This is a genomic window from Streptosporangium roseum DSM 43021, assembly GCF_000024865.1.
In the GTDB taxonomy this organism is placed as follows: Bacteria; Actinomycetota; Actinomycetes; order Streptosporangiales; family Streptosporangiaceae; genus Streptosporangium; species Streptosporangium roseum.
In genome coordinates this window covers 7,196,588-7,311,930 of sequence record NC_013595.1, presented here as the reverse complement: position 1 = coordinate 7,311,930, position 115,343 = coordinate 7,196,588, and the positions used below count along the sequence as shown (strand labels likewise).

Sequence of the window (115,343 nt, the reverse complement as noted above, 5' to 3'; positions counted from 1 at the left end):
ATCCTGTCACGCATGGGTCAGCCAATGCGTACGAATACTGTTTCGCCGATCCAATCGGCTGTAAGGACCTGGACGGACGGGCAGGCTGTCCGTGGTGGTGTCAGATCGGTTTTTGGGCGCTTGAAGAAGCAGCAGGTGCCGCCTGCATCGGTACCGGCGCCCTCTTCGTAGCCTGCCGGGGACTGGTCGGCGGCGGAGTTAACATGATCAAGGAGCTCATAACCTGCGAAAAAAACTGCAATGATCCGCTACTTGACTTCTGGTACGGATTCGTAACAGGATCAGCCACAACAATAGGCATCGCAACCTGGGTAATACCAAAACTGATATCGCTTGCAAAAAAATATCTTTCGCCTTCAATTCTAAAAAAACTGCAACCCGCCCTCAAGTGGCTGCAAGATGAAGCGAATAAGCTCAACCCCCCCAAGGGGGGCAAGCCAATGTCGTCAGCGGCGTTTGAAAAAGCGTTTAAACAGGCAGTGGTCGACTATCAGTGCATGACCGGGCCATGCACTGGAAGTTATACGGGACACGTCGGAATAACCATCAATACACATTGACGCAGAAATAAGACTTCATGAAGGTGGAGATGTGCGCCCTGAGCTCATACACATCTCCACCTTCATGACGAATCGACTTGCCATGAAAATAAACCCCCTAATCGAAGACGGCTCTACTCTTCCACTTCATCGGATGACATAGAAAAATAGGTGGCTAGCGAGCGTCGACCGCGCGCTAGGCTAGGCCAAACCTTGAATGATCAGAGGGACCCGCTGCCGCGGCGATTATCGTCTGAGCGACAGGGGCGCGGCAACTATCCGACTACCAAAGGGGCGGTTGCCGCGCTGGTGGTCAAGGAGCATCTTCGGTAGGCCGAACAGCAGTGGCAGGACGCGATGCCCGATTCGCACTGACTACAGCCGATGCGCCATGCCTGTTATCAGACAGAATCCAGCTAAAACGATGAAAGGTTCCAGATGCGTCGCCCGCGAGAAGCAGCTAAAAAATTTGCCTTCATGATGTCATTATGGTTGATTGGATTCGGCGTGATCTTCGGAATGTCCGCGCTGTTCAGCTTGCCGTGGCTGGCGGACGTACTGCGTGGTCGTTTTGCGCTACTCATCGGCGTGCTCGTTCTGCTGGGATTTGTGGCCTTCATTGGATGGTCGGTGCAGAAGATCAGGAAAAGACAACGTCAGTCTGCTGAGTAACATATGCACATATGAGTGCCTGGATAGCCCAGCTCGGCTGGCTGCCCGACGACCTGCGGCAAGGCAGATCTATCCTTTGCGGGCGCGCGCCCCGCCCGGCTGATGCAGTGTGTTTCGCAAAGGGAACTACAGGAGGCCGCACCACTGTCTCTGTTCCCGGTAGTCCGCGCGCGAGCGACCGCACCCCCTTCGTGGACATAGAAGCCGAGCACTTCTCCGATCGCCATAGAACTTGTGCCCGCCATGTCTGCAAACTCTCGACGTCGTCACGCCCGTACTCACCGCGCCCCCTCCCAGCGGTATGGGCGTCATGCACCGACACCACGGCCACTGCTCCCCTGCACATGCAGAGAGCCCGGGCATCGGCCCGCCAGGCTGGTCGACCTCCGGTCATCCGATCGAGGAAACATCGCCACCGGACCGGCTCTGCTGCCTGTCCCTCCCCGATCGCCCAGCCGCCCCACCCGTTCGGACACGTTGTCGGCCTAGGTCGTTTCGTTCGGATCTCGCTTCGCCGCACGCCGGGTACGTGGTAACGGCAGAGGTTCTGCGGTCCCGGGCCGATATGCCGAGCTAGCTAAAGTGGTCGCCATGAGTGATCATTCCGGACCTCAGGCCATATCGCCGGTGCTGCTCAGCGTGGGTGGTGGCGACTGGTTGCCTGTCACCGCGGGCGAGTCGGGAGCCGCTGTCTTTCGCAACGCGGACGCCACCCGGTATGCCAAGTGCGTGCCTGCTGCGGATGCAGCCGACCTGAAGGCCGAGCGTGACCGGGTCGCATGGCTGAACGATCAGGGTGTACCTGGTCCCCGGGTGCTCGACTGGCACTCCGGTGACGTGGGCGCCTGCCTGATGACCAGTGCCGTTTCCGGCATATCTGCTGATCAGGTGCCCGCTGAGAAGCTACGGGTCGCCTGGGAACGCATCGCGGACGCGGTCCGCCGACTGCACGAGGTGCCGGTGCCGCAGTGCCCATTTCGCCGGGACCTGGACGCTATGGTCGCCGTGGCGCGCGGCGTCGTGGCCCGTGACGCCGTCAACCCGGAGTTTCTCCCCGTCGAGCAGCAGCACACGCCCCCTGGGGAGTTACTGGACCGCCTCACCCGGCAGGTGCCACGGCGACGGGAGCAGGAGGCCGCCGACACGGTCGTCTGCCACGGGGACCTGTGCCTGCCTAACATCATCCTCGATCCGCGGACCCTGGACGTGTCAGGCTTCATCGACCTGGGCCGCCTCGGACAGGCCGACCGCTACGCGGACTTGGCGCTGCTGCTCGCCAACGCACGAGAGACATGGAAAGACGAGGAGCGGGGGCGGGCCGCGGACATGGCGTTCGCCGAGAGGTACGGCATCGCCCTAGACCACGAGCGCCTGCGCTTTTACCGCCATCTCGACCCGCTCACCTGGGGCTGATCAATTTTTTAGGGATCATCAGGCGGACCAGAGGAAGATGCCGACGATATGGAGTCCGGCCAGGTAGATGGTCGCGTTCTTCTCGTAGCGGGTGGCGATGCCGCGCCACTGCTTGAGGCGGTTGATGCAGCGCTCGACGGTGTTGCGCTGCTTGTACGCCTCACGGTCGAAGGACGGCGGCCTGCCACCCCGGCTTCCCCGACGCAGTCGGTGGCCCCGCTGGTCGGCCGGAACTGGGATCACCCCGGATGCCACGTCTGCGCAGGTGCTCACGGATCGCGCGGGAGGAGTACGCCTTATCGGCCAAGACAACCTCCGGCCTGGTCCGAGGCCGGCCGCGTCGGCGGGGAACGCGCAGGCGTGCCATCACCTCGGTGAAGGCGGGCGCGTCACCGGCTTGGCCGGCGGTGAGGTGGAAGGCTAGCGGCCGGCAGCGATCGTCGGCGGCGAGGTGGATCTTCGTGGTCAGTCCGCCGCGGGACCGGCCGATGGCATGGTCGCCCGGCTCGTGGGCTAGGGCCCCTTTTTTGCGGGCCCCGGCCGCGTGCTGATGAGCCCGCACGATCGTGGAGTCCACCGACACGGCCCAGGTCAGGTCCTCGTCCGCGTCGGCCTGGGCCACCAAAGTGATGAACACCCGCTCCCACGTGCCATCGACGGCCCACATCCTCAGCCGGTTGTAGACACCTCGCCAGTTGCCATACCTGTCGGGCAGGTGGACCCACTGGGTCCCGTTCTGGAACTTGAAGGCGATCGCATCGATCACCTGCCGGTGCTCCCTCCACCGGCCGCCTCGCTTCGGCGTCCGGTTCGGAAGCAACGGCTCAATCCGCGCCCACTGCGCGTCAGTCAACGGCACACCCGGACCAACGACCGGCTGATCCAAACGAAACTGCCTAGCTCACGCCGCCTGGCGCAAGCCCTGGGTCTACTGGATCTTCCGATCGCTCCTAGTGCTGCGTTCCTGAATGCGGCCGTACATCCCTGCCCGCCGACCTGGGGAGATGATGGTCTCAGGGGTATTGTCATGCCGAAACTGCTGTACGCGCGTCCGCCGGCGGACGCCGAAGAAGAGCGGCAGATCCGCAAACTGGCCGGGGCCCGCCATGCCCCGGCCGACTGGATCACGCGGGCGCAGATGATCGCCTTCAGCTGGCAGGGGCAGCGCACCAGCGCCATCGCGGCCAGGCTGGGCTGTCACATGCAGACCGTGCGCGAGCGGATCGAGCGCTTCAACGCCGAAGGCCTGGCCGGGCTCGGCGATCGGCCCGGGGCGGGCCGTAAACCCCGGCTCACCGAGATCGAACGCGGGTGTGTCATCGCCCTGGCGCGCTCGGCCCCGCCCGGACGACCGGTTCGCGAAGGGGCTGGCGACCTGGTCGCCGACGACGAGAGCGGTCCCGCGCAGTGGACTCTGGACAGCCTGACCGCCGCCGCCCGCGCGCAGGGCATCGTCATCGCCCGCAGCCAGGTCCGCCGGATCCTACTCACAGAGAAGGTCCGCTGGCGGCACACCCGCTCCTGGAGCGAATCGACCGATCCGCAGTTCACCCCAAAAGGGCCGAAATCATCGGCCTCTACACCCACCCGCCGCCCGGCACCACGGTGATCTGCGCCGACGAGCTGGGACCGGTGACCCCGCGCACCTTCCCGCCCGCACCCGGCTGGTCGGTCGGCGGGCATCGGATCAAGGACCGGCCGGAGTATTCACGCGGCACCGACAAGACCTGGGTCTACGGCGCGCTGCGCATCCGCGACGGCACCGAGCTCACCTTCTGCGCGCCCTCGCGCAACAGCGACGGCTGGATCCAGCTGCTTCAGCAGATCGCCACCGCCAACCGGCGTGGCCCGATCGTCGTCATCACCGACAATCTGTCCAGCCATTTCAGCTGGCGGGTCCGGCAATGGCTGGCCCGTCATCCGCGGATCCGCCAGGTGTTCATCCCGGTCAGGGCCTGCTGGCTGAACCTGGCCGAGGGCTGGTGGCGACTACTGCGCCGGGCCGCGTTCGCCGGGCAGACCTTCGCCGACGCCACCGAGATCGCCTACGCGGTCGCCCTCGCCACCGCCCAACTCAACGCCCACGCCCAGCCCTGGATCTGGGGACGGCCATCCCCGCAGCCCCGAATCCTCCGGCATAAGTTCGTCTACCTGCTTTAAGGAACGAAGCACTAGTCTTCCCGCTCGCCCTTGCCAAGGATCTGCTCAGGGTGTCCGGGCCGCTCGACTTCTTGGAGTTGCTCGGGACGTGTCCAAGACAACGCAGGGCTCCGGCGACCACAAGCGTGGTCGCCGGGGCCCTGTCGAAAGCAATGTCGAGGTGGGCAAGCTGGGGGGAGTCTTACGGCCGTGTCGGGAGCGCTACAGCCGTCCGCCGCGCAGCAGCGCCTCGATGCCGAGCTCCAGGTCGCTCTTGGCCAGCACCGTCTCAATCGTTCCCTTTGCCAGCTCGTCGGCGATGGCGAGGATCATAGTGGTCTCGGCCTGCATCTGCTCGACCAGAGCGGCGTAGCGCTCGACGCCGCAGCGCTGCTCAGCGCTCATGTCCGCTGCGGCCCAGCGCCAGCCCTGCTCGGCGAATATCTCGTTATCGGCAGCCGTCTGGGTGAAGAGCCGCTTGACTCGGGCGACGATGGCGTCATCGAGGACGTAGGGCGTGGCCAGGCCTCTCTCCAGAGTGGCACGCTGCTCGCGCACCATGGTCACGCCGTCCTCGACGTGGGCGGTCAGCATGGCCAGCATGCTGATCGACTGCCAGGTCGGTTCCGCCTGCGGTGCCGCCATGATGCGCGCCCTTCGCGGTGATCTGCCGGGGGTCGGATCAGCGTAACGACGCCGTGCCCGGCCACGCAGGACAACAGCCGCAGCCACCGCGCGCCGATCATGCTCTTATAGAAATGCTCCCGGAAATGAGGCGACGGAGTCCGGGGAGAACCGCCTGCATGAGGCTGGCCGGCTTGGAATGCTCCCGGCATGAACCGAACCCTCATCGCCAGCGGCGATTCCGAGCAGGCGCTGTTTCGGATCGCCGAGGCCGCCATCGACGTCATCGCCGACGTTCCCGGCTCCGACCTGCCCACGCTCGACAAGAGCCTGGCTGCACCGATCGGGATCATCGCAGCCCTACTGGAGATCAATCACACGCTGCTAGAGATCAGGAACGAGGTGCGGAACATCGACCCGTGTCGGCACGGGCCCGAGTGCCCCGGACGCTGCGGATTCGACTGGTCAGGCACCGCCACATCCGCGCCCTCTTCGACACAGGCCCGGTCCGGCTCGGTTGCGCCGAACAGCTCCAACTGCTCGTCGGCGGGTTCGGTGTGGGTGAGTTTCAGGCAGCGGCGGCAGGTGCCCGCGCCCCGGTCGGGATGGGCGGCGGCCGGGTCCCAGCCGCTGACGCCGACCATGCAGGCCGGGCCGGGCATGCGCTCATCGGCAAACCAGCGGGTCGTCGCGACTTCGTGCACGATGCCTGAGGAGCGCACCCGCAGATGGGAGCCGCCCGAGTAGGCGGCGCGCGCCGCGGCGGCGATCGTGGCCAGCGCCTCGTGCAGGCTCGGTGTCGAGCCGGACTCGGTCATCAGGCACCTCCGCCGAGGATGGACGCCATCCGGTAGGCGGCGTGGGAGTCGAGTTTGCGGCGGCCGCGGTTGTAGCGCTGGGTGGTGACCGGGGAGGCGTGGCCGAGGAGTTCCTGGACGTCGGCGAGAGGTACCCCGGCGTCGAGGGCGGCGGTGGCGGCGGTGGCTCGCGCGGTGTGCGGGGTGAGCTTGGTGTGGTCGACGCCGGGGGCGGTCGCGGCCCGGCGCAGCGCGGTGGTCATCCGCCAGCGGTCGAACGGCCGGTCGGCTTCTCGGACGAACAGCGGCTCGCCGGGGGAGCGGTCGGCCAGCAGCGGTTCCAGTAAGGCGCGCACCCGGGGCGGGATGGGCATGCGGTCGGTCTTGCCGCCCTTGCGGCGAAACAGGATCACCATGTGCCCGGCGTCGGCGGCCACCGAGCCGACGGTGAGAGCGACCAACTCGCCGACGCGGACCGCGCACACGCTCAGCAGCGCCACGGCCGCGGCGTCGGCCGGATAGGCCGCACTGATGGTCTCGGCGCCGTCGACCAGGGCGGTGGCCTCCTCCACGGTGCGGGCCGGGGTGGTGCCCACGGTAGAGACCTTAGGCCGCTCCACCGAGTCAGCAGGGTTGACCGCGATGAGACGGCGGCGGGTGGCATAGCCGTACAGGCTCGACAACCTGCGGGCCACCGTGGCGGGAGCCGGCGCAACCCCCGGGCGGCCCAAGCCGGCGCGGGCCGATCCGGTGCCGATGCCGTCGCGGTAGTGCGTCAGGTGGTCCTCGGTCACCTGCAGAAGACCGGCGCCGGGCAGCTCGGCACCAGCCAGCGCAGAAACGCGGCGACGTCGGCTAGGCGGGCACGGCGGTTCGGCGGGTTCCGGGCAGGAAGGTCTCGACACCCTTCCACCCTGACGCCCACGGCCGATACCGCATCACAATGTCGCGAACCCGTTACCCCGCACCTCACCCAGCCGGCCACGCGCTCATCTCGATGTGCGAAAAGGGTCCTGGGCAGGTTGCTGAACACTCCGAGCTCTCGACACGTTTCCTGAACGTCCCGCAAGACCCGCGCGACGCTCTCCACCACCGTTGTGATCTTGCTGGTCTGCCGAACGATTCTCAGCACCCATCATCCACACGATCAATCGAGCGGCGGCTGGCTGTAGCTGATGGCTCCTGCCAGGTCGCCGGATTTGTTGTGCCTGCCGGCTCGCAGCGGCTCGTCAGAGGGGCTCTGGTGCGACGCGCCGGAGCCGGTCACGGGCTCCTGCCATGATCCGACACCGTCCCTCCGCACGGAATCAGGGGGCCTGCGGGCAGGTTGCAAGGTGACGTGAAGGTTGAAATCTACTCAGACGTCGTCTGTCCCTGGTGCTACATCGGCCATACCCGCTTCGCCCGCGCCGTCGAGCGCTACCGGGCCAAGGGGGGCGAGGTGGAGGTGGAGTTGCGGCCGTTCCAGCTCGCGCCGGACGCCGAGTCCAACGGTGAGCCGACCCTCACGTGGGCGGCGGCGAAGTTCGGTGGGGCCGAGCGGGCCGCGCAGATGTTCGGGCACGTGACCGGGGTCGCCGCGGAGGACGGGCTGGCGCTGGACTTCGATCACTCGATCCAGGCCAACACCTTCGACGCGCACCGCCTCATCCGGCTCGCCGGTGAGCAGGGCAAGGGCGAGGAGGCCCTCTACGCCCTCTTCCGCGCCCACTTCACCGACGGTCTCGACGTCGGCTCCCGCGAGGTCCTCGCCAAGCTGGCCGCCGAGCTGGGGGTCCGGGCGGACCTCGGAGGCGAGGACGGTGCGGCGGCGGTCAGGGAGGAGCTTGCCCAGGCCCGTGCCCTCGGTGTCAGCTCCGTGCCGCTGTTCCTGTTCGAGGGGCAGTTCGCCGTCTCCGGCGCGCAGCCCGAGGACACCCTGCTCGCCGCCCTGGAGGAGGTCGCCGAGCGGACCGGCCAGGCCGTGAAGGCCGTGAAGACCGCCGGCGCTGACGGGGACGCCTGCGACGAGGACGAGGGGTACTGCGCCGTCTGACGGCGCCGGACCGGACAGGGTGGCGAACGCTGGTCGCCGCGCCGCGCCGCGCCGCGCCGCACCGGACCGGACCGGACCGGGCAGGGCGGCGGGTGCCGGCCGCCGCCCTGCCCGGACGATCCGTGACCGTGAGCCCACGTTCCCGCGTGACATGGATGGACCGCCCGGGGGAGATCATCTATCGTGCGGTCATGAAGGGCCGGTATCAGGTGTACTTCGAACGTGCCCGGATCCCGATCGCGGCGGTGGACGGGCTCGGCCGGGTCAGGGAGAGCAACCCCGCCTTCCGCTCCGCGGTGGCCCGCACGGCCGAGGAGCTGGACGGAGTCCTGGCGGAGGAGTTGCTCGCGCCCGGCGAGATCGACGCGCAGCGGCCCTACTGGCGGATGCTGGCCTTCGGGCGGCTGGACGTCTACCGGACCCGGATACGGCTGGTCCGCGGGGACGGCGCCGTGATCTGCGCCCGGGTCAGCGCCTCCGTCGAACACCGCGCGGACGGCCTGCCGTGGCGGGCGGTGGCCGTGCTGGACGAGATCTCCTCCGCCGCGCCCGTGCTGAGCCCGCTCCAGGGCGAGGTGCTGCGGCTGGTCGCCGGGGGCGCGTCCAACGCGCAGATCGCCCGGCGGCTGTACCTGACCCGTCAGGCGGTGGACTACCACCTGGTACGGCTGCGCGCCAAGCTCGGCGCCGAGAGCCGGTCGGCGCTGGCCGGGCGGGCGTTCGTGCTGGGCCTGTTCGTGCCCGGGGTGTGGCCGCCGGTCCTGCACCCGCCCCTGGCCGGGGCGGGTGCGCCGGAGTGTGGTTACTGGACGCCGAGGAACTGAACGGCCGGGTCGGTCTGGGCGGAGGTGCCCCAGACCGCGTCGTGCTGGGCGGTGTCGTCGTGGAGGTAGTACAGCAGCCAGGCGGTGGTCACCCGGCGGGTGATCGCCTGCTGGGCGGCCCGGGTGATCGAGCCGCTGTCGCAGCCGATGCCGCCGGAGTCGGTGAAGCCGCAGTGGAAGCCACCGATGATCGTGCGCAGCTGCTTGGGGGCGAGCTTGGCGTTGTAGATGGGGATCTGGTGGCCCGACGGACCCGCGACGCTGTCGTTCGTACCGGCGACCAGCTGCATGGGGACGGTCGTGGTCGCCGCGGCGGCGGCCGCCGAGGGGTTGGTCTCGGCGGCGGCCAGGTTCGTCACCGTCCGCACCGACGAGTTGCGCGCGGCGGCCAGCACGCCGGCGCCGCCGCCCATCGAGTGCCCCGACAGTCCCAGCCGGTTGGTGCGCACGTGGGCGTTGAACCGCGACCCGGCGGTGGTGTTCTGCGCCACCATCCAGGTCAGCGCGGCGTTCAGGTCGTCGGCGAAGGCGCTGTGGTTGGGGAACAGGCCGCCCTGCGAGGTCGGCATGATCGTGATGGTGCCCCAGGAGGCCCAGTGGCCGCCCAGGGTGGCGTACTTGCTGATGGTCTGGAAGAACCCGTGACCGAAGGCCACCGCCGGGAACTGCCCGGAGGCGACGGGCGTGCCGCTTCCCGCCGAGGTCGCCGGGTAGTAGACCCGGGCGCTGAACGAGCGGCCGGAGGCGGAGACGCTGACATCGGCGTAGCCGACGGCGTACGAGCCCGGTGCGGACAGGTCGACGGAGGCCCCGGCGGGGGCGGCCGTGAGGAACAGGAGCGGGATCAGGAGGATCGCACAGATCCTGATCGACCAGGAGCGCATGATGCTTCACCAGCTTTCACGCGGGAAACTGTTACCCGGATTTTGGAAACGATGGTTCCCCTATGGCAACAGTGGAGGGACGCGGACTAGGCAAATGCCAAAACGCCGGGAGCCGCGTCCGATCGAGGGCCGCCGCCCTCCCGCGTCCGCGCCCTCCTGTGCTCCGCGCGGACGAATGCGCGGAGCACGGACGCCGGACGCCGGACGCGGTCAGCCGCGGTGGAGGTAGGAGCCCGACGGCCGGCCGACCGCCTCGCCGTCGTGGAAGGCGATCCGGCCGCCGACCACCGTGGTCGTCGGCCAGCCGGTCACCTCCACCCCCTCGAAGGGGCAGTGGTCCTGGCCGGAGAGCAGCAGGTCGGCGGTCACGGTCCTGGTGGCCGACGGGTCGACCACGGTGAGGTCGGCGTCGAAGCCGACGGCCAGGCTGCCCTTGCGCCCCCACAGGTTGTAGGCCCTGGCAGGGTTGGCCGAGGCGACCTCGGCGATCCTCGACAGGGGCAGGCCCCGGCGCAGGTGTCCCTCGGAGAACAGCACGGGGTAGAGCAGCGCCGTACCGCCGAAGCCGGGGTGGGCCGGCCACAGGTCGTCGCCCTTGTGCTCCTCCATGCAGCAGGCGTGGTCGGAGGCCACCCAGTCGATCCGGCCGTCGCGCACGCCCTCCCACAGCGCCTCGTTGTGGGCGCGGGTGCGGATCGGCGGGTTGACCTTCCCGCCCAGCTCGCCCCGGGCGTCGAGGTCGTCGTGATCCAGGCAGAGGTGGTGCAGTGTGGTCTCCCGCCTGCCCGGCGTGCGGCTCGCCGCTTCGAGGGCCTCGGCGCTGGACAGGTGCAGGAAGTTGACGTCCGCGCCGGTGTGCGCGGCGATCGCGGCGGCCTCGGCGATGGCGACCTGCTCGGTGAGCGGCGGGCGGCCTTCGCTGTAGGCACGCAGGTTCTGTACGGCTCCGCTCCTTCGGACCCGGTCGATGAACACGCGCATCAGCTCGGACTGCTCGCAGTGGAGCGACAGCGACAGCCGGCGGTCCGGACGGGAGCGCTGGACCTCGGCGAGCTTCTCCATGATGAGGAACAGGTGGCCGAGGTCGTACTCGTCGCCCATGGTGAAGGCCTGCGCGTCGCGGCTGTTGGCGGCCAGGTCGAAGCCCTTGTAGAACATGTAGTACTTGTAGGAGGTGATCCCGTGCTCGGCGACGAGCCGCGGGATCTCCTCGATCTGCTCGATCGTCATCGGGGCCAGGTGGAAGCCGTAGTCGGTCCAGGCCCGGCCGCCGACCGCCGCCAGCACCTCGGGGAAGATCGTCCCGTAGGGGCCGGTCCGGTCGAGGTAGTGCCGGCCGGTGCGGAAGTACGACAGCACGGTGGTGGCCCCGCCCACGAGCGAAGAGCGGGTCTCCTCGAAGGCGTCGAGCGCCATGTCGCGATAGATCCCGATGTGGAAGTGGGCGTCCACCGCGCCGGGCAGCACGACCTTGCCGGTGGCGTCGATCACCTCCTCCGCCCCGTCCAGATCCTCGCCCACCACGACGATCCTGCCACCGGAGACCGCGAGGTCGGCGCGGATCTCCCCGTGGTAGGGGAGGACCAGGGTGCCGTTCTTTACAAGCAGGTCGTATCGCGTCATGGTGCGGCCGGTGGGGGCCCGGCCGTCACCCCCTTCCTCGTGAGGTGTGACCCATCCGGGCCGAGAGACGATCGGTCGCTTCGAGCAGGGCTTCGGCGCACTTCGGCGCCTCGTCCCTGAAACGCTCCAGCGGGCCGCACACGCTGATGACGCCGGCGGGCCGGCCGTGGTGGTCGAGGACGGGTGCGGCGACCGAGGCCGAGCCGGGCTGGCGCTCGGCGTTCGACCGCGCGTAGCCGCGACGGCGGATCGCCGCCAGATCCTCGCGCAGGACGTCCTCCCGGACCGGCGTGCGCTCGGTCAGCGGCGTCAGCGGGACCGTCCTGAAGTAGGCGTCGACCTCCTCGTCGGCCAGGAAGGCCAGGAACGCCTTGGAGGAGGCGCCCGCGTGCAGCGGGTAGGGGACGCCGAGGGTGACCGACATGATCACCTCACGGCTCGGCGTCACCTGGTCGACGTAGACCCGCGAGGACCCGGTGCGGACGGACAGCGTGGCGGTCTCGGACAGGGTCCGGGACAGGTGTGCCAGCTCGGGGGCGGCGAGGCGGCGGATGTCCAGCCGGTCGAGGTAGGCCAGGCCGAGCCGCATCGTGGTCAGGCCGAGGGAGTAGCGCCGGGTCTCCTCGTCCAGCTCGACCAGGCCGCGCAGCCGCAGCGAGGCCAGGATGCGGTGGACGGCCGCCTTGGACAGGCCGAGCCTGTCGGCGATCTCGGTGACGCCCAGGGTGAGCGCCCCGGGATCGGCGAACAGCACGAGCACGTCGGCGGCGCGCTCGACGGTCGCGGCGGTCTGGCTGGCGCCCTCGGAGCCGCGCCGGCGCGGCTGCTCGGAGGTGTCGACGCCGCGGCGCGGCGGCTCGGAGATGTCGATCGGCATGTGGCGTTTCCCCTCATCGGCGCCCCTTCCCGCCTGCGTCGCGGGCTTTCCGGGCACGGGCTCATCGGCGCCCCTTCCCGCCTGCGTCGCGGTCCTTCCGGGCGCGGGCGGGTCGGTGACGGTCCCGGTGTCGTGGAGATCCCACCACGATTCCCCGGAAACCCACTCCGTCCGACCCGGGACATCGTCCGGCTCGCGCAGTACAGTCTGGAACAGCTTTCCTATAATTGGAACACCCTCCGGAGGTCGCGTGACCGGCGCCCAGGCCGTCCCAGACGCCGCCACCCAGCCCGCCACCCAGCTTGGCCCCCACCTGGCTCCCCGTCTGGCCCCCGGTCTGGCTCCCCGTCCGGCGGACGGAACCGGCGGCGACCAGACTCCCCGGGAGCGACCCCGGCCGGCCGGAGACCTCGACGAGCCGCGCGCGAAAGGTGCCGTCTGATGCGTGAACCCTGGGAGGCGGTGGCCGGTGCCCGCGTGTTCGACCTGGCCCAGCCGATGAGCACCGGCATGCCCCAGTCACCCAACCACCCGCCGTTCCGGATGCTGCTGGAGCGCCGCCACGGCGACGTGGTCAGAGCCGACGGCGGCTCGGCGGCCAACGAGATCATCGTCACCGGCGGGCACGTCGGCACCCATGTCGACGCGCTCGCGCACGTCTCCCACGCCGGGCTGCTGCACGGCGGGAGGGAGGCGGCGGCCCTGCAGAGCCACCGGGGCCTGTCCGCGCTGGGCATCGACGCCTTCGTCCCCTACGTGGGCCGGGGCGTCCTGCTCGACGTGGCGGCCGTGCACGGCGTCGCGACGCTGCCCGCCGGATACGAGGTCACGCCGGAGGATCTGGACCGGGCCGCCGCCGGGCTGGACATCGGGCCGGGGGAGGCCGTCCTGGTCGGCACCGGCTGGTCGCGTCGCTGGCCGGAGCCCGAGGTCTTCACCGGCCAGTCCCACGGCGCCCCCGGCCCCGGCGTGGCGGCCGGGCGGTGGCTGGCCGACCTGAACCCGCGGCTGGTGGGCGCGGAGACCATCGCCTTCGAGCATGTCGCCCCGGGACGCGGCCACGCCACGCTCCCCGTCCACCGGCTGCTGCTCGTGGAGGAAGGGATCAACATCGTCGAGACCATGCGCCTGGACGAGCTGCTCGACTCCGGCGTCCGCGAGTTCCTGCTCGTCGTCAACCCCCTGCCCGTGGTCGGCGCGTCCGGTTCCCCCGTCAGGCCGCTGGCGGTGGCCCGATGACGACGTTCGCGGGGCACCTGGCCCGGTTCGCCACCGGCTGCCGGGACGGCGGCCTGCCCGCCGAGGTGGCCCGCGACGCCGTCGGCCGGGTGCGTGACGTGCTGGGCAACTGCCTGGCCGCGCACGCGGAGGAGGCCGGAGAAGGGCCGGGCGGCCCGGTGGCGGCGGTGCGCCGCGTGGTCGCCGCCTGGGGCGGCACGGCGGGCGCGGCGGCGATCGGCCTGCCGTACGGCCTGCCCGCCCCCTCGGCCGCGCTGGTGAACGGCACGCTCGCCCACGCCCTCGACTTCGACGACACCCACCTGCCGTCCGTCCTGCACCCCAGCGCCTCGGTCGTGCCCGCCGCGCTGGCCGCCGCCGAGGACGCGGGTGCGGGCGGCGCGGCCCTGCTCGCCGCCGTGGCGGCGGGCGACGAGGTCTGCGTACGGCTCGGCACCGCCTCCTACCTGCCGGAGCTGCGCAACTCCCTGTTCTTCGAGAAAGGGCTGCACGCCACCTCCATCTGCGGCACGATCGGCGCCGCCGTGGCCGCCGGGCTGCTCTACGGGCTCGACGAGGAAGGGATCGCCTCGGCGATCGGCGTCGCCGCCAGCATGGGCGCCGGGCTGCTGGAGGCCAACCGGACCGGCGGGACTGTGAAGCGGGTCCACTGCGGATGGGCGGCGCACGCGGGCGTGACGGCGGCGATGCTCGTCCGCGAGGGGCTGACCGGCCCGCCCACCGTGCTGGAGGGGCGTTTCGGGTTCTTCGCCGCCTACCTCGACGGCCGTCACGACGCGGACGCCCTGCTGGCCGGGCTCGGCGAGCGCTGGGAGGTCACCCGGACGGTCTACAAGCCCTATCCGGCCAACCACTTCACCCACCCGGCCATCGACTGCGCACTGGCCCTGCGCGCGCGGGGACTCGACCCGGACGACATCGAGGAGATCGAGCTGGGGGCGCCCGCCCCCGTGCTGCGCACCATCGCCGAACCGCACGAGGAGAAGATCAGCCCGCGCTCGCCGTACCACGCGAAGTTCTCCGGCCCCTACACGGTCGCGACGGCTCTCCTGGGCGGCGGCGGCCTCGGGGTCTACCTCGACGACTTCGCCGAGCTCCACCCGCGACGGCTGGCCCTGGCCGCGCGGGTCAGGTGCGTCGCCGACGACCGCGCCTCCGAGCTGTTCCCCGTGAGCTTCGGCGCCGTCCTGCGGGTGCGCGTCAGGGGCGGAGCCACGCTCACCCACCGGGTGGACTCCTCCAGGGGCGGGCCGGACAACCCGCTGTCGCCCGGCGAGCTGGCGCTGAAGTTCCGGCTCAACGCCGCGCGGGCCCTGCCGGCGCCGGCGGTGGCCGCCCTCGACCGCCGCATCGCCGCCCTGGCCACGGCGTCCTCGTGCGCCGGGCTGGCCCGCCTCGGATGAGCCGGGCCGCGCGACCGGTCGCCCGAGGGGTCCTTTCGCCGGCCCGAAACCCGTGCCGCCGGCCCGAATCCCGTGGTCAGTCCCGCGCCCGAAACCCGTGCCACCGGCCCGGCGCCCGTGGTCAGTCCTGCGCCCGAAACCCGTGCCACCGGCCCGGCGCCCGTGGTCAGTCCCGCGGAAGCGGTCGTCCGAGGGGGCCTTCCGGCGGCCCGGCGCCCGTGGTCAGTCCCGCGCCGGCCGGAACACCGGCAGGTGCCGGCCGTCGGGCAGGGGCCGCCAGGCCACGCGTACGGGCAGATCGCAGGCCCAGTCGGTGCCGCCGACCAGGTGGGTGAGCAGGATGGGCCCCTCGGCGAGCCGGACCCTGGCGACGGTGTAGGGCGGCTCGAAGCCGGGCGCGGGAGCGCGGTGGACGATGGTGAAGGAGTCCACCACGCCGAGACCCGACACGGAGGCGTACTCCAGCTCGGTGCCGCCGCAGGCCGTGCAGAGCAGGCGCGGGTAGTGCTGGCGGTGGCCGCAGGCGAGGCAGCGCTGGACGACCAGCAGCCGTCGCCTGGTCGCCTCCCAGAAATCCTCGATCACCGGTCCACCCCCAGCAGGACGGTGGCGTGTGCGGACAGGATGCCGCCGGTGCCGTGCGCCAGCGCGACCTCGGCGCCGGGGACCTGCCGGTCGCCGCACTCCCCGCGCAGCTGCCTGACCGCCTCGACCAGGAGCAGCAGGCCGTACTGCCCCGGGTGGTTGTAGGAGAGCCCGCCGCCGCTGGTGTTGACCGGGAACGCGCCGCCCGGTCCGGTCCGGCCGCCGGCGACGAAGTCGCCCGCCTCGCCCGCGCCGCAGAAGCCGAGTCCCTCCAGGGTGAGCAGCACCGTGATCGTGAAGGAGTCGTAGATCTGGGCGACGTCCACGTCGCCGGGGACGAGCCCCGCGCGGGTGAAGGCCGCCGCTCCGGAGCGGACGGCGCCGGTGACGGTGAGGTCGTCGACGGCGGTCATGGAGGTGTTGGTGACGCACTCGCCGTACCCGAGCACGCGCACCGGCGCGCGCCGCAGGTCGCGGGCGCGCTCCAGTGAGGTCAGCACGACGGCGCCGCCCCCGTCGGTGACCAGGCAGGCGTCGGCCACGGTGAGCGGGGAGGAGACCATGGGGGCCGACAGCACGTCCCGGACGGTCAGCGGCGCGGCGCCGTACCGGTAGGCCTTGGGGTTGAGCAGCGCCCAGTCCCGCGCGGCGACCGCCACCTCGGCCAGCGCCTCGCGCTTCACGCCGAAGGCGTGCATGTACCGCTGCGCGGCCATCGCGTAGTAGGAGAAAGGGTAGAGCGGGCCGTAGGGCGCCTCGAACCGCGCCTCGGGCGTGTGCTCCTCGACGACCCCGGCCAGCGACCGCGACCTGGCCGAGCGCTGGTTCGACCCGTAGGAGATCACCACGGTACGGCACTGCCCGGCCTCGATGGCCTGGACGGCGCGCGCGACGTACATCTCGAAGGCACAGCCCCCCGCGAACGTGGACTCGGTCCAGACGGGCCGGAGCCCCAGGTAGTCGGCGACCTGGGTGGCGGAGAAGCGGGACACGCCGCAGGTGGCGAGCCCGTCCACGTCGGACAGAGGGAGTCCGGCGTCGGCCAGCGCCCTGGTGACGGCCTGCGCCTGCAGGGTCAGGACGGACTCGCCGGTGATCCCGAGGTCGGACTCGGCGGCTCCGACGATCGCCACGCCGGTCACGGCAGCACCGCCTGGGCCGTCCCGCCGACCGCCACCCGGCCCGCGACGAGCACCTTCTGCTCGACCGTGACCAGCGTCCCTTCGACGCCGGTGACGACGCCGGTCACCCGGACGCTCTCTCCGGCGAACACCATGGACAGGAGGCGGAACCGCAGCCGCCGCAGGCGGGCGTCCGGCCCGAGCCAGTCCTGCACCTGCTCGGCGAGGAGCGCGCCGAACAGCTGCCCGTCCACCACGGGGCGGTCGAGCCCCCTGGCCCGGAGATAGGCGGCGTCGTGGTGCAGCCGGTGCCAGTCCCAGGTGGCCCCCGCGTAGGCGATCATGTCGGCCGCCCCGATCGTGCGCTCCAGCGCCGGGACCTCCTGCCCGGCCCTCACGGGATCTCCACGTAGATCAGCGTCTCCTCGTTGACCGCCAGCAGCTCGCCCCGCTGGTTGGTGTAGGTGGCCCGGGATGTCACGAACAACTTGCCCGCCTTCTCCTCGACGTCCTCGATCCGCCAGGTCGCGGTGATCACATCGTCGGGATGGACCGGCTGGTGGAAGGTGTAGTCGTTGCCACCGCGCACCAGCCGGGCGCCCGGCACGTCGATGTGCCAGGAGTGGCCCGCGTAGCCGTCCGCGTCCATGGGCAGCCCGGCGTACTGGTTGGTCTCGCAGATCAGCGTGGGCGGGGCGACGACGTCCCGGTAGCCGTGCGCCCTGGCGTGGCCGGCGTCGGTGTAGAGCGGGTTGTCGTCGCCGACCGCCAGCGCGAAGTAGCGCAGTGCCGCCCGCCCCAGCGGCTCGGGCGCCGTGTAGGCGACCTCCCTGCCGACCAGCGCCCTGATCTCCTCGATGGGCAGGTTCACGGACGCACCGCCACCGGGACGACCTCGATCAGGAACTCCGGGCGCAGCAGCGCCGAGCAGACCACCGCGCTGACCGGCGCCCGGCCGAAGTGGCGCGCCCGCAGGGCGGCCAGGTCCGGGTGGGCGGCGACCCCCTCGGGGGTCACGTACTCGACCAGCCGCACGACGTCCGCGCCGCGGAGCCCGGCCTCGCGGAGCACCGCCGCGATCCCCGCGTAGACGAACCCGGCCTGGGCGGCCAGGTCGCCGGCGAACACCACTTCCTGGGTGGCCGGTTCCAGCGCCCCGAAGCCCGACATGAACAGCGTGTCCCCGGCCGCGACACCGGGCCTGTAGGTCAGCGTCTCGTACCGGCTCCACCCCGGGTTGACCGTACGCGACGGGGCGGTCGAGGCGAGCGCGTCCAGGGAGACCATCGCGCCCGCCAGCACGGGCCGGTCCACCAGGATTCCCGCCGCGCCGGGGAAGACGGGCAGGCCGTCGGCGCCGGTGCCGCCGAGCAGCTCCCTGCGGGGGCGGCCGCAGCGGGGGTATTCGGCCCGGGTCGCGGTCGCGGTGTAGTCGATGGTCCGCACCAGCGCGCCGGGTCCCAGCCCGGCGGCCTTGAGCAGCTCCGCGGCCCGATCCAGGCAGTATCCGTACTGGGCCCGGAAGTCGCCCGCGTGGACCAGGCCCTCGGCGTCGCACGGCTGGATCCCCGGCAGGTAGACCACCCCGCCGGCGACGCGCAGGCTTCCCCGGTGGAAACCGGTGTCGGGGTGCGCGACGACCAGGTCGCCGCCGCCGGGGAAGGCGGTCAGCTCCACCGCGTAGGGGCCGGGCCCGAGGAGCCCCGCGACCGCGACGGTCGCCACCGGAACGGCGTGCCCGCCGAGGAACCCCTCCCGGGCCGCGCTCACGCTCGCGTAGCCGTCCAGCGCCCCGGCGGTGACGTACTCGACGACGTGGACGAGGTCGCCCACGGCGAGCCCTGCCGTGTCCAGCAGGGCCGCCGCCTCCTCATATCCGGGTACGGCGGGCAGGTAAACGGTCATCAACCACCTCCAGCGTGGAGACCCCGTCCTTCAGGGCGGGGAGGATGTCAAGGGTCCTCTCAACGCGGCCATCAGGGACGTCAGGTCGGGCAGGCGCTCCAGCACGTCGACCGTCGCGACGACCGCCGTGCCCCCCAGGTTGGCGGCGGCCTTGGTACGCACCAGCTCGTCCAGGGCCGGATCGCCGGGCCCGCCGCCGCTCCGCTCGACCGCGGCCTCCACCCGGGAACCGTCGGCGAGCAGGGCGATCACCCGGCCCGGCTGGCCGGCGGCGACTCCGCCGGAGTCGGCCAGCTCGTGCCGTACCCGGGCGGCCAGCGCCACCACCTCGGGCCGATCCAGGTCGTCGAAGGTCGCCGTGGTCAGCGTGCCGTCGACGAGCAGCGCCGCCAGGCACCAGGGCAGCGAGAACTTGGCCGCGTACGCCGAGGCGGGCCGTTCCTTGCCCGGCCCGCACACGAACTGCGCCGCGTCCGGATGGATCTCGACGACGATCTCGTCGACGTCGCGCCCGCCGAGCCGCGGGCGCAGCCTGCCGGCCGCGTCCAGGGCGGCGTGGCTGAGCTGGCACACCGGGTAGGGCTTGATCGTGATCCGGGTCAGCTCCCACCGTTCCCCCAGCCCGGCCAGGACGGCCGCGCCCCCGACCTGCCTGCCGGCCAGCACGTTGTACAGGCCGTAGCGCCCCTCGAACACGCTCGCCGGCCCGGTCGCCCCCGCGGCGGCCAGCCGCGCCGCCAGCACCCCGCCCAGGGCGGCGAGACCGGGGTGCAGCTGCTTGGTGGAGGCACCCGTGTTGACGGACTCCAGCAGCCCGCCCGCCTGGCTGCCCGCGACGCCCAGCGCGTTCACCGCCTGCTCGGGCGAGAGCCGGTAGAGCCGCGCGGCCGCCAGCGCCGCGGCGAACACCCCGCAGACGGAGGTGGCGTGCAGGCCGCGCGCGTGGAAACCGTGCGGTACGGCGGCGCCGAGCCTGCAGATCGTCTCCAGCCCGGCGGCCAGCGCGACCGCGACCTCGGCGCCGCTCGCGCCGACCTCCTCTCCCACGGCCAGGACGGCGGGCAGCACGGGCGCGGTCGCGTGCACCAGGCCCCCGGCGTGGGTGTCGTCGAAGTCGAGCGCGTGGACGAGCGTTCCGTTCGCCAGCGCGGCGGCCGGCGCGCCCACCCTCCCCGCGCCGCCGATGATCGTGGCCTCGGGCGGCCCGCCGAGCGCCGACGCGACGTCCACGGCCAGCCGCGCGGCTCCGGACCGGGCCGCGGCCACCGCGGCGCCCAGCCCGTCGAGCAGGTGCCGTCGCACCGCCGAGGCCGCGTCGCCGGGGATCCCCCGCAGGTCCAGCGCCCAGCGGGCCAGCTCGGCCGCGACGGTCATCGCGCCGGCTCCTGCGGCCCGAAGGCGCCGTCCCGCCGCAGGGCGGCGATCCGGGAGGCGTCGTAGGAGAGCACCTCGCGCAGCACGTAGCCGGCGTCCTCGTCACGGCGCGGAGCCCGGCGGTAGGAAGGGCGTTCCCCGCCGACCCGCACCGGGGACGCCAGGTTGCGGAGCGTGCCGTACCGGGGGTGGTCGGTCTCCACGACGAGGTCGCGCGCGGCCGTGTGCGGTTCGGCGAGCGCCTGCTCGACCGTGTTGACCGGCCCGCAGGGCACCCCGGCGGGGGTGAGGAGGGCCAGCCAGCGCGCGGCCGTACGGGATCGGAAGATCTCCTCCAGCAGGGGCAGCAGCTCCCCGGCGCGTTCGGTGCGCCGGGCGAACGTGCCGTAGGGGGAGTCCGGCTCCGCCCACTCGGGACGGCCGACGGCCGCGGCGAGCCGCCGCCAGAACTTCTCCTTGGCGCAGCCGACCACGATCCAGCCGTCGGCGGTCTCGAAGACCTGGAAGGGGACCAGCGAGGGGTGCGCCGAGTGCCGGGTGCGCGCCGGGGCGTAGCCCGCGTTGAGGTGCCAGACCCCGGGATAGGTGAGCAGCGAGACGGCCGTGTCGTACAGCGACACGTCGCAGTCCGTCCCCACGCCGTCGCGCCGGGCGGCGTGCAGCCCCGCCATGAGGGCCAGCGCGGCGACGAACCCGCCGGAGTAGTCGACCATCGACAGGCCCGACTTGGTCGGCGGCCCCTCGGGCTCGCCGGTGACGTCCATCCACCCGGCCAGACCCTGAAGGATGTAGTCGTAGCCGGGTTCGGCCGCTCGCGGCCCGGTCATGCCGAAGCCGGTGAGCGAGCAGCACACGATACGCGGGTTGAGGTGCTTGAGCGCCCCGTAGGTGATGCCCATCCTCTGCGGCACGTCACCGCGCAGGTTGGAGTAGACGGCGTCGGCGCCGCGCACCAGGTCTTCGAACACCTCGCGGCCGCCGGGGGTGGCGATGTCCAGCGACAGCGACCGCTTGTTGCGGTTGAAGGCCTCGAAGAAGAGCGAGTCGCCGCCGTCGGCGTAGGGCGGCACGTAGCGGCCGACGTCGCCGCCCGAACGCGGCTCCTCGATCTTGATGACCTCGGCGCCGAGGTCGGCCAGGTGCAGCGAGCCGAAGGGGCCCGCGCCGTACTGTTCCAGGCTGATGATCCGGACGTCTTCCAGGGGCCTCAAGTCAGGTCTCCGATGAGCTCGATGATGCGGTCCTGGGCATGGCGGGTCTCCTCGGCGGGGATCCCGTGGGTGGGTGGGGTGAGCTTGACCGTGTCGGCGAGCCCCTCGTAGGCGCCGAGCCGCTCGCGGACCTGCCGCGCCGTGCCGGACAGGGTCAGGGCGCCGACCATGTGGTCGGGTACGGCCCCGGCCAGGTCGCCGGCGCCCGAGCCGCTCCGGAACGCCTCGACCACCCGGGCCTGTTCCCCGGCCAGGCCGTGGAAGTCGAAGAGGCCGGAGTAGGCGCGCACGGAGGCGTAGAAGCCGACCCCTCCGGCGGCTCTGCGGCGGGCGGCCCTCGGGTCCTCGTCGATGGAGCAGCAGGCGGAGACCACGACGTCGAGGTCGGAGCGCGCGCGCCCGGCCAGGCCCTCGCCGATCCGGGGCAGCAGCCGGTCGCGCAGGTAGGCCGGCGAGCACAGCTCGTGCGAGATCCAGCCGTCGCCGATCCCGGCCGCCAGGCGGGTCATCGCGGGCCCGACGGCCGCCAGATAGACGGGGATGCGGTCGCGGGCGGCGGGGAAGGGCCGCCGGTAGCCCCTGATCCGCAGCCCCGGCGCGTCGATCGGCTCGCCCGTGCCGCAGCGCGCGACGAATTCCCTGATCGCGGCGACGGTCTCGCGGAGCCGGGCCACGGGCCTGTCCCAGCGCACGCCGTGCCAGTCCTCGTTGAGGCGGCGGACGCCGCTGCCCAGGCCCAGGACGAACCGGCCGCCCGACAGCTCGTCCAGGTCCAGCGCCTCCAGCGCGAGGGTCATCGGGCTGCGGGTGAAGGCCAGGGCGACGGCCGTGCCGACCTGGGCGCGGGTGGTGGCCCCGGCGAGCGCGGCGGCGCCTACCGTCGCGCTGCGGTGCAGTTCGGGCACCCACACCACCTCGGCGCCCGCGTCCTCGGCGGCCCTGGCGGCGGCGGCCAGCTCGCCGAGCGTCTCGCCCCAGGGGCCGTAGGTGATCCTCATGCGGCCGGCGGTCCGTTCCCGGCCCGCAGGCGGCGGCCCCCGCCGAGCCGGTCCGTCACGGCCGCCTCGTCCCACACCTCGCCGTACTTGGCCTGGATGTCGAACAGGGCGGCCTCGTGCGGCCGGGGGTCGCGGTCGCCGACCGCCTGCCGCACCACGACCGGCACGAAGCCGTGCTGCACCGCGTCGACGGCGCTGGCGCGCACGCAGCCGCTGGTGGACACGCCCGTGATGACGAGGGTGTCGGCCCGCAGCGCGTTGAGCGTCGAGGCGAGCGTGGTGCCGAAGAAGGCGCTGGCGTACTGCTTGACGATCACCACCTCCTCGGGCCCGGGAGCCACCTCGGGCATCAGCCGGCCGAGCGGCCCGTCGCCGACGAGGTGGCGCAGCGGGGCGACCTTGCGGAAGAACAGCCCGCCGTCCACGCCGCCGGGGCCGAACGCGACCCTCGTGTGGATCACCGGGACGCCCGCCGTACGGGCGGCGGCCAGAACCCGGGCGGCCGACTCCAGGCAGTCGCGGGAGCCCAGGAACAGCTCGCCGCCGGGCTCGAAGTAGGCGCGCATCAGGTCGATGAGGATCAGCGCGGGACGCTCCCCGAACGGCAGGGAGCCTCCGAACACCTCGTCGTGGTCCCTGATCATGCGCGGGCGGGGGAGCGGGGGTCGGGGGGACGGCGCATGGAGGCTCCTCGCTTCAGATGATTCCCGCGGCGGACAGGGCGGCGATCTCCTCGTCGGTCAGGCCGAGCAGCCCGCGGTAGACCTCGTCGTTGTGCCGGCCGAGCGCGGGTCCCGCCGTGCGGACGGCGCCGGGGGTGGCCGAGAGCTTGGGGACGACGTTCTGCATGGCCAGCTCGCCGAAGTCGGGGTGCGGCACGCGGACGATGGCCTCGCGGGCGGCGAAGTGCGGGTCCTCGAACATGTCCTTGGCCGTGTAGACGCGCCCGGCGGGAACGCCGCCCTCGTGCAGTGCCTTGAGCAGGTCCTCCGCGGGGGCCGACGCGGTCCAGGCGGCGATGAGCTCGTCGAGTTCGGCCGCGTTCCCGCCGCGCGCGCCGTGGGTGGCGTATCTCCCGTCGGCGGCCAGCTCCGGCCTGCCCATCACGGCCGCCAGACGGGAGAAGACGCTGTCCTGGTTGGCGGCGATGAGGATGGAGTCGCCGTCCCCGGTCGGGTAGACGTTGCTCGGCGAGACGTTGGGCAGCACAGGCCCGCTGCGTTCGCGCTGGTAGGCGGCCTGCTGCCATTCGGGCAGCATCGACTCCATCATCGCCAGCACCGCCTCGTAGATGGCCGAGTCGACGACCTGGCCCCGCCCGCTGCGCTCCCGCTCGTGCAGCGCCACCAGCGTGCCGACGCAGGCGTGGGTGGCCGCCAGCGAGTCGCCCAGCGATATCCCGGTGCGCGACGGCGGCCGGTCGGGGTCGCCGGTGACGTGCCTGATGCCGCCCATGGCCTCGCCGATCGAGCCGTATCCGGCGCGGGGGGCGTAGGGGCCGGTCTGGCCGAAGCCGGTGACGCGGGTGATGACCAGCCGGGGGTTGAGCTCGTGCAGCCGCTCGGGCGACATGCCCCAGCGCTCCAGCGTGCCGGGCCGGAAGTTCTCCAGCAGCACGTCGGCTCGCTCGACGAGCCGCCTGACCAGGTCCTGGCCCTCCCGGGTGCGCAGGTCGCAGGTGACCGACTTCTTGTTGCGGGCGACGACCGGCCACCACAGCGACTGCCCGTACGGCTTCTCCCTGCCCCACTGCCGCATCGGGTCGCCCCTGCCGGGGTCCTCCACCTTGATCACCTCGGCGCCGAAGTCGCCCAGCAACTGGCCGCAGAACGGCCCGGCGAGCAGCTGGCCGAGCTCGACGACGCGGACGTCGTCGAGGGGAAGTCCTCTCATGGCCTCTCCCTCGGGCCGAGCAGCGAGGCGCGCGCGGAGAACAGGTGGGCGCGCATCACCGCCTCGGCCCAGTCCGGATCGCCCGCCCTCACGGCCGCCGCGATCTCGATGTGGTGGTTGACGCTGCGCCGCATGGCCTCCTCGTCGAAGGCGCTGTAGGTGCGCAGCAGCACGGGCGAGTGGACCAGCGAGCTGATCGACTGGGCCAGTACGGCGCTGCCGCCGAGCCGTACCAGCGCCTGGTGGAACTCGGCGTTGAGCCGGTAGACCGCGTCGAGGTCGTGGCGCCGGGCGTGCTCCCCGAGGGTCACCGCCACCTCGTGCAGGCGTCCGGCGTCCTGCTCGGTCGCGGTGGCCGCGGCCCGCCGGGCGGCCAGGCCCTCGATCCCGGCCCGCAGCTCGAAGATCGTCTCCAGGTCGGCCCGGGGGTACTCCATGACCTTGGCGCCCTTGTTGGCGGTGATCTCGACGAGCCCCTCGGACTGGAGCTGCCGCAGCGCGTCGCGGACCGGGGTGCGGCTGACGCCGAGCATCTCGGCCAGCTCGACCTCGCCCAACCGGTCACCTGAGGCGTATCGGCCGGCGAGGATCAGGCCGCGAAGGTCATCGACTGTCGACATGTATACATCCTTATGGGTTTCTCCGCCTAATCATGGGAGATAAGCGAGATATTGGCAATCTCTGCATACAATTCCATGATCTGTGGAGTCCGGGGTCGATGGCCCCGGGCGGGGCGGGCCCGGGGGAGCACGGACGGGTCACATGCCGTCGGCGTCCCACCGGCCGCGGGAGCGGCTGCGGACCGGCAGGCTGGAGAGGATGGGGGCGGGGACGGGGTCGCCCTGTCTCCAGGCGCGGCCGTGGCCCCGGTTGTGGGCGCCGGCATCGGTGCGCTCGCCGGGGTGTTCGAGCGATCGGGGGTCGGCTCCCCAGTCGGCGGCCGGACCGTGGAGGTCGTGACCGCCGTCCGCGTGTCCGTGGTCGTGACCGCCGTCCGTATGTCCGTGGTCGTGACCGCCGTCCGTGTGACCGTGACTGTCGTCCGTGTGACCGTGGTCGCCGTGGCCGCCCTGGAGGCGGGCCGCGTCGAGGGCCTTGGCGATGGCGAGCAGGCTCCTGTCGGCACCGTGACCGTGCGGGACGTGGTCGGCGTCGGCCGCGCCCTGGGAGCGGGCGTACTCCAGGGACGCCCGCAGGTCCGCCAGGTCGCGCTCGCCACGCCGGTTCGAGCCCCTGCCCAGGTCGTGCGCGGACTGGGACCAGCGCATGCGGCCGCCGTCGGTCCCCCCGTAGTTGACGGCCTCGCCGCCCCAGCGCACCCAGGCGTTCTGGGTGTACCAGTTGTGCAGTTCGCCGTCGGAGCGCAGCAGCCAGGTGGCGCCGCCCTCCATCGTGGTGAAGTGGCCGTGCTTGACGCGGGCGGGCCTGAAGAAGTAAGTGCCCAGGTCCAGGGTGCCGAAGTTGTACTCCATGTGCCCCTGGACGGTGTAGGCCTCCTCGTAGCAGGGGTGATGGGCCAGGCGGTGGTCGGACCAGCCGCCCTGGGCGTGGACGAGGCGGGTGTAGAAACCCGTGACCGGGTCGACGCGCAGGTATTTGATGAACAGTCCGGGCATGGGGCCGGGGTTGGGCACGGCGTCCCAGCGCATGGCCTCGGTGTCGAGGACGACGACGTCGTCGCGGGCGCCGGGCCGGCGCGCGGCGTGGAGGTCGAAGCCGGCGTCGCCGTACTCGCGGTAGTGCAGGATCCGCGTGCCCTCGGCGAAGGTGATCGCCTCGGCGGGCACGCCCCGGGGCGCGTGGACGTAGCCGCCCCTGCCGAGACGGCGCCCGCCGTACGTCATCGTGCCCTGGAGCACGTAGTACTCGGTGTCGGCGTGGTGGACGCCGGGGCCGCGCCCCCAGTCGGTGCGGAAGTCGATCCGGAGGGAGGAGGAGCCGTCCTCCTCGTCGACCGACAGCCGCCGCTCGCCGGCCCGGCCCTCGCCGCCGACCAGCTCGGCGGCGTGCCAGACGTAGTCGTCCTCGTGGATCAGTTCGACATGCGGTCGCATGGACGGCCCTCCTTAGTGCGTGTCGCGCAGTTCGCGCTTGAGGATCTTGCCTGCGGCGTTGCGGGGCAGCGCGGGGACGAACTCCACCCGCCGGGGGAGTTTGGGCCCGGCCAGCCGGGCGCGGCAGTGCGCGGCCAGGGCCTCGGCGTCGACCGACGCGCCGGGCAGGACGACCACGAACGCCGCCACCCTCTCGCCCCACCGCTCGTCGGGCAGGCCCACGACGGCGGCCTCGGCGACGCCGGGAAAGGCGGCGAGGACCTCCTCGACCTCGCGCGGGGCGATGTTGACCCCGCCCGAGACGATCATGTCCTTCTTGCGGTCGACGATGTAGAGGTACCCCTCCTCGTCGCGTTCGACGATGTCGCCGCTGGTGAGGAACCCGTCGGGGGTGGTGCAGGCGGCGGTGGCCGCGGGGTCGTCCAGGTAGCCGTTCATCAGGTACGGCGAGCGGCTGAACAGCTCGCCCCGCCGCGCCGGGTTCCCCTCGTCGTCGACGACCCTGACCTCGGTCATGAACCAGGGATGCCCGACCGAGCCGATCCTGCGCCGGGCGTCGGCCGGGCGGCAGGTGCTGACGATCCCGGCCTCGGTCGAGCCGTACAGCTCGTGCACGCCGACACCGGGGAACGCCTCCAGCACCCACTCCTTCAACGGCCCCGGCAGCGCGGCGGCGTTGAAGTAGAGCGTGTCGAGCGAGGACAGGTCGTACTTCCCCAGCCCGGCCGCGCGCAGCATGTGGGCGTGCGTGGGAACGAGGAAGACCGACTGGGCGCGCTCCCGCTCGATCATCGCCAGCAGCCGCTCGGGATCCCAGGAGCGCAGCATCGCGACCGTGCCGCCGGTGTGGACCGGGGCGTAGCCGAAGGCGAACCCGGCGCCGTGGTACATCGGCGCGACCGCGATCGTCCGGCGCCCCAGGCCGAGACCCCACTCCAGGGCGGAGGCGTAGAACGTCAGCGACCGCGACCGGTGGCTGATCACCACCCCCTTGGGCCTGCCCGTGGTGCCCGAGGTGTAGGCCACGCAGAACGGCTCCCGCTCGTCCGTCTCGATCCGGGGGTCGGCGGACCTCGCCTCGGCCAGCGCCGCCTCGTAGGACGGCCCGAGCCGGGTGCCGTCCACGGACAGGACCGTGCCGGGCACCTCCACGCCCTCGACCGCGGCGGCCAGCGCGTCGTCCAGGACGAGGGCCCGGCTGCCGGAGTGACCCAGCACGTAGGCCGCCTCACCGGGGGTGAGGCGCGGGTTGAGCGGCACCATGGCCAGCCCCGCCTTCGCGATGCCGCAGGCGATCTCGGCATACTCCATCCGGTTGCCGAGCAGCAGCGCCACCCGCTCGCCCGGCCGCAGCCCGGCGGTCAGCAGGGCGTTGGCCAGCCGGTTCGAGCGGTCGTCCAGACCCCGGTAGGTCAGCGTGCGGTCGCCGTCGATCACGGCGGGCGCCGCAGGGGAGGCTGCGGCGAATCCGCGGATCCCGTCCGCGATGTGCATCGGCCCTCCTGTTCCGCGTGAGAAATGCCATTGCGACGAGGTGAGGCGTGTCGCGCACGAGCCGCCGTCAGCGGAAGGCCCGCCCGGGTGCCGTCCGCGCGGTGGTGGTGGCCGGAGGGGAGAGGGTGGGCGCCGGAGGGAAGTCGCCCGCCCTGCCGAGCAGGGCGGGCGGCGGGGCGCCGAGCCGTTCGCCGATGTACGCGGCCGCGGCCGTCAGCCGGTCGAGGTCGACGCCGGTGTCCACCCCCGAGCGGCGCAGCGCGTAGGAGAGGTCCTCGGTGGCGATGTTGCCGGTCGCGGCGGGGGCGAACGGGCAGCCGCCGATCCCGCCCCCGCTGGCGTCGAGCGCGGCGGCGCCCTCCTCGACGGCGGTCAGCGCGTTGGCGTAGCCGGTGTTGCGGGTGTTGTGGAAGTGGAAGCGGAGCGGCAGGCCGGTGACCTCGCGCACGGCTCCGGTCAGGCGCCGCACGTCGGCGGGGACGCCCACGCCGATCGTGTCGGCGAGGGCGATCTCGTCGGCCCCCGAGTCCGCGCACCGCCGCACCATCTCGGCGACGTGGCCGGGCGGCACCTCGCCCTCGAAGGGGCAGCCGAAGCTCGCCCCGATGGTCGCGGTGACGCGCAGCCCGGCCGCGCGGGCGCGCCCGGCGACGGCGCCGAACGAGTCCAGCGCCGCGGCGATCGACATGCCCTGGTTGCGCCGGGAGAAGGTCTCCGTGGCGACGACCGTGACATTGACCTCGTCCACTCCCGCCTGGAGGGCGCGGTCCAGGCCGCGCGCGTTGACGATCAGGCCGATGTAGCTGAGCCCGTCGCGCCGTGGAACGCGGGCCATCACCTGCTCGGCGTCGGCCATCTGGGGGACCAGGCGGGGGTGGACGAAGCTGACCGCCTCGATGCGGGTGAGGCCCGCGGCCGCCAGCGCCTCGATGTAGGCCACCTTGGCGTCGGTGCCGACCAGAACGGACTCGTTCTGCAGCCCGTCCCTCGGCCCCACCTCGACGATGCGCACATTCGCGGAAGTCATACCTCAGAAGTGTATGCAATAAGCCTATAATTATCGATAAAAGTCGGGAAGTGCACCATGAATGTATACAACTAGCGCTGGGAGATCACTGTGACGTCGTCGTCGGAGGAGTCGCCGAAACCGTAGACGTAGGCCGCGGCCAGCGGGTCTCCCAGGGAGGCGCGCAGGAACAGCGCGCTCCACCTGGCGGCCGCGTCGACGCTCTCCTCCTGCGGCAGGGCCTGCGGCGAGGGGTCGGGCAGGGCCCCGGGCGGGGCCTGGGTGTCGGTGAGGCCGAAGTGGTTGGCTCCGGTCAGCGTGACGAACGCCTTGGGAGCCGAGCCGAGACCGTCGTAGGTCGCCCGTGCCGTGGCGGGCGGGTTGATCCCGTCCAGATCTCCCTGGACCAGGGCGACGGGCACCCCGGCGTTGTCGATCGGCACGGTCCCGCCGCCGGGCGCCGCCGTTCCGGCCCCGTGGAACACCGCGGCCCGCAGGGACGCGGGGCGCCGGTAGACGGGGCCAAAGCAGAACGGGACCGTGCAGGTGTTGCCGACGGCGAAGAGCCCGGCGGCCGCGCCGAAGGAGTGACCGAGCAGCACCAGCCGGCCGGCGTCCAGCCGACCGGCGACCGGGGAGCCCTCGCGGGCGCTCTCCGCCCCGGCCCACGTCGCGGCGGTGTTGATCTGGAGCTGCTCGGGGAAGAGCCCGGAGACCGGGCCGACGGCGCGCCGGTGGTCGGGGACGGCCACCGCGAAGCCGAAACCGGCGACGATCCGGGCGAACCTGTCGTAGCTCGCCGCGGGGACGTTGGCACCCTGCAGCAGCAGGGCGACCGGGACGGTCTGGCGGCCCGCCGGATAGTAGACGGCGGCCGGGTCGTCGCCGATCCGGGTCTCGTACCGGCCGACCCAGCCGGGCGACGTCGCGGCGGGTGCCGGGACGTCGCCGGCCAGAGCCGCCGAGGGCGCCGCCACGGTCCCCGCGGCGAGTGCCGCGGCGGCCAGCCAGGCACGCAGCCGGTGGGCGGGTCTGGTCGATGGGGCCATGTTTCCTCCTTGGGGTACCGATCGTGAGGAACGAACCGCTGAGAGCTACTGCTCGCGCAGGAGGCGGCCGGCGCCGTACACCTTGTCCTGAATGCCGTTGTCGCGCAGCGCCATCCACCAGGTGGCGGCGTTGATGGCGATGACCGGCTTGCGGAGCCGGCGTTCGGCCTCGTCGGCCAGGCCGACCATGGACAGGTTCGTCCCGCACTGCACGATCGCGTCCACGCCCGCCAGATCGACCTCGGCCAGCGCCCCCCGGAGCGTGGACTCGGTGACATGCGCGATCGAGACGGCCGTCGGGCACCTCAGACCTTTGATCGCGACGACGTCGAAGCCGATCTCGGAGAAGAACCGCACCACGTTCTCGTCGCCCACCGGCTGGTAGGGGGTCACCACGCCGATCCTGCGCGCGCCGTACAGGTTCAGGGCCCGCTCGCAGGCCTCCGCGCCGGTGGCCACCCGCAGCCCGGTGATGGCGTGGATCTGCTCGACGAAGCGCCGGTTGCCCTCGACGCCGCCCCAGAAGGTCTCGGCGGACATGCCCATGACCATGTAGTCCGGCTCGCAGGTCAGCACCCGCTCGCAGGCGGCGCCGATCTCCTCGCGGATCTGGTCGAGCAGCCGTTCCATGCCCTCGTCCCCGGCCATGTTCTGGTCGCGGATGTGGATGCGGCCGAAGTGCGCGGTCACGCCGGGGACGGTCATGCGGTAGAAGTCGGGCTCCACGATCGTGTTCGTGGACGGGGCGATCACGCCGAACTTGCGGCGCCAGCCGAGCGCGTCGGTCATGGCGAGACCTCCTGCCGGGTACGGCCCAGCCGGAACGCGGCGACGGCGAACGCCCCCTGGGCGGCGGTGTTGGACAGTTGCTCGACCCACTGCAGGGCGACCGTCTGGTCGGGGCGGGCGGCGAGCGGGCTGAGGACGAAGAAGCCGAGCAGCTGGACGCCGAAGAGCGCGGCGGCGAGCAGGTCGCCGCGCCGCCGGGCGGCCAGGATCAGGTGGACGCCGCTGAGGGTCGCGAAGACCATGGTGCTGACCAGCAGCGGCAACGTGCTCCCGGCCAGTACGGCGCCGCCCGCGCACAGCGCCGGCAGGCCGATGACCAGCGGCGGGATCCAGCCGGGCGCCGAGCCGTCGTGATGGGCGGTCAGGATCCACGCCAGCAGTCCGAACCCGGCTGTGAGCAGCGGGAACAGCATCAGCTCCAGCCAGGGCAGGTCCGGGCCGCCGAGCGCGACGATGAGCTTCCAGCCGGCCTTGGACAGCCCGCCCGCCCCGATGAGAGCCGCCGCCAGGAGCACGCCGGGCCGGTGCCGGTCGCCGGCGTACCGGCCGAGCAGGCACACGCCCGTCACGGTCAGCACCACGGGGACGAAGTCCTCGGCGGCCAGTGCCACGGGATACGTCACGGGATCACCCGGCGCTTCCCGAAGGGGGCGGCGGCGAAGCGGGCGAACACCTTGCGCCTGGTCAGCCAGCGGACGTGGGCGCCGTTGCGGGTCTGCGACAGCGCTCGTCCGGCCAGCCAGGGGGCGACGGTCCCGACGCGGTCGGCCAGGATGTTGAAGATCCGGGCGGCTCGGGCCAGCTCCTCCGGCGAGTAGTCGTGGACCAGCAGGTCGGTGACCACCATGCCGGGGCTCAGCAGGCCCACGGAGACGCCGTCGGGGACCTCCTTGGCCAGGGCGCGGGTGAGGTAGGTGAGCGCCCGCTTGGTCGCGCCGTAGACGGACAGCCCGGGTACGGCGCGGCCGTCGCTGCCGAGCCCCTCCATGTTCCAGACGTGGCCGTGGCCCTGCTCGGCCATCCCGGCCAGGGCGACCGCGCTGCCGTTGAGCACGCCGGTGAGGTTGACGCCGACGACCGTCGCGGCCTCGGCGGCCGGGAGCTCCCACAGCGGCTTGCGCGAGTGGGAGACCCCGGCGTTGTTGATCCAGACGTCGACCTTCCCGAAGCGGTCCACGGCGGCGTCCCAGAGCGCCTGGACCTGGGCCCGGTCGGTGACGTCGGCGACCACCCCGCACACCCGCCCGGCCTCCAGCGTGGCCAGCGCCCCGTCGACGGATTCGGGGCGGCTGCCGCAGAAGGCGACCTGGTGGCCCCGGTCGAGGAACTCCCGGACCAGGCCGAGGCCGAGGCCGCGGGTGCCGCCGGTGACGACTACGACCATCTCAGCACCCCGTGGACGACGGCGGACAGGACGTTGCCCTCGAACAGCTCGTAGGCGACCGCCAGGGTCGACCCGGCGGCCATCCCGGGCACGGCGTCGATCATGAACTCCCGGCCTTTGAGCTTCCACACGTCGCGGAAGTGCAGGCTCGGGTGGTTCGCGCGGCCGTACGCCTGCGCGTTCCCCCACGCGTCCGGGCCCTCGTGGAAGGAGCGGAAGCCGTCGCGGCGCACGTCGGCGGTGTAGCTGCGGTCCAGCGCGCCGGACCAGGTCACGTGCCGGCGCGTGCGCAGCAGGTCCAGCGGTTCCAGTTCCATGGTGATCTCGACGGTGCCGCGGGGTTTCTGGTCGGCGCCGAAGACCTCGCAGGAACCGGAGAAGGCGCCGGGAGTCTTGGTCGGCAGGATGTGCGGCACCGGCCCGTTGCCGGTCTCGGCCGCCGGCCAGTCCGCCACCCTGCCGGGGTCGCGGGTGTAGAGGCCGTTGAAGCAGCCCACCACGGCGGGACCCTGGTAGAGGATCGAGGAGTAGACCTGGGTCTCGCCGTCGGGCAGGACCTGGTTCCAGGTGTTGAGGTCGACCTGCCAGCCGGGACCGTAGTAGTGGGCGTCCACGAACGAGCCGTACGGCTGGCCGGTGCCGAAGAAGTCGGGGCCGGTGTAGACCCGGTTGGCGTCGGAGTCAGCCACGCCGAACGCGAAGGGCGCGCCCAGCCGGAACCGGCCGGCCAGCGGGCCGCCGCCCTCCATGCCCCCGTCCATGTAGTAGGTCGTCACGCCGTCCTCGAAGACGGACGAGCGGCGGATGTCCTCGTAACCCCGCCAGGTGCCGGTGGCGTCGAACAACGAGGGGCGGCCGTGCCACTCTCCGGCGATGCGCCTCTGCCACTCGCTGGGTTGTGCCGTACTCATCGAACCTCCTTGAGCGTGGAGAACCCGGATTTCCGCCGTGGGGAGGAGGTCAGGACAGGAGCTCCCAGCGGATCCGGTCGGTCTGGTCGGCGCCGAGCAGGCGGGTGACCTGGTGCCAGACCGGGTCCACGTCGGGGCTGAACAGGTTGGCGCGGTTGACGGCGTCACGGGCGGCCAGGTCGGTGTCGTCCACGGCGGGGACGCCCCCGCCGACGAGGGACAGCCAGTGGTCGAAATAGGCGTCGACGGTCGGGCCGAGCTTCTCGAAGGCGTCCTCGGTCGCCCGGCAGACCAGCATCCAGGGGGACATCATCGCCCGCTGGCGGGGGCCGACCGCCGCGGGGGAGACGCCGTCGATCTCCCAGGCCGCCTCCAGCAGGGGGGTGAGGGGCAGGTGGACGGCGTCCAGGTAGGCCAGGTGGGTGGCCAGTTCCACGCGGGGGATCAGGTCCAGGTGCATCGCGTGGTAGTCGGCCGAGGCGACCGAGTCCAGCGTGAAGTGCGGCACCGCCGACCCCGGCCGGGTGAACGCGAAGATCATGTGACTGTCCAGCCCGATCGCGGGGACCACCAGGCTGACCGTCACCGCCTTCGCCGGCCGCGCGTCGTCCGCGTGCGCCGGCATGGGGGGACGGAAGACGCGGAGTGCGCCGACGGGGGCGGGGGACATCGGGCTGGTCAGCTCGACGTGCGCCGAAGAGGACAGGCCGGTGGCGGTGAGCAGGCGGTCGAGGGTGCGCTCACTCAGCGCTGCGGGCAGGCTCATTGACGGTCTCTCCTCGGGATCGGTGGACCCAGGCGCGGGCGAGGTCGGGGTTGTCGCGGCGGGCGGGCGAGGGGATGACGGTGGCCTCTCGACGTGGCACGTCACCGGTGACGATGTCGTCGCCGCCGACCCACCAGCCCCGGTCCATGAGCTGCCGGCGGCGTCGCCGGTAGGCGACCTGGAGGGCGTCGCTGCGGATGTGCAGCTCGGCCGAGAGGTCGAAGGGCAGCAGCTCGGGCCGCTGGTTCTCGACGACGGGGCGGTCCTGCTCGAAGATCTTCTCGATGCGTTTGACCGCGTTGCCGTCCGCCCACCTCCCGGTGAAGAAGTTGCGGTAGCCGACGATCTTCACCAGCGTGCGGTTCTGCCCGAGCGGGATGTTGTGGTCGTAGAGGACGAGGTCGCCGAAGGGCAGCCGTACGTGCAGCTTGACGATGTTGGGCAGGTACCAGCCGTTGGAGACCACGACGTGCTCCGCGCGGGGCCTGCGCCGGGCCAGTGCTCCCCACAGGCCTTTCGGCAGCGGGGGGCTGAGCAGGATGTCGGCCTCGGCGTGCCAGTCGTCGCCGGTGATCTCGTAGTCGGGGATCTCCGGCCTGTCCGGGTTGCCGAACGCGGTGCCGTGCACGAACGGGGTGTGCGCCGCGTCGACCACGTTCTCCAGCGTGCGCTCGTAGTTGGCGTCGACCGTGGTCTCCCAGTAGACCGCCCGGAACGCCGGGTCCTCGTGCTGGGGGATGTGCGGGATCGGCGGCCGCTCCTCCTCGGGCAGGTCGCCGAGGAAGGCCCAGACCATCCCGTACCTCTCGATCACCGGGTAGGCGTCGACCCGGGCCTTGGAGGGGATGCCCCGGCCCGGCGGGTTGGCCGGGATCTTCACGCACCCGCCGTCCGGTCCGTACTCCCAGCCGTGGTAGGGGCAGGCGATGGAGTCGTCGCCGGCCAGCGTGCCCATCGACAGCGCGCCTCCCCGGTGCACGCACAGATCGGACAGGCACGCGATCCGGCCGTCGCGGCGGCGCCAGATCACGAAGTCCTGCCCGAGGCAGGTGACCTTGCGGGGGCGGCGGCCGACCGCGTGGCCGAACTCCACCGCGTACCAGAAGTTCTTGAGCATGGTCTCCTCCTACCGCCGCCGCAGGCCGGGCAGGCCGTCCAGCACGGCTCGCGCCCGCGTGTCGCCGTACAGATGAGTTCGCAGAAAGGCGATCACCAGTTGCGCCAGCGCCGGACGCGGTTCGGCGGTGGCGGGCAGGTCGAGGAAGGCGCGCGCGGCCGTCGGGTCCACCGGGTCGGCGACGCCGAAGTGGTTGGCGCCCTCGAACACGGCCAGCAGGTGGGAGCCGTCCCGGTCGGTGAGCGCCTCGTCGAAGGTGCGGGTGACCGGGTCGGCCGGGTGCGCCTCCTGCCCGTACCGGTCGGAGCTGCCCATGATCACGCCGTCCCTGGTGCCCACGGTGAGCAGGACGGGGCAGTCCACCTGGGCCGGGACCACCGTGCCCGCGGGCCAGCCCAGCATGGTGGCCACCATGGTGTGCGCGCCGTAGGCGAACACCGCCTTCACCTCGGGGAAGTGCCGGGCCGACTGCAGCGCGAGGGAGCCGCCCGCCGAGTGGCCGCCCAGCGCGACCCTGTCCAGGTCGATCGCGCCCTTCAGCAGGTCGATCTCCGCCAGCGCGGCCAGGATCGAGGGGATCGCCGGGCAGGTCGGGCGCGAGCCGTACGTCCCGGGCCGGGCGGCGTCCAGGTCGACGCCCGGCGTGAGCCCGTACTCCCCGCCGAACAGCTCGCCCACCCGGTCGAAGGTCACGCAGACGAACCCGGCGGCCGCGATCTCGACGGCCAGCCAGCGGTAGGCGTCCTGGCCCACGTTTATCCCGGACAGCAACAGCACCACCGGGTACGGCCCGCCTTCGGGCCGGAACACGCCGGTCAGCCGGTCGCCGTCCGGGGCCGCCGGGTAGTGGACCTTCAGATGGGCGGTGTCGAACGGCGCCTCGCCGCCGGTCTTCGCCGCCCACCACAGCGAGCGGATCACGAGGGCCTCGGCAGCCCGCGGTCGCCGCCCCACAGCGCGCGGACCAGCCGGTCGGTCAGCTCCTGGCCGAAGTAGCGCACGCCCATCACGTTGGCCGGGTCGCGCTCGGCGATGTTCCTGCGGATCGCCAGGTCGGTCGCGGCCAGTGCCGCCCTGCCGGCCTCCGGCATGGGTCCGGCCTCGTCCACCCAGCGCAGCCAGCGGTCGACGCGCGCGTGGAGCAGTTCGCCGACCACGTCGATGTTCTGCCGCGCGCGGGGGAAGGAGTAGCAGTAGGCGTTGGGCGACAGGCCGGCGCGGATGAACCCGGCCCGGCTGGTGAACCAGGTGAAGTCCGGGTTCTCCTCCCTGAACCGCAGCCAGTCCGCGTCGAGCGGCGCGTAGTGCCGGTCGTAGTGGTCGCCGCGCTCGACCAGGTTCACCCGGGGGATGTAGTCCTGGTAGAACCATCCTTCCGGCCAGACCAGCAGCGCGATGCCCAGGTGCGGCACGTCGACCTGCGGGCCGAGCCAGACGGTGAGGTGCAGGTTGGCGAAGCTCGCCGCCGGGTCGCCCAGCCAGGAGTGGACCATCCAGTCGACCTCCGGGCCGGAGTAGGCCTCGATCCGGCCGCCCGGTCCGTCGGGGTAGGTGCCGTAGGCGTCGAGCGAGCTGGGATCCGCGGTCAGCTCGAACCGCGCGTCGATCTTGGCTTTGAGGGCGGCGAGCATGCCGCGGAACTGCTCGAACGTCTCGGTGACGTCGACCACCGGTGACCCGTCGAGCATCTGCTCGACGTGCTGGAGCGTTTCCTTCACGTGTCTCCTTCCAGGAGCGCGCCGACGAGCCGCCACGGTCTGCCGTCCACCAGGTCGGTGCCGCGTGAGACGTGCCGGTTGACGGCCTGCGCAGGGTGGACGTCGGCGCGCACCACGCGGTCGTCGTTCCTGACCGGGGTGACGATCGGGTGGCTGATGCGGCCGGTGAACGGGCCTTCCCAGGCGGTCCAGAGCGTGAAGTCCCGCGGCGCGGCCAGGATGGCGCCGGCGAGGCCGCCGGGCCCGTCGTGTCCGGCGGCGACGACGTTGAGCCGGTTCTCCGCGGCCCGTTCCAGCAGGCCGGACCGGAGTTCCCAGGGCTCGGACGGGGTGAGGGGCGCCGCGACGACGTCGGCGTCGGCCAGCGCCGCCAGCCTGAACGTTTCCGGAAATATCGTGTCATCGCCGACGATGATGGCCAGCCTTCCCCACGGCAGCTCGAAGACCTCCAGCCCGTCCCCGAACGCGGTGACCCGCCCGGCCTGCCGCGCGGACGGGTGGAGCTTGCGCTGCCGTCCCATGATCCCGTCGGCCGAGACCAGCAGCCCGTCGTGCGCCCGGTCGCGGATCTCGCTGAGCACCACGTGCGCGGTGGTCCCGCGTACGGCCCGCGCCGCCTCCTCGGCCGTCACCCCGCACAGCTCGGGCAGCACGAGCAGCTCCGCCCCGCTCTCGGCCGCCCGCCTGATGAGCTCCGTCGCGCCTCCGAGCCCCGCGCACGGCCTGACCACGGCCACGGCCACGCTGCCCGCTCCGGCGGGAGCCGTACGGCCGCGGGGTTCGGCGGCGATCGGCCGGTAGAGGGCGGGGCGGCGGGCGGCCAGCACGTCCGTGCCGTCGGGCCGGACCTTGTCGTCGGCCAGGGCCACGTCGACGTCGGCCACCACGACAGCCTCGCCGGTCCTTGGCGCTCTGGCCACGACGGTGCCGTCGGGGGCGACGACCTGGCTCTCACCCGCGCCGTGCAGCCACTCGGGCGGGACGCCGAGCCCGGCGCCGATCAGCTCGATCCTGTCGGCGGGCAGCAGCGGCCCGACCTTGTTGGCGGCGACCACCCACACCCTGTTCTCCGCGGCGCGGACCGGCACGTGCAGGCTCGCCTCGTCCACGGCGAAGGAGTTCAGGCTGTTGAGCAGGACCTGCGCGCCGCGCAGCGCCAGCCCGCGGGTGATCTCGCTGATCACGCCCTCCATGCAGGCGTACATGCCGAGCCGGCCGACCGCGGTCGCCACCACCGGGCCGACGGCCGTTCCCGGGTCCAGGTGGTCGTTCTCCGCGCCCATCAGCACCTGCTTGTCGGCCTCGCCTAGCAGCGCGCCGTCCGGTCCGTACAGCAGGGAGGCCCCCGTGACGCGGCCGTCCTCGCGGGCCAGGGTGACGCCGAGCTTGACGTGCGCGCGGTGCCGGGCGGCGCGCCCGGCGACGGCGCTCAGGAACGGGTCTCCGTGGCGGCAGGCCAGGCGGCGCGCGTGGTCGCGGCTCTCGTACCAGGACAGGTGGTTGCAGAACTCGGGCAGCACGATCAGCTCGGCCCCCTGCCCGGCGGCGGAGTCGATCATTCGCAGGCAGGTCGCGAGGTTGGCGGTCACATCCAGGCCGGTTGCGAACTGCACCGCGGCGACGCGCACCATGTCCGCTCCTGTTACGTCTAGAGAAACAACGTTTCCAACGATTAGGATCTCGCGAAACCGGAGCAAATGTCTAGGAGGCGATCGTGCTGAACCACGTCGTGCTGATGAAGTTCTCCGATCCCGGGGACGCCCCGGTGGCCAGGGACCTGCTCGAAGGGCTGAAGGACCGGATCGGGCAGATCCGGGAACTCACCGTCGGCCTGGACACCACCGGCTCCGCGCTCTCCTACGACCTGTGCCTGGTCACGGTGCACGAGTCGGCCGACGACCTGCGCGGCTACCAGGACCATCCCGCCCACCTGGAGGTGGCCGGCTGGATCCGTCCCCGGCTCGCCGCCAGGGCCGTCGTCGACCACGAGTCGTGATCTCGGCCCTGTACGGCGGGCTCGCCCTGATCCAGGCGGCCCTGGCCGTACGGCTGGCGCGATCCGGCCTGTGGATCCCGTTCGCGGTCGCGGTGGGCGTCGCCTACGACTCGGCGGTCGTCGGAGCCGGGCGGCTGATCGGCGAGGGGCCGGGACTGGAGGCGCTCAGCACCGGCCGCTTCGCCGCCCACGCCGTCCTCACCCCGCTGCTCGTCGTCCACGCGGCCGCCCTCGTGCGCCGCGGACTGGCCGCTCCGGCGTGGGGCCTGGCCGGCGTGCTGGTCGTCTTCGACGCCGTGGGTCTCGCGGATCTGCGGCTGGAACCCCGGTGGTGGTCGGACACCCTGCGCCACGTCTCCGCCGATCCGTCGGGGCCGCCGATCGCGGCGCTGGTCACCACGGTGATCCTGCTGGCCGCGGGTGCCGTGCTGTGGGTACGGCGGCGCACGCCCTGGCTCTTCCTGGGCGCGGCCGTGCTCCTGGCGACCGCGGGCGCCGCCGTGGCGTGGCCCATCCTGGGCAACGTGGGTGAGGCCGTACTGATCGCCGCCATCGCGGCGACGGGCGACCGCGACGGCGGATGAGGGTCAGGGCGGGGGCCGGACGGTTCCGGCGGCTCGCGGGGTCCCGTCGTGGACGCCGCCGGGATACGCGCCGGGGGCCATGCCGGGGCCGCCGGGGCGGAAGGCGGCGGGGACGTGGACGACCGCGGACTGGACGTACTCCAGCAGGCCCTCCCGCCCGTACTCGCGGCCGTAGCCGCTGCGCTTGACCCCGCCGAAAGGAGCCCGCAGGGACATGCCGGTGCGGTTGTGGGTGTTGACGAAGACGAATCCGGCGCTGAGCCGCCCCGCCAGCGCGAAGGCCCGCTCCTCGTCGGCGGACCAGACGGAGGCGGCCAGGCCGAGCTCGCCCGCGTTGGCGCGGGCCAGGACCTCTCCCTCGGTGTCGTAGGCGAGCAGGGGCACCACGGGGCCGAACTGCTCCTGCGCCACCAGCGGGGCGCGGTCGTCCAGGCCGGTGACCAGGCACGGGGTCACGAAGTACCCCGACGCCGGATCGTGCCCCGGAGCGCTCCTCCCCAGCGGCGTCACCGTGCCGCCCGCCGCGCCCGCCACGAGCGCGCGGATCCGGGCGGCGGCCGCGGCCGAGATGACCGGGCCCATGGTGACCCCCGGGTCGAGGGGGTCGCCGACGACGAGAACGCGTTCCGCAGCCGCGAGGTACGCCTCGGTGAACTCGGCGATCCGCGCCCGCGGCACGTACAGCCGCTTGGCCGCCATGCAGACCTGCCCGCCGGTGGCGAACGACGCCATGACCAGGCGTTCGTAGTCGGCGCCCGACAGCGCGAAGTCCGGCAGGAACACGGCGGGGTCGTTGCCGCCCAGCTCCAGCACCGCCGGGGTGATCATCGCCCCGGCCGTCGCGGCGATCTCCCGCCCCGCCGCGTCGCCGCCGGTGAAGGCCACCTTGCGGACGAGCGGATGACCGGCCAGCGCACGGCCGGTCTCCGCGCCGCCGTGGACCACCTGTACGGCGGGCAGCGCGGCCGCCACCTCGGTGACCGTCAGCGGCGCCAGGGGCGAGGGCTTGAGCACGACCGTGTTGCCCGCCGCCAGCGCGGGCCCGAGCTTGAGCACGGCCAGGATGACCGGGGCGTTCCACGGCGTGACGCACCCCACCACCCCGTACGGCTTGCGCCGCACCACCAGCCGCCCGGCGTCGTCGTCGATCTCCGTGGCGGCCAGCACCGCCGGGGCCTCGTCGCAGACCCACCGCAGGAACGTGACGGCGAAGCCGATCTCGCCGCGCGAGTCGGCCAGCGGCTTGCCCGACTCGCGGGCCAGCAGCGGCGCCAGTTCCTCCAGCCGGGCGGCCACGGTGTCGGCGCCGTGCCGGAGAGCGGCGACGCGTTCCGCGACCGGCAGCCCCGACCAGTCGCGGAAGGCGTCGTCCGCCCGGCGCACGGCCGCGTCCACCGCCGCCGGGTCGGTGACGGGCACGGACCCGACGACCTCGTCGACGCGCGCCGGGTTCTCCCGGGTGATCAGATCCATCGGGGCCTCCGGTGCCCTCGTGGGACGCGCCGTCCCTCCCCGGCGGTCACAGGGGCTCGCGCAGGGACGAGATCAGGCAGGTGCGCAGCAGGTGGGCGCGGGTGGCCGCCGGGTCGGCGGCCAGGGCGCGCAACTCCTCGTGGTAGGCAGCGGGATCGGCCGCCCCCAGCCGCTCCCGGTTCCCGTGACTGATCGGCCGCACATGCGTCAACGCGACCTCCCGCCGCCGCGCGGCGACCTCGTCGACCGCCCTGTCCGGGAGCGCGGGCTCCTCCCGGCGCGAGGTCCGGTCCTCCCGGCGCGGGCGCGCGGCGGGCGAGCGGCCGGTCAGCAGGGCGGCGGCCAGGAGGACCGCGTCGTGGATGCCGCTGTTCATGCCCAGCCCGCCGAGCGGGTTGTTGACGTGGGCGGCGTCTCCGGCGAGCAGCACCCGGCCCTGCCGGAAACGGGCGGCGACCCGCTGGTGCACCCGGTAGAGGGAGGCGTGGGCGACCTTCCAGTCCCGGCCGGGGTCGGCCACCGAGCGCAGCCGGGCGGGCAGGCGGGCCAGTTCCGCCTCATCCGGCGTGCCGGGGGGAGTGGGCAGCAGCACCCGCCAGTGGTCCGGGGTGCGGAGCAGCACCAGCCACTCCTCCGGGTCGAAGACGTAGTTGATCGGCTCGATGCCCGGCAGCAGGCCTCCCACGTCCTCCTCCGTGGAGGCGACGAGGAAGCGCTCGGGGTAGGTGATGCCCTCGAACGGGATGCCCAGTGCCCGCCGTACCGCCGAGTGGGCGCCGTCGGCGCCGATCAGCCAGTCACCGGTGAACGCGTCGCCTCCGGCGGTGGTCGCGACCACGCCGCCCGGGTGGGGCCGCACGGACCGCACCTCCTGTCCGAAGACCACCTCCCCGCCGTGCCGCCGCAGGTGGTCCAGCAGGATCGGGGTGAGCTTGCTCTGCTCGCACTGCACCCGGAACGGGTAGGGCGTCTCCCCGGCGAGCGCGCCCATGTCGAGGGTGGCGATCGGCCCGCCGGACCGGTCGCGGTACTGGAAGGTGCGGACGACCAGGCCGAGGGCCATGAGCTCGTCCAGCACCGCCAGCCCGGCGAGCATCTCCAGCGTCGGCGGGTGGAAGGTGGAGGCGCGCGACTCGGCGGCCGGCCCGGGGCCGGCCTCCAGCACGGTGACCGGCACGCCGCCCCGGGCCAGCGTGAGCGCCGCGGTCAGTCCCACCGGCCCGGCCCCGGCCACCAGGACGCGCCTCACCGCTGTCTCCCGTGCAGGGAGAAACCGCCCTCGACGCCGACGACCCGGGCGTTGGTGAAGAACCGGAGCGTCTCGTGGGTGCCCTCCTCGCCCAGGCCGGACAGGCCCCAGGCCGGGCGCGGGGTGAACAGGTGCAGGCTCATGACGCTGGAGCCGTTGACCTTCACCTCGCCCGCCCGCACCCGCCGCGCGACCGCGAGCGCCCGCTCCTCGTCCGCGCCCACGACGTAGCCCTCCAGCCCGTACGGTGTGGCGTTGGCCAGCGTCACCGCCTCCTCGACGGTGTCGTACGGCACGACCGCCGCGACCGGCCCGAAGATCTCCTCGGCGAGGTCGGTTCCGGTGATCAGCGTGGGCGCCAGGAAGTTGCCGGTCTCCGGCATGGCACCGTACGGCACGGCCCGGCCGCCCGCGGCGGTGACCGCCTCCCTCACCCGTCGCACGTGCGTGGAGTGGATCAGCGGGCCGAAGTCCGTGTCCTCCCGCAGCGGGTCCCCGGCGCGCAGCGCGGTCAGCCGCTCGCCGGTGGCCGCGACGAGCTCGTCGAGCCGGTCGCGGGGCACGAGGAGACGGCCCAGCGCCCGGCACCACTGGCCGTTGAGCGTGGTGAGCAGGTCCGCGGCGGCCCGGGCGGCGACCTCGACGGCGGCGTCGGGCAGGACCACCAGAGGGTTGTTGCCGCCGAGCTCCAGCTGCGCCGGGCGGAAGCCGGTGACGCACGCGGCGGCGACCGCCCGGCCCGCGGCCGGACCGCCGGTGAACGAGACCGCGCGGACGCGGGGGTCGCCGACCAGCTGCCCGCCCGTCCGGGGACCGCCCTGCACGAACTGGAACACGCCGGGCGGCAGCACCTCGTGCAGGACCTCGGTCAGCACCTGCGAGCCGTGGGGCGCGTACTCGCTCACCTTGAGGATCACCGGGCATCCGGCGGCGAGCGCGCTGGCGGCCTTGTGCGCGGCCATCGGGGCGGGGGCGTTCCACGGCACCAGGCACAGGGCCGGACCCCGGGGGAGCCGGTGCACCTCGACGGCGCGGCCGTCCTCGCGGATCTCCGTCGTGCGCAGCCGGCCCTCGCGAAGCTGCGCGGAGGCCAGCCGGAACGACCCGCTGACGATCGCTCCCAGCGGGGTGGTCTGCCGGACGGGCACCCCGGTGGCGAAGGACTCCAGCGCGACGATCTCCGGGATCCGCCTGTCGAGCTCGGCGGCCACGGCGTCGAGCAGTTCGGCGCGGCGTTCCGGCGCGGTCGCCGCCCACGGGGCCGCCAGCCGATCCGCCGCGGCGAGGGCCTCGGCGACCCGTCCGGGCGCCGTCCCGCGTGCCCGGACGGACGCCTCGCCGGTCGCGGGGTCCTCCAGGTCGAAGCCGAGGTCCTCGGAGCAGGCGGACCACACGCCGTCGACCAGGTCCCGGGACTCAGGGATGTCGATCACGGATTCCTCCCCGCCGGGCACCCGCTCGCCGGTCCGGCGGTGACGGCGCGGCTCATGTGCGGTCCGCGGTCGTGAACAGCTCGTTCTCCTTGGCCTCCGTCACCATCTGGGCGGCCTCCAGCCTGCCGCGTTCGGCGGGGAAGGTCATCACCAGGCCCATCGCCAGGTCGCGGAGGGCGCGGCCGACGACGCCGCCCATCATGGCGCCGGAGGTGCCCGAGGCCTTGAACGCGCCGAGGGCGACCTGGAAGCAGGCTTCGGTGACCGCGCCCTTGCCCATCCGCCACTGCCGGAACACCTCGGTCTTGGGCAGGAGCGGCGGTTCGGAGGTCTCCAGCCGCAGCTGCCGGCGCAGCCACAGGTAGGCGGTCTCCAGCTGCACGGTCATGTCGCCGAAGAGCACCTGGTGCATCGGGCTGGAGGCGATCGGCCGGCCGGTGTCGGCGAACGTCCTCCTGGTGAGCTCCTCGACGACGGTGTCGTAGACGTTCTGCGCGCAGCCGGTGTAGACGGCCGCGATGGCGAGCTGGTTGCCGACGAAGCTGCCCCGGCTCATCCGCAGCATGCGGGTGAACGCGCCGGGTACGGTCAGCGCCTCGTCCCCGGGGACGAACACCCCGTCGAGCCGGATGCCGTTGTTGGCCGTCGCGCGCATGCCGAGCCCGTCCCACGGGGCACGGACGGAGACGCCGGGGGCCTCGCGCGGGACGAAGAACGTGACCAGGCCCTCGGCGGTGTCGTGGCCCTCCAGCTTGGCGGTGGTCAGGTAGTAGTCGGCGACGCCGGTGGCGCAGCCGAACGACTTCTCGCCGTCCAGGATCCAGCCGCCGCCGGTACGGCGGGCGGTGGTGGCGATGGTGATGTTGGCGCCCGAGCTCTTGACCGACTCGGAGGCGAAGTTGGCCAGCCACGTGCCGGAGGCCATCCGGGTCAGCACCTTCTCGGCGAAGGCCCGCACGACCGGGACCTCCGCGCCGGTGAACAGGCCCGCGTCGATCGCCTCCAGCGGCAGCAGCCCCCGGGAGGCGCTGGTGTTGTGGAAGAAGTAGGCGAGCGCCGTGGACGGGCAGGCGGTGCCCATCGCGAACGTGGCGGCGGCCAGGTCGCGCAGCGTGCCGCCGAGCCCGCCGTACCTCTCGGGCACCACCAGGCCGAGCAGGCCGGCCTCGCGCAGCAGCGCGACGTGCTCGACCGGGAAGCGGGCCTCCTCGTCGGCCTTGGCGGCGGCGGCGCGCAGCGCGGGCAGCACGCTCTCGATCCGGGCGGCACGGTCGCGCTCGGCGTCGGTCATGTCGTCGACGAGACGCTCGCCCGTCAGCTTGTCGGTCATGCGGTGTCCCTCCGGCAGAAGGATGTGGGTCGTGGTCGGCCTTCAGCAGGCGGACCGGTAGGTGCGGCCGGGCAGGCCGGAGCCCCAGCAGGTCTCCAGATCCACGGCCCCGGCGATCAGGGCGGTGCGGTCGACGGGGCTGGCCACGTTCAGCTGCTCGGCCAGGAACAGCACGTCCTCCCCGGGGAGAGCGCCGTCCACGCCGCCGAGCGTGGTGTCGAAGAGCCGTACCCCGCTCTTCATCGCGATGAGCGCGTTGACCATCCCGATGCCGTGACGTTCGCGCAGCCGCACGCGCAGGGGCACGGGGCGGGCGGCGGCGACCGCGTCCTGCAGGAGGTCGCGCACGCGCAGCGGAGAGGCCGGCAGCCCGCCCTCCTCCAGTCCGATCTCGTCGCAGCCGAGCTCGGCCAGCCGGCCGACCGCCGACAGGACGGCATCGGCACGGCCCTCGGCGAAGGCCTCGGTGACGTGCGCGACCGTGACCAGTCCCGCGCGCCGGGCCGCGTCCACGATGACTGCGGCGTTCTCCGGCGCCGGACGGGCGGTTCCGGCGGGCGGCGCGGAGGCCCCGGCGGGGCGTTCGGGCACCGGAACGGCGAACTCGGCTACTCCCGCGCCCGCGCCGACGACGGCGCCCACCCGCGCCGGGTCGGTGATCAGCGCGGAGGCCGTGGCCGGATCGAGGTCCTCGCGGGGCGGCGGCTCGCCGTACGGGCCGAACAGCCGGACCCTGGTGCCCGCGGCGCGCAGCGCGCGGGCGATCCGGGCCGGCCGCGCGCCTTCGACCCCGCGGACGCGCAGGACGGACAGCAGGCCGGTGTCGGCGACGGCGATCTCGTCGGGGAGCGGGTCGGCGAGCCGGCCCCAGGCCCGGGAGTGGAACAGCACGGGTGTCACCCGCCGTGGGGTGTCCGCGGCGAGCACCTCGCCGACGAAGATCGTGTGGTCGCCGCCCGGGTGGGCGTGCGCGACCCGGCAGTCGAGCCAGCCGGTCGAGTCGGCGAGAACCGGGGAGCCCGTCACGACCGTGGTCCAGGCCGCGCCGGCGAACCGGTCGGGTGTCCGGTCCCGCCCGGCGAACCGGCGGCCGAGCTCCGCCTGGTCCCTGCCGAGCACGCTGACCGCGAACGTCCCCCGCTCCTGGACGAGCCGGTGCGTCCGGGTGCTCCTCGCCAGGCACACCAGGACCAGCGGGGGATCCACGCTGACGCTGGAGAACGAGCTGGCCGTCATGCCGTGCCACCCGCCGCCGGGAGTCCCCGTCGTCACGATGACCACGCCGCTGGGCCATTGGGCCAGTACCGCGCGGAAGGAGTCGCCGTCGGTCGCCACTGCCCCTCACTGTTTCATTGATGGAAACGCTGTACCGCTGAAGGTAACGAGGCACGATGATGGTGTCAACGTGACGGCGTTTCCCTTGGGGAAATGCTCCGTCGTAGAGTGGGTCTCTGCCGAGAAGTCTTCAGCGAACGAGGGGGCCAGGTGCCAGCCCAGGCCAAGACCAGTGCACGGGTGGTGGACGCCGCGGACGAGGGCGACGGCCAGAGCAGGTCCATCGCGGCCGTGGAGCGCGCCATGGACGTGCTCCTGCTCTTCGGCCGCAGCGCCCGTCCGGATCTGGGGGTGACCGAGATCGCCACCGAGCTCGGGCTCACCAAGGCGGCCGTGCACCGCATCCTGACCGCGCTGCGCAGCCGCGAGCTCATCGCGGCCGACCCCGTCACCAGGCGCTACTCCCTGGGGCACGCCGCGATCTCGCTCGGCCGCGCCTACATGGCCCGCACCGACCTGCGCGCCATGGCGGGGCCGGAGCTGCGCCGCCTGGCCGCCCACGCCGGGGAGACCGCGACCCTGTCCGTACGGCGCGGCGACACCCGCCTGTACGTGGAGCAGGTCGTCCCCGAGCAGGAGCTGAGGATGGAGGTCTCACTCGGCATCCCCTACCCGCTGCACGCGGGCAGCTCCTCCAAGGTGATCCTGGCGTTCCTGCGGGAGGAGGAGATCGAGGGCTACCTGGCCCGCCACAGGCTGGAGGCGCTCACCGCCAAAACCATCACCGACCAGGCGAAGCTCCGGGCCGAGCTGGCCGCGATCCGCCGCCGGGGGTACGCGACCTCCCTGGGCGAGCGCCAGGAGGGCGCCGCGTCGATCGCGGCGCCCGTGTTCGACCACGACGGCGGCCTGATCGCGGCGATCAGCGTCTCCGGGCCGAGCGCCCGCTTCAGGTCGCACATGCAGCAGTCGGCGCCCCTGCTCGTCGAGGCGGCCGACCGCCTGTCGGCCCAGCTCGGCTACCACCGCTAGCCCGCCGGGGGGCCGCCCGGCGCCGGGACGGCGCCCGGCGGCCCCGTCAGAGGACCGCCCCCGGCTTGAGCACGCCCAGCGCGGCCGCCGCGAGCACGCTGCCCCAGATCACCCACACGTAGGGCAGGCAGCCGTCGACCGAGCCGCGCAGCGTCCGCTCCACCTCCGGGGTCGAACCCGACGCGGCCAGAGCCCCGAAGGCGGCGCCGAAGGGACGCAGCGTGAGCCGGATGCCCAGCCCGGCAGCGATGGCCAGGGCGTAGAGCGCCAGCTTGGCACCCAGCCAGCGGGGGTTGGTGTCCACCCCGAAGGGCCGGGAGGCGAGCAGCGTGTAGCCCGCGGCCACGGCGATCACCGTGATCAACACGATCCTGATCGTCCAGTCGGCCCGCCGCGCCAGGGGGAACCTGCCGTGGGTGCGGTGGTCGGCCACGGTCAGCGCCAGCCAGGTCAGGGCGAGGACCCAGACCGCCGCCACCGGCCACGGTGAGAGGGGCCGCACGCCGAAGAGCTCGGCCCCGTGAGGTTCCAGCGCCATCAGCGTGACCCCGCTGGGCAGGAACAGCACCAGGCAGATCTTCGGCCCCAGGTCCAGCCCGCTCATGATCTTCAGTGCGGTGGAGCGGGCCTCGGGGGTCAGCGCCGGTCGCAGCACGTACCTGCTGGAGTAGAAGACGCCCAGGTCTCCGCCCAGCCAGAAGACGAACAGCAGGAGGTGGAGCACGATCCACCAGCCGTAAGGGTGAGGTCCCACGCGCTTTCTCCCGGGGCTCGGAGATACTGGAAACGAAGTTACATCCTCCGAAACGTATGGCGGAAGGGTGGATCTGCCCGCTGCCCGCCGTACGGCCTGCCCCGCCGACGCCCGCCGCGCCGCTCAGGGCTGCCGCCGGGGACCGGATGAGGGGTCAGCCGGCGGCGCCGAGGTCGCCGGCGCGGTGGTGGCGGCGGCACAGCACCTGGTAGCGGACCGGGGCGTCGCCGGTGTCGCCGATCATCACCTGCTCGCCGGTGCGCACCAGCCTGTCGCCGACCACGCGGGCGTTCAGCCGGCCGGGGCGGCCGCACCAGCACAGGACCTCCACCTGGAGGCGGCTGATCTCGTCGGCCAGCTCGAACAGGCGCTGGGCGGCGGGGAACATCTGTGACCGGAAGTCCGAGGCCAGGCCGAAGGCGTAGACGTCGACGCCGAAGTGGTCGGTGAGGTCGGCGAGCTGCTCGATCTGGGCGACGGTGTAGAAGCACGCCTCGTCGCAGATCACGTAGTCGACGCGCTCGTGCTCGCGGACCAGGGCCACCAGATCGAGGTCGTCGACGACCTCGATCGCCTCGCTGCCCAGGCCTATCCGGCTGGTGACCTGGGGGCCGCCGGAGCGGTCGTGTTTGGTCAGCACCAGGCCACGCCTGCCCTGACGGCGGTGGTTGTAGTTCATCTGCAGGGCCAGGGTGGACTTGCCGCAGTCCATCGGGCCGAAGTAGAAGCGGAGCACCCCGTCACGGGACCCGACAGGGACGGCGGAGAGCGCGGACAGTTCGGTCACGGGGGGTCAGCCTAGTGGGTCTGCCGTGAGTGTTTGGGCAGGCGGTGTGCTGGTAGAGGATGGTGTACCCCGCCGTGACATAGCCTGACTTGGCTTGATTACGAAAAGCATGGGAGATTCATTTTGCCTATCGGAAAGTGGGAGGGTCTGTGACGACCGCCAAAACCTCTGCTCCGCCCCTCAACAAGATCCCCGCGGCCACGTCCCCGGTGATGCCGTCCGCGGCCGAGACCGCCGAGATGCCCGTCGCGCTCGCGGCGATGATGTCCGAGGACGAGGCCGTCGCAGCCCAGGCGGAGGCGGCCCGCTGGCGCTACGGGTTCTACGTCGTCGTCACGGGCCTGCTCGTCCTCCTGATCGCCTTCGTGGTGATCGCCCTGCGCAACGGCGAGTCCGCGGCCCCCTTCGCCGGCCTGGTCGGCGTCTCGGGCGCGATCATCGGCGCCTACTTCGGTGTTCAGGTCGGCCAGTCGGGCAAGGACCGGGTCGAGGCCGAGCTGCGCCGTACCAACGAGATGGCCATCCGGCTCGCCGCGAAGGTCCACGCGCACGACGCCGACGCGGTGATCGGCTCCACCATGGGTCCCCGGCGCCGCTGACAGCGTCCGTGGTGATCGGCTCCACCATGGGTCCCTGCCGCCGCTGGCAGTGTCCGCGGTGATCGGCTCCGTCGTGGGCCCGCGCCGCTAACAGTGCCCAAGGACGCGGCCCAGCTTCGGCAGGGTCCGCCGATTTGCCGACTCCGCAGGACTGGGTAGACACGGGGGCATGCGTAGCGTCCGTATAGGTGTCGACACCGGGGGCACGTTCACCGACGTGGTCGCGGTGGACGAACAGACCGGTGAGATCACCACTACCAAGACTCCCTCCACACCCGCCAACCCCGCTGACGGGTTCATGGAGGGAGTGCGGAAGGTCCTGCGGAAGGCGGGCGTGGAGACCGTGTCGGCGGTCGTGCACGGCACCACCGTCGCCACCAACCAGCTCCTCGAGGACCGCATCGCCGATCTGGGCTTCGTCACCACCGAGGGCTTCGAGTTCATCCTGGAGATCGCCAGGCAGAGCGTCCCCGACGGCTACGGCAACTCCTACTTCTGGGTGAAACCGCCCCGGATCGTCCCCGTGCACCGGGTCAGGACCGTCGGCGGACGCCTCGACCACACCGGGGCCGAGGTCCGGCCGTTCGACGAGGCCCAGGCCACGGCGGCGGCCCGGTGGTTCCGGGAGCGGGGGATCACCGCGATCGGCGTGTGCTTCCTGCACTCCTACGCCAACCCCGGGCACGAGCTCCGCATGCGCGAGGTCATCGAACGGGAGCACCCCGAGGCGGTCGTCTCGATCTCCAGCGACGTGCTGCGCGAATACCGCGAGTACGAGCGGTCGGTGACGACCCTCGTGGACGCCGCGGTCAAGCCGACCATGCGCCGCTACATCGCCAACCTCGCCGACCGTCTCGGCATGCCGTTCTCGGTGATGAAGAGCAACGGCGGCGTGCTGTCCGCCGCGGAGGTCGTGCACCAGCCGATCACGACCGTGCTCTCCGGACCGGCGGCGGGCGCGCTCGGCGCCGCGCTGATCGCCTCCACCGCCGGGCACCCGTCGGTCATCACGCTGGACGGCGGCGGCACCTCGACCGACGTCGCGGTGGTGGTCGACGGGGAGCCGTCGCTGACCACCGAGGGCAGCATCGGCCGCTACCCGTGCAAGATCCCGATGATCGACATCGTGACCGTGGGCGCGGGCGGCGGGTCCGTCGCGTGGATCTCGCCGGAGGGCACGCTGAAGGTCGGCCCCAAGTCGGCCGGGGCGGACCCCGGCCCGCTCTGCTACGGCCGCGGCGGCACCGAGGTCACCGTCACCGACGCGCACGTCTTCCTCGGGCGGGTCCCCCCGCACCTGCTCGGCGGGGAGATCCCGCTCGACGCGGACGCCGCGCGGCAGGGGATCGAGGCGCTGGCGGGGAAGGTCGGGCTGAGCCCCGAGCGGACCGCGGCCGGCATCCTGGAGATCAGCGCGTTCAACCAGTCCAACGCGATCCGCCAGATCACGGTGAAACGCGGTCTGGACGTGCGCGACTTCCCGATGGTCGCCTTCGGCGGCTCGGGACCGCTGCTGGTCTGCCGGCTGATCGACATCCTCGGCCTGCCGTCGGTGATCGTCCCGCCCGACCCGGGGAACGTCTCGGCGTTCGGCCTGCTCACCGTGGACGTCAAGAACGACTACGTGCGCACCTTCGTCACCCGCGAGCTCTCCCTCGACGCCGCCGCGGAGATCTTCGGCGACCTGGAGGACCAGGCGGCCGAGGCCCTCGGACGCGAGGGCTTCCCCGCCGACCGGCACGTCTACGCGCGCAGCGCCGACCTGCGCTACTACGGCCAGGCCTACGAGGTGCGGGTGCCCGCACCGGCCGGGCCGCTGGACGAGGCCTGGCGCGCCGAGGTGCTCGACCGCTTCCACGAGGCGCACCAGAAGCTCTACGGGTACGGCTACCGCGACGACCCCCGGCACGGCGTCGAATGGGTCAACCTCCGCGTCTCCGGCATCGGCCCCATCACCCGCCCGGCCATCGGGCGCAGGCCGTACGGCACGGCCGGAGCCGGGCCGGTGGCGGCCCGGGAGGTCTTCTACGACGAGTGGGGGCCGGTGCCGATCCACCGCCGCGCCGGCCTGACCGCCGGATCGGTGGTCCCCGGCCCGGCCGTCATCGAGGAGTACGGCTCCACGCTGCCGCTCCACCCAGGCTTCACGGCCACCGTGGACGAGTTCGGAAACCTGGAGGTGCGCCGTGGCTGAGCGGGCGCGGACGAGGAGCGGTGAGCGATCGGTGAACGGCGCGGACCCGGTGCTGGTGGAGATCGTGGAGGGCACGCTCGCGTCGGTGGAGAAGGAGGTCGAGACCGCCATCGCGCGCACGGCCCGCTCGCCGATGATCCGCGACGCGCACGACTTCCGGGCGGGCATCCACGACGTACGGCTGCGCAAGCTGACCGGCAGGTCCTACTCGGCGCTGGTCCAGCCCGTCGTCAGGGACTTCCCCGTAGCCGGGATGAACCCCGGCGACGTGTTCTTCCACAACGACGTCTACCTGTCCGAGGGCGGCATCGGGCACCTGCCCGACCTGTGCGTGACGGTCCCGGTCTTCCACGACGGCGCCGTGGTCGCCTTCGTGCAGGCGTTCGGGCACCACGACGACATCGGCGGAGCGGTGCCCGGGTCGATGCCCTCCCACGCGCGGAGCGTGTTCGAGGAGGGGCTGATGGTCCCGCCGATCAAGCTCTGGGACCGGGGCGTGCCCAACAGGGCGGCGCTCACGATCATGACGCGGAACTCGCGGATGCCCGACTCGCTCGCCGGGGACCTGGACGCCGAGTGCTCGGCCTGCCTGATGGGCGCGCGGCGGCTGGGGGAGCTGTTCGACCGCTACGGGCGCGAGGCGGTCGAGGACTGCTTCGACGCGATCATCTCCAAGACCACCGAGACGTTCCGCAGGGAACTGCTGGCCAGGATCCCCGAGGGCACGCACGTGTGGGAGGACTACGCCGAGCACGACGGCGTGGACGAGCCCCGCCTGCACACCCAGCGGATGACCCTCACCGTGGACCATTCGGCGGAGGTGCCGCTGGTCATCGACTTCACCGGCACGTCCCCGCAGGCCAAGGGGCCGATCAACCACGCGGGTGACTACGCGGACGGGGTGTTCCTGAAGAAGTGGCTCGCGCCGATCCTGCGCAACCTGGCCGAGACGCCGGAGCGGATGGCCGAGCTCGACGTCAACGAGGGCGTCGTCCCGCTGATCGAGATGAGGTTCCCGGAGAAGGGGACGCTGCTCACGCCGATCTTCCCGGCACCCACGAACGCCCGGACGTTCGTGATCCTGCGGCTGCTGGGCGTCCTGGCGGGGGTGCTGGCCAAGGCGACCGGCGGCAGGATGCCCGCCGACCAGGAGACCATCCGCTACACCGGCGTCTACGGCGACGACGCCGGCGGCACGCCGTACCTGATGCGGGAGGTCCTGGGCGGGGGCTCCGGCGGCCGGTGGTACGCCGACGGCGAGGACACCATCCACGTCGTCCCCGACTCGCGCAACATCCCGGTCGAGTTCGCCGAGTCCCGCTGGCCGTTCAGGGTCGAGCGGCTCGGCCTGGCCCAGGACTCCGGCGGTCCCGGCCTCTACCGCGGCGGTCTCGGATACGACAAGCATCTGCGGATGCTGCGCGACGCCTCGTTCATGTCGATCGCCGACCGTTCGATCCTGTCCTGCTGGGGTGTGAACGGCGGCCGGGCCGGGCGGCCCTTCGTCGTGGAGATCGAGGGCCGGGAGATGGAGGGCCTGGTGGACGACTCACCGGTCCGCGCGGGCGAGGTCATCCGGGTGCGCACCACCGGAGGCGGCGGCTGGGGCTCGCCGCTGGAGCGCGACCCCGCGCTGGTGGCCGCTGACGTCCGGGACGGCAAGGTCTCGGCCGAGGGGGCCCGCGACGACTACGGCGTCGTCCTGCACGGCTCCCGCGACGATCTCCGGGTCGACGCCGAGGCCACCGCGCTGCGCCGCGCGGAGCTGCGGGCGCTCCTCCCGGCCCGCGCGCCCTTCTTCGACCGGGGCCCCGGTTTCCCGTCACTGTCGGGTGGCCTGCCGTACGCCGAGGTGGACTTTATGTAATGAACAGATCACACCTGGGCGGGGCCGGGTAGCGGCCTTTCCATCGAAAGGCTTCCTGTTGACTAACCTGGAAAACGCGAAGCCTGGGCTTCCGTCGTCCGGCGGTCCACCCAGGCTCACTTCCACTCCCCCCGTAGGGGGCGGCACGTTCGATGTACCCGTGTGTGCGCCCTGTCACTCAGATAGCGCGCTGCCGCTCAGATGACACGGACCCGGGCGGGCTCAGTTGCGGCGGCGGAGGGTGCGGGTGACGGCGAGACCGCCGAGGGCGAGGGCACCGGTGAGCAGGATGCCGGTCTCGGTCCACTGGAAGCGCCAGAAGCGCTCGGGGGGATGGTGGTAGACGGCTTTACGGTAACCCTCGTCGATGAGGCATTCGTCCTTCAGCAGCTGGGCGCGTTCGGAGCGGGCGTCCACGCCGGGCGGCGGGGGGCAGGCCCCGTCGGGCAGGGTGACGACCTCCTGGCCGGAGGGGGTGACCCACGCGTCGCGGACCAGGCTTCCACCGCGGTCGTACAGGGCCGTCCAGTCGGTGGTGACGGTCCGTACCGGCTCGGCGTAGGAGTCGCGTGAGAAGAAGACGGCGGGGATGGCCAGAGCGATCAACGCGACGGTCACCGCCATCGCCGCGAGAGTGCGCCGGAAGAGCGTTCCGGCGGCGGCGCCCAGCACGAACGCGAACAGCCACCAGGCGGCCGGGACGACCCCGGTGATCGTGAACGTGCCGGCCTCCAGCGTCTTGTCGCCGATCGCGCCGCGGAACACCGGCAGCCACGCGCTGATCATCGCGGACAGGACCAGGGCGGCGACCACGATCATGCCGCCGAGGAGGCCGAGCTTGGCCACGAGCCAGCGCCCGGGGGAGACCGACTGGGTCCAGGCCAGTGCGTTGGTCCCGCGCTCGAACTCGGCCGCCAGCAGGGGCGCGCCCCAGAACGTGCCCACCAGCGCGGACCCGGCGAGGGGGAGCAGGCCGAAGACCATGAAGACCGGGTGGTAGTAGTCGTGGTAGATCGTCGAGTTCACGCCCGAGCAGGCGGCGGCCGGGCCCGGGCAGCCGGAGGGGGCGTGTTCGGAGATGTAGGCGGTCGCCCGCAGGCCGGAGACGAGCAGCAACAGGCCCAGGGCGAGCAGCAGGCCGCCGGTGACCAGGATCTGCGTGCGGTGCTGCCGCCAGGTCAGCCAGAGCAAGGGGGAAGTCCTTTCAGAGTGGTGTGTCCCGGTCGTTCCGGGTGATCCCGCGTGATTCCGCATGGCCGGCCGTGTGAGCCGGGTGATCCCGTGCGGCCGGCCGTACGGGTCAGGTGGTTCCGCGTGGCCGGCCGTGTGAGCCGGATTGTTCCGTGCGGCCGGTGGTGCGGGTCAGGTGGTTCCGTACGGCCGGCCGTGCGAGCCGGGTGGTTCCGTGCGGCCGGCCGGACGGGTCAGCGGGCGGAGGCCAGGGACGGCCGGGGGAGCGTCGCCTGGTCGGGGGCACGGAGGTAGGCGAGGACCGTCTCCTCCAGGTTCACCGGGCGGGCGGTCCAGCGCGGGTCGAGCGGCGGCGTGGCGTCCCGGACGAGCAGGGTGGCCTGCCGCCCGGCCCCGCCCCGTGAGATGACCGGCAGCCGGGCGGCGAGCGCGTCGGCGGTCCCGGCGGGTCCGGTCAGCAGGCGGTGCCCGGCGACCAGCTCGTCGATGTCGCCGCTGACCTGGACCCGGCCCCCGTTGACCACGACCAGCCAGTCGCAGACCCCCTCCAGTTCGGAGACGACGTGCGAGGAGAGCAGCACGGTCAGCCCCGTCTCCGCCACCGCCTCCATCAGGCCGCGCATCACGTCGTCGCGGGCCAGCGGATCGAGGTCGGCCAGCGGCTCGTCCAGCACCAGCAGGTCGGGACGCTTGGCCAGCGCGACGGTCAGCGCCACCTGCGTCCGCTGGCCGCCGGAGAGCCCGCCGACCCTCCGCTCCAGCGGGATGCCCAGATCCGCCAGCCGCCGCCGGGCCGCGGCGCCGTCCCAGCGCGGGTTGAGCTCGCGCCCGAACCTCAGCATCTCCTCCACCCGGAATCCGGCGTAGAGGGGCTTGCTCTGCGCCAGGAACGCGATCCGCTCCATGCTCTCGCGGACCGGCCGGCCGAAGATCCGCACCTCGCCGGCGGTCGGGGTGAGCATGCCCACGGCCAGGTGGAGCAGGGTGGTCTTGCCCGCGCCGTTCGGTCCCACCAGCGCGGCGACCCGCCCGGACGGCACCGCCGCCGAACAGTCGCGCAGCGCCCAGGTCCGCCGGTAGCGCATGCCCAGGCCGGTGGCCTCCAACGCCGGCGTCACGCGGTCTCCCCGGGGAAGGGGCGGCCCGGGGCCGGCGCTGCCGTGCGCTCCGCCCGGGGGAGGGCGGCGGGCGTCGTGGTCACGCGATCTCCTCCCGGAACGTCTCGCCCAGGACCGTGGCGACCAGCGCCTGCAGGTCCTCCTGGTCCAGGCCGGCCCGGCGGCCGTTGCGCACCCACTGGACCAGCTCGGCGCGTAGCCGCACGCGGTCGCTCATGGACGTCTCGCCCAGCGACCGCTCCACGAACGTGCCCAGTCCGGGGCGCCCGACGACCAGCCCCTCCCGCTCCAGCTCCCGGTAGGCCTTCAGCACCGTGTTCGGATTGATCGTGAGCTGGGCCACGACCTCCTTGGCCGTCGGCAGCCGGTCGCCGGGCCGCAGCGCGCCGAGCCGGAGCGCGTGCCGGACCTGGTGCACGAGCTGGAGGTACGTCGCCACCCCCGACCCCCGGTCGAGGTGGAATTCGATCACCGCCAACACCCTTTCACTAATGAAGTAGGGAAATAATGAAGGCCGGCGCCGCCGCACGTCAAGCCTTGCCGGTACGGTGCCGGCCCCGATCGCCGCCGCCCCGGTCTCCGTGCGGCGGGGGCGGAGGTCCTCAACGACGTCGGACGCCTGGGAAATGTGACGTTTTAGACCCTGTTCGCCGCTCCTCCATTGACGGGCACGCCTTCCTGGGATCTGCTGCGGCTAGATCAAGACGTGGTTCGAGGAGGGAGGCGCATGCGCCTGCGCACGGTGGTGGCGGCTCTCGTACTACTGGCCGCGACGTCGACGACGGCCGCACCCGTCTGGGCCGGCCCCGATCCCGCCGCCGGTCACGCGGCCCCGGCCCCGTCGCCCCCGGGCGGCTGCGACCCGATCGCCGGCGCGGAGTGCCTGCTGCCGTTCCCCAACGACTGGTTCACCACGGATGCGCGCACCCGCACCGGACTGCGGGTGAACCTCTCCGCGGAGGCCATGCCCCGCAACGCGGCGGGCGCCCCGATCGACCCGGCCCAGTGGAACGCGGCCGACGGCTTCTCTCCCGGTTCCATGCTCCTGGCCCACGTGCCCGGCCTGGACCTGGCCAGGACCGGCGCCGCGCCCGTCACCGACATCGGCTGGTCCCTGCGCCGCGACGCCCCCATCGTGATCGTCGACACCAGGACCGGGGAGCGCTGGCCGTACTGGGCGGAACTCGACGCGGGCGCCGCCGACCCCGCCCGGCAGGCGCTCATCATCCGGCCGGCGAAGAACTTCCAGGAGGGCCACCGCTACGCCGTGGCCCTGCGCGGGCTGAAGAACGCCGCGGGCGAGGACCTGCCGGCCCCGGAGACCTTCACCAGGCTCCTGGCCGACGATCTCCCCGCCGGAGACCCGCTCGCCGGACGGCAGCACGCGCTCCACCGGACGCTCGGAGACCTCTCCAGGGCCGGGGTGGATGCCAGGGGACTCCAACTGGCCTGGGACTTCACCGTGGCCAGCGAGCAGGGCATCGCCGGCCCCGTCCTGACCATGCGCGACCGGGCACTGCGCGCGCTCAGGGGCCGCTCGCCGAAGTTCACCGTCACCTCCGTCACCGACCTCGCCCCCGAGCAGGACCCCGACATCGCCCGCGAGGTCGCCGGCGAGATCCTGGTCCCGAACTACCTCGACAAGCCCGGCGGCCCGCCGGGCTCGAACCTCAACCGGGGGCCCGACGGGCTGCCGCGCCCGCTCGGCGACACGGCGAAGGCGCAGTACCAGTGCGAGATCCCGCGCTCGGCGTTCAGGCGGCCCGCGCACCCCTCCCTGTACGGCCACGGCCTGCTCGGCAAGGCGACCGAGGTGCGTGCCCGCAACGTGCGGGCGATGGCCGGGGAGCACGGCTTCGTGTTCTGCGCCACCAAGTGGATCGGCATGTCCGACGAGGACGTCCAGCACGTGGCGAGCGTGTTCGGAGACCTCTCCCGGTTCGGCACGGTCACCGACCGGCTCCAGCAGAGCCTGCTGAACTTCGTCCTCCTCGGCCGGGCGATGATCACCCGGGACGGTTTCGCCGGCCACGCGGCCTTCCAGGACGGGCGGGGCAGGTCGCTGATCGACCTGCGGGCCGATCTCGCCTACGACGGCAACAGCCAGGGCGCCATCACGGGCGGCGCGCTGGTCGCCGTCTCGCCCGACGTGCGCAACGCCGTGCTCGGGGTGCCGGGGATGAACTACAGCACGCTGCTCAACCGCAGCGTGGACTTCCAGCCGTTCCAGCGGCTGATGGACGGCGCCTACCCCGACAGGATGACCCAGCAGATCTGCTTCGCACTGATGCAGATGCTCTGGGACCGCGCGGAGACGGACGGCTACGCCCAGCACCTGACCGACGATCCGCTGGCCGGCTCGCCCCGCCACCGCGTGCTGCTGCACGTCGCCTTCGGCGACCACCAGGTCTCCACGGTGACGGCCGAGGTGGAGGCCCGCACGGTCGGGGCCCGGATCCGCCAGCCGGGCCTCGCCGCAGGGCGCGGCCCCGACCTGGTGCCGTACTGGGGGCTCAGGTCCATGCCCCGCAGGCCGTACGCCGGTTCGGCGCTGGTCGTCTGGGACAGCGGCGCCCCCGCGCCCCCGGTGACCAACACCCCGCCGCTCGGCCCGCAGTACGGCCGCGACCCCCACGAGGACCCGCGTCACGACCGCGCCGCCCGCGTGCAGAAGGCCCACTTCCTCCGGGACGGCCTGGTGGTCGACGTCTGCGGCGACGCCCCCTGCGTGGCGGGTCCCGTCGAGCACCGCTAGCCCGCGGTGACCGCGCGGCCTGGAGGGACGTGCTGGACACGGGTGCGGCCGCCGGGGAGACGAGCCGTCCAGCGGTAGGTGACGTGGGAGGACAGGTTGGTGAGGGTGCTGGCGTGACGGTCGTGCCGGACGGCGAGGTGCCCGTCGCCGAGCGGGATGCCGCTCACCTCCAGCCAGTCGACGCCCTCGGGCAGACGGGAGCGGGTGGTGACGGCGTCGGGGGCGTCGGGGCGGACGCCGAGCAGGCCCTCGACCGTCTGCCCGACCAGGGTGAACGGCACCTCGGGGTAGTCGCCGTTCAGCCCGCCGGCCACATGCGGCCGGTCGCGGACGGCGAAGATCTCCCGCATCCACTTCCAGGCGGTGTCGTCGCGGCCGTGGCGGAAGAAGGTGTCGGGCAGGTAGGTGAGCGCCTCGACGTTCTCCGGCCGACCGGGGCCGGACGCCTGGGCGTCGACGAAATCGAGGTAGTCGTCGTTGCGCGGACCGTCGTCGATGATGCCCTTGAGAGGCATGAACCAGCTGTTCTCCCGCCCCCAGCCGGTCATCGCCCGCCCGTCCACCGTGTAGGCCCTGACCATCCCGGAGCCGGTACCCCGACCGCTCCAGGTCTCGTTGAAGTGCCGTTTGAGCTCGGCGGCCCGCCGCTCGAAGGCGGCACCGCTCGCGCCCCCGGCCCGTGACAGCGCGGCCATCGCCAGATACGCCCGGTACTGAGCGGCGATCCCGTCCCCCGCCTCGGCCAGCGGCTCGCCGCTCAGCTCGTTGTAGCTGGCGACACCCTGGAAGATGCCGCCCCCCGTGCCACGCGCGACGAGCCCTCCGGCGCTGTGCCGGGTGACGAACTCCCCTGTCGCGTGCCGGTAGAAGTCCCGCAGCACGGGGTCGTCCACGTAGGCCCGGTCGCCGGTCCAGCGGTAGCCGAGTTCGGCCCGCTCGACCAGCTCGAACACGACGGGGATTTCCCGGACGAAGTCATCGGGCCCCCGGTAGTCGATGGCCAGGTAGGAGCCGTCGAAGTTGAACGCCCACACCGGGTGGTAGCCGTGCTCCGGCGTCGCGGAGGCGGCGAAGCGGCGCAGCATCGTCAGGTTGGCCTCGGCCAGGCCGAGCAGGTGGGCACCGGCGAACTGGTGCGCGAAGTCACGGGAGTAGAAGCCGCTGCGGTGCGCGTATCCGGCCCAGTAGGACGGTAGATAGACACCCTCACCCGTGCCGGACGGCCGATGTTCGTCGACGTTCAGCGGCCCGCGCGAGCCGCCGGGATGCGCCCAGCGCAGCGCCCGGTCCCGCGCCCACTCGAACATCGCCACGATCTCCGGGCAAGATGAACTGATCTTCATTGGCGTTCCGATCTCGGGGGAGGACTACCCGCCTGAGCTGGGCCGGACCACGAGCTCGCCGGCGAGCAGGAGGCCGGCCTGGGGGGTGACGCCGTCCTCGATGGTCTGCAGGAGGCGGTCGACGAGCGCGCCGGCGATCCGGCGCAGCGGCAGCCGTACGGTGGTCAGGGCGGGTTGCAGGAAAGCGGTGACCGGAAGGTCGTTGAAACCGGCCACGGCCAGGTCGGTGCCGATGTCGAGGCCCTCGGCCCGGGCGGCGGCGTAGACGCCCAGCGCCAGCCAGTCGCCGGCGGCGATCACGGCCGTCGGCCTGACGCGCTCGCCCAGGAGCCTCCGTGTCGCCGCGACGATCTCGCCGGGATCGTCGCCGGGCGCCGAGATCTCCTGGCCGTGCAGGCCGTGGCGGCGCATGCCCGCCTGGAAACCGTCGCGGCGGTGGTCCATCCAGGGCAGCCTGGAGGAGGAGGCGAGGAAGGCGATCCTCCGGTGCCCAGCCGCGGCCAGCAGGTCGACCATATCGATCATGGCCTGGACGGTGTCGACGTCCACCCAGTTCTGCGGGTGTTCGGACGCGGTCCTGCCGAAGGCCACGAAGGGGAAGCCCCGGCCGGCCAGATAGGTCACGCGGGCATCGTCGTGCAACACGTCGGAGAGCAGGAATCCGTCCACAGTCCTGGCCGCGATCAGCTCCTCCAAGGCCCGGGTCTGATCCTGTCCCGAATGGGGCCGGACCAGCAGGATGTGATAGCCGGCCTCGCCCGCGGCCGCGACGACCGCCTCGAGGAAGCCGCCCATGAGCGGGTTGGGGTTGGCGGGGTCGTCCTCGGGGGTGGGGTAGGCGATGATCCGCCGGGTGCCCGAGCGCAGGCTGCGCGCGGACTGGTCGGGCCGGTAGCCGAGCTCCTCGATGAGCGTGGTGACCCGCTCCAGGGTTTCGGCCTTCAGCCGGTAGGGGGCGTTGAGCGCGTTGGAGACGGTCTGGCGGGACACACCGGCCGCGCGGGCGACATCCTCGATCGTGACGCCGCGTCCACGGGGCCGGTGCGTCTCCATCTATTCCTCCTCGGTACGGCGGCGCAGCTTCAGCAGTCCGCCCATCGGCACGGTGACCAGGTTCGCTCCGGCGTCCAGGTGCAGCGTGGCGGCCGACAGCAGCCTTCCGCCGCAGTCGTGCACGGTCGCCTGCAGGCTCTCCGCATCCGCGCCGAGCAGCACCACGCGAGAGTCCGGGGCGGCGTTGGCGACCAGGAACTCGCGCCAGCCGGAGGCGGGGACCTCCACCGGCAGCGGCCCGTAGCGGGCGATGACCATGGTCTGCTCATCGTAGGCCCGCACGAGGGGATAACCATGCTCCGGCTGAGCCGGTTCCAGCACGCCGAGCTGGAGCGTCTCCAGGTGCTGCCGGAAGATCCCCAGCCAGAACCCGATGGCGGCGAGTTGCTCGGAGGTCTGGGCGGTGAGGTCCACGGAGATCTGCGGCACCGAGAACAACGCGTTGATCAGATGGACCGCGACCTGTTCGGCGGGCTCGGACGGGTGCCACAGGATCATGTCGGAGTGCACGGCGACGGGACCGGCGGTCAGCCGCAGGTCCACGGTCCGCTGCCGGTTCTCCTGCGAGCTGAGCGGGCAGTCGGTGGCCCTGACCATGTTCGCGTACGGCCACAGGCCCGGGTGCGTGTACGGCTGGCGGTGCTCGATCAGCACCTCGGGCCTGGTACGGCGCAGCCGTGTGTCCAACTCGTGCAGCAGGCGCCGCACACCCTCATCCACCTCCTCGCAGTCGGTCCCCTCGCCGGGGGCGGGGTCGCCGCCCGGCGTCGCGAACTGCTCCACGAAGTCGATCTTCAGGCCGTCCATGTCCCATTTCTCGACCGCCTGGGACAGCCGGTCGATGAGGAACTCGCGGACGTCGGGATGACGCGGGTCGAGCACCCCGGCGTCCATGTGGTCGAGGTAGCGCAGGAACTTGCCCTCGAAGCGCTCGAACGCGGCGTTTTCCTTGCCGACGAACGGGATGGCGTACCAGAGCATGTAGGCCTGTCCGATGCCCTGCACCCGCTTCACGTGTGCGGAAATATCGGGAAAAGCTGCCAAATTCGGCTCCCAGTCGCCGCAGAACGCGTACCCCCGCGCCCGGTCGGCGGTCTGCCAGCCGTCGTCCACGATGATCGTCTCGCAGCCCAGCTCCTTCGAGAGCCGCGACTGGAGTTCCACCGACTCCTCGCTGACCTCCTGGTGCATGCCGTACCAGGTCGAGTACGCCGGCAGCCGGGCCGCGCGCGGCGTCTGCGGCAGCTCCCGGCCCTCGCCCCACCAGGTCGCCACCCCGGCCAGCGCCGCCGAGAACGGCCCCGCCGAAAGGTCCAGCCGCAGCCGGAACGCCGGACCCTCGTGATCGATCGTGAACACGAACTCGCCGGTCTCCTCGATCAGCCCGCCGCTGAACCGGGACAGGGCCGCCGATCCGTCGAGTGCCGCGGTGCACACGTTCGCGTCGCCCGTGCCGACCAGGGAGACCACCGGCGCGCCGGCGGTCAGCCGGGACGTCTTCGGCCCGCTCCAGATCGGCGGCACCCACCGGGGACCGCTGCCCGGCGTCCAGAACGCGGTCGTCGAGACGCACGGAACGCGCCACTGCGCCCCTGTCGCGCCCGGTGCGTCGATCACCCAGACCCCGTCGGCGACGTGCGTGACCGCGATGTCGCGAGCCCCGGAGATTCTCACGTCCAGTCCTCCGACGGGAACCTCGGCGGAGTCGCCGGAGAAGGCGTGTGGTAGCCACAACTGCATGTCTATCCCTTCGTGGCTCCGGCCAGCAGGCCGGAGATGAACTGTCGCTGGAGGACGAGGAAGAGGATCATCATCGGCAGCGAGGAGATCGCGGTGCCCACCATGACCTGGCCGAAGTCGGTTCTGGCCTGGGCCTGCAGAGTCGCCAGGGCGACCGGCAGCGTATACATCTCGGGGGTCCGCAGCGCGATCAGCGGCCACAGGAAGTCGTTCCAGGCCCCGAGGAAGAGGAAGACGCCCAGCGCCGCCAGCACCGGGCGCATGACCGGGACCACGACCCGCCACAGCACCCGCAACTCGCCCGCGCCGTCCACCCGCGCGGCGTCCAGAAGCTCGTCCGGTACGGCGAGCAGCGACTGGCGCATGAGGAAGATGCCGAACGGGACCGTCAGATTGGGCAGGATCAGCGCCGGGAAGGTGTCGATCAGTCCGAGGTCGTTCATCATCTCGAAGATCGGGATGATCGTGACGCCGCCCGGGATCACCAGCGTGGACAGCAGCAGCACGAAGAACGCGTTCCTGCCGCGGAACTCGAACTTGGCGAAGGCGTACCCGGCCAGCAGCGCCACGACGATCGCGATCGAGGCCTGGACGGTCGCGACGAACAGCGTGTTGCCCAGCACGTTGACCAGGCCGATCGACTCCTCCAACTTCGCCGTGTTCGCCCCGAGCTGGTCGCCCGGGTAGAACTTCGGGGTGGAGGAGAAGATCTCGGAGTTGGCGTGGGTGGCGGCCATCGCCAGCCAGTAGAACGGGCCGACGCACAGTGCGAACACCGCGGCCAGCACGAAGGTCAGCGGCCAGCCCTTCACTTCCTGCCTCCGGTGAGCTTGAGCTGGACCAGTCCGAATCCGGCGACGATCAGCGTGAGCGCGTAGGCGATCGCCGCGGCGTAGCCGAAGTCGAAGTAGCGGAAGCCGTTCTGGTAGAGGTACAGCGAGATGGTGAGGGTGGAGTTGTCCGGGCCGCCGCCCGTCAGCACGAACGGCTCGTCGAAGAGCTGGAGCGTGCCGATCGTGGACAGCACGACCGTCAGCAGCAGGATCGGCCGCAGCTGCGGGACCGTGATCGACCAGAACCGGCGGACCGCCCCGGCGCCGTCGACCATCGCCGCCTCGTAGAGCTCCTTGGAGATGCTCTGCAGCCCCGCGAGATAGATCACCGCGGTGTAGCCGGTGTAGTGCCAGGTCAGCGCGATGACAATGGCGATGCGGGCCCAGAAGGGGCTGCCCAGCCAGTCGATCGCGTCGACGCCGAGGAAGCCGAGCAACCAGTTGAGCAGGCCGGAGTCCTTGCTCAGGATCACCGAGAACATCACGCCGTAGGCGACCAGGCCGGTCAGCGACGGCATGAAGACGCCCAGCCGCCACACGCCGCGCAGCCGTACGAACGAGGAGTTGAGCCCCAGCGCCAGCAGCAGCGCGAGCAGCAGCATGATCGGGACCTGGACGACCAGGATCAGCGTGGTGTTCCACAGTGAGGTCCAGAACAGCGGGTCGTTCACCAGCCGGACGTAGTTGTCCAGTCCGACGAAGGTGCGGGCCGCGCCCGCGCCGGTGGTCAGGCTGATGTACATCGCGGCGAGGATCGGATACGCCTTGAAGGTCACGAAGCCGAGCAGTGCGGGCAGGATCAGCAGGTAGGGGATGTTCCTCCTGGTGACCAGTGGTCGGCGGGGCGGGGGAGAGCCGCCCGTGGTGGCGGCCTCCCGCGTCATCGTGAGCGTCATCCCGCGAGCTTCCTGCCGGTCTGCTGGGCGAGCTGCTGGGCCGCCTGGGTCAGCGCGGCCGCCGGATCGGCGCCCTTGAGCAGGACCTGCGTCTGGGCGTCGCTGGCGATCTTCAGTGCCCGCGCGTAGTCACTGGAGTAGTAGGTGGCGTCGGCGCCCTCGGTCAGGGAGTCCACGAAGGTCTTGAGCGTGGGCTGCCCGCCGTAGTAGTCCGTCGGGGCGGAGAACATCGGGTCGGCGTAGGCGGCGGTCAGCGCCGGGAAGACGCCGCCTTCCTTGAACACCTTGTTGATGGCCTCGGGCTTGGTCAGCGCGTACTCGATGAACTTGAACGCCTCGGCCTGGTGCGGGCTGGTGCCGGAGATCGCCAGGTGGGTGGAGTTGACGATCGCGGTCCGCTTGCCGCCCGCGGTGACCGCCGGCGGCTGCATCACCCGCCACAGGCCCTTCTGCTCCGGGCGCATCTCCGGGATGTAGTTCACCGCCCAGGCCGCCCACGGCAGTACGGCCAGCTTGCCGCCGGTGATCAGCTTCTTCTGGGTGCCCTCGCCGGAGGTGTCGGCGACGATCCCGGCGTCGTTCATCTTCTTGATCAGGGTCATGGCCTGTACGGCGGGCGCCGAGCCGAGCGTGACATCGCCCTGCTGGTTGAAGTAGAACGCGCCCTGCTGCTGCAGGAGCGACTGGTACAGGTCCATGTCCGCGCTGCCGGCGCCAGGCTTGTTCAGGCCGATGAGGGACGCCCCGGTCTTCTCCTTGAGCTTCTTGCCCGCCTCGATGGCGTCGTCCCAGGTCTGGATCGCCGCCGGGTCGATCCCGGCCTTCTCGAAGAGGTCGGAGCGGTAGAAGAAGCCGATCGGGTTGACCTCCCACGGCATCGCGTAGACGCCGCCGTCCTTGCCGGTGACCGTGGGCCACAGCCCCTTGGCGAAGGCGTCCTTGTACTTGCCGGCGCCCAGCTTGTTCAGGTCGGCCAGACCGCCGGGGAACTTGTCCACGTAGCTGGGCAGGTAGTCGATGCCGATGTGCAGGATGTCGCCCAGACCCTTGCCGCCCGCCGCCATGCCGATGGTGATCTTTTCCCAGATCGTCGGGTTGCCGACCACCTGGACGTCGATCTTGATGTTCGGGTTCGCCTTCTCGAAGTCCTTGGCGATCGCGGCCAGGCCGTCCGAGGCGGGCTTCCAGGACCAGACGGTGATCTTCACGGGGCCGGAGGACCGCTGTTCCGGGCTGCTTCCGCAGGCAGCGGCGGTCAGGGCGGCCATGCCGGTAAGGGCAAGGGCGAGAAGCCCGCGACGGTTCATCATGATCTTTCCTTTCGGGGGGTGGAAGAGGTCAGAGAGTCAGTGGGGCGCGCAGGGCGAAGGCCAGGCGCTGGACGGTCTCGGGGGGCGTGGTGGCGTGAGGGGACAGGCGGATCCAGCCGCCGCGGAGGGTGGTGACGAGCCCGGCTCCGGCCAGCGCCGCGTGCGTGGCCGCAGGCTCAAGGCCGGGGAGGCGGAAGCAGCCGATGCCGCCGCGCTCGGCGGCGTCCAGATCGTCCAGCAGGACCTTCGCTCCGGCGCTGCGGGCCGTGTCGAGCAGGGTTCCCAGGGTCTCGGCGACCCGGCGGCCGATCTCCGCGACCCCCACGCCAAGGACCAGATCGATCGCGACGCCGAGCGCGGCCACGGCGGGATAGTCCGGATTGGTCAGCGTGTGGGCGATCGCCCCGCGCAACGGCGGGCGGGGATGCATGACAGTCCTGCCTGCGTGGGCTGCCCCGCCCCCGCCCGCCGGGCCGCGCCCGAGATCGTCGGTGGAGGCGAGACCACGGGAGGGGCTGTCCGGGACGGGGACGTCCTCGTCGGTGCCGAACGGGTCCTGGACCCCGGACCAGCCGCCGAGGCCGGGGATGAGCCGGTCGTTCACCCGGTCGCGGACCAGGAGCAGGCCCGCTCCCCAGCCGGCGCGCAGCCACTTCTGGCCGCCGCAGACCAGCAGGTCGGCAGCGTCGACCTCGACCGGGACCGCGCCCAGGCCTTGGATCGCGTCCACCACCAGCACCCGGTCCGGGCCGAGGAGCTCCTTCAGCGCGCCCAGCGGGGCGCGGTAGCCGGTGAGGGCGTCCACGGCGCTGATCGAGAGCGCCCGCACGTCGCCGTCCAGGTGCGTGGCGACGACGTCCGGGGTGATCCGGGGCGAGTCGATCCAGCGCACCCGGAGCCCACCGCGCCCCTCGAACCGCAGCCAGGGGTAGACGTTCGAGGGGAACTCCCCCCGGGGGACGAGTACGACGCCCTCCCCCTCGGCGGAGCCGTGATCCGGGGACGGGCACTGGAGGGCCGCGGCGGCCGCGAACAGGCCGTGGCTGGTGGAGGAGACGAAGGCCACCTCGTGCTCGGCGGCGCGCAGCAGCCGCGCCGCGCCGGCCCGTGCCTGGGCCGCCTGCAGTTGGAGCTCGGCCAGCGCGATGGACGAGTCGCCCCGGAGGAGCCGGGCTGCCTCGATGAGCGTCGTGGTGACGTCGTGCGAGGTGGGCCCGATCCTGGCGAAGTCGAGGTAGCCCGGAGGCTCGCTGAACCTGGCCAGGTAGCTCTTGATTTGAACGTTCATATCCAGCGCTGACGGCACTGCGGAAGCCTCCGGCGGCTTGAGGGGCGGATGTGTTTGAACGTTCATATCACCTAAAAGAGGACGTCGTGGAGCAAGGTTTGATAACGGGGTGGAAGCATGATCGCTTAACCGGCACCATCCGTTGTGTTTGAATATGTTGTGTGGTTCTGTTGGTTCATGGTCAATCACGATGAGAAGCTCACTGCGCGTCGGCAAGGTCCGACCCCCACCGGAGCCGTGCCCCGGACGCCTGAGCCCTGACCGCCGAGGTCATCCGTACCGGCACCGGGATCACCCCGCGGCCCGCAGTCGGTCGTGCCCGGCCCGGCGCCCGTCGGGGCGGCGGCGACCTGCCGCGTTCCGACTCCTCGGCGGGGGAGGGTGCGGCGGAGGAAGCCGAGCTCGACCGCCATGCCGTCGGGGGAGACGGCCAAGGCTCGAGGAGAGTCGCCCGGCGGCGGTGAAACGGGCGAGGAGCGCGCCATCATGCATGTAATGTGAAATATCACATTACATGCATGATGGCCAAGGGCTTGTCCGAACTGCTCATCAGCGCCTGAACGCCTACGGCGGAGAGGGGGCGTGGGGCCGCCGGAAGGGCGGACCCGCGCGGTGGTCAGGCGGATCCGACCGTTGTGCGGCGAGAGGGGAGTACGGCCAGGGGAGAGGGGAGTACGGCCAGGGCATGACGGACCTGCTCAGGACGGCTGGATCCTGACGAACTCGCCCGGGACCGTGGCGCCGTCGAGGAGGAGGTCGGCGCGGGCACGGGTGCCGTCGGCGGCGAACCACTTCTCCTCGGCGCGTGCCCAGTCCCGCCACTGCGCCGCGTAGGCGGCGCCGTCCCTGGCCAGGGCGCGGGCCAGGCGGAGCTCTCCGGGCGCCTCCACCCAGACGGTGAGGGCGGCCGGGGTCGTGCGCCGGGCGGTGCTGACCCCTTCGAGGATCAGCACCGGCGCGACCGGCACGTCCACCCAGTCGGCGAAGACGCCGCGGACCCAGTCGTAGCGCCGGTATCCTCCCGCTCTCCCCGCCGCCAGCGGGCCGAGCACCTGCTCCTCCACCCGCTCGAACCATGCCACGGGCGGCTCGTCCCACGGGACGGGGAAGTCGTCACTGTGGATCACCTGGGCGTCCAGCGCCGCCGCCAGCCGGCCGGCGAAGGTCGTCTTGCCCGACCCGCCCGGACCGTCCACCGCGACGACACGGACAGGCCCGCACGACGGCGGCAGTTCCCGGATCGCGCCGGCGAGTTCCTCGAAGGAGACAATGAGAGCCACCCGTCCATGCTGGCAGCACCCCGGGCCGGAAGCTTCCGCCTGGGAGGATCCTCGCGTGCCGGACCTGGATGCGGAGCGGCGCGGGCCGCCTGGCAGGCTGGCCGGCGTCGGGATGAATGCCTTTCCCGCTCCGATTCGACTAGGCTCGGCGACCACCACAGGAGGTTGATCATGCCCGGAGCCCTCGGCGACATCGTCGTTCTCGACCTCTCGCGCGCGCTGGCGGGACCGCACGCCGCGCAGATGCTCGGCGACCTGGGCGCCCGAGTGATCAAGGTGGAGCATCCCGGCGGAGGCGACGAGTCCCGGGGCTGGGGGCCGCCGTTCGTCGGCCCCGACGGCGACATCTCCACCTACTTCCTCGCGGCCAACCGCAACAAACAGTCGATCACCGTGGACCTCAAGTCCGCCGAGGGCAAGGCCCTGATCGAGCGCCTGGTACGGCAGAGCGACGTGCTGATCGAGAACTTCCGCGCCGGAGTCCTCGGCCGGCTGGGCTTCCCCGTCGAGCGGCTGCACGAGCTCAACCCGCGCCTGGTCGTCCTGTCGATCACCGGGTTCGGCCACGACGGTCCCGAGGGAGAGCGGCCGGGCTACGACCAGATAGCCCAGGGCGAGGCCGGGCTGATGAGCCTCACCGGGCCCTCCGCCGACGAGCCCTACCGCGTGGGTGCCTCGATCGCCGACCTGCTCGGCGGCATCCACGGCGCCTACGGCGTGGTCGCCGCCCTCTACGAGCGCGAGCGGACCGGCCGGGGCAAGGTCGTGCGGACCTCGCTGCTGGCCGCCGTGACCGGCGTGCACTCCTATCACGGCACGGCCTGGACGGTCGGCGGCCAGGTGCCCAGGGCCAACGGCAACCACCACGCCTCCATCGCCCCCTACGGCGCGTTCCGCTGCGCCGACGGCATGATCCAGATCGCGGCGGCGAACGACACGCAGTGGCGGAAGGTGGCCGCCCTGCTGGGCGTCGATCCCGGCATCCCGAGATACGCGACGAACAGGGAGAGGTTCGCGCACCGCGACGAGCTGATCGCCGACATGGAGCAGGCGCTCGCCAAGCACGACCGCGCCCACTGGCTGGCCGCGCTCGGCGAGATCGGCGTGCCCGCCGGGTCGATCCGGTCCATCGACGAGGTCTACGCCTGGGAGCAGACCCGCTCCCAGGGGCTGCTCGTCGAGGTGGACCACCCCGTGCTCGGCGCCATCGAGCTGCCCGGCCCGCCGCTCCGCTTCGACGGTGAGCCCCCCGTCCGCCACGGAGCCCCGCCCACCCTGGGCCAGCACAACGAGGAGATCCTGGCGTGGCTGGAGGAACGTGAAGGATGAGAGCGCGTCCCACGCGGGTCCCGCCGCGCGGGGGCAGGGGATGAGCCTCACCCGGCCCGACGCCCGCACGCTGATCGGCACCGTCCTCGATCCGGGGACGTGGCGGTCGTGGGACGAGACGCCCGCCGATCCGGCCGCGCCGGGGTCGGACTACGCCGAGGAGCTGGCCAAGGCCCGCGCCAGGACCGGATACGACGAATCGGTGATCTCCGGGGAGGGCCTGCTCGGCGGGCGCCGGGTCGCGGTCGTCGTCTGCGAGTTCTCCTTCCTGGCCGGGTCGATCGGGGTGGCCGCCGCCGAGCGGCTGACCGCCGCGGTCGAGCGGGCCACGGCCGAGGGGCTGCCGCTGCTGGCCGCCCCCGCCTCCGGGGGCACCCGGATGCAGGAGGGCGCGCTGGCCTTCGCCCAGATGGTGAAGATCACCGCCGCGGTGGTCGCGCACCGCGCTGCCGGCCTGCCGTACGTCGTCTATCTCCGCCACCCCACCACCGGAGGGGTCTTCGCCTCCTGGGGCTCGCTGGGGCACGTCACCGCCGCCGAGCCGGGCGCGCTGATCGGGTTCCTCGGGCCGAGGGTGTTCGAGTCGCTGCACGGCTACCCGTTCCCTGAGGGCGTGCAGGTCTCCGAGAACCTCTTCGCCCACGGCCTGGTCGACGCGGTCGTCTCCGCCGAGGACGCGCGGCGCATCGCGATCCGGGCGCTCGCCGTCCTGTGCGCTCCGCGCGAGGGGCTGGAGAGCGGACCCGAGCCGGACGAGCGCGTCCAGCCGATCGAGGCGTGGGACGCGATCAGCCGCTCACGCCGGGACGACCGCCCCGGCGTGCGGGCGCTGCTCAAGCTCGGCGCCTCCGACGTCACCCCACTCAACGGCACCGGTGAGGGCGAGAACGACCCCGGCATGCTCCTCGCCCTGGCCCGCTTCGGCGCGGCTCCCGCCGTCGTGCTCGGCCAGGACCGCAGCCGCCAGCGCGTCGTGGCCCCGCTCGGCCCGGCCGGGCTCCGGGTCGCGCGGCGGGGCATGCGCCTGGCCTCCGAGCTGGGCCTGCCGCTGGTCACCGTGATCGACACCTCCGGGGCCGCGCTGTCCAAGGCGGCCGAGGAGGGGGGCCTGGCCGCGGAGATCGCCCGGTCCCTGGCCGACCTGGTGGTGCTCGACGCCCCGACCGTCTGCCTGCTGCTCGGCGAGGGGGCCGGCGGCGCGGCCCTGGCGCTGCTCCCCGCCGACCGGGTGCTCTGCGCCCAGCACGGCTGGCTGTCCCCGCTGCCCCCGGAGGGGTCCTCGGCGCTGCTGTACCGGAGCGTGGACTTCGCCCCGGAGATCGCCGCCGCGCAGGGTGTGAAATCCACCGACCTGCGGCGCGACGGCATCGTGGACCGGATCATCCCGGAGCTCCCCGACGCCGCCTACGAGCCCGAGGCCTTCTGCCGCCGGGTGGCCGGCGCCCTCGAATACGAGATCGCCGGCCTGCTGGGACGGCCCCCCGCGGACCGCCTCACCGCCCGCCTGGCCCGCTACCGGCGGCTCGGCGTCTAGGGGGGTGGCCGGCGAGGATCGCGTCGGCTCCCGGCTGCCTGTCGCGCCTCCTCCATTCGGCGGTGCGGGGGTCTCCCGCCCGGGTCCGGATGGCAGGGCGTCTACGACGACCTCGCCCAGGACGGCTTCCCATGAGAAACGGGCGGACAGCCGTCGGCGTTGAGAACGATCATGGTGGTTTTCGGGGGCGCCGCGGGGAAACCCCCGTGATCTTCGTGATCTCCGGATTCAGGGGGCCGATCGCCTGCCGGCGGGAGCCGTCCGGGGCTGTCCTACCGCCGGCGCGCCGGCCGCGGGAACGGGGAGCGTCACCTCCACCGTGGTGCCCGCCCCAGGCTCGCCGTTGATGAGGCAGATTCCGCCCAGCTCCGCGGTGCGCTCGCGCATGGAGGTCAGACCGACGCCCAGGCGGCGCTCCGGCGGCAGGCCCACGCCGTCGTCGGCGATCAGCAGGCGCAGCGCCTCGGGCTCGCGGCGCAGCTCGACACGGACGCGAGTGGCGCGCGCGTGCCGCCGGACGTTGGTCAGCGCCTCCTGCGTGATCCGGTAGACGGCCACCTCGACGGCGGCGGACAGGTCGGCCAGGTCGCCCTCGGCGCTCACCTCCGTGGCGGGGCCTCCGGGGTGGGCCGGCCCGGCCAGCGCCTGTACGGCGGCGGCCAGGCCCAGATCGTCCAGGACGGGCGGGCGCAGGCCGTAGACGAGCTGCCGGATGTCGCCCGTGACCGCGTCCATGCCGGAACGCAACTCGCGCAGCAGCCCGTCCGCCGCCTCCGGGGAGGTCTTCAGGCTGAGGCGGGCCATGTTGACGGCCATGGCCATCCCGCTGAGCGTCTGGCCCAGGCCGTCGTGCAGGTCGCGGCGGAGCCGCCGCCGCTCCTCCTCCCGGGCGGTCAGGATGCGCTCCCGGGAGCGCTGCAGGTCGGCCGCCATCCGCAGCGCGTGCGCGACGTCGGCCGCGTACGGGACCAACGTGGCCAGCACCCGCTCGTCGTGTGCCGCGGGGAAGCGGCGCGGGGTGGGCGGGCCGACCAGCAGCCGCCCCACCCGCTCGCCGTGCCAGACCAGCGGAACCTCGCGCGGGGAGTCGCCGACCTGCCCGCTGACCGTGCTTGCCACGCTGACCTGCGGCCCCGGCTCGCCGCCGGTCACCTCCACCGCGACCCCCTGTACCGCCAGGCCCTCGCGCAGCACGCCGATCACCGACGCCAGCGCTTGCGCCGGATCTCCCCGGCGCACCTCCTGGACCAGCCGCTCGGCGAGCACACGTGGGTCGCCGACCGGGCCGTAGAGCAGGCGGTCGATGACCCGTTGCAGCATCCGGCGCAACGGCTGGAAGAACGCGCCAGTGAACAGGGCGGCGGCGAGCCCGGCGATCTGGTCGAACCCGGACACCATCAGGCTCGACAGCGCGGCCACGCCGAAGTAGACCCCGCCGACCACGCCCAGCAGCCCCGCGGCGACGAAGGTCCGGCTGATGATGGTGTCGATGCCGTACAGCCGGTAGCGCATCACCGAGAACACCATCGCGACGGGGACGAGCGCCGCCCAGAGGATCGACAGCCAGTACAGCTCCGGCGCGACCACGCCCACGAGCATGAACACGATGTACGCGGCGAACGCCGACAGCGGCCAGCCGATCTGCCGCCTGCCCACCGGGCCCGCCCGGCGAAAACGCGGCAGCAGGGACAGCGCCGCCAGCGGGATCGCCACGAGGATCCCCGTCCAGATCAGCACCCCTATCGCCGAGTCGTACGGCGCCAGAGCGGGGATCTGCAGCGGGTTGGGGATGACGGCCGGAAACGGGTAGTCCTCGAGCGGCGGATCGGGCCGCACGGACTTGCGCGCGACCTCGGCACCGACGGACACCACACCCAGCAGCACCACCGCCCGCCAGCGCCGCGAGGGTAACCTGCCGTCCGGGGAGTACAGCGGCAGCAGTATCTCCAGCGCGAGCGTGCACGCTGCCCAGCCCACCTGCGCCGGGAACCTCAGGAGCCCCGCCAGTGCGAGATCCCCGCGTTCCGCGGACGCCAGCGCCGTCGCCTGGCAGAAGTCGTAGACGGCGCCGCCGATCCCGCCCACGCACATCAGCCACGCCAGCTTGAGGCGAGGCCGATGCGCGATGAGGAACGCGCCGACCACGGGAAAGGTCACCCCCGCCGCCGTCAGCGGCGTGACCGTCACCGGCAGCCGCCACTCCTCCGGAAGCCCCGCGAAGATCAGCATGGCCGCGCCCACGAGCACCGGAGACACCACGGCCAGGATGACGGCGACCGCCCGGGCTGCCCACGCCATCCCGCCCCCGCTTTCCGGCTCCCGTCCCCGCCTGACCCTAGCGTGCCTGCGGAATGGCATAAAAGCCGCGATTTACCGCCATCGTGGCAGGGCCGTTACCAACGGGGAACTCGGGAGCGGGACATCCGGGCGAACGCCTCCCGCCGGTCGACGGACGGTGAGGCGGCCGTGGGAGCGCCGGCGTGCCCCGGCATGGCAGGACACGCCGAGGCGGGCCCCCGCGGACCGTCTCACCGCCCGCCTGGCCCGCTACCGGCGGCTCGGGGTGGGCTGACTCAGCGGGTCTGACCCGGGGTGGGCTGAGACGGACCGGGCGGAGAGGCCTGCCATGCCGGCTGGCGGCCGGGCCTGTCCTCACGCCATGTCTCGGCCCCCGCCGCGTCGTAGCCGACGATCTGGTAGCCCTCGGCGCGAGGGTCGCCGGAGGGGCGGCCCGGTGAGGCGCCGGAGGGCGGATAGGTGCCGGAGAACAGCACGGCGGCGCCTCCCCATGGGTCGGGGACCGTGTCGGCGCTGGTCGACGTGCCGTCCTTGAAGACCACGGAGACGCGGGCGGTGCCGGGGCGGGAGATGCCGAACCAGAAGCCGTGGCGGATCTGCAACTCCACCGGGAGTTTCTTCCCCGCCACGTCGGTCAGCAACAGGCGGGACTCCAGGAGGTTCAGTCCCACCTCCTCGTCACCGTGTGACCAGACCACGGTGCGGTCCGGTTCGGCGTAGAGGCGGGCGGTCAGCCCCCCGGGCATGTCCTGGCCGGGGCCGATGGGTTCGGCGGCGTGCGTGTCCTCTGGAAAGACCTCCGGTTTCACCCGTTGCACGACCTTTCCGCGGACGTCGGAGAACTCGAAACGGATCACCCCCGCCTTCGACGGGAAGGCGACGGTCCATACCGCGAGCGGTGCGCCCTCGGGCCGGTGGACCGTGCCGGGTATCCTCGCGCCGTCCTTGGTCACGGCCTCGACCTTCGCGACCCCGTCGCGGGCCGCGCCGTAGCTCAGCGCGATCCGGGGACGCGGCCAGTTCGAAGCGGTTCCACCTTCGTACCAGGCCTGTGCGCCGGACGACCGGGGCACGGACTCCTGGCCGCAGCCGCCCGTGCCCCCGCCGTACAGGTCCTGGGTGACCTGGCAGAAGGCGTGGAAGGTGCTGCCGTCCGCGGCCGTCTTCTCGGTGAACCACACCCGCGTCTGCCGTTCCTCGGGCGCGTCGTCGATCGTCACGGGCTCGCCGACCGGCGGGTTCTCGACCGAGACCTGCTCGTAGATGTCGCGGGGCCCGTCGACGACGCCGGTGGCGACACCGTCTCCGCCGCTGCCGCCGAGGTTCACGGCCAATACGATCGCGGTCGCAGCGGCGGCGACGGGGACCAGGGCGATCCAGCGGTGCCGCCGTACCCGGCGGCCGCGGGCCTGGACTCTCGGGTAGGCGTCGGGAGCCGCGGTGTAGGTGCCGGCGCGGGCGTCGAGCGCGGCGCGCAGGCGCTCTTCGAGGTCGTTCACGATTCCTCCCGGAGGGCCCTGCCGAGGGCGGACAGGCCCCGGCTCGTGTGTGTCTTGACGGAGCCGGGGGAGACGCCCATCGCGTCGGCGATCTCCCGTTCGGACAGGTCCAGCCAGTAGCGCAGGACGAGGGCCTCGCGCTGGCGGCGGGGGAGGCGGTCGACGGCGGACAGCAGCTCCCGGTGCTTCTCGGCGACGATGACCACGTGCTCGCTGCTGTGCGCGGCCGGTGGGGGGTCGAGCGGGCGCAGCCGTACCAGCCGCAGATGGCGCAGCCGGTTGCGGGTCAGGTTGCACACGGTGGACCGCACATAGGCGACGGCCGCTCCGCCGTCGCGCAGCCGCGCCCACCGTGCGTGGAGGCGGGCGAACGCCTCCTGGGCTATGTCCTCCGGGTCGTCGGCGCCGAGCAGCCCGGCCAGCCGCACCATCGACAGATGGTGCGCCGCGAACAGCTCGGCGAACGAGGGAGGAGTGGAGACGGAAAGGTCGATCACATTGTCGAGACACCTGCGGGGCCCGCCGGTTGACAGGCCCCACCGGTCCGCCCGCCCTAGGGCTCCGATCGCGAGGGGTCCGCGGGGACCGGAAGGCGCTCGATCCGGAGGGAGAAGACCTCGTCACGGGGGACGACGACCTCGTAGGCGCCGTGGTCGACCATCCAGTAGCCCAGCGCCTCGGCTTTCATCCCGCTGTGCCCGGTGTAGGCGATGTGCAGGCTCTCCTCGCCGTTCTCCTCCGAGACGTCGAGGATGAGGCACGGCTCGCCGCCGAACGCGCCGACCGTGCGGACCAGCACCAGCCAGTCGAGGTCCTCCCGGGCGACCACCGTCCGCCAGTAGCCGGAGGCGGCCTCGAAGCCCTCCCGGGCCTCCTCGTTGAACAGCACGACCTCGTCGCCGCCGGGGCCGAGCGCGGCCGCGTAGGTCCGGTCGGCGTAGTGGGCGACGAAGCCGGAGGCCACCGGCTCGATCTCGGGGCTCATGAGGCCGGCCTCCAGCTCAGTCCGTCGTAGAGGCCGAAGAGGCGTTCCTCGTCGGCGGTCACGTGGATGATCTCCGCGCCCGCCGGGATCGGCATCGGCGTGGTGTGGAACTGCGGTACGACGTGCTCGCGCGAGGTCGTGAAGCCGTTCCCGGCGAACGGCGGTGAATCGTTCCAGTCGCCGCCCATGTGCGGGCCGTACGGCACGACGTAGCTGTCCATGTCGCGGGCGAACCAGCGCATGAGATAGATCTCCGGGACCGAGACCGTCAGCTCCGAGCCGTCGAAGCCCAGGTCGAGCCCGACGAACAGCTCGGCGGGGGTGGTCAGCCGGGCACAGTCCTGCACTCGGTAGACATATCCGGAGATCACCGTCCGCCTGCCGGCCAGATAGGGCACGAGCAGCCGGGGCGGAATGACCTTCTGCATCTGCGTTCTACGCCCAGGTGGCTCACTCACGGTCGCATTTTACGATCTGCCGAGAGGCAGTCGCCGGTGTTCCAGGCACGGTAGGGCATTCCGGGTGGCAATCGTGATCTGCGGGTCCAGCTCGCAGGTCCGCACGGAGGGCGTGGGGCCCAGGTCGGAGCGGACCACGCCCATCGGATCGACCAGCATGCTCCGGCCGATCCCGAAGCCGTCGCGGGCCTCCGGGTTCGGCGCCTGGCCCACCGCGGCCACCCAGGTGGTGTTCTCGATCGCGCGGGCCCGGACCAGGGTGACCCAGTGCTCCTCCTTCATCGGACCCGACCCCCACGCGGCGATCACCGCGAACAGGTCGGCCCCCTGGTCGACCAGGGCCCGGGTCAGCTCCGGGAACCGGATGTCGTAGCAGGTGACCAGGCCGACCCGGAGTCCGGCCAGCTCCACCACGACCGGGGTGCCGCCCGGCGCGACCAGCTCGGACTCGCGGGCGCCGAAGGAGTCGAACAGGTGGATCTTCCGGTAGGCGGCCTCGATCCCGCCTCCGGGGCCGATGGCCACCGCGGTGTTGTGGACCCGCCCCTCTCCCGGCTCGAACACTCCGGCGATCACGGCCAGGCCGTGGGCCCTGGCGGATTCGGCCAGGCCGGTGACGAAGGGACCGTCCAGCGGCTCGGCCAGGTCGGTGATCCGCCTGCCGTACCGGGTGAGCGTGGCCTCGGGGAAGATCGCCAGGTCGGCGCCGTCGGTGGCGGCCCGCTCCAGCGCCTCCCGGGCGCTGCGCAGGTTGGCGGCGGGCTCCTCGGAGACCGGGATCTGGCACAGGGCGATGCGTGTCACGCGTTCGACCCTATCCGGCGGTTCGGCGCCGCCTCCATCCACGTCAGGCGGCGCCACAGCCATTCCAGCGGGCCGTACCTGAACCTGGCCAGCCACTTCCGGCTGAGGACGACCTGGAGCGCCAGCACGCCGGCGGACAGCAGCACGCCGGCGATCCGGGTCGGGTCGGCGGTGAGCAGCGGCAGCGCCAGCAGGATGACCGCGGTGCTGACCAGGTAGTTCGTCAGCGCCATCCGGCCGAGCGGGGCCAGGACCGCCAGCAGCGCGTCGCGTGGCCGGGACCGCAGGAGCAGCAGCAGCCCGGTGCAGTAGGCCACCGCGGCGGCCAGCCCGGCGGCCGGGTAGGTGCCCCGGTAGAAGAGGCCGGGGTCGTCGAGGGTGCGGATCCACAGGTAGCCGAGCCCCACCGCGAGCACGGCGCTGACCGCGAAGGAGGGGGGCAGCAGCCACTCGGGCGGCGGGTACTCCATCACGGCCATGCCCAGCAGGAACAGTCCCGGGATGAGCTTCATCCCGCCCCCCTCGTGCACCGCCCAGGCGGTGACGGCCAGCCCCAGCACCGGCACCGCCGGGCGGGGGAGGAAGGAGGCGGGCAGCAGGACCAGCACCCCGAAGATCGCGTACGGCAGGAGCACCTCGCCCGGGTTCACGAGCTGGTGGACCAGGCCGAAGCACGCCAGCACCGCGAGCCTGCGCAGCAGCACCACCCGGGGGTGGTCCGTCCGCTCGGCCGCGGACCGTAGGAAGAGGACGAAGCTCAGCCCGAACAGGAACGAGAAGATCGGATAGAACCTGCTCTGCAGGAGGTTGTCGATCGCCCAGTCGACCGCGTTCCGGTCCGGGGCGCCGAGCTGCTCGCGGGTGTGCTGCCAGGTGTTGACCAGCATGATCCCGCACACCGCGAAGCCGCGGAGCGCGTCCAGCTCATGAAGCCTTCGGGTCACAGGGAATAGACGTACCACCCCACAACACACCCCGTACACACAACCCCTGCCAAAAGGTAAGTCCTCCGGGGCGGTTGACCGGGTTCGGGCCGGAGTGCCGGCCGACCGGCGCGCCGGTCGCGACGTCCGGCGGTGCGGTCGCCCCCGGAGGACCGGCCCGGTGGGCGGCACGCCGGGCGGGGGCGGCACGCCGGCCGGCGTCACGGGTCTCGGCCGTCACCACCTCGGGATCGGTGGACGCGCGGGAGACTGTCGCCACCGGCACGCCGCACCGGCGCGCGAGGAACCATGTCAGGAGCGACCAGGAGATGACCGCGACCGAAGAGCGCGACCCCGGAGCCGGCGCCTTCCCCGCCGGTTTCGTCTGGGGGACGGCGACCTCCGCCTACCAGATCGAGGGAGCCGTCGACGAGGACGGCCGCGGCCCGTCGATCTGGGACGTCTTCTCCCGGACCCCGGGAGCGGTGGCGGCGGGGGAGTCCGGCGCCCCCGCCTGCGATCACTACCGGCGCTGGCCCGAGGACGTGGCACTCCTGGCCGGCCTCGGCGTCGGCGCCTACCGGCTGTCGGTGGCGTGGCCGCGGGTGTTCCCCGAGGGGGACGGCCGCGCCGACCGCCGAGGCCTCGACTTCTACCGCCGCCTGGTCGACGCGCTCCACGGACATGACATCGTGCCGTTCGTCACCCTCTACCACTGGGACCTGCCCCAGGCGCTGGAGGAGCGCGGTGGGTGGCGGGTGCGCGACACCGCCGAGCGCTTCGCCGACTACGCCGCGGCCGTCCACGAGGCGCTGGACGGCGTGCCGTACTGGATCACGCTGAACGAGCCGTACTGTTCCTCGATCGTCGGGTACGCCGAGGGCCGGCACGCGCCGGGTGCCCGCGAGGGGCACGGAGCCCTGGCCGCGGCGCACCACCTGCTCGTCGGGCACGGCCTGGCCGCCGGCCGGCTCCGCGAGCGCGCCCGGCAGGGCGAGCAGGTCGGCGTCACGCTCAACATGTCGCCGAGCGTGCCCGCCGGCCCGTCGGCCGAGGACGCGGCCGCCGCCCGCCGGATGGACCTGATGGTCAACCGGCAGTTCACCGAGCCGCTGCTCGGCGCCGCCTACCCCGAGGACATGTCCGAGGTCTACGGCGAGATCAGCGACTTCTCCTTCCGCCGGGACGGCGACCTCGCGCTCGTCTCGGCGCCGCTGGACTTCCTCGGGGTGAACTACTACTACCCGATCCACGCCGCCGCCGCGCCGTACACCCAGCCCGACCCGGCCTTGCGCTCGGCCTTCGACATCGGCGTGCGCACGGTGGCGCCGGACGGGCCGCCGACCAGCGGGCTCGGCTGGCGGATCGAGCCGCGCGGCCTGCGGGACACCCTCACCGGGCTCGCCGCGCGCCACCCGGGCCTGCCTCCGGTCTTCATCACCGAGAACGGGTACGGCGACCGGGGCGAGACCGACGACACCGGCCGTGTCGACTACCTGCGGGAGCACCTGGCCGCCACGGCCGAGGCCATCGCCGAGGGGGTGGACGTGCGCGGCTACTTCTGCTGGTCGCTGCTCGACAACTTCGAATGGGCCAGGGGCTACGACGCCCGGTTCGGCCTCGTGCACGTCGACTACGCCACCCAGGCCCGCACGCCCAAGGCCAGCTATCACTGGTACCGCGACTTCATCGGCGGCCACATGTGAGACCACCCGCGCCGCCGTTCAGCGAGCACTACGGGAGTTGGGTAAAGCGGGTTGCAACTCTGGGTAGTGGGTCGTACTCTCTCGGTTGTGGTATCACAGTGATACCACATTCGCCTACGATGGGAGGTATGGCTATGACGTTGCGGCTCTCCGACGAGCAGACCGAAGCCCTCCGGCGGCGTGCGGAGAGAGAAGGGCGGAGCATGCAGCAGGTCGCGTTGCACGCCATCGACGACTATCTCGCCAGGGTCGCCGACGACGACCTCACCGACGACCTCGCCGCGCGGGGGGCCGAGCGGTTCGCCGATCTCCTGAGAAGGCTTGGCGAGTGACGCTGTTCATCACCTTGGAACAGGGCCTCCGGATCGCACGAGCGGCCGTCGGCGGGCCGATCCAGGTGCGTGACCTGGGCCTCCTGGAAGCGGCACTGTTCCGTCCCCGGACGTCGGTGTTCGGGCGGGACGCCTATCCGGACCTGGTCACCAAGGCCGCGGCGCTGTTCCATTCGATCATTTCCAGCCATCCGTTCGTCGACGGCAACAAGCGGGCGGCGTGGCTCACGATGTACGTCTTCTGCGCCAAGAACGGTGTCACGATCGAACCCGCCGACGAGGATGAGGCCTACGATTTCGTCATCGCCGTCGCGTCGGGCAAGCTGACCGAGGTGGATGAGATCGCCGAAGCGCTCCGGGGCTTCGCCGTACCCCTCTAGATCGGATCGCGGCACCATCCGGACAGGCCCGTGGTGGTCGCTCCCGGCTCTGAGCGGCCGGCGCGAGCGATGCCGCGCATCGCCGCGACCGTGACCGTGGGGGCCGGGCGGAGGCGTCGGGGGCGTGCCGGCGATCGGCGTCGATCGCCGGACGGCGTGCCGGTTACTCTGGGGCACGTGAGCGATCCTCTGGTGGCGCGGATGCGCGAGTTCGGCACAACGATCTTCGCTGAGATGTCGGCGCTCGCCGTACGGACCGGCTCGATCAACCTGGGGCAGGGCTTCCCCGACACCGACGGGCCGGCGGCGATGCTCGAGCGGGCGGTGACGGCGATCCGCGACGGCTTCAACCAGTATCCGCCCGGCCCCGGCGTCCCCGAGCTGCGCCAGGCCGTCTCCGAGCACCGCAAGGACCACTACGGCCTGGCCTACGACCCCGACGGCGAGATCCTCGTCACGGTCGGGGCCACCGAGGCCGTCGCGGCCGCGATCCTGGCGCTGTGCGGTCCCGGCGACGAGGTGATCGCCTTCGAGCCGTACTACGACTCCTACGCCGCCTCCGTCGCCCTGGCCGGAGCCGTGCTCCGGCCGGTCACCTTGCGCCCGGTCGAGGGCCGCTTCACCTTCGACCCCGCGGAGCTGCGCGCCGCCGTCGGCCCGCGCACCAGGGCGATCCTGGTCAACTCCCCGCACAACCCCACCGGCACGGTCCTCACCCGCGCCGAGCTGGAGGAGATCGCCCTCCTGTGCCACGAGCACGACCTGATCGCCCTCACCGACGAGGTCTACGAGCACCTCACCTTCGACGGTGTCGAGCACATCCCCCTGGCCACCCTCCCCGGCATGCGCGAGCGCACCGTGATGATCTCCTCGGCGGGCAAGACCTTCTCGGTGACCGGCTGGAAGACCGGCTGGGTCTGCGCCCCGCCCGAGCTCGTCCGCGCCGTCCAGACCGTCAAGCAGTTCCTCACCTTCACCGCCGCCGCACCCTGGCAGCTCGCCGTCGCCCACGGCCTGCGCCACGAGCTCGGCTGGGTCTCCTCGCTCCGGGCCGACCTGCAGGCCAAGCGCGACCGCCTGACGGCCGGGCTCTCCGCGGCGGGCTTCGAGGTCTACCGCCCGGCCGGCACCTACTTCGTCCAGACCGACATCCGCCCCCTCGGCTTCACCGACGGTCTCGCCCTCACCCGCGAGCTGCCCTCCCTGGCGGGTGTGGTCGCCATCCCCACCCAGGTCTTCTACGCCCATCCCGAGCGCGGCAGCCACTTCGTCCGCTTCGCCTTCTGCAAGAAGGACGAGGTCATCGACGAGGCCGTGAGCCGCCTGACCAGGCTCGGAGAGGCCGGCACCGCCCCCGCCTGACCGGGCCCCGGACCTCCTCGCGCCTGCCCGCGCACGGGAGCCCGGCCGGTCCTACGCCGTCACCGCTGCCCTGGACCGGTGTGACCACCGGTGTCCCGCCAGGCGCCGGCCGTCGTGTCGCCACCTGAAAACAATCTCTTTCCGTGTATCTTCCGCCACGGAGAGTGATTGTCGCATGTGCTCACGAGAGCCGTGCGACGGTGGGGCGCGCCGAGGTGGAGGCGGGTTCATCCTCGGTGACGCCCGCCGCTCTCCGTTCCGTACCTCGTATAGGGAGAGCGATGCGACGAAAGTTCAGGATCCTGGCGCCCATGACGGCGGTCGCGCTCGGCTGCGCGATGCTCGTCTCCGGCCCGGCGAGCGCCTCGGCGACCGCTGCCACGGGACCCATCCGCACCCACCACAACTGGCGCTGCCTCGACGCCGACCTCAACACCATCGGGCCGAACGGCACGAAGGTGCAGCTGTGGAACTGCAACGGCTGGCCCAACCAGGCGTGGACCTACGACGTGCGCAGCCACACGATCCGCAGCAAGAGGAACGGCCGCTGTCTCGACGCCGATCTCAACACCATCGGGCCGAACGGCACGAAGGTGCAGCTGTGGGACTGCAACGGCTGGTCCAACCAGAAGTGGATCTACGATGCGGTCAGCCACACGATCTACAGCATGCACAACGGCCGCTGTCTCGACGCCGATCTCAACACCATCGGGTCGAACGGCACGAAGGTGCAGCTGTGGGACTGCAACGGCTGGTCCAACCAGAAGTGGAGCCTCTGACCGCCCGCCCGCCGCATCCGCGGAGCCCGTACCCGTGGAGTCCGTGCCCGTGAAGTCCGTGCCCGTGAAGTCCGTGCCCGTGAAGTCCGTGCCCGTGGAGTCCGTGCCCGTGAACGGCTGAGACCGGGGGGCGTCCACCGGGACGGCCCCCGGGGGCTTCACGCGCGCGATCGCCCCGGAGCCTCGCCCGGCCGCCGTCCCCATGTGATCACGAGGTGACCCGGACCGGGAGGCGCTTGGCGCGGATCGCGCCGCGGACGGCCCTGGCGAGCTGGGCGTATTCGGGGGCTCGGGCGGAGCTCGCACGGTAGGCCAGGCCGATGGTGCGGCCGGGGGCCGGGGCCTGGAAGCGGCGCAGCGCCAGCCGCACCCGCTTGCCCGTCTCCACCGGGACGGCCGACTCCGGGAGCAGGGTCACGCCGAGGCCGCCGGCGACGAGCTGGACCAGGGTGGGGAGGCTGGTGGCGTAGGTTGCCGCGGTGGCGCGGGCGCCGACCTCGCGGCAGACGTCGATGGCCTGCTCGCGCAGGCAGTGCCCCTGGTTGAGCAGCACGATGTCCAGCCCCTTGAGCACGTCCCGGTCCAGTGGCCCGTCCGCCTCCGCCAGGGGGTGGTCGGAGGGGAAGGCGAGCAGGAAGTCCTCGTCGTAGAGGGGCTCCTCGACCAGGCCGGTCGTCTCCGTCGGCAGCGCCAGCAGCACCAGGTCGAGGCGGCCCTCGCGCACCTCCTCCAGGATGGTCTCGGTCTTGGCCTCGTGCACGGTCAGCTTGAGCCGCGGGAACCGTCGCGAGAACATCGGCAGCAGCGCGGGAAGGACGTAGGGGGCCACCGTGGGGATCACTCCCAGGTGTGCCGGGCCGTGGAAGGGCTCCCGGCTGTGGGCCACCTCGCCCATCAGGTCCTCCACCGCCTTGAGCACCCGCGCGGCGTGCACCGCCATCCGGTCGCCCGCAGGCGTGAGCAGGACCTTCCTGGTGGTCCGCTCCAGTAACTGAGTGTGCAAAGTCTCCTCCAGGGCCGACACCGCACTCGACAAAGCGGGCTGGCTCATCCGGAGCGAGACGGCCGCCTCCCTGAAGTGGAGGTGATCGGCGACCGCGAGGAATGCCCGCAGCTGAGCCAGGGTGGGGGTGGGCTCATTGATAGGAAACACCTCTCAGATTGGTCCGACTGCTCGATTTCTCTGATCAATGCTAGATGCGGCAGGGTAGGCCCCGACAACGACGTCCTCTTCAAAGGAGATCCGGACTTGCTCACCGTCGGTGACCGCTTCCCTGAGTTCGAACTGACCGCCTGCGTCTCCCTGGACGCGGACAGCGCATTCGCCGAGATCAACCACAAGTCCTACGAGGGCAAGTGGAAGATCTACTTCGCATGGCCGAAGGACTTCACCTTCGTCTGCCCGACCGAGATCGCCGAGTTCGGCCGTCTGGAGGGCGAGTTCGCCGACCGCGACGCTCAGGTCCTGGGTTTCTCCGTCGACTCGGAGTACGTCCACCACGCCTGGCGCAAGGACCACCCGGACCTGCGCGACCTGCCCTTCCCGATGCTGTCGGACATCAAGCGCGAGCTCTGCACCGAGCTGGGCATCCTCGGCGCCGACGGTGTCGCCCAGCGCGCCACCTTCATCGTGGACCCCAACAACGAGATCCAGTTCGTCATGGTGACCGCGGGCTCCGTCGGCCGCAACGTCAAGGAGGTCCTCCGGGTCCTCGACGCGCTCCAGTCGGACGAGCTCTGCCCGTGTAACTGGAACAAGGGCGACAAGGGCCTCGACGACAAGAAGCTGATGGCCGGATGAGCGTCGACGCCCTGAAGAACGCCCTTCCGGCGTACGCCAAGGACATCAAGCTCAACCTGGGGTCGGTCGTGACGACGTCGTCGCTGACCGACCAGCAGCTCTGGGGCGCGGTCCTGGCCTGCGCGCTGGCCACCAAGTCGGCCCGCGTGATCGCCGAGGTCTCCGCCGAGGCGGCCGGCAACCTGTCGGACGAGGCCTTCCAGGCGGCCAAGGGCGCCAACGCCATCATGGCGATGAACAACGTCTACTACCGGTCGGTCCATCTGATCGGCGACGAGACGTACTCCACCATGCCGGCCAAGCTCCGCATGACGATCATCGGCAACCCGGGTGTCGACAAGGTCGACTTCGAGCTCTGGTGTCTCGCGGTGTCGGCGATCAACGGCTGTGGCCGCTGCCTGGAGTCCCACGAGCAGGTGCTGCGCCAGTCGGGCATGCCCCGCGAGCAGATCCAGGAAGCCCTGCGGATCGCCGCGGCGATCAACGCCGTGGCGGCCACGCTTGAGGCGGAGGCGGCTCTGCTCACGGTCTGAGCCTCCGACGGGTCTGCGAGGGCGGCTCTGCTCACGGTCTGAGCCTCCGAGTCACTGGTCTGCGAGTCTTGGGGCTCCGGGTCTCTGAGGTGCTGAGCCTGCCGGGCTCTCCGGCGACGGGCGGGTGTTCCACGGAACACCCGCCCGTCCGCGTGTCGTGCCCCGGCGCGCGGGGCGGCCCTCTTCCTCCGCGTGGCTCCGGGGCGCGTGCGCCCACCCCGCCCGGCCGGCCGTCGCGGCGCCCGCGAGGTACGGCCGCAGGCCCGCGGGCGCCGCGGGCGGAACAGAAGTGCCCGGGACCGGCGGAGAGGGCCGGGCCCGGGCACTGCGAGGGATGGTCCTATTCGGCCCGGACCGGGGGAGCGGTCGGGTCGGCGGGGGTGGCGGGGGTGGTCTGGGCCGAGCGGAGCGGGATCTCCTTCAGCATCAGGGTGGCCACCGCGGCCAGGACGGCGATGGGCACGCCCACCAGGAAGACCATGTGGATGGCCCGGGTGAAGGCCTCCAGGACCACCTCCAGCACCGGGGCGGGCAGGTGGCGGATGGCGTCGGGGGAGCCGAGGCTGGGGGTCGCGCCGCCGGTGAGGGGCAGGTGGGCGGCCTTGGCCAGGGAGATCAGCTCCGCGCTGAGCCGGTTGGACAGGATGGCGCCGAAGGCCGCCACGCCGACCGCGCCGCCCAGGGAGCGGAAGAAGGCCACACCCGAGGTGGTGGAGGCCAGGTCGGCGCGGGTCACGGCGTTCTGCGCGGCCAGGATCAGGATCTGCATGGAGGCGCCGAGGCCGATGCCCAGCACCGCGATGTCGAGGCCGACGACCACCAGCGAGCTGTCGACGTGCAGCCGGGAGAGCAGGAACAGGCCGAGCGCGACCAGCAGCATGCCTGCGACGGGGAAGATCTTCCACCGGCCGGTCTGGCTGACGAAGCGGCCGACCAGGATCGAGGAGACGAGCAGGCCGAGCACCATGGGCAGGGTCATCAGGCCGGAGCCGGTGGGGCTCATGCCCTTGACGATCTGCAGGTACTGCGGGAGGAACATCAGCGCGCCGAACATCGCCGCGCCGACCAGCAGGGATGCGACGCTGGTGAGCACGAAGGTGTGGTTGCGGAACAGCCGCGGAGGCAGGATGGGGTCGGCGGCCCGGCGTTCGGCGACGACGGCGAGGCCGAACATCACCAGGCTGAGCGCGCCCAGGCCGTAGGTCCACGCGGAGTTCCAGTCGAACTCCTTGCCGCCCAGGGACAGCAGCAGCATCAGCGCGGTGGTTCCGCCGGTGATGAAGGTGGCGCCCCACCAGTCGACCTTGGTGTCGTGGCGGACGAGCGGCAGCTTGAGCACCTTCTGGATGACGACGAACGCGACCACGGCCAGCGGCACGCAGATCCAGAACGTCCAGCGCCAGGACATGTTGTCGACGATGAATCCGCCCAGCAGCGGGCCGGCGACGGTGGAGACGCCGAAGACCGCACCCATGTAGCCGGAGTAGCGGCCACGCTCGCGGGGCTCGACCACGTCGCCCAGGATGATCTGCGGCAGCGCGGCGAGTCCGCCGGCGCCGATGCCCTGCACGGCCCGGGCCGCGATGAGCTGGCCCATGTCCTGGGAGAAGCCCGCGGCGATGGAGGAGACCGCGAAGACGACCAGGGAGACCTGGAACATGAACTTGCGGCCGTAGAGGTCCGACAGCTTGCCCCAGAGCGGGGTGGAGGCCGTCATGGTGAGCAGGGTCGCGCTGGCCACCCAGGCCAGCTGGTCCTGACCGCCGAGCGTGCCCACGATCGTCGGCAGCGCGGTTCCCACCACGGACGTCGCGATCATCGACGTCAGCATGGCGAGCATCAGTCCGGCCAAGATCTCCAGCACCTGCTTGTGCGTGAAGCGCGGTGCGGCCTCGGCCTGGGCCTGTTGTTCGGTCAGCATGAAGCATCCCCCAATGTGTGTACGATACATGTGAAGTTAGTAGACGCTTGTTTACTGGTCAAATCTGGAAGGATCGGAAGGGTGGATGAGGTACGGCAGCGCGACCGGGAGGGCACCCGGCGCCGCATTCTCGACGCCGCCCGCCGGCTGTTCACCGAGCTGGGCTACGACCAGGTGACGATGCGGCTGATCTCCGCGGAGGCGGACGCCAACGTCGCGCTGATCAACCGCTACTTCGGCTCCAAGCGGGAGCTGTTCGCCGAGGTGCTCGCCATGCAGGGCCGCTTCCCCGGCGTGCTGGACGTCCCCGAGGGAGAGCTGCCCCGGCGCCTGGCGGAGTACGTCGCCGAACGCCTCCGCTCGGACCGGGGGAGCCCGGTCATGGCGGCGCTCATCCGGTCGGCGTCCTGCTCGGAGACCCACGGGCTCATCCGGGACCGGGTCAGCTCGGCGATCCTGGAGCCGCTGGCCGCACGGCTGCCCGGACCGGAAGCGATCTTCCGCGCGACCATCGCCACCGCGCTCATCACCGGCGCCGGCACCCTGAGCCAGCTCTACGGCTCGGACGCGCTCGAGGCGCCCGACCAGGAGACCGTGGTCAGGCGGCTCACCGCGGTCTTCGAGGCCTGCCTCAGGGCGTGATCGCCTCCTGCCGGGAGGTTCCCGTGCCGGAGGCCTTGACGATCCGGCAGGCCGTACCCGGCACGTGGTCGACCTGCAGGGTGGTGTGGTCGATGTGGAAGCGCTCGTGGAGCAGCTCGGCGAGCTCGCGGCGGATCCGGTGGCAGTCGCCGCCGGTCTTGACGATCACGTGCGCGGACAGCGCGGGGAAGCCGCTGGTCACGGTCCACACGTGCAGGTCCTCCACACCGGTGACGTCACCGTGGGCGGTGATCGCGGCGCTCACCTCGGCGGGATGCACGCCGGGGGGCGCGGCCTCGAACAGGATGCGCCCGGCGTCGCGCAGCAGGCCGTAGGCGGACCTGGCCATCAGCGCCGCGACGACCAGGGCGGCGATCGCGTCCGCCCGGCCCCAGCCGGTGAGCCAGACGACCGCGCCCGCGATCGCGGTGGCGATGAAGGCGTACATGTCGTTGAGGATGTGCTGGAAGGCGCCCTCCACGTTGAGGCTGCTCCGGTCGGCCCTGGCGATGAGCCAGGCGGCGACCGCGTTGACCGCGATCCCGGCCAGGGCCGTGCCGAAGACCAGCAGCCCCTTGACCTCGGGCGGTTCGATGAGCCGGCGCACGCCCTCGTAGACGAAGTAGACGACGAGCAGCACGAACGTCAGCCCGTTGATCGCCGCCGACAGGATCTCGGCGCGCTTCCAGCCGAAGGTGTAGGCGCCGCGGGCGGGACGGGCGGCCATGCTCATCGCGATCAGGGCGAGCGCGATGGAGGCGGCGTCGGTGAGCATGTGCCCGGCGTCGGAGATCAGCGCGATGGAGTTGGCGATGACGCCGATGACGACCTCGGCCGCCATGAAGACGACCAGAAGGACGAGCGCCGCCGCCAGGTAGCGGCGGTCGGAGTCCGCGCCGTGCCCGTGCCCATGCCCGTGCCCATGCCCGTGTCCGTGACCCATCACAAGATCCATCCTACTAACACTTGAACAGTTGCTCAGATGTTAAGCAAGGTAAGCCTAACAGGGCAACATCCCGCTCTGTGCCGACACGGATTGAAGGGATAATTCGCTGGGGGCAAAATACTAACTTTCCGCATAAAACCGAGCGGTAGCTTGTGCGGCGCAGGCCTGGGACCGGCTGATCTTTCCTCCTATGTTGGGTTGTCTTGCCGTCACGGGAGATGACCAGATGTCCTTTGTGGAGCGGGTGCGCGCGCAGGCCGACCGATGTGGGCACGAACGGTCGTACACCTTCGTGGAGGACCGCAGGGGCGAGCTCACCGAGAGCCGCCTGACCTTCGCCGAGATCGACACGCGGGCCCGGTCCACGGGAGCATGGCTGGCCGGGCGGCGGGCGGCGGACCAGACGGCGCTGCTGCTCTACCCCGCCGGACTGGAGTTCCTGACCGCCTTCCTCGGCTGCCTGTACTCCCGCGTGATCGCGGTGCCCTCGCCGCTGCCGCAGACCGACCCGCGCGCGCTGGAGCGGGCGGAGGGGATCATCAAGGACGCCGACGTACGGTTCGTGCTCACCGACTCGGCCAACCAGGCCATGCTCACCCGGTGGCTGCGCGACGTCGGCCTGGACGGCGCGGTCGAGTGCGTGGCCACCGACACCCTGGACCTGCCCGGCCCCGACGAGTGGGCGATGCCGGAGATCGGGCCGGACACGCTCGCCTACATGCAGTACACCTCCGGCTCCACGAGCGAGCCGCGCGGCGTCATGCTCACCCACGCCAACCTGCTCCACAACGAGGAGGAGATCTGGCGGGCGATCGGCTCGCCGGAGGAGGGCGTGGGGGTCGGCTGGCTGCCGCACTACCACGACATGGGCCTGATCGGCATGCTGCTCCAGCCGATCTACGCGGGCGGCGACCTGTACTTCGCCTCGCCGATCGCCTTCGTCATGCGCCCCGCGCTCTGGATGGAGATGATCAGCCGCTACCGGGCCGGATACACCGTCGCGCCGAACTTCGCCTACGAGTGGTGTGCCGGCCGGGTCACCGACGGGCAGGTGGCCGGCCTCGACCTGTCGAGCCTGCGGTTCGCGCTCAACGGGGCCGAACCGGTCCGCACCGGCACGCTGCGCGCCATGACCGGGCGCTTCGGGGCCGCCGGTTTCAGCGAGAAGGCCTGGGCCCCGGCGTACGGCATGGCCGAGGCCACCCTGGTGGTCACCGCCACCCCGCTGGGGCACGGGCCGCTGATCCGCCGGTTCGACACCGGCGCGCTGGAGCGGCACGAGGCGGTCCCCGCGCCGGACGGCGTGGAACTGGTCGGCTGCGGGCGGCCGATCAGCATGACCGTGCGGATCGTCGACCCCGAGACCCACGCGGTCCTGCCGGACGGGAGCGTCGCCGAGATCTGGGTGCGCGGCGCGAGCGTCGCGCGGGGCTACTGGCAGCGCGCGGAGGCCAGCCGCGACGCCTTCGGCGGGCGCACCGCCGACGGCGACGGGCCGTTCCTGCGGACCGGGGACCTCGGCTTCATGCTCGACGGGGAGCTCTACGTCACCGGCCGGAGCAAGGACGTCGTCATCGTCAACGGGCGCAACCTCTACCCGCAGGACCTGGAGGAGGCGGCCCGGGAGGCGCACCCGTCGCTGGGCGCCGCGGCGGCCTTCGGGGTCGAGGCGGGGGGCGAGCACGTGGTGCTCGTCCAGGAGGTCCGCCGGCAGCGTCTGGGCGGCGCCTCCGCCGGAGAGGTCGCCCGCCTGGTCCAGGGAGAGCTCGCCCGCCTGTTCGGCCTGCCGTCGATGAGCGTCGTGCTGGTCGAGCGCGGCGGGGTCGGCAAGACCACCAGCGGCAAGGTCCAGCGCTCCCGCACCCGCGACCTGCTGCTGGGTGGGTCGCTGCCCGTCGTCCACGCCGAGCTCACGGCGGCGGTCGCCGCGCGGGCCGAACAGGCCGGGCCCGGCGCGCCGGCCGCGCATGCCGTACCGGCCGCACACGCCGTACCAGCCGCGCAGGCCGTACCGGCCGCGCGCGCCGTAGCAGAAGCCGTAGCAGAAGGAGCGTGAGCATGTCCGCCGACGCCGGGATCGCCACCGACCTGGACGCCATTCGGGGCTGGCTGCGGGCCCAGGTGGCCTCGTACGTGGTGCGCGCCCCCGAGGAGATCGACCCGCTGGTGCCGATCGCCCAGTACGGCATGGACTCGGTCTACTCGCTCAGCCTGTGCGGCGACATCGAGGCGGAGTACGGGCTGGAGATCGAGCCGACCCTCGCCTGGGAGCATCCGACGGTCGCGGCCATGGCGGACCACCTCCGGGGACGGTTGAGCGCGGGCTGATGACCGCTCTGCTGTGCGGCCGGCGCACGAAATGGGTGGTGCTGGTCATCTGGCTGGGCATCATCGGGACGGCCGCCTCCTTCGCCGGGCGGCTGGAGTCGGTGCAGAAGGACGACATCGCCGCCTACCTCCCCGAGAACGCCGACTCCGCGCGGGCGGTCAAGCGCATCCTCGGCATGCAGGGGGAGAACCTCTCCCCGGCGACGATCGTCTACGAGCGGCGTGAGGGCGTCACCACGGCCGACCGGGACGAGATCGCCCGGGACATGAAGGAGTTCGCCGGGATCGACGGGGTGGTGGCGGAGCTGCCCACGCCGACCGGGGGCAAGACCTTCGGGCGGGCGGAGTTCGACAGGGAGCTCAAGCCGTACCGGGACGCCAGGGGGAGGCTGCCCGAGCAGCTGCAGGTGGTCGAGCGGAAGCTCCAGATGCCCAGGCTGACCAAGACGATCAAGCTGATCGCCGCGCAGCGGTCCAAGGACGGCCAGGCCGTCCAGGTCGTGGTCATCGTCAGGGACCGGGGCGGCCGGGAGACGGCCGAGGTCGTCGAGCGGGTGCGCCGGGTCGTCGACGCGGGCCGCCCCGCCGGGCTGGCCGCGCACATCACGGGCATGGTCGGGTTCCAGGCCGACGCGCTCGCGGTGTTCTCGACCGTGGACACCAACCTGCTGCTGGCCGCGATGGGCGTGGCGGTGGTGGTGCTGCTGATCACCTATCGCAGCGTGCTCCTCTGGCTGTTCCCGCTGAGCGTCGTGCTGGTGGGACTGGTCGTCGCGATGGGGGTCAACTACCTGCTCGCCGCCGCCGAGGTGATCACGGTCAGCAGCGTGGCGGTCTCGCTGCTCATGGTCCTGGTGATCGGCGCGGGGACCGACTACGCGCTGCTGCTCATCGCCCGCTACCGGGAGGAGTTGGGCAGGCACGAGGACCGGCACGAGGCGATGGCGGTGGCGCTGCGCCGGGCCGGGCCGGCGGTGCTGGCGAGCGCGGCGACCGTGGTGGCCGGGCTGCTCTGCCTGCTGGTGGCCGACCTCAACTCCACCAAGGGGCTCGGGCCGGTCTCGGCGGTCGGCGTGGCCGGCGTGATGCTCGCCATGATGACGCTGCTGCCCGCCGTGATGGTCGTCTTCGGGCGGTGGGTGTTCTGGCCGCTCATCCCGCGCTGCCGGTCCTCGGAGCGGCCGGACCACGCGCCGGGGGGCGGAAGGGAGGCCGGGGCGGGCCGGTCCGGCGGGCGTGGCCCGGTGCGGCCGTCCGGTGCGGCCGGGGAGCCGCCTGCCGACGCCGGAATCTGGGGAGCTTTAGGCCGAAAAATCGCGAAAAATCCTCGGCTGGTGTGGGTGGTCACCGTCATCGGGCTGGGCGTATGCGCGTCCGGGCTGGCCTCCTACAAGGCGGGCGGGCTGGGCAACGCCGACGTGTTCCTCGGCCGGCCGGACTCGGTCGTCGGGCAGGAGGCCGCCGCGAGGCACTTCCCGTCCGGCGCGGCCGACCCGGTCCAGGTGGTCACCACCGAGCAGTACGTCAGGGACGTGATCGTGGACACCGCCCAGCGGCCCGAGGTCACCGCGATCTCGCTGGGCGCGGCCGGGAACGGCGACATCCTGCTCAACGTGAGCGTGCGCGCCGGCGACGGCGAGGAGTCCGAGCAGCAGGAGGTGCTCGCCCTGCGCGACCGGCTGCGGGCGGTGGCCGCCCCGGACGTCAACGTCGGCGGGAACGTGGCGCTCGTCGCCGATCTGGAGCGGGGCGCGCAGCGGGACCGCGCACTGATCATCCCGCTGGTGCTGCTGGTGGTCTTCGCGGTGCTGGCCCTGCTGCTGCGCTCGCTCGTCGCGCCGCTGCTGCTGCTGGCGACCGTCGTGGTGTCGTTCCTGGCGACGCTGGGGATCAGCTCGCTGGCCTTCACCCACCTGTTCGGCTTCGCCGGGGTCGACCAGGGGTTCGTCCTGCTGGTCTTCGTGTTCCTGGTGGCGCTCGGGGTGGACTACAACATCTTCCTGATGCACCGGGTGCGGGAGGAGGCGCACCGGCACAGCACCGCGCACAGCGCGATCCTCGGCCTCGGCGCGACCGGCGGCGTGATCACCTCGGCCGGGGTCGTGCTCGCGGGCACCTTCGCGGTGCTCGTGGTGCTGCCGCTGACGCAGACCGTGCAGATCGCCTTCGCGGTGGCGGTGGGCGTGCTGCTCGACACGATGATCGTCCGCTCGGTGCTCGTCACCGCGCTGACCCTGGACGTCGGCGACGCCGTCTGGTGGCCGAGCCGGCTGGCGAGAGGGCTGTCCTGGTGGCACCGCGCGGGGCGGCCGGTCCGGCGGCCGGACCCCCGGGTGCGGCCCCAGGTCCTGCTCCGGCCCCGTGGACTGGTACGGCCGCGCGTCATGCTCAGATCCAGCCGGGTCGTCTTGATGAAAGGCGAAAAAATGGGCGGTTAGTTTAGCGGGAAATGACAAATTCCATTATTGCGATATAGATCACACCTGTGGTTTACTGCCAGGTAACAAACGTGGGGCAGATCGTCGCACACAATGCGTTTCTACCCCTCTGAGGTGCTGATACGCACCCATCAGGCATTTCTTCGGCCAAGGTGGAAAGCGTGGCGACGGTGCTTATCCCGGGTTCCTTCCTGCCATTGTCCGCAGCGCAGAGTGGAATGTGGCACGCTCAGCGGATCGCCCCTGAGGACCCGATCCATATCGCCCAGTACATTGAGATCTCGGGGCCGGTGGACCCGGTGCTCTTCGCCTCGGCCGTCCGCCTGGCGGCCCGGGAGGTCGACGCGATCCATGTCCGGATCGTCGAGGGCGGGCAGATCGTCGAGGAGCGGGAGCCCGCCTGTCCCTTCCTCGACCTCGGAGACGAGCGGGCCGCCCTGGAGTGGATGCGGGCCCAGCTCGCCTCCCCCCTGGGGGAGGGCTCGCTGCTGGCCACCGCCCTGCTGCGGGTCGCCGACGACCGCTACCTCTGGTACCTCCGCTGCCATCACGTGATCATGGACGGCTACAGCGGGCCGATGATCGCCCAGCGCCTGGCGGAGGTCTACACCGCGCTGGCCGAGGGCCGCGACCCCGACCCCGGCGGCCTCGGGTCACTGGCCACCCTGCTGGAGGAGGACGCCGCCTACCGGGCCTCCGACCGCTTCGAGGCCGACCGCCGCCACTGGCTGGGCAAACTCGCCGACCTGCCCGCCGTACCCGCCCTCTCCTCCGGCACGGCCGTCGCCACCTCGCGCTTCCACCGGTGGAGCGCGATGCTGGGGGAGCGTGACGCCGCCGCGTTGACGGAAGGGGCGCTCTCCCACGGGACGGCCGTGTCCGGGCTCATGATCGCCGCGGTCGCGGCCTTCGTCGGCCGCCTCACCGGGGCCCAGGAGGTGGTCCTCGGGCTGGCGGTCACCGCCCGGACCACGCCGACCGCCCGGCGCACCCCCGGCATGGTCTCCAACGTGCTCCCGCTCCGCCTGGCCGTACGGCCGCAGACGACCTTCGGGGAGCTCGTCGGGCAGGTCACCCGGGAGGTCGGGCGGCTGCTGGTGCACCAGCGCTACCGGTACGAGGACCTGCGCCGGGAGGTGCGCGGGCGGCTGTTCGGGCCGGTCGTCAACATCATGCGCTTCGACTACGACCTGAAGTTCGCCGGTCACGCCGCCACCGCGCACCCGCTGTCCACCGGGCCGATCGAGGACCTGTCGATCAACCTCTACGACGGCTCCGACGGGCGCGGCGTCCGCATCGACTTCGACGGCCACCCCGAGCTGTACGGCGAGGCCGAGCTGGCCGACCACCACGACCGGTTCCTGCGCTGCCTGGCCCAGATCGCCCAGGCCAGCCCGGACCTGCGCGTCGGCGCGATCGACCTGCTCGACGAGGCCGAGCGGGCGCTCCTCGGCGACTGGGGCGGCGCGCCGCGCGAGGTGCCGGACGGCACCGCCGTCACCCTGTTCGAGGAGCAGGTACGGCGGCGCCCCGAGGCCGTGGCCGTCGTGGCCGGGGACACCGAGGTCACCTACGCCGAGCTGAACGTCCGGGCCAACCGGCTGGCGCACCATCTCATCGCCCGGGGCGCCGGACCCGACCGCTACGTCGGGCTGTCGGTGCCCCGCTCGCTCGACATGGTCGTCGCGTTCCTGGCGATCCTGAAGTCCGGTGCCGCCTACCTGCCGCTGGACCCCGACTACCCGCGGGACCGCCTCGCGGTGATGCTCGCCGACGCCGCGCCGCCGATCGTGGTCACCTGTGCGGCGGCCGGGCTCCTCCCGCCGCCCGGGGCGGACACGGTGGACGCCCGGACCGGAGAGAGCCTCGCCGGAGCCGGAGCCGGAGCCGGAGCCGGAGCCGGAGCCGGCGACGGAGGCGGAAGCGGCGACGGAGGCGGGGCCGGGAGGGCGGGCACCCGGATCGAGGACGGTCTCTCCGGCGCGGAAGTCGTCATGATGGACACCTGGACCGGGGACGGCCTCCCCGGTTCCGATCCGGTGACCGCGCTGCTGCCCGGCCACCCGGCCTACGTCGTCTTCACCTCCGGCTCGACCGGCCTGCCCAAGGGCGTGCTGGTCACCCACGCGGGCCTGCCGGGTTACGCGCGGACCGAGATCGACCGGTACGCGGTGACCGAGGACAGCCGGGTGCTCCAGTTCGCCTCGATCGGGTTCGACGGGGCGGTGCTGGAGTGGCTGATGGCCTTCTCCTCGGGGGCGGCGCTCGTACTGGCCCCCGCCGGCGTCTACGGCGGGGAGCCGCTCGGCCGCTTCCTCGCCGAGACGCGCGTCACCCACGCCTTCATCACCCCGGCCGCGCTGGCGACGATCCCGGAGCGGCCGCTCCCCGACCTGCGGACGCTGCTCGTGGGCGGCGAAGCCTGCCGCCCCGAGCTGGTCCGCCGCTGGTCCGCCGGCCGTCGGATGATCAATGTGTACGGACCGACCGAGACCACGGTCGTGGTCGCCACCAGCGACCCGCTGACCTCTCCCGACGACACCCCGATCGGCCGCCCGGTCTACGACACCCGCCTGCACGTCCTGGACCCCGGCCTGCGCCCGGTCCCGCCCGGCACGGCCGGCGAGCTGTACGTCGCGGGCCCGAGCGTGGCCCGGGGCTACCTCAACCGGCCCGGTCTGACGGCCGAGCGGTTCGTCGCCGATCCGACCGGGGCCGGCGGGCGGATGTACCGCACCGGAGACCTGGTCCGGTGGGGGGCCGACGGCCAGCTCCAGTACCTGGACCGGGCCGACCGGCAGGTCAAGGTGCGCGGCTTCCGGATCGAACTGGGAGAGATCGAGAGCGTGCTCGCCGGTCACCCCGGCGTCGGCCAGGCGGCCGTGCTGGCCCGCGACGACCAGCCCGGGGACCGGCGCCTGGTCGCCTACGTCACCGGTACGGCGGACGCCGACGAGCTGCGGCGGCATGCCCGGCGGGCCCTGCCCGACTACATGGTCCCGGCCGCGATCGTGGTGCTGGACGCGATGCCGCTGACCGCCAACGGCAAGCTGGACCGGCGGGCACTGCCCGCGCCGGAGCGGGAGACCTCCGGCCGGGAGCCCGCGACGGATCGGGAACGGCTGCTGTGCGCGCTGTTCGCCGAGGTGCTGGGGGTGGAGCGGGTCGGCGCCGACGACGGCTTCTTCGACCTGGGCGGCGACAGCATCCTCGCGATCCGGCTCGTGGCCCGCGCCCGCGAGGCCGGGCTGGGACTCACGCCCAAGCACGTCTTCCAGCACCGGAGCCCGGAGGCTCTCGCGCTCGTCGCGCACGAGGCCGTGGAGACGGTCGTCACCGGCGACGACGGCGTGGGAGCCGTCCCGGCCACCCCGATCATGGCCTGGCTGGCGGAGCGGGGCGGGCCGATCGACGGGTTCAACCAGACGGTGGTCCTGCGGGTCCCCCCGGGGCTTGGCCTGGATCATCTGATCGTCGCGGTGCAGGCCGTGCTGGACTGTCATGACGTGCTGCGGTTGAGGGTGGCCGGGCCGGGGGTGTCGGGGCTGGAGGTGATGGCGCGCGGGGTGGTCCGGGCGGTGGAGCACGTGCGCCGGGTCGAGGTCGCCGGGGAGGTGGAGGAGGCGGTCGCCGGGCAGGTCGAGTTGCTGCGGTGCGGGTTGGATCCGGTGGCGGGCAGGATGGTTGGCGTCGCGTGGCTGGATGCCGGGCCGGAGGTCTCCGGCAGGCTCGTGCTCACCGTCCATCATCTGGCGGTCGACGGTGTGTCGTGGCGGATCCTGCTGCCGGATCTGTTCGCCGCCTGGGAGGCGGCGGTTCAAGGGAAGGCTCCGGTGCTGGCCCCGGTCCCGACCTCCTTCCGGACCTGGGCCCACCGCCTGCGGGACGAGGCCCGCGACCGAGGCGAGGCCCGCGACGGGGGCGACGCTCATGACAGGACCGCCGAACTCGACCGCTGGACCGAGATCCTCGACGGCCCCGCCGGGGACGGGAGCGCGACTCCCCGGTGGTGGGGGACGTGGGGGGAACGGCGCGAGACGGTCGTGGAGCTTCCGGCCGAGGTGACGAGGCCGCTGCTCGGCAAGGTCCCCGGGGCGTTCCACGGACGGGCCGACGACGTGCTGCTCGCGGGGCTCGCGGCGGCTGTCGCCAGATGGAGCGGGGACCGGTCGGTCCTGATCGACCTGGAGGGGCACGGCCGGGAGGACGTCTTCGCCGGAGTGGACCTGTCCAGGACCGTCGGCTGGTTCACCGCCATGTATCCGGTCCGGATCGACGCCGGCCCGGTCGACTGGAGCGACCTCAGGAACGGGGGCCAGAGCGTGGCCCAGGCCGTCAAACGGGTCAAGGAGCAGCTCCGTGCCCTGCCCGACTCCCTGAGCTACGGCCTGCTCCGCTATCTCAACCCCGGCACGGCGCCCGTCCTGGCCGCCCTGCCCCGGCCCGAGATCGGCTTCAACTACCTCGGCCGGATCACGACCTCGGGCCAGGACTGGGAACCGGCGACGGACGGGCCGTCCGGCGGGCTGTCCGGCGGCCAGGACGCCGGCGCCCCGCTCAGGCACGGCATCGAGATCAATGCGGTCGCCCTCGGCGACACCCTCCGCGTCACCTGGACCTGGTCGCCGCACCACTACACCGAGGACCGGATCGTCGAGCTGGCCACCGCCTGGTCGGAGGCGCTGACCGGCATCTCCCGGCACACCGGAGGCGGCCTCACCCCCTCCGACGTCACCGCCCGGCTCACCCAGGACGACCTCGACGGCTTCGGCCCGGACCTCCAGGACGCCTGGCCGCTCGCCCCCCTCCAGCGGGGTCTGTTCTTCCACTCCATGCTGGCCGTGGACGTCTACACCGCCCAGCTCGTGCTGGACCTCACCGGCCCCCTCGACGCCGCCAGGCTCAGAACCGCCGCCGAACGCCTGGTCCGCAGGCACCCCGGCCTGCGCGCCTCCTTCGAGTTCCGCGACGGACCCGTCCAGCTCGTGCACCGCCGGGTCGAGGTCCCCTGGCGGGAGGTCGCCACCGCCGACGCCGCCGGGGTGGCCGCCGAGGAGCGGGCGCACCGCTTCGACCTCTCCAGGCCGCCGCTGCTGAGGTTCGCCCTGGTACGGCTCGCGCCCGGCAGGCACCAGCTGATCCTCACCAACCATCACATCCTGCTCGACGGCTGGTCCACCCCGCTGCTGGCCGCCGAGCTGTTCGCCCTCTACACCGGGGACGAGCCTTCCGCGGCCCCGCCGTACAAGGGGTATCTGGAGTGGCTGGCCCGCCAGGACCACGCGGCGGCGACGGCGGCCTGGGACCGGGCCCTGGACGGCCTGGACGATCCCACGCTGGTCGCCCCGCACGCCCCCGCCGACCCGGTGCCGCCCGGCCGCGTCACCGCCGAGCTCGCCGACGGCCCGACCCGGGCGCTCACCACGCTGGCCCGCACCCACTCCACCACGCTGAACACGGTCATGCAGGCCGCCTTCGGGCTGCTGCTCGCCCAGCTCACCGGCGGCGACGACGTCGTCTTCGGCGGCACCGTCTCCGGCCGCCCGCCCGAGCTGCCCGGCGTCGAGCGGATGGTGGGCCTGTTCATCAACACGCTGCCGGTCCGGGTACGGCTCCGCCCGGCCGAACCGGTGGGAGACCTGCTCCGCAGGCTCCGCGACGAGCAGGCCGAGCTGCTGGCCCACCACCACCTCGGGCTGAGCGAGATCCGGCGCGGCGTCCTGTTCGACACGCTGCTGGTGATGGAGAACTACCCCCTGGACCCGCGCACCACGATCGGGGATCTCCGGCTGACCTCGGCGGACGTGGCCGACGCGACCCACTATCCGATCACGCTGCTGGTCATCCCGGGGGAGCGGCTCCGCTTCCGGCTGCAGTACCGGCCCGACGTGTTCACCGAGGAGGAGGCCGAGGGGCTGCTGGACCGGTTCCGGCACCTGCTCACCACGCTGGCCGCCGCGCCGGACACCCCCGTCGGCCGCCTCGGCGGTCTCTTCCGCGACGAGCGGGAGCTGCTCCTGCGCGAATGGAACGATACGGCGGCGGCCGTACCCGAGGTGACGCTGGCCGGGCTGTTCGAGGAACAGGTCGCGCGGACCCCGGACGCGACGGCGCTGGTGTCCGAGGGCGTGGAGCTGAGCTACGCCGCGTTCAACGCGCGGGCGAACCGGCTGGCGCGGCTGCTGGCCGAGCACGAGGCCGGGCCCGAGCGGGTGGTGGCGCTGATGCTGCCCCGGTCGCCGGACCTGCTGGTCGCGATGTACGCCGTGGTCAAGGCGGGCGCCGCCTACCTGCCGATCGATCCCGGCCTCCCGGCCGGGAGGATCGCGTCGATGCTCGACGACGCGCGCCCGGTCCTCGTCATCGACCACGACTGGCTGGCCGGCGCGGACGTGTCCGGATGTTCGGCGGAGAACCTGGAGGTACGGCCGGCGCCGGACAACCCCGCCTACGTGATCTACACCTCGGGCTCGACCGGACGGCCCAAGGGCGTCGTGGTCTCCCACCGGTCGATCGTCAACCGCCTGCTGTGGGCGCAGTCCCGGTACGGCCTGCGCGCCGACGACCGGGTCCTGCAGAAGACACCCGCCGGGTTCGACGTGTCGGTCTGGGAGTTCTTCTGGCCGCTCCAGACCGGCGCCGCCCTGGTGATCGCCCGGCCCGGCGGCCACCGGGACCCGGCCTACCTCGCCGGGCTGATCGACGCCGAACGCGTCACGACCGTCCACTTCGTCCCGTCCATGCTCGCCGTCTTCCTCGCCGCCTCGGACGGCCCGGCGCCGGCCTCCCTCCGGCGGGTCATCTGCAGCGGCGAGGCGCTCCCGCCGGAGGTCGCCGACCAGGCGGTCGCGCGGCTGGGCGTCCCGGTGCACAACCTCTACGGCCCGACCGAGGCCGCGGTGGACGTCACCTACTGGGAGCACCGCCCCGATCCGGACGGCGGGTCCGTCCCGATCGGCCGCCCGGTCTGGAACACCCGCGTCTACGTGCTGGATCCGTGGTTGCGGCCGGTTCCGGTGGGAGTGGCCGGGGAGCTTTACCTGGCCGGGGTGCAGCTGGCGCGGGGGTATCTGGGGCGTGGCGGGTTGACGGCGGAGCGGTTCGTGGCGTGTCCGTTCGGGGGTCCGGGGGAGCGGATGTACCGGACGGGTGATGTGGTCCGGTGGCGTGCCGATGGGGGGTTGGACTACGTCGGTCGTGCTGATTTCCAGGTGAAGGTGCGGGGGTTCCGGATCGAGTTGGGTGAGGTGGAGGCGGTGCTGGCCCGGCATGGGTCGGTGTCGGGGGTGGCGGTGGTGGTGCGTGAGGACCGGCCGGGGGATCGGCGGCTGGTCGCGTACGTGGTGCCCGCTCCGGCGGGTCCGGTCGAGGGGGACATGCTCGCTGTTCCGGCGAGGCGGGCCGGGGGAGAAGCGGTTGCCGCTCCGGTGGGGCGGGTCGTGCCGGCGGAGGTGGACGCGGCGGAGTTGCGGCGGTGGGTGGGGGAGGTGTTGCCGGAGTACATGGTGCCGTCGGTGGTGGTGGTGCTGGATGTGTTGCCGGTGACGCGGAACGGGAAGTTGGATCGGGCGGCGTTGCCGGTGCCGGAGGTGTCGGTGGGGTCGGGGCGGGGGCCGCGGTCGGTGGTGGAGGAGGTGTTGTGTGGGGTGTTTGCGGAGGTTTTGGGGTTTGACGGTGTGGTGGGGGTGGATGATTCGTTTTTTGATTTGGGTGGGGATTCGCTGCTGGTGATGCGGTTGGTGAGTCGGGTTCGGTCGGTGTTGTCGGTGGAGTTGCCGGTGCGGGTGGTGTTTGAGGCGTCGTCGGTGGCGGCGTTGGCGGTGTGGGTGGGGGGTGTTTCGGGGGGTGTGCGGCCTGGGGTGGGGCGGGTTGTGCGTTCGGGGGTGGTGCCGTTGTCGTTTTCGCAGCGGCGGTTGTGGTTTTTGAATCGGTTGGAGCCGTTGTCGGCGGTTTATAACTTGCCGGTGGTGTTGCGGTTGTCGGGTGGGGTGGATGTGGGGGTGTTGCGGGGGGCGTTGGGTGATGTGGTGGGTCGGCATGAGAGTTTGCGGACGGTGTTTCCTGAGGTGGGTGGGGTGGCGTGCCAGCGGATCCTCGACCCCGCCGAACCGGCGCTGGAGCACGTGCACCTTGAGGAGGCCGAGCTCGCGGACGCTCTGCTCGCCTCCGTGGGCCGGGGATTCGATCTCGCCGTTGAGCCGCCGCTCCGCGCGACGCTGTTCACCCTGGGCCCCGACGAGCATGTGATCGCCCTGGTGTTGCATCACATCGCGGGGGACGGTTGGTCGATGGCTCCGCTGGCGCGTGATGTGATCACCGCTTATGAGGCGCGGTCTCGTGGGCGGGTGGCGTCGTGGGCGCCGTTGCCGGTGCAGTACGCCGATTATGCGGTGTGGCAGCGGGAGTTGCTGGGGGAGGAGTCGGATCCGGGGAGTCTGGTCAGCCGTCAGGTGGGGTTCTGGCGTGCGGCGCTGGCGGGGTTGCCGGATGAGATCGCGTTGCCGGTGGACCGGCCCCGGCCCGCCGTCGCCTCCTACCGGGGCGGGTCGGTCCCCGTGTCCATTGGCGTGGAGGAGGTTCGCCGCCTGAGGGCGCTGGCGCGGGAGGAGAACGCGAGCCTGTTCATGGTGGTGCAGGCGGCGTTGGCGGCGTTGCTGACCCGGTTGGGTGCGGGCACGGATGTGCCGATCGGGTCGGTGGTGGCGGGCCGGGTGGATGAGGCGCTGGACGATCTGGTGGGCATGTTCGTCAACACGTTGGTGCTGCGGACCGACACCGGGGGTGATCCGGGTTTCCGTGAGCTGGTGGGCCGGGTGCGGGAGGTGGATCTGGCGGCTTATGCGCATCAGGATCTTCCGTTCGAGCGGTTGGTGGAGATCGTCAGTCCGGCCCGTTCGATGGCCCGCCACCCCCTCTTCCAGGTGGCCCTGACCTTCCAGAACAACCCCGCCGCGGAGCTCGAACTCGACGGGCTGTCGATCCGGCCGGAGCCGGTGGAAGCCGGCGTCGCGAAGTTCGACCTGCTGATGTCCCTGACCGAGACGGCCGGAGAGCTGACGGGGACCCTCGAATACGCCACCGACCTGTTCGACCCGGAGACCGCCGAGGGGATCGTGTCGAGGTTCCTCCGTCTCGTCCGGGCCGTGACCGCCGATCCCGACGTCTCCCTCAGCGCGATCGACATCCTCGACGCCCGTGAACGCCACACCATCCTCCGCGACTGGGCCGGCACCGGCTCGTCCCCCGGGGTCCCCTCGACGATCGCCGAGGAGTTCGAGGCGCAGGTGGCGCGGTCGCCGCATGCGGTGGCGGTGGTGGGGTCGGGGGTGGAGCTGTCGTATGGGGAGTTGGATGCGCGTGCGGGGGCGTTGGCGCGGGTGTTGGTGGGGTTGGGGGTGGGTCCGGAGCGGTTCGTGGCGTTGGTGGTGCCGCGTTCGGTGGAGTTGGTGGTGGCGGTGGTGGCGGTGGTGAAGGCGGGGGGTGCGTATGTGCCGATCGATCCGGGTTATCCGGCGGATCGGATCGCACACATCGTGCGGGACGCCCGCCCGGTGCTGGCTGTCACCGTCCCGGGGAGCGAGGGGCTGCTCCCGGCCGGCCTGCCGAGGGTCGTGCTGGACGGCTCCGTCATCACCGCTGTTCCCGACGCCGCTGTGGCCGGTGGCGAGGTGGGGCGGTTGGTGCCTGCGCATCCGGCGTATGTGATCTTCACGTCGGGGTCGACGGGGCGGCCGAAGGGGGTGGTGGTCCCGCATGGGAATGTGACGCGGTTGCTGGCCTCGACGGAGGGGTGGTTCGGTTTCGACGAGACGGATGTGTGGACGTTGTTCCACTCGTATGCGTTCGATTTTTCGGTGTGGGAGTTGTGGGGGGCGTTGTTGTATGGCGGGCGGTTGGTGGTGGTGCCGTTTGAGGTGAGTCGGTCGCCGGGGGAGTTCGTGGCGTTGGTGGCCGAGTGTGGGGTGACGGTGCTGAATCAGACGCCGTCGGCGTTTTACCAGTTCATGCGGGCTGAGCGGGAGCGTGCGGGGGTGGAGCTGTCGCTGCGGTGTGTGATCTTCGGCGGCGAGGCCCTTGATCCGGGACGCCTGGACGACTGGTACGGCCGCCATCCCGAGACCGCGCCGGTGCTGGTGAACATGTACGGCATCACCGAGACCACGGTGCACGTCACCTATGCCGCGCTGGATCGGGAGGCGGCGGTGAGCGGGGTGGGAAGCGTCATCGGCGTGGGCATTCCCGATCTGCGGGTGTATGTGCTGGATGAGTTTTTGTGTCCGGTGCCGCCTGGGGTGGTGGGGGAGTTGTATGTGGCGGGGGCGGGGGTGGCGCGGGGGTATGTGGGCCGGGCGGGGTTGACGGCGGAGCGGTTCGTGGCTGATCCGTTCGGGGTCGGTGGTGGGCGGATGTATCGGTCGGGGGATCTGGCGCGGTGGGATCGTGCGGGGCGGTTGGAGTTTCTGGGGCGGGTGGATCAGCAGGTGAAGATCCGGGGGTTCCGGATCGAGTTGGGTGAGGTGGAGGGGGTGTTGGTGGGGCATCCCGCTGGTGGCGGATGCCGCGGTGGTGGTGCGGGAGGACCGGCCGGGGGACCGGCGCCTGGTCGCCTACGTGGTCGGCACGGCCACCCCCGACGCGCTCCGCGCATGGGCCAGGGAGGCACTGCCGGATTACATGGTTCCGGCGGCGGTGGTGGTGCTGGAGGCGCTGCCGCTGACGGCCAACGGCAAGCTGGACCGGCGGGCCCTGCCCGTCCCGGAGATCACCTCCTCCGGGCGGGAACCCTCCACACCGCGCGAGGCGCTGCTGTGCGCGCTGTTCGCCGAGGTGCTGGGAGTGGAACGGGTCGGCGCCGACGACGGCTTCTTCGACCTGGGCGGCGACAGCATCATCGCGATCCAGCTCGTGGCCCGCGCCCGGCAGGCCGGGGTGGTGTTCGGCCCCAGGGACGTCTTCCGCCACCAGAGCGTGCGGGAGCTGGCCGCCGTCGCCACCGACGGGCAGGAGACGGAACACGAGCCGGAAGGGGCGGGGATCGGCCCGCTGCCGGCCACCCCGATCATGGCCTGGCTGGCGGAGCGGGGCGGGCCGATCGACGGGTTCAACCAGACGGTGGTCCTGCGGGTCCCCCCGGGGCTTGGCCTGGATCATCTGATCGTCGCGGTGCAGGCCGTGCTGGACTGTCATGACGTGCTGCGGTTGAGGGTGGCCGGGCCGGGGGTGTCGGGGCTGGAGGTGATGGCGCGCGGGGTGGTCCGGGCGGCGGAGCACGTGCGCCGGGTCGAGGTCGCCGGGGAGGTGGAGGAGGCGGTCGCCGGGCAGGTCGAGTTGCTGCGGTGCGGGTTGGATCCGGTGGCGGGCAGGATGGTTGGCGTCGCGTGGCTGGATGCCGGGCCGGAGGTCTCCGGCAGGCTCGTGCTCACCGTCCATCATCTGGCGGTCGACGGTGTGTCGTGGCGGATCCTGCTGCCGGATCTGTTCGCCGCCTGGGAGGCGGCGGTTCAAGGGAAGGCTCCGGTGCTGGCCCCGGTCCCGACCTCCTTCCGGACCTGGGCCCACCGCCTGCGGGACGAGGCCCGCGACCGAGGCGAGGCCCGCGACGGGGGCGACGCTCATGACAGGACCGCCGAACTCGACCGCTGGACCGAGATCCTCGACGGCCCTGACCCACTCATCGGCAGCAGGCCGCTCGACCCGCGGATCGACACCGTCGCCACGCTGCGCAGCCTCCGCCTGACGCTGCCACCCGGACAGGCAGAGCCCCTGCTGACCAGCGTCCCCGCCGCGTTCCACGGCCGGGCCGGCGACGTGCTGCTGACCGGGCTCGCCCTGGCCGTGGCGCACTGGCGCAGGAAGCGTGGCGGCCGGGGCACCTCTGTCCTGCTGGACCTGGAGGGGCACGGCCGGGAGGAGATCTTCCCCGGCGTCGACCTGTCCAGGACCGTCGGCTGGTTCACCGCCATGTATCCGGTCCGGCTCGACGCGGGCATCGGCGGCTGGACCGACGAGCGAGCCGTGACCCAGGCGATCAAGCAGGTCAAGGAGCAGCTCAGAGCGGTGCCCAACCCCCTGGGCTACGGCCTGCTCCGCCACCTCGACCCCGTGGCCGGCCCTGAACTGGCCGGGCTTCCCCAGCCGCAGATCGTGTTCAACTACCTCGGCCGGGTCGCCGTCGCCGAGGGGGACTGGAACCTGGTCCCGGCCGGGTTCGGCGGCCACGACCCCGGCATGCCGGTGGCCCACACCCTGGAGATCAACGTGACCACCCATGACCGGCCGGACGGCCCCCACCTGGAAGCCGTCTGGTCCTGGCCGGAAGGGGTGCTCACCGGAGCGGAGGTCAGGGACCTGGCCGGGACCTGGTCCGAGGCCCTCGAAGGGCTGGCCGCGCACGGCCGGGGCGGCTACACGCCGAGCGACCTCCTGGTCGACCTGGACCAGAACGAGATCGACCGCATCCAGGCCGCGTGGGAGAAGCGATGACGCAGGTCCAGGACATCCTCCCACTCTCGCCGCTGCAGCAGGGCCTGTTCTTCCACGCCCTCCACGACGAGCACGACGTCTACACCGCCCAGGTCACCCTCGACCTCGACGGCCCGCTGGACGTCCCCGCCCTGAAGGGCGCCGCCGCCAGGCTGCTCGAACGCCACCCCAACCTGCGCGCCGCCTTCTGGCACGAGGAGCTCAACCGGCCGGTCCAGGTCATCCCGCACCAGGTGGAGCCGTCGTGGCGCGAGGTCGCCTCGGCCGATCCGGACGCCGTGGCCGCCGAGGAGCGGGCCCGCCCGTTCGACCTGGCCACACCGCCCCTGTTGAGGTTCGTCCTGGTACGGCTCGCGCCCGGCAGGCACCGGCTGATCCTCACCAACCATCACATCCTGCTCGACGGCTGGTCCACGCCCCTCCTCGTCGCCGAGCTGTTCGCCCTCTACCTGGGGGTGGAGGCCCCGGCGGCCCCGCCGTACAAGGGGTATCTGGCCTGGCTGGCCCGCCAGGACCGGGCCGCCGCCCGGCAGGCCTGGGACCGTGCCCTCGACGGGGTCGAGGAGCCGACGCTGATCGCGCCCGGCACGGTCACACCCGCCCCTCCGGACAAGGTGAGCATCGAGCTGGACGCCGGCCTGACCACCGGGCTGGGCAGGCTGGCCCGCCGCCGGGGGATCACCGTCAACACCGTGCTGCAGGGGCTGTGGGGAGTGCTGCTGTCCCGGCTGACCGGGCGCGACGACGTCGTCTTCGGCGCGATCGTGTCGGGACGTCCGCCCGAGCTGCCCGGCGTCGAGCGGATGGTGGGCCTGTTCATCAACACGGTGCCGGTCCGGGTACGGCTCCGCCCGGAGGAGCCGGTCGGGGAACTGCTGGAACGCCTCCAGGACGAGCAGGCCGAGCTGCTGCCCCACCACCACCTCGGGCTGACCGAGATCCATCGCGGCATCCTGTTCGACACCGTCACCGTGCTGGAGAACTACCCGTTCGACCCCTCCGCCGCGGACACCGCCCTCGGCGACGTCCGGCTGACCGGGTTCGGCTCCGTGGACGCCCACCACTATCCCCTCGCCCTCGCGGCCATCCCCGGCGACCGCCTCACCCTGCGCCTGGACCACCGTCCGGACCTGTTCACCGGAGCCCAGGCCCGGCGGCTGCTGGAGCGCCTGCGGCTGCTGCTCACCACGCTGGTCACCGCCCCGGAGACGCCCGTCGGCCGGATCGGCGTCCTGGACGCCGCCGAGCACCGCCAGATCGTCGAGGAGTGGAACGACACCGGCGAGCCGGTGCCCTGCCGTACGCTGCCCGAGATCTTCGAGAGCAGGGCCGCGCTGGACCCGGACGCCGTCGCCCTCGTGGAGGGTGAGACGGTCCTGACCTACGGCGGGCTCAACCGCCGGGCGAACCGGCTCGCCCGGATACTGGTCGAGCGCGGAGTCGGCCCGGAGCACGTGGTCGCGCTGGTGCTGCCCCGCTCCGCCGGCCTGATCGTCGCGGCCCTGGCCGTGGTCAAGGCGGGCGGCGCCTACCTGCCGGTGGATCCGGCCTACCCGACCGAACGGGTCGCGTACATGCTCGCCGACGCCGCCCCCTCCCTGGTGATCGACGAGGCGTTCCTGGCCGGCGCGGACGTGTCCGGACGTTCGGCGGAGAACCTGGAGGTACGGCCGGCGCCGGACAACCCCGCCTACGTGATCTACACCTCGGGCTCGACCGGACGGCCCAAGGGCGTCGTCGTGACCCACGGGGGCATCGCCGCGTTCGCAGCCGCGCAGACCGACCGGCTCAGGGTCGGCCCGGACAGCCGGGTGCTCCAGTTCGCCTCCCCCAGCTTCGACGCCTCGGTCATGGAGATGCTCATGGCCTTCGCCGCGGGGGCGGCGCTCGTCATCCCCCCTCCCGGCGTGTACGGCGGGCCGGCGCTGGCGGAGGTGCTGGCGGCGGGACGGATAACCCACACTCTGATCCCTCCCGCCGCCCTGGCGAGCGTGCCGGAGGCGCCGCTGCCGGATCTGCGGACCCTGGCGGTCGGCGGGGACGCCTGCGGAGCCGAACTCGTCGCCCGCTGGGCCCCCGGCCGCCTGATGATCAACGCGTACGGTCCCACCGAGGCCACGATCGCCGCGACGATGAGCGGGCCCCTGGCTCCGGGCGAGACCCCGCCGATCGGGTCGCCGCTGCCGGGCGCCCGGGTGTACGTGCTGGATCCGTGGTTGCGGCCGGTTCCGGTGGGGGTGGCCGGGGAGCTTTACCTGGCCGGGGTGCAGCTGGCGCGGGGGTATCTGGGGCGTGGTGGGTTGACGGCGGAGCGGTTCGTGGCGTGTCCGTTCGGGGGTTCGGGGGAGCGGATGTACCGGACGGGTGATGTGGTCCGGTGGCGTGCCGATGGGGGGTTGGACTACGTCGGTCGTGCTGATTTCCAGGTGAAGGTGCGGGGGTTCCGGATCGAGTTGGGTGAGGTGGAGGCGGTGCTGGCCCGGCATGGGTCGGTGTCGGGGGTGGCGGTGGTGGTGCGTGAGGACCGGCCGGGGGATCGGCGGCTGGTCGCGTACGTGGTGCCCGCTCCGGCGGGACAGGGCGTCTCCGGCGCCGGAGGGGACGGTGGCGGCCGGGGTGGATCTCCTGTTCCGGCGGCGGGCGGGCGGCGCGGCGACGGCGACGGCGACGGCGACGGGGACGTGGGGGGCGTGGAGCCCGGTCCTGCTGGGTGGGATGGGTTGCCGGCGGAGTTGCGGCGGTGGGTGGGGGAGGTGTTGCCGGAGTACATGGTGCCGTCGGTGGTGGTGGTGCTGGATGTGTTGCCGGTGACGCGGAACGGGAAGTTGGATCGGGCGGCGTTGCCGGTGCCGGAGGTGTCGGTGGGGTCGGGGCGGGGGCCGCGGTCGGTGGTGGAGGAGGTGTTGTGTGGGGTGTTTGCGGAGGTTTTGGGGTTTGACGGTGTGGTGGGGGTGGATGATTCGTTTTTTGATTTGGGTGGGGATTCGCTGCTGGTGATGCGGTTGGTGAGTCAACACGTTGGTGCTGCGGGACCGACCCGGGGGGTGATCCGGGTTTCCGTGAGCTGGTGGGCCGGGTGCGGGAGGTGGATCTGGCGGCTTATGCGCATCAGGATCTTCCGTTCGAGCGGTTGGTGGAGATCGTCAGTCCGGCCCGCTCGATGGCCCGTCACCCCCTCTTCCAGGTGATGCTCGCCTTCCAGAACACCCCCCCCGCCGTCCTGGAACTCGACGGCCTGTCCGTCGCCGTGGAGCCGTTCACCCCGGCCACCGCCAAGTTCGACCTCCAGCTCACCCTCGCCGAACGCCCCTCCGGAGGTCTCGAAGGCGGCCTGGAGTTCAGCCTCGACCTGTTCGACCCGGAGACCGCCGGCGACATCGTCACCCGCTTCCACCGGCTCCTGGAATCCGTGGTCGCCGCCCCCGACACCCCCATCGGCCAGATCGAGATCCTCACCCCCGCCGAGCGCCGGACGATTCTCGGCGACTGGGCCGGCACCGGCGCGGAACCGGCCCCGGCCACCATCCTGGAGCGCTTCGAGGCGCAGGTGGCGCGGTCGCCGCATGCGGTGGCGGTGGTGGGGTCGGGGGTGGAGCTGTCGTATGGGGAGTTGGATGCGCGTGCGGGGGCGTTGGCGCGGGTGCTGGTGGGGTTGGGGGTGGGGCCGGAGCGGTTCGTGGCGTTGGTGGTGCCGCGTTCGGTGGAGTTGGTGGTGGCGGTGGTGGCGGTGGTGAAGGCGGGGGGTGCGTATGTGCCGATCGATCCGGGTTATCCGGCGGATCGGATCGCACACATCGTGCGGGATGCCCGCCCGGTGCTGGCTGTCACCGTGTCGGGGTCGGAGGGGGTGCTCGTCACGCATGGACGGCGGGTGCCGATGTCGGGTGAGGTGTCGCCGTTCTCGCTGTTCCGGCTCGACGGGCAGGCGTCGCGTGATGCCTTCGCGGTGGGTGGAGAGCCTGGTGGGCAGGTGTCTCGTGATGCCTTTGCGGTGGGCGGGGAGTCTGGTGGGGAGGGTGGGCGTGAGTGGGGCGTGCCTGTTGTGGAGGGGGTGGCCGGTGGCGAGGTGGGGCGGTTGCTGCCTGCGCATCCGGCGTATGTGATCTTCACGTCGGGGTCGACGGGGCGGCCGAAGGGGGTGGTGGTCCCGCATGGGAATGTGACGCGGTTGCTGGCCTCGACGGAGGGGTGGTTCGGTTTCGACGAGACGGATGTGTGGACGTTGTTCCACTCGTATGCGTTCGATTTTTCGGTGTGGGAGTTGTGGGGGGCGTTGTTGTATGGCGGGCGGTTGGTGGTGGTGCCGTTTGAGGTGAGTCGGTCGCCGGGGGAGTTCGTGGCGTTGGTGGCCGAGTGTGGGGTGACGGTGCTGAATCAGACGCCGTCGGCGTTTTACCAGTTCATGCGGGCTGAGCGGGAGCGTGCGGGGGTGGAGCTGTCGCTGCGGTGTGTGATCTTCGGCGGCGAGGCCCTGGAGGTCTCCCGGCTCGCCGGGTGGCACGGCCGGGGAGTGTCCCTGGTGAACATGTACGGCATCACCGAGACCACGGTGCACGTCACCTACGCGCCGCTGGGACCGGACAGTCCCGCCGGCCTGATCGGTTCCGGGATCCCGGACCTGCGGGTGTATGTGCTGGATGAGTTTTTGTGTCCGGTGCCGCCTGGGGTGGTGGGGGAGTTGTATGTGGCGGGGGCGGGGGTGGCGCGGGGGTATGTGGGCCGGGCGGGGTTGACGGCGGAGCGGTTCGTGGCTGATCCGTTCGGGGTCGGTGGTGGGCGGATGTATCGGTCGGGGGATCTGGCGCGGTGGGATCGTGCGGGGCGGTTGGAGTTTCTGGGGCGGGTGGATCAGCAGGTGAAGATCCGGGGGTTCCGGATCGAGTTGGGTGAGGTGGAGGGGGTGTTGGTGGGGCATCCGCTGGTGGCGGATGTCGCGGTGGTGGTGCGGGAGGACCGGCCGGGGGACCGGCGCCTGGTCGCCTACGTGGTGGGACATGCCCACGTGACACCTGACGGTCCCGTGACGCCGGACGGTCCGGCTGCGGGCGACGAGGCGATGCCGGGCGGGCCCGGCGGGGGTGCCGGGCCGGGGGCGGCGCCGCACGCGAGAGAGGTGCTGGACGCGGGAGAGGTGCTGGACGCCGGGGAGGTGCGGCGGTTCGCGGGGCGGATGCTGCCGGATTACATGGTTCCGGCGGCGGTGGTGGTGCTGGATGCGCTGCCGCTGACGGCCAACGGCAAGCTGGACCGGCGGGCCCTGCCCGTCCCGGAGATCACCTCCTCCGGGCGGGAACCCTCCACGCCGCGCGAGGCGCTGCTGTGCGCGCTGTTCGCCGAGGTGCTGGGAGTGGAACGGGTCGGCGCCGACGACGGCTTCTTCGACCTGGGCGGCGACAGCATCATCGCGATCCAGCTCGTGGCCCGCGCCCGGCAGGCCGGGGTGGTGTTCGGCCCCAGGGACGTCTTCCGCCACCAGAGCGTGCGGGAGCTGGCCGCCGTCGCCACCGACGGGCAGGAGACGGAACACGAGCCGGAAGGGGCGGGGATCGGCCCGCTGCCGGCCACCCCCATCATGGCCTGGCTGGACGGCCTCGCCGGCCCGGCCGATGACTTCAGCCAGACGGTGGTCCTCCAGGTCCCCCCGGAGCTCGGCCTGGACCGTCTCACCGTCGCGGTGCAGGCCGTGCTGGACCGTCATGACGCGCTGCGGTTGAGGGCGGCCGACGGGCTGGAGGTGATGGCGCGCGGGGCGGTCCGGGCGGCGGAGCACGTGCGCCGGGTCGAGGTCGCCGGAGACCCGACCGGCGCGATCGTCGAGCAGGCGGCACGGTCACGCGCCGGGCTGGATCCGGCGGCGGGCAGGATGGTCGGCGTCGCGTGGCTGGATGCCGGGCCGGAGGTCTCCGGCAGGCTCGTCCTCACCGTCCACCACCTCGCGGTCGACGCGGTGTCGTGGCGGATCCTGCTGCCGGACCTGTTCGCCGCCTGGGAGGCGGCGGTTCAAGGGAAGGCTCCGGTGCTGGCCCCGGTCCCGACCTCCTTCCGCACCTGGGCCCACCGCCTCCGGGACGAGGCCCGCGACAGGACCGCCGAACTCGACCTCTGGACCCGGACGCTCGGCGGCGGGACCGCGCGGCTGGACCCGGCCGTGGACACCTTCGGCACCCAGGGCCATCTGACGCTCGAACTGCCCCCGGAGGTCACCGAGCCGCTGCTCACCCGGCTCCCGGCGGCGTTCCACGCCCGGGTCAACGACGTGCTGCTCGCCGGGCTCGCGCTGGCCGTCAGCCGGTGGACCGGGCAGGACTCGGTCCTGCTGGACCTGGAGGGACACGGCCGGGAGGAGATCTTCCCCGGCGTCGACCTGTCCAGGACCGTCGGCTGGTTCACCACCATGTATCCGGTCCGGCTGGACCCCGGCCAGGCGGACTGGGCCGACCTGCGGGGCCCCACGGCGGCCCGGGCGATCAAACGGGTCAAGGAACAGCTCCGCGCCATCCCCGACAACGGGATCGGCTACGGCCTGCTCCGCCACCTCGATCCCGTGACCGCCGCCGAACTGAGCCGGCACCCCGCCCCCGAGCTGGCCTTCAACTACCTCGGCCGGATCGAGGCCGCCACCGGCGCCGACTGGTCCCCGGCACCCGAATCCGACGCGGCGGGCGGGGGACACGCGGCGGACCTCGCGCTCCCGCACGCGCTGGAGGTCAACGCGGTCACCCGGGACACGCCCGACGGCCCCCGCCTCCGGGCGACCTGGTCTTGGGCGGGGCGCCTGTTCGGCGAGGAGCGGGTCAGAGAGCTGGCCGAGGCCTGGTTCACCGCCCTCACCGGCCTGTCCCTGCACACCGGCGGCGGCCTGACCCCCTCGGACCTGATGGTCTCCATCAGCCAGGAAGAGATCGACGCGTTCGCGGCGGAACTCGACGCGGAGTGGAGTGCCCGTGAGTCAGCTTGAGGACATCCTGCCCCTGTCGCCGCTGCAGCAGGGACTGTTCTTCCACGCCCTGTTCGACGAGGCCGCGCCCGACGTCTACACCGCCCAGCTCGTGCTGGAGCTGGAAGGGCCGCTCGACGTCCCCGCCCTGAGGAACGCCGTGGCGGCGCTGCTCCGCCGCCACGCCAACCTGCGCGCCTCGTTCCGGCAGCGGACCAACGGCGAACCCGTCCAGCTCGTGCACCGCCGGGTCGAGGTCCCCTGGCGGGAGGTCGCCACCGCCGACGCCGCCGGGGTGGCCGCCGAGGAGCGGGCCCGCCGCTTCGACCTGGCCGCGCCGCCGCTGATGCGCTTCGTCCTGGTACGGCTCGCGCCCGGCAGGCACCGGCTGGTCTTCACCAACCATCACATCCTGCTCGACGGCTGGTCCACCCCGCTGCTGGCCGCCGAGCTGTTCGCCCTGTACAGCGGGGCCGAGCCTCCCGCGGCCCCGCCGTACAAGGGGTATCTGGAGTGGCTGGCCCGCCAGGACCACGCGGCGGCGACGGCGGCCTGGGGCCGGGCCCTGAGCGGGATCGCCGGTCCCACCCTGGTCGTCCCCGATCTCGCGGCCCGCCCGCCCGCCGACCCCGGCCGCGTCCGCGCCCACCTCAGCGAGGACCTCACCGGCCGTCTCACCGCCGTCCTGCGTGCCCGGTCGCTCACCCTCAACACGGTGATCCAGGGCTCGTGGGCGCTGCTGCTCGCGCTCCTCACCGGCCGTGACGACGTCGTCTTCGGCGGTACCGTCTCCGGGCGCCCGCCCGAGCTGCCCGGCGTCGAGCGCATGATCGGCCTGTTCATCAACACGGTTCCGGTGCGCGTACGGATCGACCCGGCCGAGACCCTGGCGGGACTGCTCGGACGCGTCCAGGCCGAACAGTCGGACCTGTTCGCCCACCACCACCTCGGACTCGCCGAGATCCAGCGCCTGCCCGGCCTGGGGCCGCTGTTCGACACCATGACCGTCCTGGAGAACTACCCTCTCGACGCCGCGGCCCTGGACGGCGCCGGAGCCGGGGCGGAGGGAGGCCTGCGGCTCGCCGGATCCTCGGGCACCGACGCCACCCACTACCCGCTCGCCCTGGCCGTCGTCCCCGGCGGGCGGCTGTCCCTGCGCCTGGACCACCGCCCCGACGTCATCCCCCGCGCCGCCGCCATCCGGCTCCTCAACCGGCTGACGCGCCTGCTCAAGGCCATCGCCGCCGACCCCGGCCGGCCGCTCGCCCGGCTCGACCTTCTGTCCTCCGACGAGCGCGCGCACGTCCTCCACGACTGGAACGACGGAACCCCGCCCTCCCCGGTCTCCCTGCCCTCCCCGGCCCCCGAGCCCTCCCCTGCCTCCGCCACGGCTCCGGCCTCCGCCGCGCCGGCCACCGTCCCACCCGCCGCGCCCGCGCTTCCGCCCGAGGCGACGATCGCGGCGGCCTTCGCCGCGCAGGCGGAGCGGACCCCGGACGCCGAGGCCGTCGTCAGCGGCGCGACCTCCCTCACCTACGCCGAGCTGAACGGGCGGGCCAACCTGCTGGCACACCGGCTGATCGGACTGGGCGTCCGGGCCGAGACCCCCGTCGCGGTCCTGCTCGACCGGTCGGCCGACGTGGTCGTGGCGACCCTGGCGATCGCCAAGGCGGGGGGCGCCTACGTCCCGGTGCACCACGGCCACCCGGCCGACCGGATGAGCTGGGTGATGGCCGACACCGGCGCACCCGTCCTGGTCACCGACCGCGACCCCGGCTTCGGGCACGCCGCCGAGGTGGTCCGGATGGACGGCGGCCCGCCGGATTCCCCGGCTGAGGGGGCCGAGGCGGGCTCCGCGCCGGTTGGCGACCCGAATGTGAGAACCCATCCCGACCAGCTCGCCTACGTGATCTACACCTCGGGCTCGACGGGCCGGCCCAAGGGGGTCGCCGTACGGCACCGCGACGTCCTGGCCCTGGTCTCCGACCGGCGGTGGGCCGACGGTCACCGGCGCCTGCTGATGCACTCGCCACACGCCTTCGACGCCTCCACCTACGAGCTCTGGGTGCCGCTGCTGAACGGCGGCACGGTCGTCGTCGCGCCGCCCGGCGAGCTCGACCCCGCCACGATCGGCGCCCTCGTCGCCGGACACCGGCTGACCGCCCTGTTCATCACGACCGCCCTGTTCAACCTGGTCGCCGAGGAGGACCCGGGGGCGTTCGCGGGCCTGCGGGAGGTCCTCACCGGCGGGGAGGCGGCCTCACCCGAGGCCATGCGGCGGGTCCGGGAGGCCTGCCCGGACACCGTGCTCGGCCACGTCTACGGGCCCACCGAGGCCACCACCTACGCCACCTACCACCGGGTCTCCCGCGTGGACTCGGCCACGCCGCCCATCGGCCGGGCCATGGACGGCATGCGGGCCTACGTGCTGGACGGCCTGCTGCGCCCGGTCCCCCCGGAGGTCCCGGGCGAGCTGTACCTCGCGGGCTCCGGCCTGGCCCGCGGCTACCGGGGCCGTCCCGGCCTGACCGCCGAACGGTTCGTCGCCTGCCCGTACGGCGGGCGGATGTACCGGACCGGAGACCTGGTCAGGTGGTCGGCCGGCGGGGAGCTGGAGTATCTGGGCCGGACCGACCACCAGGTCAAGATCCGCGGGTTCCGGATCGAGCCGGGGGAGGTCGAGGCGGCCCTGTCCCGGCATCCCGAGGTCGCCCAGGTGTCGGTGCTCGCCCGCGACAACCGGCTGGTCGCCTACACGGTCGGCACCGTCGCCCCGGAGGAGCTGCGGCGCTTCGCGGAGCGGACCCTGCCCGAATACATGGTGCCCTCCTCGGTGGTGCCCCTGGACGCGCTGCCGCTCACCCCGAACGGGAAGGTGGACCGCGCGGCCCTGCCCGAGCCGGATGTCGCGGTGTCCTCGCGTGGCCCCCGCACCCCCGCCGAGGAGTTGCTCTGCCGGCTGTTCGCCCAGGTGCTCGGACTGGAGCGGGTCGGCGTCGACGACGGCTTCTTCGACCTGGGCGGCGACAGCATCAGCGTGATCCGGCTGGTCTCCCGCGCCCGGCAGGAGGGGGTGACGATCACCCCGCGTGAGGTGTTCG

The 115,343-nt window shown here is 72.3% G+C and carries 92 protein-coding genes and 3 pseudogenes (2 of these 95 running past the window's edge); 35 read left to right on the top strand and 60 right to left on the bottom strand.

The genetic code is table 11. The features are described from left to right. The 3 genes from SROS_RS32110 to SROS_RS32105 form a co-directional block, all read left to right on the top strand. On the top strand, positions 1 to 560 hold the final stretch of the coding sequence (locus tag SROS_RS32110) for an RHS repeat-associated core domain-containing protein (protein WP_043653341.1). The gene continues 5,611 nt to the left of window position 1, outside the view; only the last 560 of its 6,171 coding nucleotides appear in the window; the start codon falls outside the window, past its left edge; the stop codon is at positions 558 to 560. A 417-nt stretch (positions 561 to 977) separates the two neighbouring features. Next, positions 978 to 1,211, top strand: coding sequence for a hypothetical protein (locus SROS_RS50135; RefSeq protein ID WP_148269270.1), 234 nt, complete (start codon positions 978 to 980; stop codon positions 1,209 to 1,211). A 591-nt stretch (positions 1,212 to 1,802) separates the two neighbouring features. Next, positions 1,803 to 2,624, top strand: a complete 822-nt coding sequence (locus tag SROS_RS32105; RefSeq protein ID WP_012890594.1) for an APH(3'') family aminoglycoside O-phosphotransferase — start codon at positions 1,803 to 1,805, stop codon at positions 2,622 to 2,624. A gap of 18 nt (positions 2,625 to 2,642) precedes the next feature. Here the strand turns inward: SROS_RS32105 and SROS_RS32100 are convergent. Beyond that, positions 2,643 to 3,483, bottom strand: a protein-coding gene (locus tag SROS_RS32100; protein WP_148269739.1) for an IS5 family transposase whose coding sequence is annotated in 2 segments (ribosomal slippage) — positions 2,643 to 2,868 and positions 2,867 to 3,483 — 843 coding nt in all. Because the reading frame shifts where the segments join, the coding sequence is not laid out codon by codon here. Between the two features lie 168 nt (positions 3,484 to 3,651). On the opposite strand from SROS_RS32100, the gene SROS_RS32095 reads away from it, so the two are divergent. Both SROS_RS32095 and SROS_RS32090 read left to right on the top strand, forming a co-directional pair. After that, on the top strand, positions 3,652 to 4,233 hold the full coding sequence (locus tag SROS_RS32095; RefSeq protein WP_012887023.1) for a helix-turn-helix domain-containing protein: 582 nt from the start codon (positions 3,652 to 3,654) through the stop codon (positions 4,231 to 4,233). Then, positions 4,230 to 4,784 carry a transposase gene (locus SROS_RS32090; RefSeq protein ID WP_012891563.1) on the top strand — a complete coding sequence of 185 codons (555 nt, stop codon included), beginning with the start codon at positions 4,230 to 4,232 and terminating at the stop codon, positions 4,782 to 4,784. Before SROS_RS32095 ends, SROS_RS32090 begins: the two co-directional genes overlap by 4 nt. Positions 4,785 to 4,985: 201 nt before the next feature. Here SROS_RS32090 and SROS_RS32085 read toward each other — a convergent pair whose 3' ends face one another. The 3 genes from SROS_RS32085 to SROS_RS32075 all read right to left on the bottom strand — a co-directional run bounded on the left by SROS_RS32085 (position 4,986) and on the right by SROS_RS32075 (position 6,978). Further along, positions 4,986 to 5,408 carry a hypothetical protein gene (locus SROS_RS32085; protein WP_012893087.1) on the bottom strand — a complete coding sequence of 141 codons (423 nt, stop codon included), beginning with the start codon at positions 5,406 to 5,408 and terminating at the stop codon, positions 4,986 to 4,988. A gap of 353 nt (positions 5,409 to 5,761) precedes the next feature. Continuing rightward, positions 5,762 to 6,205: a hypothetical protein gene (locus SROS_RS46360; protein WP_012893086.1), complete on the bottom strand. Its 444-nt coding sequence runs from the start codon at positions 6,203 to 6,205 to the stop codon at positions 5,762 to 5,764. Next, positions 6,205 to 6,978, bottom strand: a complete 774-nt coding sequence (locus SROS_RS32075) for a tyrosine-type recombinase/integrase (RefSeq protein ID WP_012893085.1) — start codon at positions 6,976 to 6,978, stop codon at positions 6,205 to 6,207. Before SROS_RS32075 ends, SROS_RS46360 begins: the two co-directional genes overlap by 1 nt. A 533-nt stretch (positions 6,979 to 7,511) precedes the next feature. On the opposite strand from SROS_RS32075, the gene SROS_RS32070 reads away from it, so the two are divergent. Both SROS_RS32070 and SROS_RS50130 read left to right on the top strand, forming a co-directional pair. Then, positions 7,512 to 8,219, top strand: coding sequence for a DsbA family oxidoreductase (locus SROS_RS32070; protein ID WP_342632890.1), 708 nt, complete (start codon positions 7,512 to 7,514; stop codon positions 8,217 to 8,219). Between the two features lie 191 nt (positions 8,220 to 8,410). Continuing rightward, positions 8,411 to 9,043 (top strand): helix-turn-helix transcriptional regulator, encoded by a 633-nt coding sequence (locus SROS_RS50130; RefSeq protein WP_169369423.1) that lies wholly within the window; start codon positions 8,411 to 8,413, stop codon positions 9,041 to 9,043. Here SROS_RS50130 and SROS_RS32060 read toward each other — a convergent pair. The 3 genes from SROS_RS32060 to SROS_RS32050 form a co-directional block, all read right to left on the bottom strand. Beyond that, positions 9,022 to 9,927: an alpha/beta hydrolase family protein gene (locus tag SROS_RS32060; RefSeq protein ID WP_012893082.1), complete on the bottom strand. Its 906-nt coding sequence runs from the start codon at positions 9,925 to 9,927 to the stop codon at positions 9,022 to 9,024. The two genes, SROS_RS50130 and SROS_RS32060, sit on opposite strands and share 22 nt — an antisense overlap. Before the next feature lie 210 nt (positions 9,928 to 10,137). After that, positions 10,138 to 11,550, bottom strand: a complete 1,413-nt coding sequence (locus tag SROS_RS32055; protein WP_012893081.1) for a dihydroorotase — start codon at positions 11,548 to 11,550, stop codon at positions 10,138 to 10,140. A gap of 25 nt (positions 11,551 to 11,575) precedes the next feature. Then, a complete protein-coding gene (locus SROS_RS32050) occupies positions 11,576 to 12,427 on the bottom strand; it encodes an IclR family transcriptional regulator (RefSeq protein ID WP_012893080.1) in 852 nt (283 codons plus the stop codon). A gap of 441 nt (positions 12,428 to 12,868) precedes the next feature. Between SROS_RS32050 and SROS_RS32045 the strand changes: the two genes are divergently transcribed. Then, positions 12,869 to 13,666, top strand: coding sequence for a cyclase family protein (locus SROS_RS32045; protein ID WP_012893078.1), 798 nt, complete (start codon positions 12,869 to 12,871; stop codon positions 13,664 to 13,666). Beyond that, positions 13,663 to 15,069 carry an MmgE/PrpD family protein gene (locus SROS_RS32040; RefSeq protein WP_012893077.1) on the top strand — a complete coding sequence of 469 codons (1,407 nt, stop codon included), beginning with the start codon at positions 13,663 to 13,665 and terminating at the stop codon, positions 15,067 to 15,069. Before SROS_RS32045 ends, SROS_RS32040 begins: the two co-directional genes overlap by 4 nt. A gap of 222 nt (positions 15,070 to 15,291) precedes the next feature. Here the strand turns inward: SROS_RS32040 and SROS_RS32035 are convergent, their stop codons facing one another. The 24 genes from SROS_RS32035 to SROS_RS31920 all read right to left on the bottom strand — a co-directional run bounded on the left by SROS_RS32035 (position 15,292) and on the right by SROS_RS31920 (position 38,075). Beyond that, a complete protein-coding gene (locus tag SROS_RS32035) occupies positions 15,292 to 15,654 on the bottom strand; it encodes a Zn-ribbon domain-containing OB-fold protein (protein WP_012893076.1) in 363 nt (120 codons plus the stop codon). Beyond that, the gene (locus tag SROS_RS32030; protein ID WP_218919723.1) at positions 15,651 to 16,787 is read right to left on the bottom strand and encodes an acetyl-CoA acetyltransferase; all 1,137 of its coding nucleotides are present in this window, start codon (positions 16,785 to 16,787) and stop codon (positions 15,651 to 15,653) included. The genes SROS_RS32035 and SROS_RS32030 overlap by 4 nt, the downstream gene beginning before the upstream one ends. A 5-nt stretch (positions 16,788 to 16,792) precedes the next feature. Further along, complete coding sequence (locus SROS_RS32025) at positions 16,793 to 17,173, bottom strand: MaoC/PaaZ C-terminal domain-containing protein (RefSeq protein WP_012893074.1); 381 nt, start codon at positions 17,171 to 17,173, stop codon at positions 16,793 to 16,795. After that, the gene (locus tag SROS_RS32020; RefSeq protein ID WP_012893073.1) at positions 17,170 to 17,646 is read right to left on the bottom strand and encodes an FAS1-like dehydratase domain-containing protein; all 477 of its coding nucleotides are present in this window, start codon (positions 17,644 to 17,646) and stop codon (positions 17,170 to 17,172) included. The genes SROS_RS32025 and SROS_RS32020 overlap by 4 nt, the downstream gene beginning before the upstream one ends. After that, positions 17,643 to 18,680 carry a RidA family protein gene (locus SROS_RS46355; RefSeq protein ID WP_012893072.1) on the bottom strand — a complete coding sequence of 346 codons (1,038 nt, stop codon included), beginning with the start codon at positions 18,678 to 18,680 and terminating at the stop codon, positions 17,643 to 17,645. Before SROS_RS46355 ends, SROS_RS32020 begins: the two co-directional genes overlap by 4 nt. Before the next feature lie 30 nt (positions 18,681 to 18,710). Further along, the gene (locus tag SROS_RS32010; RefSeq protein ID WP_012893071.1) at positions 18,711 to 20,054 is read right to left on the bottom strand and encodes an MmgE/PrpD family protein; all 1,344 of its coding nucleotides are present in this window, start codon (positions 20,052 to 20,054) and stop codon (positions 18,711 to 18,713) included. Continuing rightward, complete coding sequence (locus SROS_RS32005; RefSeq protein WP_012893070.1) at positions 20,051 to 21,265, bottom strand: CaiB/BaiF CoA transferase family protein; 1,215 nt, start codon at positions 21,263 to 21,265, stop codon at positions 20,051 to 20,053. The genes SROS_RS32010 and SROS_RS32005 overlap by 4 nt, the downstream gene beginning before the upstream one ends. Beyond that, positions 21,262 to 22,263 carry an LLM class flavin-dependent oxidoreductase gene (locus SROS_RS32000; protein WP_012893069.1) on the bottom strand — a complete coding sequence of 334 codons (1,002 nt, stop codon included), beginning with the start codon at positions 22,261 to 22,263 and terminating at the stop codon, positions 21,262 to 21,264. The genes SROS_RS32005 and SROS_RS32000 overlap by 4 nt, the downstream gene beginning before the upstream one ends. Continuing rightward, the gene (locus SROS_RS31995) at positions 22,260 to 22,907 is read right to left on the bottom strand and encodes an isochorismatase family protein (protein ID WP_012893068.1); all 648 of its coding nucleotides are present in this window, start codon (positions 22,905 to 22,907) and stop codon (positions 22,260 to 22,262) included. The genes SROS_RS32000 and SROS_RS31995 overlap by 4 nt, the downstream gene beginning before the upstream one ends. 52 nt (positions 22,908 to 22,959) lie before the next feature. Next, the gene (locus SROS_RS31990; protein ID WP_012893067.1) at positions 22,960 to 24,156 is read right to left on the bottom strand and encodes a CaiB/BaiF CoA transferase family protein; all 1,197 of its coding nucleotides are present in this window, start codon (positions 24,154 to 24,156) and stop codon (positions 22,960 to 22,962) included. Next, on the bottom strand, positions 24,153 to 24,776 hold the full coding sequence (locus SROS_RS31985) for a GntR family transcriptional regulator (protein ID WP_012893066.1): 624 nt from the start codon (positions 24,774 to 24,776) through the stop codon (positions 24,153 to 24,155). The genes SROS_RS31990 and SROS_RS31985 overlap by 4 nt, the downstream gene beginning before the upstream one ends. Before the next feature lie 138 nt (positions 24,777 to 24,914). Further along, entirely contained in the window at positions 24,915 to 26,210 is a 1,296-nt protein-coding gene (locus SROS_RS46350; RefSeq protein ID WP_012893065.1) for a DUF4437 domain-containing protein, read from the bottom strand. Between the two features lie 12 nt (positions 26,211 to 26,222). Beyond that, entirely contained in the window at positions 26,223 to 27,704 is a 1,482-nt protein-coding gene (locus SROS_RS31975; RefSeq protein WP_012893064.1) for a class I adenylate-forming enzyme family protein, read from the bottom strand. 67 nt (positions 27,705 to 27,771) lie between these two features. Further along, a complete protein-coding gene (locus SROS_RS31970) occupies positions 27,772 to 28,731 on the bottom strand; it encodes a hydroxymethylglutaryl-CoA lyase (protein WP_012893063.1) in 960 nt (319 codons plus the stop codon). Between the two features lie 71 nt (positions 28,732 to 28,802). Continuing rightward, on the bottom strand, positions 28,803 to 29,759 hold the full coding sequence (locus tag SROS_RS31965; protein WP_012893062.1) for a poly(ethylene terephthalate) hydrolase family protein: 957 nt from the start codon (positions 29,757 to 29,759) through the stop codon (positions 28,803 to 28,805). Positions 29,760 to 29,804: 45 nt separating this feature from the next. Beyond that, positions 29,805 to 30,548, bottom strand: a complete 744-nt coding sequence (locus SROS_RS31960; RefSeq protein ID WP_012893061.1) for a maleate cis-trans isomerase family protein — start codon at positions 30,546 to 30,548, stop codon at positions 29,805 to 29,807. Next, positions 30,545 to 31,171, bottom strand: a complete 627-nt coding sequence (locus SROS_RS31955; protein ID WP_012893060.1) for a hypothetical protein — start codon at positions 31,169 to 31,171, stop codon at positions 30,545 to 30,547. The genes SROS_RS31960 and SROS_RS31955 overlap by 4 nt, the downstream gene beginning before the upstream one ends. Further along, entirely contained in the window at positions 31,168 to 31,932 is a 765-nt protein-coding gene (locus tag SROS_RS31950; protein ID WP_012893059.1) for an SDR family oxidoreductase, read from the bottom strand. The genes SROS_RS31955 and SROS_RS31950 overlap by 4 nt, the downstream gene beginning before the upstream one ends. Then, positions 31,923 to 32,843 (bottom strand): hypothetical protein, encoded by a 921-nt coding sequence (locus tag SROS_RS31945; RefSeq protein WP_012893058.1) that lies wholly within the window; start codon positions 32,841 to 32,843, stop codon positions 31,923 to 31,925. The genes SROS_RS31950 and SROS_RS31945 overlap by 10 nt, the downstream gene beginning before the upstream one ends. 49 nt (positions 32,844 to 32,892) lie before the next feature. Beyond that, complete coding sequence (locus SROS_RS31940) at positions 32,893 to 33,609, bottom strand: hypothetical protein (RefSeq protein ID WP_012893057.1); 717 nt, start codon at positions 33,607 to 33,609, stop codon at positions 32,893 to 32,895. Beyond that, positions 33,584 to 34,726: an aromatic ring-hydroxylating dioxygenase subunit alpha gene (locus SROS_RS31935; protein ID WP_012893056.1), complete on the bottom strand. Its 1,143-nt coding sequence runs from the start codon at positions 34,724 to 34,726 to the stop codon at positions 33,584 to 33,586. The genes SROS_RS31940 and SROS_RS31935 overlap by 26 nt, the downstream gene beginning before the upstream one ends. Before the next feature lie 9 nt (positions 34,727 to 34,735). Continuing rightward, on the bottom strand, positions 34,736 to 35,647 hold the full coding sequence (locus SROS_RS31930) for an alpha/beta hydrolase family protein (RefSeq protein WP_012893055.1): 912 nt from the start codon (positions 35,645 to 35,647) through the stop codon (positions 34,736 to 34,738). Continuing rightward, a complete protein-coding gene (locus SROS_RS31925; protein ID WP_012893054.1) occupies positions 35,644 to 36,444 on the bottom strand; it encodes an oxidoreductase in 801 nt (266 codons plus the stop codon). Before SROS_RS31925 ends, SROS_RS31930 begins: the two co-directional genes overlap by 4 nt. Next, entirely contained in the window at positions 36,441 to 38,075 is a 1,635-nt protein-coding gene (locus SROS_RS31920) for a nitrilase-related carbon-nitrogen hydrolase (protein ID WP_012893053.1), read from the bottom strand. The genes SROS_RS31925 and SROS_RS31920 overlap by 4 nt, the downstream gene beginning before the upstream one ends. An 83-nt stretch (positions 38,076 to 38,158) precedes the next feature. On the opposite strand from SROS_RS31920, the gene SROS_RS31915 reads away from it, so the two are divergent. Both SROS_RS31915 and SROS_RS31910 read left to right on the top strand, forming a co-directional pair. Then, positions 38,159 to 38,440: a Dabb family protein gene (locus SROS_RS31915; protein ID WP_012893052.1), complete on the top strand. Its 282-nt coding sequence runs from the start codon at positions 38,159 to 38,161 to the stop codon at positions 38,438 to 38,440. Next, positions 38,437 to 39,024: a hypothetical protein gene (locus SROS_RS31910; RefSeq protein WP_012893051.1), complete on the top strand. Its 588-nt coding sequence runs from the start codon at positions 38,437 to 38,439 to the stop codon at positions 39,022 to 39,024. Before SROS_RS31915 ends, SROS_RS31910 begins: the two co-directional genes overlap by 4 nt. Positions 39,025 to 39,027: 3 nt before the next feature. Here the strand turns inward: SROS_RS31910 and SROS_RS31905 are convergent, their stop codons facing one another. Genes SROS_RS31905 through SROS_RS46345 form a run of 5 tightly spaced genes read right to left on the bottom strand, consistent with a single transcriptional unit; the run spans position 39,028 to position 45,844 of the window. Continuing rightward, positions 39,028 to 40,497, bottom strand: coding sequence for an aldehyde dehydrogenase family protein (locus SROS_RS31905; protein ID WP_012893050.1), 1,470 nt, complete (start codon positions 40,495 to 40,497; stop codon positions 39,028 to 39,030). A 46-nt stretch (positions 40,498 to 40,543) separates the two neighbouring features. Next, complete coding sequence (locus SROS_RS31900; protein ID WP_012893049.1) at positions 40,544 to 41,746, bottom strand: FAD-dependent oxidoreductase; 1,203 nt, start codon at positions 41,744 to 41,746, stop codon at positions 40,544 to 40,546. Then, entirely contained in the window at positions 41,743 to 43,179 is a 1,437-nt protein-coding gene (locus SROS_RS31895) for an aldehyde dehydrogenase family protein (RefSeq protein ID WP_012893048.1), read from the bottom strand. The genes SROS_RS31900 and SROS_RS31895 overlap by 4 nt, the downstream gene beginning before the upstream one ends. 52 nt (positions 43,180 to 43,231) lie before the next feature. Then, the gene (locus SROS_RS31890; RefSeq protein ID WP_012893047.1) at positions 43,232 to 44,509 is read right to left on the bottom strand and encodes an acyl-CoA dehydrogenase family protein; all 1,278 of its coding nucleotides are present in this window, start codon (positions 44,507 to 44,509) and stop codon (positions 43,232 to 43,234) included. A gap of 42 nt (positions 44,510 to 44,551) precedes the next feature. Beyond that, the gene (locus SROS_RS46345) at positions 44,552 to 45,844 is read right to left on the bottom strand and encodes a flavin reductase (protein ID WP_012893046.1); all 1,293 of its coding nucleotides are present in this window, start codon (positions 45,842 to 45,844) and stop codon (positions 44,552 to 44,554) included. 150 nt (positions 45,845 to 45,994) lie between these two features. On the opposite strand from SROS_RS46345, the gene SROS_RS31880 reads away from it, so the two are divergent. Next, positions 45,995 to 46,816: an IclR family transcriptional regulator gene (locus SROS_RS31880; RefSeq protein WP_012893045.1), complete on the top strand. Its 822-nt coding sequence runs from the start codon at positions 45,995 to 45,997 to the stop codon at positions 46,814 to 46,816. A gap of 46 nt (positions 46,817 to 46,862) precedes the next feature. On the opposite strand, the gene SROS_RS31875 is transcribed toward SROS_RS31880, so the two are convergent. Both SROS_RS31875 and SROS_RS31870 read right to left on the bottom strand, forming a co-directional pair. After that, a complete protein-coding gene (locus tag SROS_RS31875; protein WP_012893044.1) occupies positions 46,863 to 47,570 on the bottom strand; it encodes a hypothetical protein in 708 nt (235 codons plus the stop codon). Positions 47,571 to 47,724: 154 nt separating this feature from the next. Continuing rightward, positions 47,725 to 48,357 carry a thymidine kinase gene (locus SROS_RS31870; protein WP_012893043.1) on the bottom strand — a complete coding sequence of 211 codons (633 nt, stop codon included), beginning with the start codon at positions 48,355 to 48,357 and terminating at the stop codon, positions 47,725 to 47,727. A 149-nt stretch (positions 48,358 to 48,506) separates the two neighbouring features. On the opposite strand from SROS_RS31870, the gene SROS_RS31865 reads away from it, so the two are divergent. The 3 genes from SROS_RS31865 to SROS_RS31855 all read left to right on the top strand — a co-directional run bounded on the left by SROS_RS31865 (position 48,507) and on the right by SROS_RS31855 (position 53,017). Next, positions 48,507 to 48,956 carry a hypothetical protein gene (locus SROS_RS31865; RefSeq protein WP_012893042.1) on the top strand — a complete coding sequence of 150 codons (450 nt, stop codon included), beginning with the start codon at positions 48,507 to 48,509 and terminating at the stop codon, positions 48,954 to 48,956. Positions 48,957 to 49,125: 169 nt separating this feature from the next. Further along, positions 49,126 to 51,150 (top strand): hydantoinase/oxoprolinase family protein, encoded by a 2,025-nt coding sequence (locus SROS_RS31860; protein ID WP_012893041.1) that lies wholly within the window; start codon positions 49,126 to 49,128, stop codon positions 51,148 to 51,150. 31 nt (positions 51,151 to 51,181) lie between these two features. Further along, entirely contained in the window at positions 51,182 to 53,017 is a 1,836-nt protein-coding gene (locus SROS_RS31855) for a hydantoinase B/oxoprolinase family protein (protein WP_148269267.1), read from the top strand. 222 nt (positions 53,018 to 53,239) lie between these two features. Here the strand turns inward: SROS_RS31855 and SROS_RS31850 are convergent, their stop codons facing one another. The 3 genes from SROS_RS31850 to SROS_RS31840 form a co-directional block, all read right to left on the bottom strand. Beyond that, positions 53,240 to 54,208, bottom strand: a complete 969-nt coding sequence (locus SROS_RS31850; RefSeq protein WP_012893039.1) for an ABC transporter permease — start codon at positions 54,206 to 54,208, stop codon at positions 53,240 to 53,242. Positions 54,209 to 54,441: 233 nt separating this feature from the next. Then, positions 54,442 to 55,326 carry an ABC transporter ATP-binding protein gene (locus SROS_RS31845; RefSeq protein WP_012893038.1) on the bottom strand — a complete coding sequence of 295 codons (885 nt, stop codon included), beginning with the start codon at positions 55,324 to 55,326 and terminating at the stop codon, positions 54,442 to 54,444. Between the two features lie 79 nt (positions 55,327 to 55,405). Continuing rightward, entirely contained in the window at positions 55,406 to 55,798 is a 393-nt protein-coding gene (locus SROS_RS31840) for a GntR family transcriptional regulator (RefSeq protein ID WP_012893037.1), read from the bottom strand. Positions 55,799 to 56,053: 255 nt separating this feature from the next. Here SROS_RS31840 and SROS_RS31835 point away from each other — a divergent pair, with 255 nt between their 5' ends. Continuing rightward, positions 56,054 to 58,081 carry a hypothetical protein gene (locus SROS_RS31835; protein WP_012893036.1) on the top strand — a complete coding sequence of 676 codons (2,028 nt, stop codon included), beginning with the start codon at positions 56,054 to 56,056 and terminating at the stop codon, positions 58,079 to 58,081. On the opposite strand, the gene SROS_RS31830 is transcribed toward SROS_RS31835, so the two are convergent. The 8 genes from SROS_RS31830 to SROS_RS31795 all read right to left on the bottom strand — a co-directional run bounded on the left by SROS_RS31830 (position 58,078) and on the right by SROS_RS31795 (position 67,824). Continuing rightward, complete coding sequence (locus tag SROS_RS31830; RefSeq protein WP_148269266.1) at positions 58,078 to 59,424, bottom strand: hypothetical protein; 1,347 nt, start codon at positions 59,422 to 59,424, stop codon at positions 58,078 to 58,080. The genes SROS_RS31835 and SROS_RS31830 overlap by 4 nt on opposite strands. A gap of 24 nt (positions 59,425 to 59,448) precedes the next feature. Beyond that, positions 59,449 to 60,477: a LacI family DNA-binding transcriptional regulator gene (locus SROS_RS31825; RefSeq protein ID WP_012893034.1), complete on the bottom strand. Its 1,029-nt coding sequence runs from the start codon at positions 60,475 to 60,477 to the stop codon at positions 59,449 to 59,451. Further along, entirely contained in the window at positions 60,478 to 62,217 is a 1,740-nt protein-coding gene (locus tag SROS_RS31820) for a glycoside hydrolase family 36 protein (RefSeq protein ID WP_012893033.1), read from the bottom strand. A 2-nt stretch (positions 62,218 to 62,219) separates the two neighbouring features. Beyond that, on the bottom strand, positions 62,220 to 63,029 hold the full coding sequence (locus SROS_RS31815; RefSeq protein ID WP_012893032.1) for a carbohydrate ABC transporter permease: 810 nt from the start codon (positions 63,027 to 63,029) through the stop codon (positions 62,220 to 62,222). Beyond that, the gene (locus tag SROS_RS31810) at positions 63,026 to 63,946 is read right to left on the bottom strand and encodes a carbohydrate ABC transporter permease (RefSeq protein ID WP_012893031.1); all 921 of its coding nucleotides are present in this window, start codon (positions 63,944 to 63,946) and stop codon (positions 63,026 to 63,028) included. The genes SROS_RS31815 and SROS_RS31810 overlap by 4 nt, the downstream gene beginning before the upstream one ends. Next, a complete protein-coding gene (locus tag SROS_RS31805; RefSeq protein ID WP_012893030.1) occupies positions 63,943 to 65,256 on the bottom strand; it encodes an ABC transporter substrate-binding protein in 1,314 nt (437 codons plus the stop codon). Before SROS_RS31805 ends, SROS_RS31810 begins: the two co-directional genes overlap by 4 nt. A gap of 28 nt (positions 65,257 to 65,284) precedes the next feature. After that, positions 65,285 to 66,544, bottom strand: a complete 1,260-nt coding sequence (locus tag SROS_RS31800) for an aminotransferase class V-fold PLP-dependent enzyme (RefSeq protein ID WP_043653334.1) — start codon at positions 66,542 to 66,544, stop codon at positions 65,285 to 65,287. A 698-nt stretch (positions 66,545 to 67,242) separates the two neighbouring features. Then, positions 67,243 to 67,824 carry a uridine kinase family protein gene (locus tag SROS_RS31795; RefSeq protein WP_012893028.1) on the bottom strand — a complete coding sequence of 194 codons (582 nt, stop codon included), beginning with the start codon at positions 67,822 to 67,824 and terminating at the stop codon, positions 67,243 to 67,245. A 171-nt stretch (positions 67,825 to 67,995) separates the two neighbouring features. Between SROS_RS31795 and SROS_RS31790 the strand changes: the two genes are divergently transcribed. Then, positions 67,996 to 69,153: a CaiB/BaiF CoA transferase family protein gene (locus tag SROS_RS31790; RefSeq protein ID WP_012893027.1), complete on the top strand. Its 1,158-nt coding sequence runs from the start codon at positions 67,996 to 67,998 to the stop codon at positions 69,151 to 69,153. Between the two features lie 40 nt (positions 69,154 to 69,193). After that, entirely contained in the window at positions 69,194 to 70,687 is a 1,494-nt protein-coding gene (locus SROS_RS31785) for a carboxyl transferase domain-containing protein (RefSeq protein WP_043657216.1), read from the top strand. A 228-nt stretch (positions 70,688 to 70,915) separates the two neighbouring features. Here SROS_RS31785 and SROS_RS31780 read toward each other — a convergent pair whose 3' ends face one another. The 7 genes from SROS_RS31780 to SROS_RS31750 form a co-directional block, all read right to left on the bottom strand. Further along, positions 70,916 to 72,985 carry a sensor histidine kinase gene (locus SROS_RS31780; protein WP_012893025.1) on the bottom strand — a complete coding sequence of 690 codons (2,070 nt, stop codon included), beginning with the start codon at positions 72,983 to 72,985 and terminating at the stop codon, positions 70,916 to 70,918. Between the two features lie 275 nt (positions 72,986 to 73,260). Next, entirely contained in the window at positions 73,261 to 74,484 is a 1,224-nt protein-coding gene (locus SROS_RS31775; RefSeq protein ID WP_012893024.1) for a hypothetical protein, read from the bottom strand. Then, complete coding sequence (locus SROS_RS31770) at positions 74,481 to 74,981, bottom strand: SigE family RNA polymerase sigma factor (protein WP_012893023.1); 501 nt, start codon at positions 74,979 to 74,981, stop codon at positions 74,481 to 74,483. The genes SROS_RS31775 and SROS_RS31770 overlap by 4 nt, the downstream gene beginning before the upstream one ends. Before the next feature lie 56 nt (positions 74,982 to 75,037). Beyond that, entirely contained in the window at positions 75,038 to 75,469 is a 432-nt protein-coding gene (locus SROS_RS31765) for a hypothetical protein (RefSeq protein WP_012893022.1), read from the bottom strand. Then, a complete protein-coding gene (locus SROS_RS31760) occupies positions 75,466 to 75,927 on the bottom strand; it encodes a hypothetical protein (protein ID WP_245564349.1) in 462 nt (153 codons plus the stop codon). The genes SROS_RS31765 and SROS_RS31760 overlap by 4 nt, the downstream gene beginning before the upstream one ends. 9 nt (positions 75,928 to 75,936) lie before the next feature. Continuing rightward, complete coding sequence (locus SROS_RS31755; protein ID WP_012893021.1) at positions 75,937 to 76,731, bottom strand: carbon-nitrogen hydrolase family protein; 795 nt, start codon at positions 76,729 to 76,731, stop codon at positions 75,937 to 75,939. Then, positions 76,728 to 77,675 (bottom strand): DUF418 domain-containing protein, encoded by a 948-nt coding sequence (locus SROS_RS31750; RefSeq protein WP_012893020.1) that lies wholly within the window; start codon positions 77,673 to 77,675, stop codon positions 76,728 to 76,730. Before SROS_RS31750 ends, SROS_RS31755 begins: the two co-directional genes overlap by 4 nt. A gap of 308 nt (positions 77,676 to 77,983) precedes the next feature. Between SROS_RS31750 and SROS_RS31745 the strand changes: the two genes are divergently transcribed. The 5 genes from SROS_RS31745 (at position 77,984) to SROS_RS31725 (ending at position 82,213) form a co-directional block, all read left to right on the top strand. Further along, positions 77,984 to 79,360, top strand: coding sequence for a GH1 family beta-glucosidase (locus SROS_RS31745; protein ID WP_012893019.1), 1,377 nt, complete (start codon positions 77,984 to 77,986; stop codon positions 79,358 to 79,360). A gap of 128 nt (positions 79,361 to 79,488) precedes the next feature. Further along, positions 79,489 to 79,692, top strand: coding sequence for a FitA-like ribbon-helix-helix domain-containing protein (locus SROS_RS31740; protein ID WP_030923635.1), 204 nt, complete (start codon positions 79,489 to 79,491; stop codon positions 79,690 to 79,692). Beyond that, a complete protein-coding gene (locus tag SROS_RS31735; RefSeq protein WP_012893017.1) occupies positions 79,689 to 80,072 on the top strand; it encodes a type II toxin-antitoxin system death-on-curing family toxin in 384 nt (127 codons plus the stop codon). Before SROS_RS31740 ends, SROS_RS31735 begins: the two co-directional genes overlap by 4 nt. A gap of 177 nt (positions 80,073 to 80,249) precedes the next feature. Beyond that, entirely contained in the window at positions 80,250 to 81,434 is a 1,185-nt protein-coding gene (locus SROS_RS31730; RefSeq protein WP_012893016.1) for a pyridoxal phosphate-dependent aminotransferase, read from the top strand. A gap of 281 nt (positions 81,435 to 81,715) precedes the next feature. After that, complete coding sequence (locus SROS_RS31725; protein WP_012893015.1) at positions 81,716 to 82,213, top strand: RICIN domain-containing protein; 498 nt, start codon at positions 81,716 to 81,718, stop codon at positions 82,211 to 82,213. A gap of 48 nt (positions 82,214 to 82,261) precedes the next feature. Here SROS_RS31725 and SROS_RS54575 read toward each other — a convergent pair. Both SROS_RS54575 and SROS_RS31720 read right to left on the bottom strand, forming a co-directional pair. Beyond that, positions 82,262 to 82,417 (bottom strand): annotated as a pseudogene (locus SROS_RS54575) (pentapeptide repeat-containing protein); the annotation flags it as partial. A 4-nt stretch (positions 82,418 to 82,421) separates the two neighbouring features. After that, positions 82,422 to 83,366 (bottom strand): hydrogen peroxide-inducible genes activator, encoded by a 945-nt coding sequence (locus SROS_RS31720; RefSeq protein WP_012893014.1) that lies wholly within the window; start codon positions 83,364 to 83,366, stop codon positions 82,422 to 82,424. Positions 83,367 to 83,462: 96 nt separating this feature from the next. On the opposite strand from SROS_RS31720, the gene SROS_RS31715 reads away from it, so the two are divergent. After that, a complete protein-coding gene (locus SROS_RS31715) occupies positions 83,463 to 84,014 on the top strand; it encodes a peroxiredoxin (protein WP_012893013.1) in 552 nt (183 codons plus the stop codon). Next, entirely contained in the window at positions 84,011 to 84,547 is a 537-nt protein-coding gene (gene ahpD, locus SROS_RS31710) for an alkylhydroperoxidase, AhpD family (RefSeq protein WP_012893012.1), read from the top strand. The genes SROS_RS31715 and ahpD overlap by 4 nt, the downstream gene beginning before the upstream one ends. A 340-nt stretch (positions 84,548 to 84,887) precedes the next feature. Here the strand turns inward: ahpD and SROS_RS31705 are convergent, their stop codons facing one another. Beyond that, positions 84,888 to 86,468 carry an MDR family MFS transporter gene (locus SROS_RS31705; RefSeq protein WP_012893011.1) on the bottom strand — a complete coding sequence of 527 codons (1,581 nt, stop codon included), beginning with the start codon at positions 86,466 to 86,468 and terminating at the stop codon, positions 84,888 to 84,890. Between the two features lie 81 nt (positions 86,469 to 86,549). Between SROS_RS31705 and SROS_RS31700 the strand changes: the two genes are divergently transcribed. Continuing rightward, positions 86,550 to 87,110: a TetR/AcrR family transcriptional regulator gene (locus SROS_RS31700; RefSeq protein ID WP_012893010.1), complete on the top strand. Its 561-nt coding sequence runs from the start codon at positions 86,550 to 86,552 to the stop codon at positions 87,108 to 87,110. Here the strand turns inward: SROS_RS31700 and SROS_RS31695 are convergent. Next, positions 87,100 to 88,053 carry a cation diffusion facilitator family transporter gene (locus SROS_RS31695; protein ID WP_012893009.1) on the bottom strand — a complete coding sequence of 318 codons (954 nt, stop codon included), beginning with the start codon at positions 88,051 to 88,053 and terminating at the stop codon, positions 87,100 to 87,102. The two genes, SROS_RS31700 and SROS_RS31695, sit on opposite strands and share 11 nt — an antisense overlap. A gap of 229 nt (positions 88,054 to 88,282) precedes the next feature. Between SROS_RS31695 and SROS_RS31690 the strand changes: the two genes are divergently transcribed. The 9 genes and pseudogenes from SROS_RS31690 to SROS_RS31660 all read left to right on the top strand — a co-directional run. Further along, positions 88,283 to 90,112 (top strand): fatty acyl-AMP ligase, encoded by a 1,830-nt coding sequence (locus tag SROS_RS31690; RefSeq protein WP_012893008.1) that lies wholly within the window; start codon positions 88,283 to 88,285, stop codon positions 90,110 to 90,112. Between the two features lie 2 nt (positions 90,113 to 90,114). Next, complete coding sequence (locus SROS_RS31685) at positions 90,115 to 90,384, top strand: acyl carrier protein (protein ID WP_012893007.1); 270 nt, start codon at positions 90,115 to 90,117, stop codon at positions 90,382 to 90,384. Next, positions 90,384 to 92,822, top strand: coding sequence for an MMPL family transporter (locus SROS_RS31680; protein ID WP_012893006.1), 2,439 nt, complete (start codon positions 90,384 to 90,386; stop codon positions 92,820 to 92,822). Before SROS_RS31685 ends, SROS_RS31680 begins: the two co-directional genes overlap by 1 nt. 152 nt (positions 92,823 to 92,974) lie before the next feature. Next, positions 92,975 to 103,306 (top strand): annotated as a pseudogene (locus SROS_RS53365) (amino acid adenylation domain-containing protein); the annotation flags it as partial. Between the two features lie 28 nt (positions 103,307 to 103,334). Then, positions 103,335 to 103,493: pseudogene (locus tag SROS_RS54235) on the top strand (AMP-binding enzyme); the annotation flags it as partial. 165 nt (positions 103,494 to 103,658) lie between these two features. Beyond that, a complete protein-coding gene (locus SROS_RS53350; protein ID WP_081453263.1) occupies positions 103,659 to 105,305 on the top strand; it encodes a condensation domain-containing protein in 1,647 nt (548 codons plus the stop codon). Further along, positions 105,302 to 108,493 (top strand): non-ribosomal peptide synthetase, encoded by a 3,192-nt coding sequence (locus tag SROS_RS31670; protein ID WP_052317083.1) that lies wholly within the window; start codon positions 105,302 to 105,304, stop codon positions 108,491 to 108,493. The genes SROS_RS53350 and SROS_RS31670 overlap by 4 nt, the downstream gene beginning before the upstream one ends. Further along, complete coding sequence (locus tag SROS_RS31665) at positions 108,382 to 112,263, top strand: non-ribosomal peptide synthetase (RefSeq protein ID WP_169369421.1); 3,882 nt, start codon at positions 108,382 to 108,384, stop codon at positions 112,261 to 112,263. Before SROS_RS31670 ends, SROS_RS31665 begins: the two co-directional genes overlap by 112 nt. Continuing rightward, positions 112,250 to 115,343, top strand: the 5' portion of a protein-coding gene (locus SROS_RS31660; RefSeq protein WP_012893003.1) for a non-ribosomal peptide synthetase. It continues 824 nt past the right edge of the window; the window shows 3,094 of its 3,918 coding nt (coding positions 1–3,094); its start codon is at positions 112,250 to 112,252; the stop codon falls past the right edge of the window. The genes SROS_RS31665 and SROS_RS31660 overlap by 14 nt, the downstream gene beginning before the upstream one ends.

What these genes read in the sequence shown, in the direction of transcription:
- SROS_RS50135 (WP_148269270.1), top strand. Translation starts at nt 978, where the DNA reads ATGCGTCGCCCGCGAGAAGCAGCTAAAAAATTTGCCTTCATGATGTCA.
- SROS_RS32105 (WP_012890594.1), top strand. Translation starts at nt 1,803, where the DNA reads ATGAGTGATCATTCCGGACCTCAGGCCATATCGCCGGTGCTGCTCAGC.
- SROS_RS32095 (WP_012887023.1), top strand. Translation starts at nt 3,652, where the DNA reads ATGCCGAAACTGCTGTACGCGCGTCCGCCGGCGGACGCCGAAGAAGAG.
- SROS_RS32085 (WP_012893087.1), bottom strand. Translation starts at nt 5,408, where the DNA reads ATGGCGGCACCGCAGGCGGAACCGACCTGGCAGTCGATCAGCATGCTG.
- SROS_RS46360 (WP_012893086.1), bottom strand. Translation starts at nt 6,205, where the DNA reads ATGACCGAGTCCGGCTCGACACCGAGCCTGCACGAGGCGCTGGCCACG.
- SROS_RS50130 (WP_169369423.1), top strand. Translation starts at nt 8,411, where the DNA reads ATGAAGGGCCGGTATCAGGTGTACTTCGAACGTGCCCGGATCCCGATC.
- SROS_RS32060 (WP_012893082.1), bottom strand. Translation starts at nt 9,927, where the DNA reads ATGCGCTCCTGGTCGATCAGGATCTGTGCGATCCTCCTGATCCCGCTC.
- SROS_RS32055 (WP_012893081.1), bottom strand. Translation starts at nt 11,550, where the DNA reads ATGACGCGATACGACCTGCTTGTAAAGAACGGCACCCTGGTCCTCCCC.
- SROS_RS32050 (WP_012893080.1), bottom strand. Translation starts at nt 12,427, where the DNA reads ATGCCGATCGACATCTCCGAGCCGCCGCGCCGCGGCGTCGACACCTCC.
- SROS_RS32045 (WP_012893078.1), top strand. Translation starts at nt 12,869, where the DNA reads ATGCGTGAACCCTGGGAGGCGGTGGCCGGTGCCCGCGTGTTCGACCTG.
- SROS_RS32040 (WP_012893077.1), top strand. Translation starts at nt 13,663, where the DNA reads ATGACGACGTTCGCGGGGCACCTGGCCCGGTTCGCCACCGGCTGCCGG.
- SROS_RS46355 (WP_012893072.1), bottom strand. Translation starts at nt 18,680, where the DNA reads ATGACCGTTTACCTGCCCGCCGTACCCGGATATGAGGAGGCGGCGGCC.
- SROS_RS32010 (WP_012893071.1), bottom strand. Translation starts at nt 20,054, where the DNA reads ATGACCGTCGCGGCCGAGCTGGCCCGCTGGGCGCTGGACCTGCGGGGG.
- SROS_RS32000 (WP_012893069.1), bottom strand. Translation starts at nt 22,263, where the DNA reads ATGAGGATCACCTACGGCCCCTGGGGCGAGACGCTCGGCGAGCTGGCC.
- SROS_RS31995 (WP_012893068.1), bottom strand. Translation starts at nt 22,907, where the DNA reads ATGATCAGGGACCACGACGAGGTGTTCGGAGGCTCCCTGCCGTTCGGG.
- SROS_RS31990 (WP_012893067.1), bottom strand. Translation starts at nt 24,156, where the DNA reads ATGAGAGGACTTCCCCTCGACGACGTCCGCGTCGTCGAGCTCGGCCAG.
- SROS_RS31985 (WP_012893066.1), bottom strand. Translation starts at nt 24,776, where the DNA reads ATGTCGACAGTCGATGACCTTCGCGGCCTGATCCTCGCCGGCCGATAC.
- SROS_RS46350 (WP_012893065.1), bottom strand. Translation starts at nt 26,210, where the DNA reads ATGCGACCGCATGTCGAACTGATCCACGAGGACGACTACGTCTGGCAC.
- SROS_RS31975 (WP_012893064.1), bottom strand. Translation starts at nt 27,704, where the DNA reads ATGCACATCGCGGACGGGATCCGCGGATTCGCCGCAGCCTCCCCTGCG.
- SROS_RS31970 (WP_012893063.1), bottom strand. Translation starts at nt 28,731, where the DNA reads ATGACTTCCGCGAATGTGCGCATCGTCGAGGTGGGGCCGAGGGACGGG.
- SROS_RS31965 (WP_012893062.1), bottom strand. Translation starts at nt 29,759, where the DNA reads ATGGCCCCATCGACCAGACCCGCCCACCGGCTGCGTGCCTGGCTGGCC.
- SROS_RS31960 (WP_012893061.1), bottom strand. Translation starts at nt 30,548, where the DNA reads ATGACCGACGCGCTCGGCTGGCGCCGCAAGTTCGGCGTGATCGCCCCG.
- SROS_RS31950 (WP_012893059.1), bottom strand. Translation starts at nt 31,932, where the DNA reads ATGGTCGTAGTCGTCACCGGCGGCACCCGCGGCCTCGGCCTCGGCCTG.
- SROS_RS31945 (WP_012893058.1), bottom strand. Translation starts at nt 32,843, where the DNA reads ATGAGTACGGCACAACCCAGCGAGTGGCAGAGGCGCATCGCCGGAGAG.
- SROS_RS31940 (WP_012893057.1), bottom strand. Translation starts at nt 33,609, where the DNA reads ATGAGCCTGCCCGCAGCGCTGAGTGAGCGCACCCTCGACCGCCTGCTC.
- SROS_RS31935 (WP_012893056.1), bottom strand. Translation starts at nt 34,726, where the DNA reads ATGCTCAAGAACTTCTGGTACGCGGTGGAGTTCGGCCACGCGGTCGGC.
- SROS_RS31920 (WP_012893053.1), bottom strand. Translation starts at nt 38,075, where the DNA reads ATGGTGCGCGTCGCCGCGGTGCAGTTCGCAACCGGCCTGGATGTGACC.
- SROS_RS31905 (WP_012893050.1), bottom strand. Translation starts at nt 40,497, where the DNA reads ATGGATCTGATCACCCGGGAGAACCCGGCGCGCGTCGACGAGGTCGTC.
- SROS_RS31890 (WP_012893047.1), bottom strand. Translation starts at nt 44,509, where the DNA reads ATGACCGACAAGCTGACGGGCGAGCGTCTCGTCGACGACATGACCGAC.
- SROS_RS31860 (WP_012893041.1), top strand. Translation starts at nt 49,126, where the DNA reads ATGCGTAGCGTCCGTATAGGTGTCGACACCGGGGGCACGTTCACCGAC.
- SROS_RS31835 (WP_012893036.1), top strand. Translation starts at nt 56,054, where the DNA reads ATGCGCCTGCGCACGGTGGTGGCGGCTCTCGTACTACTGGCCGCGACG.
- SROS_RS31830 (WP_148269266.1), bottom strand. Translation starts at nt 59,424, where the DNA reads ATGAAGATCAGTTCATCTTGCCCGGAGATCGTGGCGATGTTCGAGTGG.
- SROS_RS31825 (WP_012893034.1), bottom strand. Translation starts at nt 60,477, where the DNA reads ATGGAGACGCACCGGCCCCGTGGACGCGGCGTCACGATCGAGGATGTC.
- SROS_RS31820 (WP_012893033.1), bottom strand. Translation starts at nt 62,217, where the DNA reads ATGCAGTTGTGGCTACCACACGCCTTCTCCGGCGACTCCGCCGAGGTT.
- SROS_RS31810 (WP_012893031.1), bottom strand. Translation starts at nt 63,946, where the DNA reads ATGACGCTCACGATGACGCGGGAGGCCGCCACCACGGGCGGCTCTCCC.
- SROS_RS31805 (WP_012893030.1), bottom strand. Translation starts at nt 65,256, where the DNA reads ATGATGAACCGTCGCGGGCTTCTCGCCCTTGCCCTTACCGGCATGGCC.
- SROS_RS31800 (WP_043653334.1), bottom strand. Translation starts at nt 66,544, where the DNA reads ATGAACGTTCAAATCAAGAGCTACCTGGCCAGGTTCAGCGAGCCTCCG.
- SROS_RS31790 (WP_012893027.1), top strand. Translation starts at nt 67,996, where the DNA reads ATGCCCGGAGCCCTCGGCGACATCGTCGTTCTCGACCTCTCGCGCGCG.
- SROS_RS31785 (WP_043657216.1), top strand. Translation starts at nt 69,194, where the DNA reads ATGAGCCTCACCCGGCCCGACGCCCGCACGCTGATCGGCACCGTCCTC.
- SROS_RS31780 (WP_012893025.1), bottom strand. Translation starts at nt 72,985, where the DNA reads ATGGCGTGGGCAGCCCGGGCGGTCGCCGTCATCCTGGCCGTGGTGTCT.
- SROS_RS31765 (WP_012893022.1), bottom strand. Translation starts at nt 75,469, where the DNA reads ATGAGCCCCGAGATCGAGCCGGTGGCCTCCGGCTTCGTCGCCCACTAC.
- SROS_RS31745 (WP_012893019.1), top strand. Translation starts at nt 77,984, where the DNA reads ATGACCGCGACCGAAGAGCGCGACCCCGGAGCCGGCGCCTTCCCCGCC.
- SROS_RS31740 (WP_030923635.1), top strand. Translation starts at nt 79,489, where the DNA reads ATGGCTATGACGTTGCGGCTCTCCGACGAGCAGACCGAAGCCCTCCGG.
- SROS_RS31725 (WP_012893015.1), top strand. Translation starts at nt 81,716, where the DNA reads ATGCGACGAAAGTTCAGGATCCTGGCGCCCATGACGGCGGTCGCGCTC.
- ahpD (WP_012893012.1), top strand. Translation starts at nt 84,011, where the DNA reads ATGAGCGTCGACGCCCTGAAGAACGCCCTTCCGGCGTACGCCAAGGAC.
- SROS_RS31705 (WP_012893011.1), bottom strand. Translation starts at nt 86,468, where the DNA reads ATGCTGACCGAACAACAGGCCCAGGCCGAGGCCGCACCGCGCTTCACG.
- SROS_RS31695 (WP_012893009.1), bottom strand. Translation starts at nt 88,053, where the DNA reads ATGGGTCACGGACACGGGCATGGGCACGGGCATGGGCACGGGCACGGC.
- SROS_RS31690 (WP_012893008.1), top strand. Translation starts at nt 88,283, where the DNA reads ATGTCCTTTGTGGAGCGGGTGCGCGCGCAGGCCGACCGATGTGGGCAC.
- SROS_RS31685 (WP_012893007.1), top strand. Translation starts at nt 90,115, where the DNA reads ATGTCCGCCGACGCCGGGATCGCCACCGACCTGGACGCCATTCGGGGC.
- SROS_RS31680 (WP_012893006.1), top strand. Translation starts at nt 90,384, where the DNA reads ATGACCGCTCTGCTGTGCGGCCGGCGCACGAAATGGGTGGTGCTGGTC.
- SROS_RS31670 (WP_052317083.1), top strand. Translation starts at nt 105,302, where the DNA reads ATGACGCAGGTCCAGGACATCCTCCCACTCTCGCCGCTGCAGCAGGGC.